Below are 115,343 nucleotides of genomic sequence, written 5' to 3'. Positions count from 1 at the left end.
AGAGCTATTCAGCCAACTCGGTAACGTAATTCTAAAACCAGGTCGTACACTGACCGCCGATGATTTAGTGGATGTTGATGCCCTAATGATTCGCTCAGTCACCAAAGTTAATGCTGACCTGATCAGCAAAGCAAACAAGCTGAAGTTTGTTGGTACGGCCACGGCAGGCATGGATCATGTTGACCAAGCACTCTTAAAAGAGAAAGGCATTTTCTTCACTGCGGCGCCAGGGTGTAACAAAGTGGGTGTGGCGGAATACGCGTTCAGCGTGATGATGGTGCTCGCTCAGCAACAAGGTTTCTCGGTATTTGACAAGACGGTAGGTATTATTGGTGCAGGCCAAGTAGGTAGCTACCTAGAGAAATGTTTGAAAGGCATGGGTATGAAAGTTCTCATCAATGACCCATTCAAACAAGAGTCTGGTGATCCTCGTAGCTTTACTCCGTTGACAGAACTGATTGAAAGCTCAGACATCATTACACTACATACGCCAATCACCAAAGATGGCCCATACCCAACGCATCATTTGATTGATGAGAAGGTATTAAATGGTCTCCGCAGCGATCAAATTTTGATTAACGCGGCTCGAGGTCCCATCGTTGACAACGCTGCTTTGAAGCAACGTCTTTTGAAAAATGATGGATTTACAGCGGCACTCGACGTATTTGAATTTGAACCAGAGGTTGATATGGAGCTTCTGCCTCTGCTAGCATTCGCAACCCCTCACGTTGCAGGCTACGGCTTGGAAGGGAAAGCTCGCGGTACAACGATGATTTTCAACAGCTACTGTGAGTTCTTAAATAACGAATTACGTGCGCATGCCAGCGATTTACTGCCAACCGCGCCTGTTCCTACTATGGTATTGGACAGAGCTTGGGACGAAGCAACACTGCATAACATCACGCAGTTAATCTATGATGTGCGTAGAGATGACGCTCTTTTCCGCCGTGAAATCAGTAAGCCAGGCGCTTTTGACCTGATGCGTAAAAACTACTGGGATCGCCGTGAATACAGCGCTGTCACGCTAGTGGGTAACAAAACATGTAACCTTGCTCCATTAGCAGAACTAGGTTTTCAGATTGAGGTAAGTCAATGAGCCAGCAATATAATGTTGCCATTTTAGGTGCGACCGGTGCGGTCGGTGAAACAATTTTGGATGTGCTTCAAGAGCGCAAATTCCCAGTAGGCGAAATCTTCCTACTCGCGAGTGAGCGCAGCGAAGGCAAGACTTATCGCTTCAATGGTAAAACGGTACGCGTTCAAAACGTAGAAGAGTTCGATTGGTCTCAAGCGCATATCGCACTGTTTTCTGCTGGTGGTGAGCTATCAGCCAAGTGGGCTCCAATTGCCGCTGATGAAGGCGTGATTGTTATCGACAATACATCACACTTCCGTTACGAGTACGACATTCCTCTTGTTGTGCCAGAAGTAAACCCAGAAGCGATTGCAGAGTTTCGTAACCGTAACATCATCGCGAACCCGAACTGTTCAACCATCCAAATGCTGGTGGCACTAAAACCAATTCACGATGCGGTGGGCATTGAGCGTATTAACGTATCAACTTACCAATCGGTGTCTGGTGCAGGCAAAGCGGGTATCGATGAGCTAGCAGGTCAAACGGCGAAGCTGCTAAACGGTCTGCCTGCAGACAAGAAGCAATTCTCTCAACAGATCGCGTTTAACTGTATTCCACAAATCGATCAAATGATGGAAAACGGCTACACCAAAGAAGAAATGAAAATGGTGTGGGAAACACAGAAGATCTTTAACGATCCATCAATCACAGTCAATCCAACGTGTGTACGTGTTCCTGTATTCTACGGTCACGCAGAAGCACTTCACATTGAGACTCGTTCACCTATCGATGCACAAGAAGTCGTTAACTTGCTTGAGCAAACTGACGGTATCGAAGTGTTCCACGGTGAAGACTTCCCTACACAAGTTCGCGATGCGGGCGGTAAAGACCATGTAATGGTTGGCCGTATCCGTAACGATATCAGCCATCATAGCGGCGTAAACCTGTGGGTTGTTGCTGATAACGTGCGTAAAGGCGCGGCAACTAACGCGGTGCAAATCGCAGAAGTTCTGATCCGCGATTACTACTAAGTCGCTTACAGTTCATTTCAAAGCCTCGCACAGTGCGAGGCTTTTTTGTACGAACGAAACAAAATAGTGTGAGATTAGTACGAATATGGCGAGAGCCACACATTTTTTATTCTCAACGCTATAGTTTTGCATGCGATATCCGATATATTTAACCGATCACCATTTCAAATTGTATTTAGCACAAAACTGAGCCTTCTATGCGTCAAAATTATAAGCGTTTGTTAGCAGCCCTTGTGTTGATGAGCGCGACTCAGACATCATCAGTGGTTCAAGCCGAAGGAATTCGTCTTGTTGGACCGTCTGGTGAAGTGCAATCATCTCCGAGCTATGCTGAAGATATTGAGCGAGCATTACCTGCTCCTCCTGCGAATACTCAACCGTCACGTTTCTTTGGTCCGACTGGTGAAAATCAAACACTATGGTCGATCGCTTCAGAATTACGACCTTCACGCGGTGTTACCGTTCAACAAACGCTTCTTGCCATTTACCGAATTAACCCTCAAGCGTTTGAGAACCAAAACATTCATGAATTGATCCCAGGGAGTCGGCTACGAGTACCTTCTCTAGAGCAAGTGCAAAGCGCGACCACAGCGCAAGCTGTTGCGATTATGAAGGCGCATGAAGCTAAGTTAAAACAGCCGAAGCCGACAAATAGAGCGACGCCAGCACAACGAGTCACCGAGCAACCAAAGCCACAAATTAAAGTAGAACCCAAGCCTGCGACTAAGCCAGAGACAGTGGCAGCAAAGGAGCCAAAACCAACTCCGAAAACAATACCCGTCATCCCTGCGCCACCAGTAACCACCTCTCCGCAGGGTGAAAAGCAGGTCAGTGCGCTGAAGGACAAACTTCAAGGCTCACAAAGTGAATTAGAGTCATTAGAAGAGAAGAACCATCGTCTTCGATTGATGCTGTCAGAAGTGCAAAGCGAAGTCGAAACTTTGAAAAGCGAGCTGAATGACGAAGAACGCATTCGCTCAGAAGTCGAGAAACTGCTTGCAGAAGAGCGCCAGCGCCTTGCTGAACAACAACGCATGCAACCAAGCACCATGGACAAAATTTTGTCTAATGGTTGGCTTGTTGGTCTTGCGGCATTAATTCCTGGTGCTTTGATTGCGTTGCTAGTTGTTATGCTTCTTGGTCGACGCTCTAAAGCGAAAGAGGAAGAAGCGGCTGCACAGGAACAGCAAAACGTTGATCCTCTTGCGGCGCCAATCGGTTTAGCGGTGGCGGATGAGCTGGATGAAGAGCTCACGCTTGATGATGAATTGTTTGCAGATGAAGATATCAACACACAGTCTTTACAAGAAGAGAAGTCAGATTTAGAAGAAGACGTCTTTGCTAACCTCGACGATGAAGAACTTGATTTCAATCTGGAAGGGGACGATGACCCATTTGCAGATATTGGCGATGACGGTGACCTAGATGTTGGTCTGGATGAGTTTGAGTCATCGAACAATGGTATCCAAGTCAACGGCGAAGAAAAGGCGCTTGGTTTAGAAGAAATGGAGCGAGCCTTAGATGAGGTTGCTCCAGAACTAGAAGTGCTCGATGACGATGAGTCTGGCTTCGATCTTTCGGATGATGCGAATGAGAAATCAGACTCGCTTTCAGACGACGCATTTGCCGAGTTACTTGCAGCTGATGAGCCGTCAGAAGAGTTACCAAGTGACACTGTCGACCAGGATATGCTTGATGACTTGTTTGCTGAACTTGGCAACGATGACTTCGATTTAGATACTGATGAGCCTGAGTTAAAACAGCCCGTTTCGGATGATGACTTTAGTGTAGGAGAGGCATCTGACGACGATATCGATAAGCTATTGGCCCAGTATGAACAACCGGCTAGTGAATCGGAAGTTCGAGAAGCTGACGCCAATGAAGGTCCTGTTCTAGATGAAAACAGTACAGAGCTACTCGATGAACTCATTGATTTTGATGAAGATGACACAGACGAGTTTGATCCACTAAACGAGCTAGAAGCAATCTCTGGTTTTGAAGGTGATGACTCGATCGAAGAGTTAGACGCAGATAGCACAGACTTACTGGATGAACTCATTGATGATGTTACCTCTGAACTTGATGAAGAGACTGAAGCTGATTTAGATCCGTTTGATGATCTGATTCGAGAGGACGAGAGCCCAGAGCAGAATAAATCGGAAGAGGAAGAGTTACTGAAATCACTTGGTTTTGGTGAATCAGACGCCGACGAAAAGCCATCTCCCGTAGTTGAGTCAGAGCAAACTCATGAAGATCAGGACATTGAGTCTGGGTTGGACATCGACGCTTTATTAAGTGAAAGCCAGCCAGACACGCAACAAGCTGTAGAAGATCAACCATTAACCGAGCCAGAGGCTGCTTCAGAGCCATTTAGCAGCGATGAATTTCTTGGTGATTTAGAGGACCTCTCACCAGAGAATGATCCTTTAATGAGCGAGCTAGACGACCTATTTGAGTCAGACAGTGAAGAACTTCTGCCAACAGAACAAGAAAAAGCGGATTTTTCTGCTGAACTTGACGCTCTATTTGATAGTGAAGACGATTTACCGCAGCAAGTTGAAAAAACACAAACGGAGATAGAGGAAGCTTCATCACTACAACAAGAGGCTACCGATACTGATTCAACACAAGAACCATCCGTGGAGTCCGATGCTGAGGTACAGCCTCACGTTGAGCAAGAGGAAGACATTCCAGCCTTCACGCCGACACCAAATACAATAGAAAATGAATTCGGTGTTCCACAAGAAGAAGATTGGCTACTGGATGAGCCTGAATTGGAGCCGGAAACTGAGTCGACCAACGATTCAGAAGAAGAATTCAATTTTGATGAGCTAGATCTTCCAGAATTCAGCGAAGAAGATGCTCTAGCATCTATGGCTGGCGAACCTGCGTTAGAAACGTCCGAGTCCGTTGAACCAGAACAAATTGAAGCCGACTTGCCAGCTGAGTCCGAAGAAGAGTTCAATTTTGACGAGCTGGATCTTCCTGAGTTTAGTGAAGAAGACGCATTGGCGTCCATGGCTGGCGAACCTGCGTTAGAAACGCCCGAGTCCGTTGAGCCAGAACAGGTTGAAGCAGACTTGCCAGCTGAATCAGAAGATGAATTCAATTTTGATGAGCTCGATTTGCCAGAGTTCAGTGAAGAAGATGCACTGGCGTCTATGGCTGGCGAACCTACGTTAGAAACGTCCGAGTCCGTTGAGCCAGAACAAGTTGAAGCCGACTTGCCAACTGAGTCCGAAGAAGAGTTCAATTTTGATGAGCTCGATTTGCCAGAGTTCAGTGAAGAAGATGCACTGGCGTCTATGGCTGGCGAACCTGCGTTAGAAACGTCCGAGTCCGTTGAACCAGAACAAGTTGAAGCCGACTTGCCAACTGAATCAGAAGATGAATTCAATTTTGATGAGCTAGATCTTCCTGAGTTTAGTGAAGAAGACGCATTGGCGTCTATGGCGGATGAGCCGGAGTTAGAAACGTCCGAGTCCGTTGAGCCAGAACAGGTTGAAGCAGACTTACCAGCTGAATCAGAAGATGAATTCAATTTTGATGAGCTGGATCTTCCTGAGTTTAGTGAAGAAGACGCATTGGCGTCTATGGTGGATGAGCCGGAGTTAGAAACGTCCGAGTCCATTGAACTAGAACAAGTTGAAGCCGACTTGCCAACTGAGTCCGAAGAAGAGTTCAATTTTGATGAGCTCGATTTGCCAGAGTTCAGCGAAGAAGATGCCTTGGCGTCGATGGAAGAAGAGCCAGAATTACCGAGCTCTGAGACTGCAGATATAGAACCAATCTCCGGTGAGGATGAAGAGTTAAGTTTTGACGACCAAGATCTTCCAGAGTTCAATGAGGAAGATGTTCTCGCGTCAATGAACGAGGGTGCTTCAGGGAGCCCTAAGGTTGAAGCAGAGACATCGAGACCAGCTATTCAAGCCGATAACGATCATGATGCTTTGTTTGAAGTATTTGCGCAGCAAAACGGCTTTGATACTGACCCAGAAGTGCAGCCAACAGCGACAGAGGGTGAGCCGCTCAGTAATTTGGATGATGAATCATCAATGGCTAACCTTCTTGCGGAAGACGCAAACTCAGAAGTATTTGAAGGTAAACTAGACAGTGACACCATCGCAAGTGCAGGTATGGATTTTGAAACCATGCTTGATGTTGGAGATGATTGGGATGGCTTTAAACCCGCTGCTGATAACGTAAGTTCTACTGAAGAAGTGCCTGAGGACCAGCGTGATGTTTGGAATTCGAGTGATGCACTAAGTCAGCCAGAGATCGCGCAAGAAAACTGGGCAGAGCAAAGCGACTTGGATGACTTCGACCCGAAGAAAAATCAATTTATGACGATTGATGAATTGATGGCTCAGGTCGACAGAGAAGGTGGTGAGTTCGAAGAAGAAGACCTTAAGCTCGATGTCGGATTGAACGAGTTTCCAGATGTTATCGGTGAGATCGGCGATATTGACGTAGATAGCAATGCTGAAGCGGCTGGGAAACTGGATTTGGCTAAAATCTATCTCGAGATGAACGATTCTCAAGGGGCGATTAAACTACTAGAAGAGGCGATTGTTTACGGTGAGGATGATATTCGCCGCGAAGCAAAAAGCCTGATTGACGCCATTAATGGCCGATAAACCGAAACAAAAGGGTAGCGTTTGCTACCCTTTTTGTGTCCCGTTAGTAGGATGCTACCTTTATGTCACCCTTGGTGAAACTGGCAACTTGAGGTGACTTGAGTATATACTTCCCGCCCCATTTTAGAGTTCGAAGGTTAAGATGAGAATCGCATTAGGTATCGAGTACAACGGTACAAACTACTTTGGTTGGCAGCGCCAAAGAGAAGTGAAAAGTGTCCAAGAAGAGCTAGAGAAAGCATTGTCCGTCGTCGCTAATCACCCAGTTGAAGTTCAGTGTGCTGGTCGGACAGACGCAGGCGTGCATGGCACGGGACAAGTTGTGCACTTTGATACCAACGTTACTCGAAAAATGGTAGCTTGGACCATGGGCGCAAACGCGAACATGCCGAGCGATATAGCGGTTCGTTGGGCTCAAGAAGTTTCAGATGATTTCCATGCAAGATTCTCAGCGACAGCGCGCCGTTATCGTTACATTATTTTCAATCATGCTTTACGTCCAGGCATCTTAAACTCGGGGGTTAGTCACTATCATGGTGAGCTCGACGAGAAAAAAATGCATGAAGCAGGGCAGTTCCTACTTGGCGAAAATGATTTTACGTCGTTTCGCGCGGCGCATTGTCAGTCTCGCAGCCCATTTCGAAACTTGATGCATCTGAACGTTACGCGCCATGGGAACTATGTGGTTATTGATATTAAAGCTAATGCGTTCGTGCATCATATGGTTCGTAATATCACGGGTAGCTTGATAAAAGTTGGACGTGGCGAAGAGAGTCCTGAATGGATCAAGTGGTTATTAGAAGCCAAAGATCGCAAACTAGCGGGTGCGACAGCGAAAGCGGAAGGTCTGTACCTGGTAGATGTAGACTACCCAGAAGAGTTTGGGTTACCTGAAGTGCCGATCGGTCCACTGTTTTTACCAGATAATTTGAACTAATTTTACAAACTTATTTCAAAATATCGGTAGTGTTTACATTGAATGTGAACGGAAAACATACGCTATTTACGATATCAAAAATAGGTACAACCAGTTTTTTATCTACAGTAGCTGCAAGATATGGTTTAATCCGTCGGTATTATGTCGAATTTATATCTTTCGCAATGAAGCGGAAGAGTTGAGAGAAAAGGTCTTCCATGAGTTGGCTTGAAAAGATTTTAGAGAAAAGCAATCTAGTAAGTTCACGCAAAGCTTCTATCCCAGAAGGTGTGTGGACTAAATGTACCTCTTGTGAACAGGTTTTATACCATGCAGAGCTAGAGCGTAACTTAGAAGTTTGTCCAAAGTGTAACCATCACATGCGTATGAAAGCGCGTCGTCGTTTGGAAACATTTTTAGATGAAGGTAATCGAGTTGAATTAGGTTCTGAACTTGAGCCACAGGATAAACTGAAATTTAAAGATTCTAAGCGATACAAAGAGCGTATCTCTGCTGCACAAAAAAATAGCGGTGAGAAAGATGCGCTAGTTGTGATGCAGGGTGAATTGCTTGGTCTGCCGCTTGTGGCGTGTGCGTTTGAATTCTCCTTTATGGGTGGTTCAATGGGTTCAGTCGTTGGTGCTCGCTTTGTGAAAGCAGTGGATGCAGCCATTGAAAATAACTGTGCGCTTGTTTGTTTCTCAGCAAGTGGTGGTGCTCGTATGCAAGAGGCTTTAATGTCTCTTATGCAAATGGCAAAAACCAGTGCTGCGCTTGAGCGTTTATCAGAAAAAGGTCTGCCGTTTATTTCTGTTCTAACTGACCCTACAATGGGTGGTGTATCAGCAAGTTTGGCTATGTTGGGTGATATCAACATCGGTGAACCTAAGGCCCTCATTGGCTTTGCTGGTCGTCGTGTAATCGAGCAAACTGTACGTGAAGATCTTCCTGAAGGTTTCCAGCGTAGTGAGTTCCTACTTGATCACGGTGCTATTGATATGATCGTTGACCGTCGTGAAATGCGTCAGCGTGTGGGTGGTCTTATCGCTAAGATGACTAACCACAAGTCTCCTTTGGTGGTTTCGGTTAACGAATCTCCAAATGAAGAGCCATATTCTGTACCAGAAGCGGACGAAAAAGGGTAAAGTATCAACTAACATAAAAACCAAAGAATTTAATGGTTAAAGTTAGATGACCCAAAACCCAATTCCTCAAGCCACATCTTCATTAGAGATGTGGCTTGATTATTTAGCAAATATTCATTCCTCAGCAATTGATCTAGGCTTAGACCGTGTCCAAGCGGTAGCAAACAAAGCCAATCTTACCAAACCAGCTCCAACCGTAATCACCGTTGCCGGAACCAATGGCAAAGGCTCAACGTGTGCGTTAATGGAAGCCATTTTACTTGATGCTGGCTATTCAGTCGGTGTTTATAGTTCTCCGCACCTGATTCGTTACAACGAGCGTGTACGCATTAATGGCGTTGACGTTGTAGATGCCAAGCACTGTGAAGCATTCGATTATGTAGAAAAGCAGCGTGGTGATGTTAGCCTTAGCCTCTTTGAATTCGGTACGCTTGCTGCGCTACGTATTTTCCAAGTAGAGAAAGTTGACGTTGTCTTACTTGAAGTAGGACTTGGCGGCCGTCTAGACGCCACTAACGTTGTTGACCATGATGTTTCTGTTATTACGAGCTTAGCGATCGATCATGTGGATTGGCTTGGTGATGACATCAATGTTATTGGTTTTGAAAAAGCGGGCATTTACCGTTCAGGGAAGCCAGCAATTTGTGGTCAACCGACGCCACCAGCGACCGTGGCGGCTCATGCTGACGATATTGGTTCTGAGTTCTTCCAAGTAGGTATTCAGTACGATTACCAACTAACTGATAATGGTTGGAAATGGAGCAGTGGGGCATTTGAGTTAGAGGATTTACCAATCCCATCGCTACCATTACAAAATGCAGCCACTGCACTGATGGCACTAGGGGCTTCGGAATTGCAAATCACTGACATAAATATTGTCAATGGCTTGAATAATGCTCGTTTGGCGGGGCGTATGCAAGTACTGCATCACGAACCTGAAATAGTCCTTGATGTCGCTCATAACCCGCACTCTGCTGAGTATTTGGTAGAAAGAGTGAAGCAACAATATCTGGGTAAGAATATCCATATTGTGGTTGCAATGCTGCATGACAAGGACATTAAAGCAACCATTGAAGCGCTAACTCCAGTTGCAACACAATGGTATCCAGCGTCGCTTACTGGACCGAGAGCGGCGACCGCTGATGAATTGTGCCAATACTTACCTGATGGGCAAGTTCATTTTGAAAACCCTGTTGACGCCTTCGAGAGTGCGAGAAGCCACGCAAAGGCAGGAGACGTTATTCTGGTGGTTGGCTCATTCCATACCGTCGGAGAGGTATTGGAACATTGGCAATCAAATAATAAATAAGCAAAGGTATTTTGATGGCAAGTAAATTCCAAAGTCGTTTAGTCGGCACCATCATTCTAGTCGCAGTCGGAGTCATTGTTCTTCCCGATGTGCTAGATGGTAAGAAACTGCACTACAAAGAAGAATTTGCCAGTATTCCTATCAAACCAGAACTTGATAGTGATGTGGAAAACTTCGAAATATTAGAGCCAGTGGAAGACGACATTACGTTACCGGATTCTCCGGTTGAAGCTGTAGTGCAAGAACGTGAGGATGCTCAAGTAGCCGTTTCTGAGCCCGAGCCAGTGCCAACATCTAAACCTGAGGTCATCAAACAACCAGAGCAAGTTGAGGTCGTCACTCGTCCTGTTCAAGAGAAAAATCAATATGAAGATTCAGCTTGGATCATTCAGTTGATGGCACTTAAGAATCACGAAAATGCTGTCGCGCTTGTCGCGGATTTGCAAAAGCGTGGTTATCAAGCTCACACAAAGAAAGAAAACGAGTTTACGAGAGTGATTGTTGGCCCTGATGTGTCAAAAAGTAAACTTGAACGACAAGTTCAAGAATTACAAAAAATTACAGGTTCAAAAGGTCAATTGCTTAAATTTAAGCCATTAAATCCATAAGAAAACGTTTGCGTCAGCATTTTTTCTGTTAAAATGCGCGCCAACTTAAGATGAAGAAAAGATGAATTGGATAGATTTTATCATTTTAGGTGTGATCGGATTTTCAGCTCTGATCAGTTTAGTTCGCGGTTTTGCTAAAGAAGCTTTGTCTTTGGTGATTTGGTTCGGAGCGTTTTTTATCTCCAGTAATTACTATGCCAAATTGGCGGTGTACTTCACCAACATCGAAGATGATATGTTTCGTAACGGAGCGGCGATTGCGGCGTTATTTGTCGCAACCTTGGTAGTTGGTGCAGTGGTGAATTACGTCATTGGTCAACTGGTACAAAAAACAGGGCTATCAGGTACGGACCGAATTCTCGGGATTGTATTTGGTGGTCTACGCGGAGTCTTAATTGTTTCTGCGGTGCTGTTTTTTATGGATGCGTTTACTGCATTCCCAAGCTCGGATTGGTGGAAAGATTCACAGTTGATCCCTGAGTTCAGCCGTATCATCGCCCCATTCTTCGAGCATTTACAAGCAACATCAAGTTTTCTGTCTGGCACTATCTAGTAGTGCCAGCTACTGTCGCAAATCGAGGATTAGGACATGTGTGGTATTGTTGGAATCGTGGGCACAACGCCTGTAAACCAGTCTATTTATGACGCGTTAACGGTGTTACAGCATCGTGGCCAAGATGCCGCTGGTATTTGTACCATAGAAAGCAATCGTTTTCGTCTGCGTAAGGCGAACGGTTTAGTCAAGGATGTATTTGAAGCAAGACACATGCAGCGCCTGCAAGGCGAGGTCGGAATTGGTCATGTTCGTTACCCTACAGCAGGCAGTTCAAGTGCTTCAGAAGCTCAACCTTTCTACGTAAACTCTCCTTTCGGTATTACACTTGCCCACAACGGTAACTTGACCAACGCTAACGAAGTTCGTCAGAAGCTGTTTGAAAAAGATCGCCGTCATATCAATACCACTTCAGACTCTGAAGTATTACTAAATGTACTGGCGCACGAAATTGACTCAGTAAAAGGAAATGTCACGACCGAAGACGTATTCCGCGCAGTCACCAATGTTCATCGCACAATTCGCGGTGCTTATGCTGTGACCGCCATGATCATTGGTCATGGTATGATTGCATTTCGTGACCCACACGGTATTCGCCCGCTGTGTTTAGGTAAGCGTGAAGTTAACGGCAGAGCAGAGTACATGGTTGCGTCTGAATCGGTGGCATTGGATGCGGTCGGTTTTGATTTCGTCCGTGATGTTGCACCTGGTGAAGCGATTTACGCAACGTTTGACGGTGAGCTTTACACGAAGCAGTGTGCAGACAATCCTAAGCTGAACCCTTGTATTTTCGAGTTCGTGTACTTTGCTCGTCCAGATTCGTTCATCGATAAAATTTCGGTATACAGCGCTCGCGTTGAAATGGGTAAAAAGCTGGGCGAACGTATTCGTGAAGATTACGCAAACCTTGATATCGATGTTGTCATTCCTATCCCTGAAACGTCTTGCGACATTGCACTGCAAATCGCTCAAGCGATCGATATCCCTTATCGCCAGGGTTTCGTGAAAAACCGTTATGTTGGACGTACGTTTATCATGCCTGGCCAGCAACAACGTAAGAAATCAGTACGTCGCAAGTTGAATGCTATTCGTTCGGAATTCAAAGGTAAGAATGTGTTGCTGGTGGATGACTCTATTGTTCGAGGTACAACGTCAGAGCAGATTATTGAGATGGCTCGTGATTCTGGTGCCAAGAAAGTGTACATGGTCTCAGCGGCTCCTGAAGTTCGTTTCCCGAACGTATACGGCATTGATATGCCAAGTGCTACAGAGCTTATTGCCCATGGCCGTGACAACGATACAATTTGTAAGCAGATTGGTGCCGATGCGCTTATTTATCAACGTCTAGAAGATTTGGTAGAGGCGGTAGGTCTTGGAAACCAAGACATTACTCAGTTCGATACTTCCGTGTTTAACGGCGAATACGTAACGGGTGATATCGACCAACAATACCTAGATTTCTTAGATGGTCTTCGTAATGATGATGCGAAAACACAACTTGAAATCCAACAGGATTTAGCAAACCTAGAGCTTCATAACGAAGGCGCATAGGATGCGCTTTCTTAAGTCGTAAAAAAACCAGAGCTTCGGCTCTGGTTTTTTGTTTTCGCTATCTAGTTAGTGAATGTTATAAGCGATCACAAAGTCAATAAAGAGGCGAACTTTCTCTGGCAGGTGGTCTTTGTGGTTGTAAAGCATATAAATGTCGCGCGGGTTTGCACTCCAATCTGGCAGTACGCGTACCAAATCGCCGCTCTCGATGTACTCTTTGATCATGACATCTGGCATTAGTGTGATGCCTAAACCTTCGGAACAAGCGCTGCGCACCACATTGAGCGCGTTTGCTTGAAAACGACCACGATCAACATTCACCACAGACTCGCCTTTGCTATTAATCAAGGTCCACTTAATAAGTGGGTACCCTTTTAGCAATAAATGGTTAGATAGCTCTTCTGCATGGTGTGGCGCAGGATTCGAGGTTAGATAGTCAGGGCTTGCAACGAGAATATCCTTCACTTCGCCAATCTTACGCGCGATGAGGCTAGAGTCGCGTTGCGGTCCCACTCGAAAAATTACATCCCATTCAGTAGGGTCAAGCTTGTCCGCATTATTCTCTGTCGTTAGCTCAATGTTGATGTCCGGGTACTGCTTCATAAAGCTGTTGAACATCGGCATCATCATTCGTTTAGTTAAGTTGTAAGGCGCGGATATCTTAATCTTGCCGGATGCTCCTCGGCAGTCGTCAGTGATTTCCTCTGCTGCGGTTGTTAGCCTTTGTAGTAAAGGAGAGCACTCATGGTAAAAACGTTCCCCTGCTTCAGTGAGCGAGAGTTTGCGAGCATGACGGTTCAATAGTCGAAGATTGACAGAGTCTTCTAGCGCTTGAATGCGTCGGGTGATGGTCGCAACCGGGATCATGGTTTTTCGCGAAGTTGCGGTGTAGCTCCCATTTTCGACAACCAGTCGAAACAGGTTTAAGTCATCTAATTTCATATTTCCAGACACATTAAATTACCGATTACGGTTAATTTATAATTAACTTTGTGATCAAAGCTTGCTTTAAGTCAACATGTTGCATCATTTGAACACAGCAACCCTGTTTGAGTAAATACTGTTATACGCCGTAATATTTGTATTAATGCAGTTTCCGAGCTAAGTTTTATAACAAGGCGAAGCGGCCTCAGGTCTTGCTGTGACACGTTTTGCTGGAAGTAAACACAACAAAAATAATGACTTAATAATAAATCTGTTTTTTTGACTGAGCTTTGTGAGGGATAAAGGTATGTTTAAGACTCACAGTCAAACGGCAATGGTCTCGGCACAGGAAGTGATTAATCAAAAACTAATAATGTTGGTGGACGATGATCCAATATTTCGTAAAGTAACCAATGCCTATTTAGAAAGTCAGGGTTTTAAAGTAGTAGAAGCAGAAAACGGCCTAGAAGCGCTTCAACAACTCAGGGAATGCCAACCCGATCTTATCTTATGTGATTTATCGATGCCGGTCTTAGATGGTATCGAGTTCGTCGAAGAAGTTAGTCTCGAATATCCATATATGCCGCTTATCGTGGTATCAGGCACGGATGAAATGTCCGATGTCGCGAAAGCGTTGCGATTTGGTATTAAAGATTTTCTTCCTAAACCGATAGGTAATTATGAGCACCTATCTCAGGCGATAGAGAATACGCTAGAAGATACCGATAGCCACTTCTCAGAACAACGTGACTTTTCAAGTCAGTGGTTCAGGGTTGATGATGGTGGTGAAATCCCGGATGAACAAGAGCTGTATTGGCATCTGGAATATTTGCAACAGAATCCGAGTGCGGCAAGAGATTTACTGCAAGCTCTATTGCCAGAGAAGGATGCTGCTCAGGGAGATTGGCGCTGCTCGTACCGTTTATTGCAATCGACGGATGTGATGCCCTTGGTTTTCGATTATCGTTGGTTAATGAATGGTCAATTTGCGTTTTATCTCGTTGATTCTGCTTCCCAAGCTAATGATGGAGTTGCGACGACATTGCTCGTTAGGGCATTGTTTGACGATTATCTCCGTAACTTGAAAAGTTTCAGTGCTGATCTCAAGGACATGGTAGGGATCATTGAAAAAGGAATTGAGTGTTCGGAGTGTGCGGGTGCAGTCAATGCTGTGTTTGGTGTCGCCGACCTCGCTTCATCCTCGGTCTCTATATTGCCTGCGGGTTTAGATAGCCATTGGTCTGACGGAAATACGAATCAACACATCGCAGCAGGTAACCGTTTAGGGGGAGGAAGTATGAAAAACTTCATCACCCGCGATTTACCGCTTAGTGTTGCAGGACAGTTGTCTATCGGGTGTTTAGGTTCTTCAAGTTTTAGTTTAAGTATTACCCGGAAATCCCGACTAGTATAATTATGACTTGCAAACCAATAAGCAGCGTCCTTACGCTGCTTATTATCTTTTTAGAACCACCAAAACAACATACGTTTAGTTCAATAACCTTACTTTTTACTGGTGTTTAGATTTGGCTGTTTAATGTATAGTCAGCGCTTAAAACAATAATGACCCATTTGTGCAACGATAATTTAACGCTGTGCCTTGGGAGAAGCAAAGTCAACTAGTGAGAAGACACATCATGGCAGACAAAGATTTTAAAGAGCCTTATAATATTTTTTACTTTTTAGGTTTTATTGCAGTTCTTTTGATCCCAACACTTCCTGCAACGCTAACCTGGCTTCGTGTAATGAATGGTTACGCAGGCTTTTAATCTAGCTATTTTGTACCGGAGTTCACCATTCGTATTAAGCGTTACTTTTTCAATACTGTTGGTGGACTCTGTATTGTGCTCGGCATAGCCGGCATAGCCCTTCCACTTTTACCCACCACACCTTTTATTTTGCTTGCTAGCGCATGTTTTATGCGTGGTAGCCCCGCATTTCATCAATGGTTACATAACCACAAAACGTTTGGACCCATTCTCGGCAATTGGCATAAGCATCGGGCTGTTACTTCAAAAGTAAAAAAGCGTGGTGCGATTTTTATTGCGCTTAGTTTCATGGTTTCAATCGTTGTTGTCCCCCTCGTTTGGGTAAAAATTGGTCTTTTAGTGATGCTAATCGTTTTACTCAGCTGGTTTATGCGTCTGCCTGTGATTGAGTTGGTTGCTGACCGAGAAGAAAATCACTAAGATTGTAGAGAATAGTGTGCCCGCTCTTCGAGTGGGCGTTTGTATTTTCAGCGCCTGTGACTTTTACGAAAATAAGCACATAGTGGTGAAAACCTATTGTTCGTTGCCCTCGTGATACTGCGATTAGAGAGGGCGATGAGCCAATCTAAGTAAATCGGTATTATGACTACAGAAACAATTTCACTGATCAAATCTAGCATCAAAAGCATCCAAGACTACCCAAAGCCAGGCATTCTATTTCGTGATGTGACGAGCCTTCTTGAAGACGCGAACGCATACCAAGCGACGATCAACTTACTTGTTGAACGTTACAAAGATATGGGCTTTACCAAGGTTGTGGGTACGGAAGCTCGTGGCTTTCTATTTGGCGCGCCTTTAGCGCTTGAGCTAGGTGTTGGTTTTGTACCAGTGCGTAAACCAGGCAAGCTACCACGCCCTACTGTTGCTCAATCTTATGAGCTTGAATACGGCGTTGATACACTAGAAATCCATACAGATGCCATCGTTGAAGGCGACAAAGTACTGGTTGTCGACGATTTATTGGCAACGGGCGGTACTATTGAAGCGACGACTAAGCTGATTCGCCAACTGGGTGGTGAAGTTGAGCACGCTGCGTTCGTTATCAACCTACCAGAAATCGGTGGCGATAAACGTTTAGAAGCACTAGGTCTAAACGTGTACAGCATCTGCGATTTTGAAGGACATTAATACATTCAATGAGTTATTTAGCTTTAGCGCGAAAATGGCGTCCTAATCGGTTTGACCAAGTTGTCGGACAAAAACATGTCCTGACGGCGTTGGAAAACGCACTGGCGCAAAACCGTTTACACCATGCTTATCTGTTCAGCGGGACTCGTGGTGTGGGTAAAACGAGTATCGGTAGGCTGTTTGCCAAAGGCTTGAACTGCGAAACCGGCATTACCGCGACACCTTGTGGTAAGTGTGATACTTGTCGTGAAATTGATGAAGGTCGCTTTGTCGATCTTCTTGAAATCGACGCAGCATCACGTACTAAAGTTGAAGACACTCGTGAACTGTTAGACAACGTTCAATACAAACCTGCTCGTGGACGTTTTAAAGTGTACCTCATCGATGAGGTGCACATGCTATCGCGTCACTCTTTCAATGCGTTGTTGAAAACCCTGGAAGAGCCGCCAGAGTATGTGAAGTTCTTACTCGCAACAACTGATCCACAAAAGCTGCCTGTCACTATATTGTCGCGTTGTCTTCAGTTTCATCTGAAACCAATCAGCGTTGATGATATTCACCAGCAACTTGATTACATCCTAGGTCAAGAGCAAGTTTCAGCAGAGCCAAAAGCGTTGGGTATGATCTCACATGCTGCAGATGGCAGTATGCGTGATGCTCTTAGCTTGACTGATCAAGCAATTGCATTAGGTAACGGTGCGGTGCAAGCCGATATTGTCAGCCACATGTTGGGGACGATTGATACCGACCAAGCGATTCACTTACTAGAGTCAATCAGCAGCAAGAAACCTCAACAAGCCATGGATAAAATCCAACAATTAGCGGCAAATGGTGTTGAGTGGGATGGTTTGTTGCAGCAAGTCGCAACACAGTTACACCGAATTGCGATGTATCAAGCGTTGCCCGCGTCGTTAGACCGAGCACAACCAGATGCAGAGAAAATTGAGCTGTTGAGTAAAGCTCTAAGCCCGCAAGACGTTCAGCTTTACTATCAAATTGCATTGAAAGGTCGTGAAGATTTGACCCTCTCGCCAAATGGGCGAATCGGTTTGGAAATGATTGTGCTGCGCATGATGGCGTTCCGCCCATCAAATAACAGTGGGGCAAATGTTGTTTCTAGTAACAGCGAGCCAGCGTCATCTCCGGCTCAAAGTACCAGTCAACCAAAGACTGCGCCAGCTCAGACAGCCGCTGCTCCTCGAGCTCAGCAGCCGAGTCCAGCACAAAGCACACCACAAGTGGCGCCTCAACCTTCATCCAGTTCGCAACCTGAGTATCAAGCGAGTGGATATGAGACGGTTCCACCACAGTATGATATGGCGCCGCCGATGAGTGAAAACCCAGCGCCGCAGCATGAAACGCCACCTCAACAAATGCAAGAGAGCGTTTCAACACCAGCGCGCGGTGGTCTAAGCGGTTTACGTCACCAATTACGTTCTCAGCGTCAAGGCCTACAACAGAACACTCCTCAAAATGGTGGCTCAAAAAAGCCTAAAGCGGCATCTGCACAACCAGAATCGGTTATCGACCGAGTAGCGCAATTGCATGGCAATTCCGCGCAGGTGTCGCCAAACTCAGCTCCGAAGTCGACGGAGCCACAAGTTGAAGAAGCGTATCGCTGGCGTCCAAGCAAGCCTGTTGAGACAAAAGTAAATACAAAACTGACACCTACGCAGCTCAAGCAGGCACTTGAGCATGAGAAAACGCCTGAAATGGCACAAAAGCTCATCGATGAATCGTTAGAACATAATGAATGGGCGAAGCTCATCAGCTTAATGGAGATCCCTAAGCTGGTAGAGCAACTTGCGCTAAACTCTCATTATAGTAAGGAAGGAACAACCGTTTCGTTACTATTGAGAAGCAGCCAAGCTCATTTGAATACTGATAGAGCTCAAGCCGAATTGCTTAAAGCACTTAATACCGTGTTGGGTGAAGAGTGCCACATGAGCATCGAAATAGGGGAGAGTGGAGAAACACCACTTGAACTGAGAGATAGGCTCTACCAAGAGAAATTACAGCAAGCGCTGAACAGTTTAGAAAACGATCCAAATGTTCAATTTATTGAACGTCGTTTTGCTGCAGAGCTTGATAAAGATAGTGTGCGCCCTATCTAATAATCGAATGGAATGGGGTTGAAAACCCAAAGGTATAACCCCATTAATTGATGCAACACCTCATTAAACCAGAGAGATAAACATGTTTGGTAAAGGCGGTATGGGCAACCTAATGAAGCAAGCCCAGCAAATGCAAGATCGCATGCAAAAGCTTCAAGAAGAAATCGCGAATATGGAAGTAACTGGCGAGTCTGGTGCTGGCCTAGTTAAAGTTACTATCACTGGTAGTCACAGCGTACGTCGTGTTGACATCGATGAAAGTTTGATGGAAGACGACAAAGAAATGCTTGAAGATCTGATCGCTGCGGCGTTCAACGATGCAGCCCGTCGTGTTGAAGAAACTCAAAAAGAGAAAATGGCTTCTGTAACTGGCGGTATGCAACTACCACCAGGTATGAAAATGCCATTCTAATCTGCTGATATTTAATTAAGCGGACTTTTAATGCGTACCAGTCATATGCTGGAGCAATTGATGGAGGCCTTACGTTGTCTACCTGGGGTTGGCCCCAAGTCAGCGCAGCGTATGGCCTTTCATTTGTTACAGCGCGATAGAAAAGGCGGTTTGCAGCTTGCAGATGCGCTTAGTCAGGCAATGACAGAAATAGGTCATTGTACTGAGTGTCGAACCTTCACCGAAGAAGAAGTCTGTCACATTTGTACCAACCCAAAACGCCAAGAAAATGGTCAAATTTGTGTGGTAGAAAGCCCGGCAGACATCGCAGCCGTTGAAGCAACAGGCCAATATTCTGGTCGGTATTTTGTTCTTATGGGGCATTTGTCGCCATTAGATGGTATTGGTCCAAGTGATATTGGATTGGATGTCCTTGATTACCGCTTACGTCGCGGTGATATTACCGAAGTGATTTTGGCGACAAACCCAACAGTTGAAGGTGAAGCCACTGCCCACTACATCGCAGAGCTATGTAAAGAGCACCAAGTTGATGCCAGCCGCATCGCGCATGGTGTGCCTGTCGGTGGGGAGCTAGAGCTTGTTGATGGCACGACGTTGTCACATTCGCTATTAGGTCGACACAGAATTTAATAAAAAGCCGCTGAATTCAGCGGCTTTTTTGATTTTGGGAGTTAGGAACGATTAATCGTTCGATTCTTTACCAAGAAGATTTTTGTAGATAACCGCACCAAGCACGCCACCCACAATAGGAGCAATCCAGAACAGCCATAGCTGAGAAACCGCCCATTCACCCACATATACTGCGACTGCCGTGCTACGAGCAGGGTTTACTGACGTATTGGTGACAGGAATGCTGATCAGGTGAATGAGAGTCAAACACAGGCCAATTGCGATAGGTGCAAAGCCTTGTGGCGCACGTTTGTCTGTTGCACCCATAATGACAATCAGGAACATCATCGTCATGACAACTTCAGTCACAAGTGCAGCGATCATCGAGTATTGGCCTGGAGAGTGTTCACCATAACCATTGGCGGCAAAGCCAGAACCCACAACATCGAATCCTGCTTGTCCAGATGCAATAACGTAAAGCACGCCACCTGCGATAAGCCCGCCGATCACCTGTGAGATGATGTAGGGAGCAACGTCTTTTGTCTCAAAACGACCGCCAGTCCAAAGGCCAACTGTCACTGCAGGGTTCAAGTGACAACCTGAAATATGACCGATAGCAAATGCCATCGTCAGAACGGTTAAACCGAATGCCAAAGAAACGCCCAACAGACCAATACCCACTTCAGGGAAACTCGCAGCCAACACCGCGCTACCACAGCCGCCTAACACTAGCCAGAACGTGCCAAAAGCCTCAGCCAAATACTTATTCATGTTCTTTCCTGATCTTTAATTAAATGACCCGCTGAACATAGTCGAGAATTGTCAATAAATTGTGAGGGAGATCGCGCAAAAACCGCAAATGGAACGCTATGTGGCAAGAGTTCTCAAGGGTGAGATAAAAGGCTGAGGGGGGGAGTGCTAAATCTTGAGTTTGCTTTGATTACTGCCTCGGAGAGAAACAACCGAGGTACTAACTTTAAACGTGTGGTCTAGAGTCGCATTACGTCAATTGTTCTAATTCAGTGATGTTGTCGAGTGCTTCTTGATTGGTCTTGCCGCATACAATCGGACACGGTTTAAAATCGTGACAGACTTTAGGGCGTTCAGGCTTACCAAATAGCTTGCACAAATTGTCGTCGTTGAGTTGCACACAACGAACACCTGCTGGTTTGCCCTTGGGCATTCCAGGTATTGGTGAAGAGATACTTGGCGCAATACAGCACGCTCCACATCCTAATCGACAATCCATAATGTAAACCTCTTAAAAATTAAGGGGGCAATTATGGTCATTTTGACGTGGATTGGAAGAGTGAAGAAAGAAAAAAATAAAAGGGCGCGCTTAACATTACGCTCCCTTTTTGGTTTTTTGCTTTTAAATCATCGTGATTATTTTAAGAAACGGTTATAAACAAACAACAGAATAAATGCGCCTAGTGTTGCGGTAATGATACTACCAATGTTGACGCCAGTTGCTCCGCCGAAACCGAGAATGCCGCCAAGGAAGCCACCTACAAATGCCCCTGCAATACCAAGTAACATTGTTGCAATCCAACCGCCCCCATCTTTTCCTGGCATGAGCCATTTAGCAAGTGCGCCGGCGATTAAGCCCAAAATAATCCAAGAAATAATACCCATGAAAACTCCTTAATGCCTTCTTGATCAATTGAGTAATGGAAACTTGTTTAAGGATAGAACAGTAAAACGAAAGTAGTTGAATATCTCCACCGTTATGTGGGAAGGATGCAAGATCTTCTCAAAACTTGAACTTTTGCGTTGAGAAGAGTATAAATCGCCCCCTAAATTCCCTTGGTGAGACCTGAAGTATGAGCACTCCATTTTGGCAAAGTAAATCGTTAGAGCAGATGACAGAAGAGGAATGGGAATCTCTCTGTGATGGTTGTGGCAAATGTTGTTTGCATAAGCTTATGGATGAAGATACCGATGAAATCTACTATACCAATGTGGCTTGTAGCTGGCTGAACAGTAAAACGTGTTCATGTAAGGATTACCCAAACCGTTTCACTTCGGGTGAAGAGTGCACCAAGCTGACCCGAGAAGACATCGACGATTTTACTTGGCTGCCACACACGTGCGCTTACCGTCTGTTGGCTGAAAAGCAGCCTTTACCAGAATGGCATCCGTTGATTACAGGCTCTAAGTCCGCAATGCATGCGGCTGGGGAAAGTGTCCGTAACAAAGTTGTTTACGAGATTGATGTGGTGGATTGGGAAGACCATATTTTAAATCATCCCAACCGTCCTTAGTCGAATAAAAACAAGCCTTTCATTGATTAAATGAAAGGCTTGTTTGCTATTGGGGCTCCCAACTTTGACGTCTCGCTAACGAAATGCTGCTCAGTTTATTATTTAGTGTTGTAAACTTAGGAGTATGATTTCAACGCTTTACACTTCTATTCCTGATTGTTTTGATCAGGATTGTTCCCTATGAGGTAAACATGACGTTTCATTTCCCCCAGAAACTGCGCCTGACATCTTGGGTGACATTATTCGCACTTGCCGTCATTATGTTCTCCCCAATGGCTGTTCATGCGACTGCTACTGACGATATCCAAGAGCCTTCTGCTGCCGAAATCTCGATTGACAACTTGAACCGAGAGATTGTGGATTTATCCCAAAGCCTCTCGCAAGCGAGTGGCGACGAGCGTGATGCCCTTCAACTGCAACTATTCCAAAAGAATGAAGAATTAAGAAGCCAGTTAGCGTCAGCGATTGAACGTGAAACTATCTCTCGCGACAAGCTGATCTTGCTAGTTAAAAAACAAGAACAATACTCTGAGGACGCGACGAACTATCTATCGGAAAAAATAAAGAAAGTCGTCGAGGATTTAAATAAGGCTAAGGATGAAGAGAAGCTTGCTCTTGTTAACGATTATCGAGAGCTACAGCGTTATCTTGATGTTAGCTTCGATTCGAGCTGGCAAAATCTCGCTTGGTTGAAGGAGCTAGGGGCCCAAAACGAGCGCGCAGAAGCGGAACTAAAAGATAAAATTGATAAACGTATGCGCTTACTGTCTGCTTCAATTGAGTACTTGAGTCAGCAAAGTGAGATCATTGGCTCCCAACTTTCGTCTAGCCCAGAGTCGGAAAAAGCGTCGTTGCAACTTAGTCAGCTCATTACTAAACAAAGGCTAAATATTGCGACAGAAAGCTTACGCAACCTGATTTCAATTGGTGATAAAGTCGGTTTAGAAACGTCTGAATACAAACGCCAAATTTTTGAAGTGACGGGTAATATCACCCATGATTTACTGAATACCAAAGTTGTGTGGTCAATACTGAGTCACTGGTCCAACTCGGCACTGGATTGGTTTGCCGAGAATGCACCGCAGCATATCTTCCAGTTGTTTGTTTTTGCGCTGATTTTATTGATCGCTCGCGGACTGGCTAAGTTAACTCGCAAAGTCGTCCGTAAAGCAGTTGCATCGAAAAACTTAAAACTTTCCCACTTGATGCAGGACTTCTTTATCTCGATGTCCGGCAAATTCGTGTGGGTGATCGGTATCATGGTGGGCTTATCTCAGCTTGGTTTGAACCTAGCGCCAATCCTAACCGGTTTCGGTATTGCTGGTGTGATTATTGGTTTCGCGTTGCAAGACACGTTATCCAACTTCGCGGCGGGTATGATGCTGCTTATTTATCGCCCATTTGATGTTGGTGATTTTGTGTATGCTGGCGGTGTGGATGGCAAGGTAAGCCATATGAGTTTGGTGAACACCACAATCCGTACGTTTGATAACCAAATTATTATTGTGCCTAACAGCAAAATCTGGGGAGATGTTATTAAGAACGTCACGCATGAACGCATTCGCCGCGTGGATATGGTGTTTGGCATTGGCTATGCGGATGACCTCTTAAAAGCGGAGTCAGTATTGTCTGATATCATTACCTCTCACCCTTCGGTACTTCGCACTCCAGAGCCAATGATCAAAGTTCATACATTAAATACGTCTTCTGTAGATTTTATTGTGCGTCCTTGGGTAAAAACGGATGATTACTGGGATGTATACTGGGATGTGACGAAAGAGGTGAAACTACGCTTCGACCGAGAAGGTATTTCGATTCCTTTCCCACAACAAGATGTGCATTTGCATATGGTGGAGAAGCAAGACGCTTAATCACAGGTCCTAACAAGTGAAAGGCACTCTAGGTAGAGTGCCTTTTTTGATCTTCGGTTAGCGTTATTGTTACAGTTCGTCGAAGAACACCAGTTTCGGCTCGCATTCTAACAAGTTGTCGATCTGGCTAATCAAAAGAGCAAAGTGTTCTGTTTTACCATGAAGCTCAAATGCTTGTTGGTCTTTAAATTGCTCCTGAAAAACGAAGTGGCATGCATTGTCTTTATCTTGGAACAATTGATAACGAACGCAACCTTCTTCATTGCGAGTAGGTTCAAGCGCTCGGGTAAGTACCTCTTTCAACTCTTGTTCTTTTCCCGGTTGTGCATGAAAGGTAGCCGTCAAGTGAATCATAATGTTTACTCTTTTTGTTATAGGTAACGCCCTTGGCGTTGCAGGAACTCAATTTTGTAACCATCAGGGTCGGTTACAAAAAAGAACGTTGCTAAATGCTTTTGTTGATGGTCAAAGGCTTTGATGTCACCAGTTTCAATGCCGAGAGATTTAATGCGTTTGTGGGCTTGTTCAATGTCCTCCACGCTGACGGCAAGGTGGCCGTAACCTGAGCCGTGAGTGTAGGGCTCACTTTGGTCGTGATTGTGCGTCAGTTCCAATTCAAAGCCAGTTTCTTGGTTGGCTAGATAGGTTAGAGAAAAGCCATCAAAGATGTATTGATCAGCGACTTCTAGTTCAAGTACGTCACAGTAAAATTGTAGAGAGCGGTCCAGATCACTTACTCGGATCATGGTGTGAATCATTTTTGTCATAGGTACTCCTTGATAGTCCGCACAGGTTAGCGATTTCAAAAGGAGTCTGGGTAGTACTCTAGTACGACAAATTAGAAGATGCTCAAGGGTTTATAATACGGATGCATAGCCTAGGATGGTTATTGCTCGGTTGGTTGCTATTAACTGTTAAGTTGCGCAAGTGCTTGACGAGTGGTCTCTTGAGGTTGGCGGGCGTAAGTGAGGCAAGCGCATCGAAGTAAGGAGGCAAAGTTGTTCACTTCACCATTGTATTCGAGTGCCTCTTGATAAACAGTGCTTATGAATTTAGGAACCGTCATGTTTTGAGCACTAGCGATTTCCTCAAGAATTGTCCAAAAGCTCGCTTCAAGTTTTACACTGGTCGCGTGACCATCAATACGGATAGAGCGGGTGATGAACTGATAGTTGTCTTGGGGTTGCTTAGCAAAGATTTCGCACATTTTCTTTATTCATATAATTAAAGACCCATAATTATTGTGGTGTACGATTTAAAACGTCAACTGTTTTCATGCATAAAAAAACGCTCCCTTGCGAGAGCGTTGAAACATCACGAGTTGTGAAGTAAGTGCAAGTTGATTATTTAATTTGTTGCTTCAAGTACTCGCCTAGTTGCGAGTGGTGCATGATTTTTGATACTGGAAGGATAGTTTCTGCAGGTCCCCAAGCAAATACGTTGACAGGAGTATGCGTATGAGTACCCGTCCCCCATACTGTGTTTTGCTTTGTTGCATGCTCACGCGCTAGCAAGTTGCCACGGTCGTTGTAAGGAAAGAAAGCATCAAAGTCATTGATTGTCGGTACGTTCTCTTCGCTTAAGTATTTGTGTCCAGCGAGTCGGTATGGATTTGGTTTACTTGCTAATACGCGTTCTGCTTGCTCAGGCGTAATAGAAAAATCGCTATTTGCGTTCACGACTTCCGCAAACTTCTCTGGAGTTTGCTCTTTCTTATCAAGCGCTTGGAATTCACTGATCATGCCGTAGTAACTTTTCTTTTGGTTGTATAAACCATCGAGGATCTCGAACTGACCAAAGTTGAAGTTTGGCGCGTAATCCTGATTTTTGAATGCTTCGCCGTCGCGTTTTTGTGGTTTAGGCAAGTTTGCTGATGAGTAGCTAAAGCCAAAAGAGCCGGTCTCGTGGTCAGCAGTAACAATGATCAGGGTGTCATCACGGCCTTTTGCCCACTCATAAACTGAGTTTACCGCTTCATCGAATTTAAGCATTTCATGCAGCATCGTACCTGCATCGTTACTGTGGCCAGCCCAGTCAATTTGGCCGCCTTCAACCATCAAGAAAAAACCGTCTTTGTCTTTTGAAAGAATGTCGATTGCTTTGGTGGTCATTTCTTTCAGCGATGGCTGCGTGCGTTTTGGATCGTTTTTGCTTTGACTGTAGGCAATACCATCGTTCATGCCCGAGTAAGCAAAAAGTCCAAGTAATTTGTCACCTTTAGCTTGTGTGAGCATATCGCGGCTGAAAGCCAGGTTGTAACCTTGGTCTTGTGCCTCAGTAAGCAAGTTGCGTTCGTCTTTGCGTTTCGACTTTAGGTAGACATTACCTTCAGTGAGCTTTTCAAGTTGCTCGTATGTCTCTCCCTTGTCGTTTGTCGACTTTGGAATCCAATGACGAAGTCCCCCAGACATCATCACGTCTACGCCTGTTTCGAGCATATCCGCCGCAATACTGTTTTCTAGGGAGCGATGTGGTTGATGAGCGGCAAATGCTGCTGGCGTTGCGTGGGTCATACGCGTATCAGAGACGAGCCCTGTTGCTTTACCTTTACTTTTGGCTTTTTCCAAAATAGTTTCGACATGGTTGCCTTGGCTATCAATGCCAATGACTTCAGAAGCGGTAGGGATTCCTGTCGCTAGCATCGTAGCTGAGCACGCAGAGTCGACGACAATTGCGTCTTCTGGATTGGTCAGTGATGATCCAATCACACCTTCTTGAGCGAGTTTGTATAACGCTGTGCTTTCGCCTTTGTAAACCGAGTTAGGTGCGTGTTTTGCGTAGGTCTCGAGTAAACCAACTTGTTGAGGACCCATGCCGTCGCCGATCATCAAAATGACGTTTTTGATTTCAGCTGAGAGTGCGTTGAAAGAGAGGGTAGATGCAGCCACTGCCGTAACGATTGGAGATACTAAGCGCTTCATTATATTTTCCTTGTTTATTGAAAGCGCAGGCATTAAAGCAATGATTTATGAAAGTTTTGTGTCGGTAATAAAAGTTTAACCAAATTGTCGTTTTTGTTTGGTTTTGCAGAAAAAATGAGTCGCTCTCTAACGTTCGTTAGTTTGGAAAGAAGAAAGCCCACAAACGTGGGCTTGGATTACGCTTAGGAGTTGAAAGCATGGACTAAAGTTATCCATTCAGTGCCTTCACAAGAAACCTAGTTTAGGGAGCAATAAACGAGCATGTATTATCGGGCCACAAGAGCGGTCGAATTCACTTACGTTTGCATCATATCGTTCTTTGGCTTATTAAATTATGGGCTGCAGTAAGTGTTTGGTTCAAATAGGATTTGTTGTCGTGACGATTATCAGACTGGTTATCAGACTAATGCCAGTATGATGCCACCAACGGTAAGTGCCGCAGAAAGGTATTGACCCGCAGAATATGAGCCATCCTCTTCTTTCTCGATTTTATCGGGGTGATCCATGCCAAGCGCACCATGTGTGAAAGATTCGACCTTTTCACCAACAGATTTATCTTCTGCTTCTATTTTTTTGCTGTCGTGCTCGATTTGTTGCAGAGCGGCAAGTAGCGCTTTGCCTTCGGTCGAAAGCGTCACCTTATTGTGTTCGACTTTCAGCGGCGAAGCACTAGTTTCTTCTTGTGCAATACTTGCTTGTTTAGAGGCGACAGGTTGTTTGGCATAGCTATTAACAGAAGTGCTTCCTACTGGATTCATCGAATACTCCTTGGAACATCGACACTCGGTCACTGAGTGCGGGTAAAAAGCAGTTATATTTTTATCGGCGGCAAAGTTTATTTCTGAAGCTATTTGGATAAAAACAGGTCTGCTTTTGCCGCTTCTAGTTTCTATTGGTGATCATTAGCAAAAAATAGACCAGCAGGAAGCAGACCCTTGTCACTCTATGAACTCGAAGCGGTGTGATGATGCAACGCAACGGCAAGGTAGTAACTTAAATTGAAGACCAGCTACTTACATTGAAGATCGTTATTGCGTTTAGTTAGATGTTGATATGCCGCCATGCGGTGAGCATCTTGTACATACCGTACTGGTGGTGCGAGAACCTCTAACTGATAGTCTGTATTATCAGAAAGCACGTTATCTGTTGGGCTAATTACAACCACTTTTAAGCTCGGGTTGCGGCTTAAGATTGATGCTGCCGTACCCAACCCTTGCTCGGTGTGAAACTTGCCCGCAACATGGACAATCTGAGCGCCTGGGTTGTCGTCTAGATAGCTAACGATAGATTCCGCCATAGTTTCATCCCAAGTAACTTGAGCTGCAAACTGTTTTTCCGTCTGCTCTGGCTTACCGTGATGCATGGATGCCATGAACTTTTCTTTGTACGGACTACTACCAGTGTTGATGGCTTGTGCAATGAACATCCGCTGATCATCATCGAGCTTGTTAATGTAATCTAGCCCTTGTCGACCAATGCATCGGACAATGCTCTTTGGTGCATTTGCTGCAATGACCGGGAGATTTTTCTGCTTAGCAAACTCCACGAGAGGGCGATAGTCGCTTTCATAATTGGGCCAAGCGTTGGCTTGTTTCATTAAGTACTGTTCGCCGATCTCCCCACGTAGGTAAGCGTCAACAACAGGTTGTTTGTCGCGGGTAAATTGTTCCATAGATAACGCGAGTGAGCGGTCGTAGGACGTAAGTTGTTTGAGCATATCGGTTTGAAAGCGATGAATGCCGGCGTGTGTGTGCCATTCACCAATAAGAATGACATCTGCTTGTTGCAGCTCAATTGGCAGTTTGCTTAGAGCGATGTGCTCGCCAGAAGGGGTGTATAGTTGGTAGTCGTAAAAACTAGTGACTTCCGCTGAGGTTGCGTGAGAGTTGGTGTGCGTATATGAAGAGCAACCAGTAAGTAAGCCTGCAAAGAGCAAGCTCAAAGTAGAAAAGCGCATTGAAAAGCCTCCAAAAATGTCCGGATGATATTAATGGAGGCTGAGCAATGAATCAATATAAATGATAACTATTTGCGTTTGTTGTTTTTTTGACGTATTAATTGAGTGTTTTTTTGCGATATACACGCAACATAAAATCAGCCTCACATTGGAAAAGTGTAGCGGATTTCAACTCTTCACGAAGAGCATCGGTTGCTTTCCATGCGAATGGCGTCATTTGCAATAAATCGACTGCGGCTCCGTTTTTCAAGTCCATAACATAGTTAAGATGCTGCTGGTGCTCTAATTCAAACCCTTCAATATGTTCTGGTTCTTCATTGTGAAGACGAACTTCTTGATAAATCCGCTCACGCAGTTGGTATAAGTGGCGACTAGCAGGAGTAACCGTGACAACAACGCCGTCGTTTTTTACAACGCGCTGCAGCTCCTCAGCTTTACAAGGGGCATAAATGCGCAAAATGGCATCTAAGGATTCATTTGCGAAGGGAAGTCGGTGACTAGAAGCCACACTAAAGTTGCAGTGCGTGTAACGCTTCGCCGCGTAACGAATGGCAACTTTGGAAATGTCTAAGCCATAAATCGTGGCATGGTTCGCTTGTGTTTCTATCGTCTTTTGTACTTGATCTGTGTAGTAACCTTCACCACAACCAATATCTAATAATTGATGAGTGCTCCCCTCAGTGTATGTTGCACACAGCTGCGCCACTTCTTGGCGCATTGGGTTGTAGTAATCTCCTTCAAGGAATCGACGACGAGCTTGCATCATCTCTTTGTTGTCACCAGGATCTTTAGAACGTTTGTGGTGCGCTGGCATCAAGTTAACGTAGCCTTCTTTTGCTAAGTCAAACTGATGATTGTTTTCGCACTTAAACGTTTTTTCATTTAACGCTAGAGCTTGGTGGCATAGAGGGCATTGATAGTTCATGACGATCTCGAACAGAAAGTAGGGCGGCAAATTCTATCAAAAAGCATGGTCTCAAGTGAAACAAAAAGAGCCGACTGGGTCGGCTCTTATTAAGTATTAGTGGAAGAAGTCGACTTGCTCTTTCAAGTTCCGTGCTTGTTGTTGAAGTTCAATGGCACTTTGCGAGGTTTTTGCGCTCGTGTTGCGGCTTTCTCGGTTAAGTTCACCGATAGAATGGGCATTTGCTGCAATTTCTTGTGAAACTTGAGCTTGTTCTTCTGAAGTCGCTGCAATGGCGTCGGCTTGAGAGGCTATCGACTGCACTTGTACTGCGATGGCATCTAATGCTGTGCCCGCGTCTTGTGCTTTGTCCAAGACCTGGTTTGCACTGCGTTGGCTGTCTGTCATCATATTAACTGCATTATGAGTCGACCCTTTTAGTTTCTCGATAATTTCCACGACATCTTGAACTGAGCTTTGGGTTCGGTGCGCAAGTGTGCGCACTTCATCTGCTACAACAGCGAAGCCACGGCCTTGATCACCTGCTCGTGCTGCTTCAATAGCGGCATTCAAGGCAAGTAAATTGGTTTGCTCAGCAATTTCATCAATCATTTTAGTGACGGTTTGAATACTCTCGCTATCGCGATTTACTTGCTCGATAGCCGTTGCTGATTGATCCAATTGATCGTTAAGTTGAGCAACGTCGATACATACGCCTTCAACAATCGCGAGACCAGACTGGCTATCGGTATTTGCTGAGCGTACGTTTTCCGCAATGCTTTCGACTTGTTGTGCGACAGATTGAGCGGAAGAGGCCATCTCTTCAATCGCTGTCACAACTTGCTCGACTTCTTGTTGTTGTCGGTCGGCTTGGGTCAAATTGCTATGTGCATCGTTGGCAACGCTGGTGGAGTTGCTCTCCACTAAGTCGCTTGTTGAACGGATCTTACCGACAAGTTCATTGAGCTGACTTGCCATACTGGCGACACCCGAGCTCAGGTTCGTAATTTCATTCTTTGATGCTTTACGAGACGCTGGGATGTTCAAGCTGACTTCGCCGCCGGCTAAGCGAGTCATGTATGAGTTTAGAGTCGTGAGAGGTTGTAAGCTGTGATTCAAGAAAAGTGTCAGTACAACAAAAGTAATGATTGCCGCTACCGAAGAAATGATGGCAATGAGTGTGAGAAGCGTGTCGCTACCTTTTGTAACTTCTTTGATAAACGTACCGCCTAGCAGTTTCCAGTTCCAACCTGGAACCTCTGTGTAGACAAGATACTTTTCGCCTACGTTACCTTGGTACTCGAAAGGGTAGCGAATTAATCCACTAGATTGTTCGAAAATCTGACCAAAAGGCTTGTGACCATTGTAGTCGGCGACTTCTAGTATTGACGAATCTGAGCCGCTTTTTGCTGGATGAAGTAGGTATTTACCAAGATTGTTGTCGTCGTTATCAACGATAATGGTGTAACCAGTGTCGCCCCATTTTATCTCTTCGAGTGCATCGAATAAGGTTTGTGTCGCTTGGTCTACTGGTAAGCCAATAAACGATAGGCCTACTACCTTTCCTGTCGCATCTTTGATTGGGGCATAGTAGGTAATGTAGCGCTCGCCATACAATTTAATTTGAGCGTAATACGGTTGTCCTGCTTTAAGTTGCTGATAACCAGGATGGTTGATGCCTAGCGTGGTTCCGACCGCTCGTTGACCTTGTGGATCTTTTAGGGAGGTGGACACCCGAATAAAGTCGTCACCCAACGGTGCGAATAGCGTTGCTATAGCGCCGGTATCACGTGTGAAACTGTCGACCAACTTGGTGTCATTAATTAAGCTTTCACTGTATTGAGTGATGTTTGGTACTTCATGTCCCATGAAGTCAACCGTGTAATTTTCGACATAGACACCGGCAAGGTAGCCATTGCGAAAAGTAGATTCGAGGACTTTAGCGGTGTGCAGGTAAGCATCGAATTGGCCAGCAATGGTTTTTGCCATTGATTCTACTTTAGATTGGTGTTCTTTCAGTGTGCTTTCCAATAGAACATCGGAAGCGTTGCGGTAAACAAGCGCTGCAATACTGCTGAAAGCAATGAATAGACACAAAGTAATCACCAGTTTCAACTGGAATCCGACACTTTGATTTCGGTATCTCTCTAACATAGACTAATTCCTGATATTTTTATTATTTATGAGTTTTGTATCGGTATGCTATCGGTTTATATGATCAATTTTTTTGATATTTATTAATGAAACCGTCAAAAGTGACCAGTAACCAATAAGTTAGTAAAGATAGGACCATCTAAGCAGAGCTTTTATTACAAAAAAAAGCCGGGTATCCCCGGCCTTTATATGGTGATTCTTACTGCGCTGAAATGACAGTGACAAGTTCATGTGTCTCACCTGGTTGGAGCGTTTGACCTTGCTCAATACTTGGTGCATGAACAGCAGACTCCACACACAACATGGTTTGATAACCATCGTCAGCCATGTCACCCATGCTTTGCGCACCTTCTGCCCAAGGGTTCCATAATACTGCTGAGTTGTGGCCTTGGTTGTGTACGCTTAGCGTACGATCCAATACCGGGTCTTTTACCAAAATTTTCGCTTCTGGTTGCGTGTAAACGCGATCAATGGTGTCAGTTAGTTGTAGAACATTACCACCTTGGCATACCGCATCAGCTTTCAAGCTATCAATGTACTCGGCACCCATGCCTGTCGTTTGTGCTTGCTTAATGTCTCCAACGTTTAGGTAAGTATGTAATGCGCCAGAGAAGGTCCAAGCCTCGTCATCAATGTTCATGACTTTGAGCGTCACTTTTAGCTCATCGCCCACTTCAATCACCAAACGAGCGTCAAACATATGGGGCCAAATATCGTGGATTTCTTCTGTCGGGAACAGAGCAAGTTCAACAATCACACCGTTATGGTTCTCACGATGTTCAACCAACTCCCATTCTGCGGTGCGGGCAAAGCCGTGAGCTGGAGCAGCAATACGCCCAAACCAAGGCCAACAAACCGGAATACCACCGCGAAGAGCAGCTTTACCATCGAAGACAGCTTTTTCGCTCATCCAGATCAGATCTTCTTGACCTACAGGCGTGAACGACACGACATGACCACCGTGTAGCGAGATGCCTGCCGTTGCTTTGTCATGAATCACGCGGACGATTTTTATCTGATCAACTTCAACGATAGTGACGTTATCAGATAGCACCGTTAGGGCTGGGAGAGTTTTTAAATCCATGTGTAGTTTCCTATCGCTGGGGAGAGCTTTTAGACGCGCTTCGCACATTAAATGCAACATCGAGCCTGTATTCTCTCAAATTCCAGATACAAAAAAGGCGACTCTAGAGCCGCCTTTTCTTTAACGAAGTTATTCGCTAATTGCTAACTTTCTAATTACTTAGAGATGTGAGCGATTAGGTCTAGAACTTTGTTTGAGTAACCGATTTCGTTGTCGTACCAAGATACAACCTTAACGAATTTGTCAGTTAGCGCGATACCAGCTTTAGCATCGAATACTGAAGTGCAAACTTCGCCGATGAAGTCTTGAGATACAACTGCATCTTCAGTGTAGCCTAGAACGCCTTTTAGTTCGCCTTCAGAAGCTTCTTTCATCGCTTTACAGATGTCTTCGTAAGAAGCACCGTTAACTAGGTTAACAGTTAGGTCAACTACAGAAACGTTAGCAGTTGGTACGCGGAAAGCCATACCAGTTAGTTTGCCGTTTACTTCTGGAAGTACAACGCCTACAGCTTTAGCAGCACCAGTTGAAGATGGGATGATGTTTTGAGAAGCACCACGACCACCGCGCCAGTCTTTAGCAGAAGGACCATCTACAGTTTTTTGAGTTGCTGTAGTTGCGTGAACTGTAGTCATAAGACCAGATTCGATACCGAACTTGTCGTTAAGAACTTTAGCGATAGGCGCTAGACAGTTAGTAGTACAAGAAGCGTTAGAAACGATGTCTTGACCAGCGTAAGTGTCGAAGTTTACGCCGTTAACGAACATTGGAGTAGCGTCTTTAGAAGGACCAGTTAGTACAACTTTTTTCGCGCCAGCAGTGATGTGCTTACGTGCAGTCTCGTCAGTTAGGAAAAGACCAGTTGCTTCAGCTACAACGTCAACACCGATTTCGTCCCATTTTAGGTCTTCAGGGTTGCGCTCTGCAGTAACACGTACAGTTTTACCGTTAACGATTAGGTTACCGCCTTCAACTTCAACAGTACCGTTGAAACGGCCGTGAGTTGAGTCATACTTAAGCATGTATGCCATGTAATCTACATCGATAAGGTCGTTAATACCTACTACTTCGATGTCGTTGCGCTCTTGCGCTGCACGGAATACGAAACGACCGATACGGCCAAAACCGTTAATACCTACTTTGATAGTCATTATAGTTGCTCCACAACTTAATTTCTGATTAAAGATAACTGGTAGTAAAATTACAGAATCCAGTAAACATCTGCAAGTGATAATCGGACTTAACTTGTTTAAAGTCAAAAAAAAGCGACGCTTTTTTTAACAATTCTTTGCAAATGTACGTTTTTTAAACTTTTAACTGATTCTTCTGTAGCCCAGTTGGCGTAATATAACTGGTGAGATAAGTGCTCTTATCAAATTAATTACGCATGGTGTCCTGGTGAGAAAGTATGTGCTACAACTGTTAAGAGAAGCAAGTTTTTTGCTAAAAAAGTCAATACCAAGAACAGTAAATAAGGAGCCGAAAGTCGTGGAACAAAGCGGGAAAAAAGTGACGAAGTCAGATGAACAGTGGCGTGAGCAACTGTCTGATGAAGAGTTCCGTGTTTGCCGAGAGCAAGGTACAGAGCCTCCTTTCAGCGGTAAGCTACTGCATAATAAGGAAACTGGCGTTTATGCTTGTACTTGTTGTAATGCCCCTCTCTTTGTCTCTGATAACAAGTATGACTCTGGCTGCGGATGGCCAAGTTTTGATGCGCCTATCAACGATCAAGCGGTGCGCTATTTAGAAGATCTAAGTCACGGAATGGTACGTACAGAGATTCGTTGTGCAACGTGTGATAGCCATCTAGGGCACGTTTTTGAAGATGGCCCACAGACCACAGGAGAGCGTTTTTGTGTTAATTCTGTGTCGTTAATTTTCAACAAATCAGAATAATAACGACAAAATTGTGCTCGAGATGTTTTATCCTTTCAGGATGATTCATGCTCAACGGTGATCTGAGTGTCGCTCGACTTAAATAAAAACTCCCGCTCATTGCGGGAGTTTTTCGTTTATATCTCACTGGGTATCATTGCTGGGGAATAGATACCTTTCTCTATGGCTTTCGCCACCGATTCGGCTAATTCATCCAACTGCTTATATCGCTCTGGATGACTGAAATTGAACATACGTTGGAGCTGCTTTTCATCAGCAAGCGGTACGTCGAATCTCTTCGCGACCATTGCCCATAGATACGCTTGCTCTTTGTCTCCAAGCCCCTGATGAATACTTGCCATTGACTTGAGAATGACCGGATTGATGTTGTCTTCATCAGATAAAGACAACGCGTTATTAAGAAGCTCCAGGGTTTTCTTGGTATCTCGGTTGGTATAAAAAGTGGCTAATGCATATTGCATCTCAGCATTATTTAATTGGGGAGACCCTTCCATTTGTAAAAATGCGCGCCGAGCTTGAGTATCTCCCGTTTGAGACCATAAGAAATACAAAGTAGCCGGGTCTTCTGAGCCTTTTAACTCGTTTACAATGCGCTCTAGCTCATCAATACTGTGTACCAATGCATTAAAGCGTTGTCTTTTGAGAGCACTTTGATCAATAGGGGTGATCTGGGAGGCGAGTTCTAAGCATTTCCTATATCCAGCGACCAGACCGTATTCGATGATTTGGTTGGCCTCTGATGGGTTTTTCAATTGCTCAAACCGATGCCAAACCAAATTTGTTCTTGGAATTCGACATTGGCCGTCATCCATATTGAGCTGCTCGCAACGCAGCTCTGGTGTTTTTTGGCACAACTCTTCGGTTGTCACGTTACCTTCAAAACAGCCCGATAGCGCAAAACATGCGAGGCTGAGAAGTAACCAGTTTGTTCTTTTCATGGCTTTGCTTGTGATCCGTTACACCAATTCATTTTCGTATTCTTGACTCAGTTTCTTAACCCGTTATGTTCTGTAAATAGAATGTAATAAGAAGGTACACTATGGACGCAGAACAACTATTACAAGCGATGACTCCAGAAGTTTATGATCGCTTAGTCTATGCAGTAGAAACGGGAAGATGGCCTGAGGGTACAACACTTTCTAAAGAGCAGCGAGATTCGTGTATGCAAGCTGTGATGTTGTATCAATCAAAACATAATACTGATGCGCAGCATATGACGGTTGCAGCCGGTGGTGAAATCAGTTTTAAATCAAAACAAGAGCTTAAAAAACAATTCAGCGGAGAAGAGAGCGATATTGTTCGTGTCAATCCGAACATTGATTAATCCTTACGCCTTATTTCTCAAAATTTTATTATTTTGATTTTGAAAGAAAAAAGCCCAAATTGTATTGGGCTTTTTAGATCGCAGAAAGCTTGAACTTACAGGCTCATTTCACCACGCAGTACTTGTTGCATTCTCGCTTTTACTTCTTCGTAAGAAAGGTTTTGGCTTAGAAGGTAGTGTAGTTTTGCCAGCGCCGCTTCGGGCGTCATGTCAAAGCCACTGATAACACCAGAGTCTGCGAGCGCACAACCTGTGGCATATCCGCCCATATTCACTTTACCTGCCAAACACTGAGTTAGGTTTACGACAATAACGCCGCGCTCAGAGGCTTCTTTCAGGTGACCAAGCAGCTCAGGGTTTTGAGGAGCATTGCCGACACCAAAAGTCAGAAGAATCATCGCATTCACGGGCTGACGAAGCGTGTTGCGGATAACTTCGTGTGAAATACCAGGGTACATGGTGATCACACCGATTGGTTGTGGCGTGATGTTGTGAACCTTAAACTCACCTTCTGGTTGTGCACCAACGGTTACGCTGTTGCTAACTTGAATATTGATCCCAGCTTCCAATAGTGGAGGAAGGTTTGGTGAAGTAAAGGCATTAAAACCGTCAGCATGAGATTTTGTGCTGCGGTTACCACGCATCAATTGATTATTGAAGAACAAAGTTACTTCGTTGATCGGGTAGTTTGCCGCAATATGTAGCGCGTTTAATAGGTTTGCTTGGCCGTCAGAACGCAGCTCTGCGAGAGGGATTTGTGAACCCGTTACAATCACTGGCTTACCAAGGTTTTCAAGCATGAAAGACAATGCGGACGCTGTGTACGCCATGGTGTCAGTACCATGTAGGATAACGAAACCATCGTATTTGTCATAGTTGTCACGAATATCATTCGCAATCTGCTGCCAGTCAGCAGGTGTCATATCTGATGAGTCAATCAGAGGGTCGTATTCGTGGATGGTGTAATCCGGCATTTCAGGACGATGGAATTCGGGCATGCTTGCTAATTGCTTTTCCATAAAGCCAGCAACAGGCACATAGCCGTGGTCGGATTTTTGCATTCCGATGGTACCACCGGTGTAAGCGATGTAGATGTGTTTTCTAGTCATCGTTTTTTCTTTCGTGTAGGGGAACAGAGGCGGGGATTATATACCTAAATAACCTTGAGATGCGAGGCTATACGCACAGCATCAGAAAGTCATCTGAGGAGATGCAAAGCCTAATAAAAAGGGCACTTCAAGTAGAAGTGCCCTTTGTAATATTGATGGAAAAACTACTGCACTTGGCAGTTCAAACAAAATGCGTATTGACCTTTAGGATCGTTGAAGCTTTGGAGCAAGCTTGCGTCTTGTTCGAATTGTTGAGCTACGGGTTGAAGACTTTTTGGTAGCAAGCTTGTTGCATCAATACCTAGAGAGACTTTCACCTGTTTCATAAACTCTTGTAGAAATAGTTCAGTAGGTGAAAGAGGCTCTTCTACCCAGTAAATGCCGTAATCGGTTACGTTCGCTAGTTTCGCCGCTAGCTCTACAGCATCATCAAAGTCACCCATTTGATCGACAAGACCAAAGGATAGTGCATCTTGGCCAGTCCAAACTCGACCTTGAGCAACTTTGTCAACTTCCTCTAGAGACATATCGCGATTCTCGCCAACTAGAGAAATAAAGCGCTTGTAACCGTGCTCGATACCTAATTGGAACACTTGAGACGCGCCCTCAGAAAGGCCAGTGGTAATACCGTCACCTGAGAACGGCGATGTGCCAACGCCATCAGTATTAATACCTAACTTGCTAAAGCCTTTTTCAAACGTGGTGATGACACTAAATATACCAATGGAGCCCGTCAGGGTTGTTGGCTGAGCAACGATTTTGTCTGCGCTCATTGAAATCCAATAACCACCAGAAGCGGCCAAACTCGACATGGATACAACAACCGGCTTACCTGCTTGCTTCAGAGCTTCTACTTCGTTACGAATCACTTCAGAAGCAAAGGCACTGCCTCCTGGACTATCTACTCGTAATACGACCGCTTTCACTTTTTCATCATTGCGTGCTTGACGCAGCAAGCTTGCGACTGTGTCACCACCAACAGTTCCGCGAGGTTGTTGACCGTCCATAATCGCGCCACTTGCTAGAACAACGGCGATGTCGTGCTGAGGTAGTGTGTAATCGGGACGAATCGTTGCAAGGTAGTCGTAGTAACCAATCGCGTTGTAGCTGTCTTTGCCGTCGCTACCAAACTGTTTTGCGAATAGAGTGCGAATGTCTTGGCGTGTAGCAAGTTCATCCACTAGCCCCAATTTGACTGCGAGCTGAGCAATATCGCCATTTACAGACTTCATCTCGTTAATCAGCTCATCCATGGTTGGATTAAGCACTTTCGCATCAATGTTTCGGTTTGTTGTTACGTCATCAACAAAAGCACTCCACAATTGAGTAACCCAGCGTGTTGCTGACTCTTTCGCCGCATCGGACATGTCATCACGAATAAACGGTTCGATAGCGGATTTATAAGTACCTACGCGAAAAACATGAGTAGAAACGTCAAGCTTTTCAAGTAACGTTTTGTAGTACATTGAGTAAGCGCTGTAACCTTTAATCAATACACCACCATCAGGTGCCAGATAAACTTTGTCAGCGTAACTTGCCAAGTAATATTGGCTTTGGTTGTAGAAATCACCTACGGCGTAAACGGGTTTGCCTGACGCTTTAAATTCGTTCAACGCTTTCGCGATGTAACGTAGTTTCGTGAGATTTGTTTCTGGCATGTCTCGCAGTGCTAGCACTAATCCAGATACTTTAGGATCGTCTTTCGCGTAGCGAATAGTATCAACGATATCGAAAAGGACGTTTTCTTTCGGTAACTCATTACCCAAAAGGGAACCAGCAAAAGAGTCCATTGGGTTTACATAACGTCTTTGTTCGACAATTGGGCCTGAAAGGTTCATCACCAATGCCGATTCTTTTTCGACGACAGGTTGACCGTCTCCGGTATAAGTAAAGGCAAAGTAGAAAACGGCAATCATCAGCAAGAAAATTAGGTTTGCCAGTGCGAGTCTGATGAAAGTGATACTTTTCCATATCCCTTTAAATATCAAACCAATAAATTTGAAGAGTTTTTTCATCTTGTCTCCATAACGAGATAGTTACGCCGAGTCTAACAAAGTATGGGTTCTTATCTCTAAGATCTCAAAAGATAACATTTTTTTAGCTTATCACGACCACTCAACAATTGGCATATTTTCACACGAGATTGATCGGTGTTACAAAAATGTAAACGCTTGTTTGATTTTTTGGTTGAGCAGGCTTAATCTGGTCAGACCATGATAATAACAATGGATGTTAAGTGATGTCTGCCATGTACCCAAACCTATTAAAGCCACTGGACCTCGGTTTCACACAATTACGAAACCGAGTTCTGATGGGATCAATGCACACGGGCTTAGAAGAGCACAAAGAAGGATTACACAAGCTCGCTGCTTTTTATGAAGAACGCGCGAAAGGCGGTGTCGGACTGATTGTAACCGGAGGTTTTTCTCCTAACTTACGCGGTCGTTTACACCCGTTGAGTGCTGAATTCAGCAAGCCAAAACATGCTAAAGCCCATAAAGTTGTGACAGAAGCGGTGCACAAGCACGGTGGTAAAATTGCGTTGCAAATTCTCCATGCTGGGCGTTATGCAATGCATCCATTCTCGCAAAGTGCATCTGGCATTAAAGCGCCAATTGCAAAGTTTGCTCCGAGTGAAATGAGCGACCGCCAGATAAAGAAAACCATCGACGCGTTTGCTAATAGTGCGGAGTTAGCACAGCTTGCTGGTTATGATGGCGTCGAGTTAATGGGCTCGGAAGGTTACTTGATAAACCAATTCTTATGTAAACGTACTAATATGCGTTACGACGAATGGGGTGGCAGCTATAAAAAACGTATGCGGTTTCCGCTAGAAATTGTTAAAGCGGTACGCAAGGCGGTGGGTGACAAGTTCATCATCATCTTCCGTCTTTCTATGCTGGATCTTGTCGAGCAGGGCAGCACTTTTGAAGACGTTATCGAATTGGCGAAAGCACTTGAAGAGGCTGGCGTCACGATTATTAATACGGGTATCGGTTGGCATGAGGCTCGAATTCCGACCATTGCGACTCAAGTACCACGCGGTGCGTTTACATGGGTTACGGAAAAAGTTAAACCTCACGTTTCGGTTCCTATTATCACTTGCAACCGTATAAATACGCCAGATGAAGCAGAACGCATTTTATCTTCCGGTCATGCCGACATGGTTTCGATGGCGCGCCCATTCTTGGCCGATCCTTACTTTGTTGCTAAAGCCGAACAGGAAAAAGCGCAGCTTATTAATACGTGTATTGGTTGTAATCAGGCGTGTCTAGATAACGTGTTTAAAGGTAAACGCGCCAGTTGCTTAGTGAACCCTCTAGCGTGCTATGAAACCGAAATTGTTGTTGAACCAGCCTTTAAAAAGAAAAACATTGCAGTTGTTGGTGCTGGACCTGCGGGCTTGGCTTGTGCGACCACACTGGCTGAACGTGGCCATAAGGTTGATTTGTTCGAAAAGAACGACCGCATCGGTGGTCAGTTCCGTCTTGCGATGCAGATCCCTGGTAAGGAAGAGTTTCGAGAGACGATACGATATTTCGCTAACCGTATTGATGAAACAGGCGTGAATCTGCACTTATCGACGGAAGCGAACTATGACTTACTCACAGAATACGATGAGATAGTGATGGCATCGGGTGTTGAGCCACGTAAAGTCAATATTGATGGAATTGATAACCCAGAGAAAGTCGTCGACTATCAAACTCTCATTCGAGACAAAACGCCAGTCGGTGAGAAAGTGGCTATCGTTGGTGCTGGTGGCATTGGCGTAGATGTCGCGACCATGCTCACAGAGCCAGTTGGACAAACGTTGGATGACTGGTTGCATGAATGGGGAATCGACAAGGAGATGTCTCAGCCGGGTGGTTTATATCCTTACCCTGATGCGGTCAGCGATAAAGAAGTCTGGGTACTTCAGCGTCGTAAAGGTCGTGTAGGTAAAGGTCCGGGTAAAACGACAGGTTGGATCCATAAACGTACCCTTGAAAAACGGGGCGTACATTTAGTCGGTGGCGTGTCTTACGATAAAATTGATGATCAAGGTTTGCACATTCATGTAGATGGAAAAGAACAATTATTGAACGCGGACAAAGTCGTCATTTGTGCGGGGCAAGAGTCTGTTCGTCCATTTGAAGATAAATGGTCTGAACTCGGAGAGAAGATTCATATCATTGGCGGAGCTGACCATGCGGGTGAACTTGATGCTGTGCGTGCGATTCGTCAAGGTGTTAAATTGGCGGTAAAACTCTAGCTTTTTAATGTGTGTTTACCATGAAAGCTGCGCTTTGAGCGCAGCTTTTTTTGTATAGAACTAGTCACTGATATCTGGCAGTTGTTTGGCCATTACCACGCCAGCAAAAGTAATAAAAGAGAACACTAACACCACAGCTGAAAGGCTCAAGAAGTTCGACATAACACCAAGAGAGCTCATTAGAAGCAGCATTATCCCAACCACTGTGTTACTCACGGCTACATAGCTCGTCCGTTTGTCACCTTCTGCGATATCAACTAAATAGGTTTTTCGTCCGACTCGTATTCCGTCGTGGGCAATACAAACACAAAAGTAAAGCAGAGGAATCACGAATAGGAAGCTTTGGCTAGCGGTGACCCATGTATCGTAAACAAATAACACAACACCAAGTAGCGCGCTCATCATTGCGCCTATGACCATCACACTGCGGCTAGAGCGATCGGACATTCTTCCCCAGAAAGGACCTGACACAAAGGAGGCTAAGCCACTCGCAAACATAAAGAGAGCTAGCACCCAGAGCTGTCCACCCAGAGATTGCTGTGCCAGCACAACGTAGTACGGTGCACTCAGCGCAGAACATAAAAATAGTGTCCGCGTGATAACGAATCGACGAAAGGTCACGTCTGTCTTAAGTAACGCGAGTTGTTTAAATGCTTCGAGGACGCCATTTCGACCACCGTCTACCTCACCGGCATACTCATTAATTCGCGCATAGACGAATGCCGCGATGAGCCATATGACGCCCGCTAAGCCTAAACTCAGACCGTAAAAGCGCTCTGTCGGCTCTACGTCCCATAACCAGGCTAGTGCCAGAAGGCTCGCGAAAAGCAGCGTAACCAGGCCAGCAGCACTTGAAGACCAGCCGTTGACTTGACCTCGTTGGTTTTTAGGGATGGTTTTGCCCAATACATCTTTTGATGCGACGGAATTTAAACCGCGTGAGAGGCTGAAGATCACAAGACATGCAATTACACCATAACCCGCAGCAGCTCCTGTCAGAGTTAATGCGACCACTCCGATTGCAAATATGGAAAGAGCCTGCAAGATGCTGCCAATTACCCAGACCCATTTTCTTACTGGAATGCGTCGGATGTAGTGCGCGATGCTAAGTTGTGGGATAAGGGAACCTGATTCACGAATAGGAACGAGCCAACCAATTAAGTAAACCGGTGCCCCGAGACTTTGTAGTATCCACGGCAACGTGACTTTAGGATTGATTAACGCATCGCCGACTTTCGTTAAAAACTGAGCGAGAATTATTTTAAGAAAGTTGCCGGGAACTTGATGACAAGCTGATTCAGGAATCGCCTTACAGGCACGGGCATCTTCGTCATTAACGATCTTTTCGTAAATGCTGTTTTGTTTGTCCTTGTTCATCAACCTGCCTATGTTCAACTTATTCATTTCGCGAATAAATTAACATTAAACCCAGATTGATGTTAAGTGAAGCACGTTATCAAGCCCACAGAAAACCGGTTGTTATTCGCAGGAGCAGATTGTGCTAAAGTGGCGTAAACAAAATAACAACGATATTCAATAAGGATTCTTTCATGGACGCTCTCGATCTTTTGCTCAATCGCCGATCTATCGCGAAGTTATCCGCGCCTGCACCAGAAGGTAAAGCTCTTGAGAACATCATTCGTGCTGGCCTTCGTGCGCCTGACCATGCGGGATTAACCCCTTGGCGTTTCGTTATCGCACAGGGCGATGGTTTGAAAAAACTGTCAGATATCTTGGTAAAAGCGGCAGAAGCTGAAAATAGTGATGAAGCGGTGGTCGAAAAGGTAAAGAATGCCCCATTTCGCGCACCAATGGTGATCACGGTGATTGCTAAAGTAACAGAACATGAGAAAGTACCAGCACTAGAGCAACACTTATCTGCGGGATGCGCTGTACAAGCGATGCAAATGGCAGCCGTAGCGCAAGGCTTTCAAGGGTTTTGGCGCTCAGGTAAGTGGATGTTCCATCCAGAAGTTCATCAAGCATTTGGTTTAGAAGGTGACGATGAGATTGTTGGTTTCTTGTACTTAGGCACGCCTGGTTGTACACCGATGAAAGTTCCTGAGCGTGACCTTTCTCAGTTTGTTGAATTTCTATAACTGAAAACTTAAATAAACTGACTGTTTATTTATACAGTTTTTCTTGATTTATTAGGGCTACATTCGTTAATGTGGCCCTAATTATATTTATTTCCAAAACGTTATGTCTCGTCTGTTTATTGCTGAAAAACCAAGCTTAGGCCGTGCGATTGCCGCTGCACTGCCAAACCCTCAAAAGAAAGATCAAGGATTCATCCGCTGTGGGAACGGGGATATCGTTACTTGGTGTATCGGCCATTTGCTCGAACAAGTCGAACCTGACGCTTACGATGAGCGTTATAAAAAGTGGAATATGGCAGATTTACCAATTGTTCCGCAGCAATGGCAGCTCAGACCGAGGAAAAGTGCAAGTAAGCAATTAACAGTGATTCGTAAATTGCTCAAAGAAGCTAACGAAGTCATTCATGCAGGAGACCCAGATCGAGAGGGTCAGCTGTTAGTTGATGAAGTTCTCGACTATTGCAAGTTATCTAAAACCAAGAAGGAATCTACACAGCGTTTGTTGATTTCCGACTTAAACTTACCTGCGGTTAAACGTGCTCTCAGTTCTATGCGCAGTAATCGCGAGTTTATCCCACTTTCAGTTTCAGCATTGGCCCGCTCTCGGGCTGATTGGCTGTATGGTATGAACATGTCTCGTGCTTATACCTTGCTTGGTCAAAAAGCAGGGTATCAAGGTGTTCTCTCGGTAGGGCGAGTGCAAACGCCAGTTCTTGGCTTAGTGGTGCGTCGTGATGAAGAAATCGAAAACTTTGTCCCGAAGGACTATTTTACCCTACATGCTCTGATCCCATATCAAGATGCCAATGGTACTTTTGATATTCGTGCTCGTTGGAAGCCAAGTGAGGCATGCAAGCCTTGGCTGGACGAAGAAGGTCGAGTGTTAAACCGTAAGTTGGTGGAAAATGTTGCAAACCGTATTGCAAATCAACCCGCAAAAGTGACAGAGTCGGAACAAAAGCAAACCAAGCAATCAGCACCATTACCCTATTCGTTATCTGCTTTACAGATCGATGCCGCGAAGCGCTATGGTATGAGTGCGCAACAAGTACTAGATACTTGTCAGGCATTGTATGAAAAGCACAAGCTGATCACTTACCCGCGTTCAGATTGTCGCTATTTACCAATGGAACACTACTCACAAGCAGGGATGGTGACAACTGCTATTGCGAATAACGCAAAAGAGTTGCAAGTTGCCGTTCAGGGAGCAGACTTAACATTAAAGTCCAAAGCCTGGAACGATAAAAAAGTGGATGCGCACCATGCGATTATCCCTACACCGAAGCGAGCTAATGTGAATGCGCTTTCCGGCAATGAGATGAAAGTGTATCAATTGATTGCGCGCCAGTACCTCATGCAGTTCTATCCGGCGGCGGTTTACGCAGAAGCGAAATTGGTTTTCGATATCGCTGGTGGTACGTTTGTCGCGAAAGGTCGTCAGTTAGTTTCGCCGGGTTGGAAAGCGCTAATGGGCAAAACTGACAAGGAAGATGAAGGTATTGATGCCGTGCCACCGCTACCCGAAGGCACCGTGTTAACTTGTCGTGAAGGGGAAATAAAAGACCGAAAAACCGAGCCACCAAAGCATTTTACCGAGGCATCGCTGTTGCAAGCGATGACCGGGATCGCCCGTTATGTTGCGGATAAAGAACTGAAAAAAATCCTTCGTGACACTGATGGGCTAGGCACGGAAGCGACTCGCGCTGGTATTTTGGACACGCTGTTCAAACGCCAACTGCTTACGCGTCAAGGTAAGTCAATTCTCAGTTCTCCTGCGGGAAGAGGTCTCATTCATGCCTTGCCAGAAGATTCAACATACCCTGATATGACGGCTCATTGGGAGCACCAGTTACAAGGTATGGCAGAGAGAAATCAAGCATATCAGCCGTTCATGCAAGCACTGGAACAACGCATTGATAGCTTGATGGCACAAGTAAAAGCAGGGCCTATCCCTGATTCATTACGTCATCTACCCAAGGTGGAACGTCCTGCGTTTAAACGTAAAAAGCGCAGTTATTCAAAGAATGGTGGCGCGACTAAATCTCGTTCAACCAAAGGTAAGTAGGCATAGGACAAGCGCGGCGTAATTAAACACCGCGCATGCTTGAAAATAGATTACTCGAACAGGTCACCGTGGTTTTGGATCGCGCCTCTTACTTCACCTTGAGTTAACACGCGTTTGTCCAGTACCTCTTTCACCTGGTTGCCCAAGTCAACTAATGTATCTCGATTCGCTTGAGTTTGGCGTTTACCAGCACTTCTCAAGCAGTAATTTAGTTCGTGCTCTTCGCTAAAATTAACCAAATCCCTATCTGCTGCCATCGAGCTTTCTCCTTATTTGTTCTACTTTTTCCTAAGTCTGGATTGGATGTAGATAAATTCAAGTTAGATTGCGCGAATTATGCTGGTGGATCACTGATGAACATTATGTTTGCCAACCAAGTCACGATTATGAAGCCTGGCTTTGATGGTATTTGGTTTAGTGATGGTTGTGTCTTAATGCTGCTACCAAGGTAACTCAGTACCATCGTAGTTAATAAATCGACCTGAAAGCTGCGGTGTGCTCAGCTCTATCACGTTCGCTAGGCCTTGCGCGGAGGTTTGCGTATCTATCAAAGCATTTGGCCCGCCCATCGCCGTTTTTACCCAACCAGGGTGAAGCGCTAAAACGGTAAATCCTTCAGGTGTTAAATCATTACTTAAGCTTTTCACAACCGAGTTAAGCGCCGCTTTCGATGAGCGATAAATATAACCGCCACCGGACGTATTTTCGGTCATGCTCCCCACTTTTGATGAGATACAAGCAATCTTTTTTATCTTGCCTTGTTGTAAGCGAGGGTAACAGTGCTCAACCAGTTTTAACGGTGCAATGGTGTTTACTTCGAAGGCTTTACGCCATTCTTCTACGTCAGTGTTTCCAAAGCCATATCCCTTGGGGCCGTAATATCCTGCATTATTGATGAGTAAGTCGATGGCAGGGAGTTTATCGGCAAGCTTAGCGACTTGTTCGTAGTGAGTGACATCCAGTTCGTGCAAAACCAGATTACTGAATTGTGAGGCTAGAGTTTGTAGTTCTGAACTGTTCTCTAAGGAACGGCTAGTAGCATGTACTTGGTGGCCTTGCTTCAGGTACAGCTCAGTTAAGCTAAGGCCAATGCCGCGATTTGCTCCGGTAATAAAGACGGTTTGACTCATACAAACACCTATGTTTTTTTGATTTCAGTTGAAAGTCATTGTGTTAGCTAAGCACAATAAAATCAACCAACCACCACGCACCAACAACGAGAGATGAAAATAGGGACAGAGCACAAAGAGAGCCAAACAGTGCGCCGAGAATAGCAAAGAAAGTAGAATTCATATGTATATTAAATTTAATTGATATTGAAAATCATTATCAATTAAATTGCGTTTTATTCAACCCTTTAAGTTGATACTATTTCGTTACCATTGTTATTAAGAATTTCTCATGCTGCCATTTATCTACCACCCGATTTATTCTCAACTTGAGTTGCCAGAGGGGCATCGTTACCCAATTATGAAATACCAGTACCTCTATGAATCGGCATTGGTGCATATGGAGAAAGATAACTGGAAAGAGCACACGCAGTTTTTCCAGCCCGAAGCATTAACTGTTGGGGAAGTAAAACGTGTTCATGACGAGGAATACGTCGAGTTACTTGTTAGTGGAAACATACCAGCTGCGAAGATGCGCCGAATAGGTTTTCCTTGGAGTGAGTCTCTCATTACCAGAACGCTAACGTCAGCAGCGGGCACGGCTCTGACCGCAAAAAAGGCACTTGAGTACGGTGTGGCCATTCATTTGAGTGGTGGGTATCACCACGCACACAAAGAGTTTGGCAGTGGTTTTTGTTTATTTAATGACTTAGTGATCGCGGCCAGGCAAGCGCTCGAAGTCGAGCATGTCGATAAAGTATTGATCATTGATAGTGATGTTCACCATGGGGATGGAACAGCAACTTTATGTGACGATGAGCCAGATATCATCACGCTTTCTTTCCACTGTGATAAAAACTTCCCAGCGAGGAAGCCTCAGTCTGATCTCGATGTGCCTTTGGGGCGAGGAACAGGTGATGAGGACTTTTTAATGGCGTTTAAAGAAGTGGTCGATATGGCACTTAATCTTCATCGCCCTGATTTAGTTATCTACGATGCTGGTGTCGATATACATCAAGACGATGAGCTTGGATATTTTGATGTGTCGACGCAAGGGATCTTAGAACGTGATAGATTTTTAATGCAAACAGTGAAATCTCGAGGTATCCCTGTCGCAGCTGTCGTTGGAGGTGGATATCGAACGAATCATGCTGACCTCGTCCCAATCCATTTGCAGCTTATCAATGCCGCTAAAGAAGTCTTTATTGATGAGTAGATACAACTAGACGTAAATATCAAATTGATTCAACACTGGAACGAACGAAAAGGGCATTAATTTTTTGTGGGTTCTTTCTGAGTGTGGTGGAGTGCTTAGTTGCGTTCAAGAAGTGATAAGTGATTTGTACAAATCTTTTTAAGTCTGGAGATGCGAAAAAGCCCGCTAATTTCTTAGCGGGCTTTTTCTAAAAGTGGCGGAGAGATAGGGATTTGAACCCTAGATACGCTATTAACGTATGCCGGTTTTCAAGACCGGTGCTTTCAACCACTCAGCCATCTCTCCGTTGTTGAGGCGCATAATATAAGGCTTTGAAAATGTTGTAAACCCCTAGTTGAACTGATTGGATGTTTACTGCGCAAATTTGTGGTTTGTGTTGTTGAAATAAACAAAAACTCCCCAAAAAGGGGAGTTTGAATAGTATATGGATTGCTAGGTATTAATCGTTTTTAGAATAAAAACGCTGTAACTCAGTTAAACCTTGCATCAAAACTGGCAACTTCGGTGCATCATCTCGAAGTCGTTTGTAGTTTTTGTCATACAGCTTGTAGTTGCCAAACTTATCGATCACTGTGGTTTGTGAGCTAGTAATTAAGGCAAGCTCGCGAGTATCGCCCGCCAAGATCCAGCGACGACGACTTTCATCGAATAGGTTGCGACCACTACTGTAATCATATGGGTTGGAAGATACGCCGAGCATATCTTGCAACAGTGTAACTGAGAGGTCCAAGTGACTTGTGCTGTGATTAAATTCGCCAGCCAGCATTCCAGGCCAATGGATCACCATCGGAACTTGTAATTGATAACGGCTGTAGTTGCTGTTTGCTCCCCAGCTGTTCGTATTGGTTTCGTTAAATTCACTACCGTGATTAGAAGTGATGATTACGATGGTGTTTGTCAGTTGTCCCGTCGTTTCTAGTTCATCAATAATATCGGCGATAGTTCTATCCGCCGACTTCACTGCATATTCATAAGCTTTTTTGAATCGCTCACTTGCGGGCATTTCTTCGTCATTATTTGAAGGAATCGATTCAAAATTATCAACGGTGGTGACTTCGATGTAACTAAACCATGGCTGACTTGCTTTCTCTGCTAACCATGTATTCCAGTTTGCGATAGATTGTTTATCGGTATGAGCTTGCGTGCCATCTAGGTCTTCCGCTAAGTTCAAGTCGCGGAAAATAATTTCTGAGTAGAGATCATCTTCAAACCCACTGCCACTGAATAAACCAAAGTTGTAGCCCTGATCTTTCAGTACATCGAGCAATACTGGGGAAGCACCTTGCGCCTTGATGCTTGATGCATAACTGGTCGGTAAGCCATAGAACAAACCAAAGGCCCCGTATGTATCATTACTTGAGCTGTAATGATTACGGAAGTTCTGATTGTTTTCAGCAAACTCATAGAGGTTAGGCATCTCTTCTTGGTTCAGCGCATCCGCTCGTAAATTGTTTATGCTGATCATCAACACATTGAGCTTATTAACTCGGCGGTTAAACTCAAGCTTTTCAAGAGGGTAGTTGACTAACTCTACGTTGCCTTCGTTTTCTGCTAAACGTTTTAGGTATTCCTCACGGTCAAGTAGACCATGTTTTTCCATAAAACTCTTCGCTGTCATCGGGTAAGACAACGGGAAGTTTGAACGCTGGCTAGTAATTGGGTTGTAAAAATACGCATCTGCCCAAATGTAAACCAAATGGCTGGTCATAAAGCTGAGGAAAAAGACGGCCGCGAGAGGGCGTCCTACGTGCTTATGAGATAGTTTGCGCTGTTTTCGCCATACCCATTCGGATAGTGCGAGTTGAATAAGGAAGATCAGCGGCATCACAACAAATAAATGTTGTAGGTCAGTGCTGAGTGCACTTTTGTCTTCGCTGAATAGTAACTCCCAGACAACGGGAGTTAAGTGCAAATTGATCGACTGATACGCTTGGGTATCAATTAATAATATGGTTTGCCCAACGGTTGCGAAAATCACTGCCACCAAACGGAACAATTTCCGCGATGGCAGGATAAACGTCAACGGGAATAGAACAAGCAAGTAAAGTGCGAAAACTAGAAAGCCAAAGTGACCAACCCAAGAAACCGCCAGATAAAACTGACCAAGTAACGTCTCGGGCCAAGGAGACTGAACAATGTAGCGTGTGCCTATCAACATCGATGCAACGATATTGAAGAATGCAAACCAGTGACCCCAACCAACTAGTCGAGATACACGTTCGCCGTATGAGTTTCCGCTGTCTACCATGTATGTGTTCTATTGTCCGTGATTAGTGTGTTTTTGGTGTTTCTAAAGAAGACATCAGCGCCTGAGCAAATTTTTCAGCAATCGCTTTGCGTTGTGAAGCAGCAACACGTTGATTTAAGACATTGGTTGCGATATTTCCGGCAATCATTAGCGTCAACTCAGGAGAAGCAGCGTGTTTTTCAAGAACTGTTGCTACTTCAGCAAGAATTTTTTCTACTTGCTCGTCAGTATATTTAGATGTAATCGGCATAAAGACTCTAATAATGATAGTAAAAGCGGCTTATGATAACCTACAATGCCCATCAACTAAAACCTTGTAGCAAGATAAAATCACTATGAGTCTTCATCTTTCAAACGTTATTCTGCATCAACTGTGCAAAAACGATCAGGACGAGCTGGTTGTAAACTTTCGTCCAGCATCATTAGAGAACGATGCATCTACAGAAAACTTAGTCGCTGAGCTTCACCGAGTATTCCATTCTAAAGCTGGTAAAGGTTTTGGCGCTTTCCAGTCAGACAGCGAATTTCAATTTTGGCTTCAAGAAATGCGCAAAGGAGAGCGAGATTTTTACGACTTCTCACAAATTAGTGCAAATCGCTTGAAAGAAGAGTTGATTAAGTACCCATTTGCGGATGAAGGTATCTTGGTTTTCGCTGAGTATCAGAGTTTAGCAACGGACTACTTGTTCATCGGTATCTTACCAATGAATCAAAGTTTAAAAGTGACCGAAGGTTTGGACATCAGTGCGACAGATTACTTAGATATCACCAAAATGGATATTGCCGCACGCATCGACCTGTCGAGCTACGAGACCGACAAGGAATCCAATCGTTATCTGCAATACATTAAAGGACGCGTTGGCCGTAAAGTGGCGGACTTCTTCCTAGATTTTCTGCAAGCGGATATTGGCTTAGATACTAAACAACAAAACTTAGTGTTGATGCAGGCGGTGGATGATTTTTGTGCTGACTCGAAGCTAGAAAAGCAAGAAGTGAACGAGTACAAGAAGCAAGTTTACGACTACTGCAATGAGCAAATTAAATCCGGTGATGAAGTTCAAATCTCAGAACTTTCCGGAGAGCTTCCTCAAAGCCAAGATGGCACGAGCTTTATGGATTTCACCAAAGAGCAAGGGTACGAACTTGAAGAGTCTTTCCCAGGTGATCGTGCGACGGTTCGCAAACTGACTAAATTTGTTGGAGCTGGTGGTGGTTTGAATATTAGCTTCGATAGTCTCTTACTTGGCGAGCGTATTTTTTATGATCCAGAGACGGATACCTTAACGATTAAAGGGACGCCTCCAAATCTAAAAGATCAGTTAAGTCGCAATTAAAATCATATCGTTAAATAAAGAGAGCAAACGGCTCTCTTTTTTTATGTGAATAAGAAACATCCATAGTATATGCTTGTAATTAATGGAGATATGCGAGGGGCAAGTGTTGCTGAAGCTAAAAGAAGGAATACGGCGGTTTGTTTGGTTCTGGTTCGTTTTGTGGTGTGTTTTAGCACTTGGCATTTGGCTGCAAGCCAAACAAACGATTCAAACGATTTCGACTGTAAATGAGTTAGGAAGTAAAGTTGAAGAAGTCAGGCACTTTTTTAACTTCGATCTGCCTTACCGTGTTAAACACGTCGACCAAATTTCACTGAAACTTCAGTTGGCTTATGCAGTTCGCTTACAGCTTGAAAGTGAGTTTTCTGAAGGGAAAATCACACCAGACATCACTCAATTACTTTATACGACCGACCGATTTTTAGAAAGTGCTCGAGCTTTTGTAAGAAGTGACAGTGAATTGGTTTCGTTAGCAGAACAGTTACGAAGCAGCCGTGCTCGAACAGAAAACTCTGAGCAAATTCAGGCAATGTACTATCGCTTAGGTGCGCTTGTTTTTGAGTCTGTCTTTAGTGACTCTGCAACGAATAGCGATACTTACCGTGACTTAGACCGACTTTTTATTGAATCAGAGACGCTCTCTCCCGAAGAGCGAAGTGCTCTTCAGCGCCAGCTTGCTCAAACCTCAAGCGCACTATCTGCTCAGGCACAGGGCAGTTATTTATCCAATCACCTGCTTAATCCAGATTTCCCGAACCAGTTAACTTCGATAAATGATCAGTTGGAACAGAAGCTAATGACTTTTATTGTTTGGTTGTCTGTAATCAGTGGTTTGCTCCTTTTCCTCATTTCATGGGGAGCCTTCTCCCCAAAAACGATTCAACCGATACCACTACCCAGAACCGATGATAAAAAGTCAGAGCAAGTTGGCGATGATGAAAATGGAGCTAACGCTGTTCCCTCAGCTCAGTCAGAAAATTTTCAAAACGTCCAAATGAACGAAGAAAGTTGTAATGAGGTGAATTCATCACAAGTGGAAGTAGTGGAACGTGAGCCGTACATAGATATCAATAAAATGTTAGATTCTCTGTCTGGTGACGAGGGCGCTGTGCGGATGTTACTGGAGGTCTTTATTCAGGATCACTCTGGCGATGGCACTAAAATGTATCAGCTGTTAGAAGAGGATAAAGAGCAAGCGCAAAGAGCCGCACACAGTCTTAAAGGGGTCTCAGGGAGTTTAGGTGCAATGCCATTGCACTGTATTTCGGGTGATATTGAACTGTTGATTAAACAAGGGCAAAAAGTGCCGGAAGAGAAGTTGGCATGTTTAGATGATGTCCTAAAACAAACCATACTTTTTGCTAATAATGTTCTCAATAGTGAAAAGATAACAGAAGCGCTAACAGATTGATATTGCTCTGACTTAATGTCATAAAAGTTGAGGTAATAAAGGCTCGAACTATATGACTTAGTTCGCTTTATTCCTGTTCTATACAATTTGTTAAAGGTGTTTTCATGTCCGTTCGCCGAATGTCTTCAATGATGTTGATAGGGCTGGTTATGATGCTTTCAGGGTGCTCCCTGCTCGAAGTCAAGATCGAGAGTCAAACCGTCCCCCTTACCAAACAAGAGCTCAATATGCGTCTTTTGACTCGTGAGTATGCGCAGCAGTTTTTTGCTCAGGTTGAGCAAGCAGCAGACGCACTACACGAACAATATGAGCCTCATGATAAAGTTCATCAATCTTATATTTTACTTTGGAAGATAAATGCTGAAGAAGGCATCCAAGCTTCTGCATACCAAGTGTCCCCAATGGCTGCACTGATTGATACATGGACTTTCACGCTACAAATGGAACAGTTCTTTACTACCGCTTCTGGTAATGAGCTCTTTGCGTCTGATGAGGCTAAGTTAGTTTCCGTTTATTTAGCGAAAGAGGTAGATAAACTGGCTCAATCTTTATTGAAGAAAGAAGCATACATCAAGACAAAAACGTTTGTTGCAGAGTTCGCCAAGCAGCATCCATTCGCTGATTTAAGCATGATTAGGACTCCGGCTTACCGTAGGTGGTTAGATGCAAACCAAATTAGCGAAGAGGAAGCCGTTACAACGCTAGGCACGATGCCAGAAGCACTCGGGGATGTCTCTGATCGTCTAAGTCTGGTATCAGAGCAGACACCAAAAATTATGACGTGGAAAGCGCAGTTGTTGGCCTTGAATAGCTCTGCCAGTATCGAAAAAGTCAATGCGGCGCTCAATAGTTTGCAAGTTACCGCTGATTCGATGAGGGATTTTATCGATAACAACCCAGAGTACATGCGTTATTTGGCAGAACAAATGGCGCTGGAGTTACAACCTTTGGTTGACGATATCGATCAAAGGACGGAGGCGCGTTTATCTCAGTTGGGTGAAGAACGCCAAGCTATAGAGCTGATGGTTGCCAGAGAGCGCCAAGAAATCGCACAGATCATTACCCATGAGCGCGAGAAGTTTGCTCAAGATATGGATCGAGTGTCGCAAGAGGTTGTGAATCTCGCCATGACTAAGCTGATTGAACTTGTCAAAAGTACCATCATCTACTTTATTCTGTTCATTGCCGTTATATTCTTTGCACCGCTTGGATTGGGCTATTGGTTTGGGAAGCGTGCAGCCGTGAAAGCGCCAGTCAAACAAAGCTAACGATTTGTTTTGGAAATAAAAAAAGAGCGCTTTAAAGCGCTCTTTTTTAGTATTGAATTCGGAAGGGAGGTTCTTCCTATCTCTGCGAAGTTAAGCGGTTTGCTGCTTTAATTCGCCTTCAGCTTCTTCAACTGCTTCTGCTGTTGGTTCGCACTTATCAACAAACCAACCCATGTAAGAAGTGAAGATCGTTACGATGATACATACAAAACTCAGCCACATGAACGGGGCATAAGACAGTGTAGCAACACCCAAAATACTGGCCATGTAGATACCGTTGTCACTCCAAGGGACCATACCTGAGGTTAGCGTGCCGCCAAATTCTGCGTTACGAGACAAATTCTTACGTTTGTAGCCTAGACGGTCATAGTTCTTCGCACAGATTTTTGGGGTCAGGATAAGTGAAACGTACATCGCTGAACCAAATACGTTGCCCATAAAGGCCGTACCAATTGTGCTTGTTGCCAATGAACCTGCACTTTGAACGCGTTTTTCAAACAGCTTCGCGATAGTCTCTAGCACGCCTACTTTATCTAGTAGACCGCCAAAACCAAGGCCGAATACGATAACCGCTACCGACCCAAGCATTGAAGACATGCCGCCACGGTTAAGGATTGAGTCAATGAAATCTACGCCAGATGAGATTGCAAACGGAGCCCAAGCCGTGTTGAACGCGGTTAGGAAATCGACATCTTGGATCATCACTGCCCAAATAATACCTAGCAGAGAACCAAAACTGATCACTGGGAATGAAGGCATACGCATCGCTAGAAGTGACAATACGATGACCACAGGAACAAATGAGTAAGGGGTGATGTAGAACTGCTGTTCCATCGCCTTAATGACAGAGTCTACCTGGCTCATGTCAACTTGACCTGCGTAGTGGAAGCCAAATGCAGTAAACATAATGCCTGTAATAATGTAGCTAATGAGTGCTATCGGCAACATGCCTTTAATATGTTCCATCACTTCAACGTTAGACATAGATGAAGCAAGGATTACTGAATCCGATAGAGGCGACATTTTGTCACCAAAGTAACAGCCTGAAAGTACGGCACCTGCAGTGATTGGCGCAGGAACACCAAGACCTTGACCGATGCCCATCATTGCAATACCTGCCGTGCCAGCCGCACCCCAAGATGTGCCAGTCGCTAGCGCAGTCAATGAACAGATGATCATGGTCGCGAGCAAAAAGATGGAAGGGTGGATTGCTTTAAGGCCGTAGTAAATAATGGTTGGAACAATACCACCAGAGATCCAAGTACCTACAAGCGCGCCAACGGCCAAAAGGATTAAAACGGCTCCAAGTCCATTGGAAATGCCATTTAGTGCTGCTTTTTCCAGATCTTTATACTGATGGCCAAGCTTTATGCCCAATATCATGACAATGAACCAACCGATGTATAGCGCTAGCTGAATCGGTAGGTCTAGCTTGGCTGTGAACGAAAATGCCAGCAGGAGAAATAAACCGAGCGAGATAAATACCTGTATCAAGCTTGGTAGGCGTGGTGTAACTTGCTTCATATGTGCCTCTGTCAATCTTGGAGCAATAGAGGAAGGCGCTCCTTGTTGTAATCGCGCATAACATACATTAACAAAAATTATATTTCGAACATTTGGTGTTTTATCTTGATGTTCGTCGGTAAAAACGTTTGCTTGTGAAATTAACTGTTAGTTTGTTTTAACTTTTTTGGTTTTAAATGTTGTGTAATGTGAAATTATTGTGCTTCATGTGTTATTTTCTCATTGAGTGGTAAGACCAATTAGGGGGCTAAAGTGCTTTCCCTACTTGAAAAATGGTTAAAACCGCAAACCAAACACTAAAAAATCTCGTGTAACCCGGTTTTTCAGAGGAAAAGGTTAAAAAACGCGCTTATTTACAAAATAGGGGTTGAGATTTTGCTGTGAAAAATTAACTATGGGGTAGGTTTTTTAATACATGGAGAGTTAATACGATGAGAGTTGGTTTAGTTGGTTGGCGCGGTATGGTTGGTTCAGTCCTTATGCAGCGTATGGTTGAAGAGAAAGACTTCGACCTAATCGAACCAGTATTCTACAGTACTTCTCAAGTTGGTATTCCTGCTCCTAACTTAGGAAAAGACGCAGGCTTACTGCAAGACGCATATGATATTGAAAGCTTAAAACAGCTTGATGCGGTAATCACCTGTCAAGGTGGTAGCTACACAGAAAAAGTTTTCCCTGCACTTCGTCAGGCTGGTTGGAAAGGCTACTGGATTGACGCGGCCTCTACGCTACGTATGGCTGAAGATTCGATCATCACACTTGATCCAGTGAACTTAAAGCAAATCCAACAAGGCATCCACGGTGGCACGAACACATTTGTCGGTGGTAACTGTACGGTTAGTTTAATGCTAATGGGGCTAGGTGGTCTATTTGAGAAAGGCCTTGTTGAGTGGACAAGCGCAATGACTTACCAAGCCGCATCTGGTGCCGGTGCGCAAAATATGCGTGAATTGATCTCGCAAATGGGCGTTATCAATGACTCTGTGAGCTCTGAACTTGCAAACCCATCAAGCTCTATCCTAGATATTGATAAGAAAGTCGCGGATACAATGCGCAGCGGCTCTTTCCCTACCGATAAATTCGGTGTGCCACTAGCTGGTTCGTTGATCCCATGGATCGATGTGAAGCGCGATAATGGTCAGAGTAAAGAAGAGTGGAAAGCGGGCGCTGAGGCGAATAAAATTTTGGGTTCTCAAAGTTCACCTGTTCCAATTGACGGTACTTGTGTGCGTATTGGCGCGATGCGTTGTCACTCTCAAGCACTTACTATCAAGCTTAAACAAAATGTACCAATGGACGAAATCGAAGAAATCATCGCCACTCATAACGATTGGGTGAAAGTGATTCCTAACGACCGTGACATCACTGCTCAAGAGCTAACGCCGGCAAAAGTTACGGGCACAATGTCTGTACCAGTGGGTCGTCTACGTAAGATGGCAATGGGTGATGATTTCCTAAATGCTTTCACTGTTGGTGACCAACTGCTTTGGGGTGCTGCGGAGCCATTGCGTCGTACTCTGCGAATTATTCTGTCTGAGAAAGCATAATCACATCAATCCTTTATTTGATGACAAAATAAAAGAGCTCCTTAGGGAGCTCTTTTTTCATGCGTCGTCTTCCGTTCGAACGACTCTTTTGTCTGGATCGGCCAGTTCACTACCACAATGTTTACAGTAAATTGCGTCAGAGTCGTGCCCTGCGTGGGAGCAGTTTGGGCATTTCACCAATACTTTGTGCGATTGCATCTCTTGGTGTAATTCGGCAGTGAAAATACCTGTAGGTACCGCCAAAATGGAATAACCCAGTAACATGGTGAGTGATGCAAGCCCTTTACCTAGGTCTGTTTGAGGGACCAAGTCACCATACCCAACCGTTGTGATGGTCACGATCGCCCAATAAATACTTTTAGGAATGCTAGTAAATCCGTTTTCAGGTCCTTCAATGATAAAAATCAATGAGCCGAAAATCGTTACCATAATGGCGACGGAACTAAAGAAGATAAAAATCTTTCTGCGCGCCATAAGCAGTGAACGTAAGAGGATATTGGACTCTTGGAGGTATCGGACTAACTTGAGTATGCGGAATATTCGCATCACTCGCAGCGCCCTGATCACACCCATAAACGAAGCGGATGGGAAGAAGAGTGCTAAATAGGTGGGCAAAATCGCAAGTAAATCGACGACACCATAAAAACTCTTTGCGTAGGCGGCAGGTTTAGGAGAGCAATAAAGCCTTAGAAGGTATTCAATCGTGAATAGGCCAGTAAATGTGTATTCAATAAACTTCAGCTCTTTTTCCCACTCGGCCCGAACGGAGGGTATCGAATCTAACACCAGTACGATTAACGAACTGATGATCGCGATAATGAGAGCAATATCGAACGTTTTACCAGCTTTGGTATGAGTACCAAAAATGGTGACATATAGAGTATGTTTAAGAGAGTCAGTCGTCATGACAAAGCGATCCATTGTTGAATCGCTCTATCATACAATTTTATAGAAACTCAGGCTAATCCTGGAAATAAGTTGCGTAAGCCATTCGCAATGAACTCTATGCCAAGCGCGCCCAATATCAAACCCATGATACGAGTAATGACGTTGATTCCAGTTTGACCTAAAAATCGTACGATCAATGGGGCAGAGCGGAACAATAGCCATGAACAAAGGCAGAACAAACCAATCGTAATACTAATGCCCACGGTATCGAACATGCTTGGGTAGCGTGCACCATAAACAATAGTCGAACTGATTGCACCAGGACCTGCCATTAAAGGCATTGCAAGAGGGACCACACCAATCTGTTCACGACTGACGTATTCCGTTTTCTCTTGTTTGTTCTGCTTATCTTCCCCCAGTTTACCGCTCATCATCGAGAATGCGATGCTAAGTAATAGCAACCCGCCAGCGACACGAAACGAATCCAGAGAAATACTGAACATGTCTAACAGTAACTGACCAGCAAAAAGCGAAATGATCAGGATGATCGCAACAGCCACATTTGCTGTTGTTGCCGTATTGCGCTTTTCGTCTGGTGTCATATGCCCGGTTAGTGACACAAACACAGGCATGATACCAACAGGGTTTACTGCGGCGACCAAACCGAGAAAAAACTGCAAGAAGATAGCAAGTTCAAAAGTTTGCATGTTGCGTACTCATCAAAGTTCACATTAGTGAAAAGGAGAAGGGGTAATTTGGGCGTAATGTAAGGCAAAAGTTAGGTTGTAAGAAATGAAAAAAACTAACGCATTCCCTGCCATTTAAGTGAGAAAAACTAATTCTTTAATAAACTGTATCTAATCTGGAAAGGAAATGTTACGTATAAAGTTGCTGATAAATTGCACTGTTTTACATAAACGTTAACATTCGCACATTTTTGATAAAAACCAAGGTGGTTTGTAGAGAGATGTATTCGGTTCGATATACTCTCAGTAGCACAAAGAATTGGGCCTACATGTAATTTTGTTGGTCAAAAATGAAACTTTTTTACAGGTTGTTGTAGTTTCTTTTATTTATTTGTCCATTTGCTTCTTTTTTACTCAATAAAAAATGAAAGTTAATTTATTTGTTTATCAGTGATTTATGTCATTTTGGTGTGATGAGGCACCACTTTGGTAGTATTTAGGTGGTGAGAACTGATCCAAGTCAATTTTTTTCACACTCTGAAATATTATACTCAGTCCTGAAAGCAATTTACTAAGACGTTTGTTTTCTAAGTGACTGATAAACAGTAAAAACGATAAGTAATAGCCTTAGTAAAAAGTTTTTAATATTTGTTAATTTTAGGAGATTCCCTATGCCTGTAACTAATATGGCTGAACTAGATGCAATGGTTGCTCGCGTTAAGAAAGCGCAAGAAGAGTTCGCTACTTACTCTCAAGAGCAAGTAGATAAAATCTTTCGTGCAGCATCGCTTGCAGCTAACCAGGCCCGTATCCCGCTAGCTCAACAAGCGGTAGAAGAATCTGGTATGGGTATTGTTGAAGATAAAGTAATCAAGAACCACTTTGCTTCTGAGTTTATCTACAACAAATACAAAGACGAACAAACGTGTGGCATCTTAGAAGAGGATGACAACCTAGGTACTATGACTATCGCTGAGCCTGTAGGCATCATCTGCGGTATCGTACCAACGACTAACCCAACTTCTACAGCGATCTTCAAATCTCTAATCTCTTTGAAGACTCGTAACGGTATCATCTTCTCACCACATCCACGTGCGAAAAACTCAACTAACGATGCAGCTAAACTCGTTCTAGATGCAGCAGTAGCAGCAGGCGCACCAAAAGACATCATCGGTTGGATCGACCAGCCTTCTGTTGAGCTTTCAAACGCTCTAATGAAACACGATGACATCGCGCTTATCCTTGCAACTGGTGGTCCAGGCATGGTTAAAGCAGCATACTCTTCTGGTAAGCCAGCAATCGGTGTAGGTGCAGGTAACGTTCCGGTTGTTATCGATGAAACAGCAGACATCAAACGTGCTGTTGCTTCTATCCTTATGTCTAAGACTTTCGACAACGGGGTAGTATGTGCTTCTGAGCAAGCTGCAATCGTAGTTGATGAAGTATACGACGAAGTGAAAGAGCGTTTTGCTTCTCACAAAGCTTATGTCCTAAGCAAAGCAGAAGCTGATAAAGTTCGTAAAGTGCTTCTTATCGATGGCGCGCTAAACGCGAAAATCGTAGGTCAGCCAGCAGCAGCAATCGCTGAAATGGCAGGCGTTAAAGTTCCAGCAGACACTAAAGTTCTTGTTGGTGAAGGTCTGGGCAAAGTATCTCACGATGACGCATTCGCTCACGAGAAACTATCTCCAACTCTAGGTCTATTCCGTGCTGACAACTTCGAAGACGCGGTTGCTCAAGCGGTAACTATGGTTGAGATTGGTGGTATCGGCCACACATCTGGTCTTTACACTAACCAAGATACTAACGCTGACCGTATCCGTTACTTCGGTGACAAGATGAAGACAGCTCGTATCCTAATCAACATCCCGACTACTCACGGCGGTATCGGTGACTTGTACAACTTCAACGTTGCGCCATCTCTAACGCTAGGTTGTGGTTCTTGGGGTGGTAACTCTATCTCTGAGAACGTAGGTCCTAAACACCTAATCAACAAGAAAACTGTAGCGAAGCGAGCTGAAAACATGTTGTGGCATAAACTACCTAAGTCAATCTACTTCCGTCGTGGTAGCCTTCCAATCGCACTGGGCGACCTAGAAGGTAAGAAACGTGCATTCCTAGTAACTGACCGTTTCCTATTCAACAACGGTTACGCAGATGACGTAGTAAGCCTACTAAAAGCTCAAGGCATGGAAGTTCAAACATTCTTCGATGTTGAAGCTGACCCAACACTGTCTGTAGTAGAAAAAGGTGCGGCTCAAATGGCTAGCTACCAACCTGACGTTATCCTAGCGCTAGGCGGTGGTTCACCAATGGATGCAGCGAAAATCATGTGGGTAATGTACGAGCACCCAGAAACTCACTTTGAAGAACTAGCAATGCGCTTTATGGACATCCGTAAACGTATCTACAAGTTCCCTAAAATGGGTAAAAAAGCTGAGCTTGTATGTATCACTACAACTTCAGGTACTGGTTCAGAAGTTACTCCATTCGCGGTTGTTACTGACGACAAGACTGGTGCTAAATACCCACTAGCTGACTACGAAATCACGCCAAACATGGCAATCGTTGATGCGAACCTAGTAATGAACATGCCTAAGTCTCTAACAGCATTTGGTGGTTACGATGCAGTAACTCACGCTCTAGAAGCTTACGTTTCTGTTCTTGCTAACGAATACTCAGATGGCCAAGCTCTTCAAGCACTTAAGATGCTAAAAGAGTACCTACCATCAAGCTATGCGAACGGTGCAAATGACCCAATCGCTCGTGAGAAAGTACACAACGCAGCTACTATCGCTGGTGTTGCATTTGCGAACGCATTCCTAGGTGTTTGTCACTCAATGGCTCACAAACTGGGTGCTGAGTTCCACTTGCCACACGGCCTAGCTAACGCACTACTTATCTCTAACGTGGTACGTTACAACGCGAACGACAATCCAACTAAACAAACTGCGTTCTCTCAATACGACCGTCCACAAGCACGTCGTCGTTACGCTGAAGTTGCTGACCACCTAGGCCTAAGCCAAGAAGGTGACCGTACTGCTCAGAAGATTGAACGTCTACTAGCATGGTTGGATGAACTAAAAGTTAACCTAGACATCCCAATGTCTATCCAAGCGGCAGGTGTTGCTGAATCAGATTTCGTAGCGAAACTGGATGAGCTAGCGGTAGAAGCGTTCGATGACCAATGTACTGGTGCGAACCCACGTTACCCTCTAATCAGCGAACTTAAAGATGTGTTGATGGCTTCTTACTACGGTAAAGCATTTGTTGAAGGCGAAACTTTCGAAGGTACAACTGTTATCAAGAAGAAAGCAGACCAAGAAGCAGCAAAAGCAGCACCTAAAGCAAAGAAAGAAAAAGCTGACGCGTAATTAAAAAATCGAGTGAGCAAGGTTTTCGCTAGCACGGAACCTTAATCGGGAAAAGGTTAAAGCCCCAGTCAAATGACTGGGGCTTTTTTTATTTTGGTGCAGGAGTTACATCTGGCTTGGGAAAACAGAGTTGCTGTGTATGCTTACACTTCGGTCGCAACTACTCGGCCACTGAAGTATTCATTCGCGACGATGTATGCTGTGTTGCGGACTAGTTCGTCTTGGATCTCAGCCCAGTGCCTCTCGTTGAGCTCTTCTTTTGTATGATTTACCGAGGGAATAACGCCGCCCACTCGAATGTTGAATGGTGTGAGTTCTTTTGCCCAGCTGTGAGTAAAACCTGACACCAACGCCGCCATGCTTTCAACTCCCGTAAAGTCTTCATGGTTGTCATGAGAAATGACGTTAACAATGACGCCTTTCTTGTTTCTGGCTCGAAAGCGCTCTGCTCCTACTTGGCCGTAGGTATAAAGGAAGCGTGCCGCAGACGACAAGTGATCAATGTAAGTACTCATTGGTTCTGGCGCCATTAAGCCAGGCATAGGGGAGCTGGTCCAGCAATTAACAATCACATCTGGTGTCGCACGTAGCTGTGATTCTATCTGGTCAAACAATAAGTTAATGGACGTTGTGTTATCACTACACACATTCATCGCATACACTTTGTCAGTGAAAGCGCTGATTTGCTCATAGCTCGCTCTCAAAGCGCTAGAATTTTGGTCACAAAGAATCAACGTTGCTCCAAGGTGAGCAAAGTGATTTGCACAGGTTCTTCCTATAACCGAACCTGCAGACGTGACGAGAATAATTGATTCTTTGATATCCATAGCACCTTCACTGTATCCATATGTGAAAAACAATACACCAGTGGTTTGTGCTAATAGCATGGTTGAAATTCGTTGGGTTCAGTGTGAAAGGCTTCAAACTAACGCTTTCGAGTGAGGACTATTGTGCGGTAATTTGTAAGATGTCACATTTCTGACGTGTAGGTATTGCAAGCTATTGGATAAAAAGCGGATCTCTATGCTTTAGCTTGAATTTGATGCTGACGTTGAGCCGTCACTAGCTGATTATATAGCCCAGCATCTGGGATCAGTTGTTTGTTGCGTTCGCCCAATCTGCGTCGCTCATGACCAGATAGGTTGTGATAAACCTCCTCTGGTAGGTTGAATGTGTCTTCAGGCAGGTAAGTCAGCGCATCTGGTTTTAGGTAATGGCTCAGCTTTGCGGAAGGCAATCCTGCATCGTGAAACTGTTTCGCTTGTTCAGCTGCGAGTTCATAGCTGCTGCTATCAGAACGAAGAGCTTGAGGTTGCGATAAACCCAATTGTTGGCGAAGAATACTGTCACTGGTGATGACTTCCTGGACCTCTTCAACTGGGACCACATCTCGAACATCATTAGAGAACATAGACAGAATCAGCGAGAAATCCGCACGACGACCTTCGTGTACGGCATGGTTAATACCATTACCGAACTGAAGTTCGTTGATAATTGCAGCTTTGTCTAACGTATGAATTTGCATGATGTTCCTCGCTCGATGCTCTTTTAACGGCGTGGATAAGAAAAACTTTAGTAAAAGAGGGAATTATTTAAAGGTGCTAGGGAAGGCGAAACAAAAAAGCCCGCTAAATAGCGGGCTTTTGAATAAGACTAAATTGAACTTAGGGGGAAGTATATTACTTCGCTAGGTTCTCAGCTACGAAGTCCCAGTTTACTAGAGCCCAGAAGCCGTTCATGTAATCAGGACGTACGTTGCGGTAATCGATGTAGTACGCGTGTTCCCATAGGTCAACCGTTAGAAGTGGTGTTGTACCTTCTTCTGTTAGAGGAGTAGCAGCGTTAGAAGTGTTAACGATCTCTAGAGAGCCGTCAGCTTTCTTAACCAGCCAAGTCCATGAAGAACCGAAGTTGTTGATTGCTGAATCAGTAAACTTCGCTTTGAATTCTTCAAAAGAACCGAATGCTGCGTTGATTGCGTCTGCAACTGCGCCAGTTGGCTCGCCGCCCGCATTTGGAGCAAGACAGTGCCAGTAGAACGTGTGGTTCCAGATTTGCGCTGCGTTGTTGAATACGCCACCAGTAGAAGTCTTGATGATCTCTTCTAGAGTTTTGCCTTCGAACTCAGTACCAGGGATAAGACCGTTAAGCTTAACAACGTAAGTGTTGTGGTGCTTACCGTGGTGGTAGTCTAGAGTCTCTGCTGAGATGTGTGGTTCTAGTGCGTCTTTCGCGTAAGGAAGAGCTGGTAGTTCAAATGCCATTACTCGATTCTCCATTGATTTGAAAGGATGACCTTTCGATTGCTTCCAGTGTTTTTTTATAGCTATGTCGCCTTTAAGGCTGACTTGCTAAGTATTTTAGCAAGTTTTTACTTTATTAAAACCCCGATATGAAAATATTTTAAGAGGTTAGCAGTGGTGAAGTTCTGCATTGCTCGCCAATGAGCAACCTAAAATTAAGCCTTATTAATTATATGGTTTTTATTCTGTCGTTATTGAGTAGAATGTGGCAAATAAATAAAGTTCAAACCCATGAATGAGGAAGCGATGGAAACTATCGACAAAATCAAACAGCAGATCTCTGAAAACTCAATCCTGCTGTACATGAAAGGATCACCGAAACTACCTAGCTGTGGTTTCTCTTCTCAAGCGTCACAGGCACTAATGGCATGTGGTGAGAAGTTCGCTTACGTAGACATTCTGCAAAACCCAGATATCCGTGCTGAGTTACCAAAGTACGCGCAATGGCCAACTTTCCCTCAACTATGGGTTGAAGGTGAGCTTATCGGCGGTTGTGACATTATTCTAGAAATGTTCCAAAAAGGTGAACTGCAGCCTCTAATCAAAGAAGCAGCAGCGCGCGCTGAAGATCAAGCTGAGTAATTCGTAAATACTCACATTTAGCGATAGAATACGAAGGAGCCGTACTGGCTCCTTTTTCTTTTTAGGTTAGTGGAATGAACATAAAGCTTTATTATGTCCGGTAATGTCTCTAACCCTCGTGAAGCCTTGTAAACCCTTGTCCTACCTAGTGTGTTCAAAATGTCTTGTCCGAAATTTAACGCAGAGTAACGCTTAATTACGATGTGTGTCGCCATTTTGTCGCCACTTATGGCGGCTAGATATCTAGTGCTGTTAGAGGATTAAACCTCACCGCATCACTCAAATGGTTTGGGGAAAAGTGCGCGTAAATCATCGTGTGATCGATGTGCTGATGGCCGAGGATTTCCTTCAATACAAGAATGTTGCCGCCATTCGTCATAAAGTGGCTTGCGAAGGTATGGCGTAGAACGTGAGTAGCTTGGCCTTCTGGCAAATGGGGAAGGGCGATCGTTAACCACTTATACACCACGTTGTAACTACAGGTGAATAGGCGATCATTGGTCGGCTTATATATCTGGTGATATAACTCTTCAGAAATAGGCACCGTCCGGTTGCGTTTACCTTTGGTATTGCTGTAAGTGATCCGGTACTTCGCCAAGCTAGAACCTTTTAAAAATATTGCTTCCCGTACGCGTGCACCCGTCGCTAGACAAACCTTATACACTTTAATCAGTTCGTCACCAATTGGGCTTTGTCTCGCTACTTCGAACAAGTGGCGAATTTCTTGCTCGGTTAGGAACGCCAGTTCGGATTGAGGCTTTTTGATTGCCTCGATACCATCAGCTGGGTTTGGCAGTTTCCATTCACCAAGCTTTATCAGCTTATTGAACATTGCTTTGAGCAAACCGAAATCCACATTATTAGAAGCAATAGACAAGTCTTTGTGTTGTTTCCCTCGGCCTTTATTTGAGCGAGTCGCTCTATAGACTGCGAGTTGTTGTGCATTGAGATGCGAAGCAATAGGGTTGTTTAAATCTGAAACCATGCTTTCTAAACGAAGACGAGTATGGTCACCGGATTTTAGATTCTTACCATGCAACTGAAACCACAATGCAACTAGCTCAGACAAACGACGATGATCAGGTTTAACACCTAGCCAGGGCTTATCGTCTACTTCTCGCATGGTGAATCGTTCGAAAGCGGCTGCTTCACCTTTGGTAGCAAATTTCTTGCGGACGCGTTTACCTGAGCGACCATTTGGATAGCATTCACATAGCCAAGGTGTCTTAGAGCCGTCTTTTAAATTTCTAATGGACATAGTATTATAACGAGGCTGTATATACATACAGTTTAATTCGTGCTCATACGTTAAACAATGTTTTCTGTCGTATACATTAAACAAAGTCTTTGAGCCGAAAGAATGACAAACTCCAGTGACACTGTGTTATCGCATGAGGTAATATAGTCGGTCGTTTATTGATACCATTAACATTTAGGGCGTTAAGTTGTCTGCTAATCAACCAATTATTTTTTCTTTTTTCTCTGGTAGTGGTTTCTTAGATTTAGGCTTTGAAAAGTCTGGATTTGATGTTCGCTTTGTTAATGAGTTCCATAAGCCTTTTCTAGATGCATACATATACTCAAGAAAGGTGATGAAATTACCCGAGCCGAAGTATGGCCACTTTCTTGGCAGTATCGAAGACTTTGTGACTGATGATAAAGCTCCTGAATTAAGCAATTATGTTAAGGATGCCAAAGCTGATTCTTTAGTTGGTTTTATTGGTGGTCCTCCATGCCCAGATTTCTCTGTTGCAGGTAAAAACAAAGGCTCTGAAGGGGAAAACGGAAAATTAAGCCGTGTTTACATAGATGCAATCATTAAAAACCAACCGGACTTTTTCTTGTTCGAGAACGTAAAAGGGCTTTGGAGAACGGTTAAGCATCGAGCTTTTTATGATGAGATGAAACTACGTTTAGAAGATGCTGGTTATATTCTGACAGACCGTTTGACCAACTGTATTGAATATGGTGTTCCACAAGATAGGGATCGTATCTTGTTGTTTGGTATTCATGAATCTCATGTCGGGAACATTAGTTCTGAACAGCTAAATACAGAGTTTGACTGGGAAGCCAAGATTAAATTCGATAGCAAGATTGTTCTTAATAAAGAAATGTGGCCGAGACAAGAAACATATGCTCAAGATTCTAAGAAACTATGTCCCGCTTCTTTGACAAAGTTTCAAGAACTCACAGTAGAGCACTGGTTCAAGAAGAATGATGTCTACAATCATCCCAATGCAAAGCATCACTTTAAGCCTCAATCTATGCATAGATTCCAGACAATTTTGGAAGGTGACGATAGTAAGAAGTCATTTAAACGCCTTCATCGCTGGCGTTATTCCCCTACAGCAGCCTATGGAAACAATGAAGTTCATCTTCACCCATATAAAGACAGACGTTTAAGTGCTGCTGAATCTTTGGCAATTCAATCATTGCCAAAAGAGTTTTGCTTTCCTCCGACCATGACTTTATCGGATATGTTCAAAACTATCGGTAATGGAGTCCCGTATTTAGCTGCGGAAGGGTTAGCCCAAACCATTCGAACATACCTCAAAACACTTTAAAGAAAAGGAGCTTAACGGCTCCTTTTCTATACGTTTCACAACGTTAAGAATCGTTTGACTACATTTATAACTCACTCATGATAGACTATGACTAGTAAAAATTCAGACTAGGCGTAATTCATGCACTTTAAAGATGTTTTAGCAGATATAGAAAAGTTAGTTGGAAAAGAGCTCCACTCCATTAACCCTAAAACTCCCTCAATTTATGTGAACGCATTAGACAGAAGCTCAGAGAAGTACTTCGTGTCCAATAGTCCTAAATCGAAAGGCACTGCTCGATCTTTTCGCGAATTAGAAGATATTTGGAATGAGCTGACGGTCAAAGGCTTTAGCAATGTCGATCAAGCACTTTATGGCGGAGGTAGTAGTCGGAATCAACCTGAAACAGTGTTTGCACACCTACCTTATATTCAACATTTTAGATATAAAAATCGCAAGCACCTATTATTACGTAACGAATCGGTACATGAGTTAGGTATTCTGTCGGAGCTTAAGTCATCTGAGCTCCGGATGGTTAGAAAAAAAATTGATAACTATACCGCCTTATCTAACCAGACTATTGCTGATTCACAAGCTTCAATCATACAGACGCTGAAAAGTGCCTTTGATGCGGTAACTAAGAAGTTCCCGGGTGATGTGATTGTTGAGGAAGCAGAAAGTGCTGTAAATAATTTACTTATATTAAATCAAAAGGTTAGTGATGCTGTTGTTACTCTTGATGGGTCAATATCCTCACGTGATGAAGATGTTGTTGGCTCGTCTAGTTCAGATAAATCCATCGATGAGTTGATCGATGATGAGTCACTTACGGGTATTGCAAATGATGACGAAAAAGAAGCCGTCGGCCCTATACTCCAAGGAAAAACCAAGATACGACAGTTAACTCCTGTAGTCTCATTGATTTTCGATCGATTGAGTTTTGGGGAGATTGAGTTACAGCCTGATTTCCAAAGGAAAGATAGGGTTTGGCCAGACCCGAGAAAATCCAAACTTATCGAATCCATTCTAATGGGGTTGCCTTTACCGGTCTTTTATTTTGCAGAAAAACCAAATGGAGACTGGATTATTGTTGACGGTTTGCAACGTATTACAACCATATATGACTTTATGCGCGGAGAGTTTTCGCTAAATGGACTTGAGGTATTAGAGGAACTTAATGGTAAAGATTTCAGCGGGCTAGAGCGAGCGGAGCAACGAAAGATTCGTGAATACCCATTGACCGCGCATTTGATTGATATGGCAACAGATAAAGACAATATTATCGTTGAGCTTTTCCATCGTATTAATACTTATGGAGTCAAATTAAGTGAACAAGAAATTCGTTCAGCTTTAAACCAAGGTACAAGCGTCAAGTTCCTGAGGTATCTAGCATCTACTCCTGAATTTAAATCCGCTACTCATGGGAAGATTAAATCAGACCGACAAAAAGATATGGAACTGTGTTTGTCTGCATTGTCTTTCATGCTTCGCGGTTACAAAAGTTTTGATAACCAATATAACAAATACCTTTCAGATGCAATGGAAAGCATGAATGCCCATACCCTTAAACTAGATGATGAAGATTTATTAGATGAGGGTATGTCCAAGTTATCGGCAGAGTACAGTCCAGTTTATAAATTAATAGCAGACAAGTTTAAGAATGGATTAAAAATCGCAGAGCAAGTATTTGGTGACTATGCGTTTAAAAAAATACCGGACTCGGCAAAGAAAGTCCCTATTAGTAAGCCTCTCTTTGAGCTGATAGTTACATATTTTTCAGAGCTATCTGAAGAGCAGGCGTACCAAGTAATATCACGTAGTGATGAGTTAATCGACATGTTGTATGAAGCGATTGATAAGGACTCGTCAGACTATGCAGAGTGGGAGTCTGCTAAATACGAAAATGAAGGTCGAGGATTACAGTACTCAATAAGCCAGTCTACGGGTAAGAATGTCACAGTTAGATTCCGATTTGAATCATTCAGGGAAATTTTAAAACAAAGCACAGGCGTCGATGTAGAGCTATCACCGATTTTGTCAGGAGTTAACCAATGATTAATAGTATTGAGATCCACAATTTCAAGTGCTATAAGCACAAGAAGTTTGATTTTTCTGAACTAACGGTATTTTGTGGTACCAACTCTGTCGGTAAGAGTACAGCAATTCAAGCGCTTTCAATTCCGCTTCAATCTAGATTTGATAAGGTCGCCAAGTTAAACGGACAGTTAGTGTCGGTAGGTTTTGGCAACGATATCCATCATAAAGACAATACGGGGCAGGTTGGCCAAGATTTAAGCTTGTCTGTGAAAGTCGATTTAGATGGATACGTACTTGAATGGGGTTATCAAGAGCTAGATGACTCAAGTAAAGATTTACAATTATTGGGTGGTTATTCAGAGATATTACCTGAGGGGTTTAAGAGTTTAGTCTCAAATTTTCAATACTTACAAGCAGATAGACTAGGCCCTCAGAATAGTTTTGATTTGATCGAAGGCAGTCGTTTTCATGAGCATTGGTTAGGAGCGAAGGGCGAATTTACTTCAGAAGTGCTCTCACGCTCTCAGAAGTACAAACCTTTGTATCTGGGTGGTGCTTTTGAACCTACGAAAGATAATTCTGATCCAAGAATGCATCAGTCAGATAGCAGAGATGGGTTGCTTCGTCAGATTAATGCGTGGCTGAATGAAATTAGTCCAGGGATAGAACTAAACCCCGATTTAATCGAGGAAGCTGTAGCGTCAGTTAATATATTTGGGCAGAACTATAGAAGTAAGATAAAACCACAAAACGTCGGTTTTGGTGTTAGTTACGTGCTGGGTATTGTAACTGCATTGCTTAATACGCCTAAAGGTGGGTTGGTTATAATTGAAAACCCAGAGGCTCATTTACACCCTAAAGGACAAAGCTATTTAGGACGACTTATTGCTCTAACAGCACAAGCTGGTGTTCAAGTTATAGTAGAAACACATAGTGATCACTTACTGAACGGTATTCGTGTAATTACGAGATTGAAAGAGGACTTTGCTCCAGAGCTGTTTACGCTTTACTACATTTCACAAGGTGAGCAGCAAAGTAATGTAGAAAAAATAACCATCGCTAAAGATGGTAAATTATCTAATTGGCCTGATGGGTTCTTTGACCAACAAGCTCAAGATATGTTCATGATTATGACTGGACAATCGCAGCTCCCAACTAAAGGAGCTTAATCTTGAAAGCTAACATTTGTTTTGTTCCAGAAAGTTTCGATTTTTCAAAAGATCAAAAGTCAGTAGCGTTATCAATCAAAGCTTCTTCAGAACTAGTCGAAAAATACCTTAAGGATGATGGATTTATTTTATTTTCTAAATCAAATGATTTTGATGACATGGCTGCAAATGAGCTGTTTCAGCAACCACAACATTTAGATGCTGGTACTATAATGGGGTTGCTCTATGATGCAAATATGGGAAACGCTAGTACTATCGCTGATCTAGATTCTGAGTCAGTGGTTGCTTTGGTAAATGCTGCTAAACCAGAATATGATGGCGCATGGATGTCTCTATATTCATCGGATTCAAATAATATTTTAACTACTCAATTGCACCGTAACATCGTAGATGGCAGCAGTTTGGTTGAATTCTGTTCGGATGTGCTTGTAAATAATCCAAGAACTCACGGTGAGTATGCGAAGAGTTTTGTTCAGTTATATCGAAATCTAATCTTTCTGGATTACCCAGGGCACCAAGAAAATACGACTTTTGATAGTATTCGAAAAACAGAGGGAGGCTATCAATCCTTTATTAAAGGTATTACAGATTGTCTTACTTTTATGGATCAGTATGAAATAATTCCTCATGATTCTCAGAATAACCTAAATAATCTCAATGCAAGTTTAGACTTCCCAGTTACCCCTGAAGGTACGGGGAAAAACAAGCGAACAATAGCGGCCTTAAAAAGAGACTTTTTAATTAATAATGTCGAATATAAGAATGTTAATTGTGAGTATCATTATAAGTTAGAGCGAATTGATGGAGCTAACGGCAAAGGTACTTACTATTTCAACCGTATTTATTTTGGTTTCTTTAACAAAATAGACCCTGAAAATCCGCAAATTGCTATAGCGCATATTGGTGAGCATTTATAAAAAGCGGCTATAAGTCGCTTTCTTTTTCTAAAATCGTTTGTCGAAGCGCCTTAGTTAACGCTTTTCTTTCTGAACTGTAGTGAAGTTTTCTATGACAGTTAGGGCAGAGTGCTGCGCAGTTCTCTACAGTATCAGGACCGTCATCCTTTAAACGAGTTAAGTGGTGCACCTCTAAAAATGGTGCGCCATCTTCTTTTTCAAAAGGTGCATCATCCCCACAAAGTTCGCAGTTACCATCTGCTCTACGAATAACCCAACCTTTAACCTTACCTGACCGCTTGTAAATTTTTGTTGTTGTCTCAACAAAGCCTGGTGTTTCATCACCAGTGGGTTTTTTCGGTGTTTTCTTCGCTTTAACTACGGATTGCATCTCAGCATCGGTTAAACCGACACCAGTATATGTATGCTTAAGCTTGTCTGCGATTAGGCGCTCAATAATTGGTGCTTGTTTTAAACCAACATTTGGTAATCGACCTAAACCAGAAACTACAGGTAGATCCATTAACATCATTATGTGCGTGATGTTCGACATTCTTCTGCCGAAAGCTTTTGGTGTGCGACCAAACTTATCTGCAAGGTTTTGATAGCATTTGCTCTTTACATAAGGAATACCGGCCTCATCTTTATGAAGCATTTCCAAATAGGCATCTACCGCTTCAGACAACTCTTGTTCAGACCAATCATTTCTTTTTGCCAATTACTTCTTCTCCATCACCAATGCAACTCTACCCACAACTCTTACTTCATCCTCCTCTACTGTCAAAGTTGAGCCATTAAAGCTGATCGCTAGTTTCTTACCTGGTAGGCGTTGGATTTGGTTTAGAGAGAATAGGCCATCCATGTCGACTAGGTACGTGCCATTAATTGCCTGTAAATTTTCTTTATCTACGATATATGTTCGGCCGTTTTCACGTATTGCCATTGGATTTGATACTTCAATCTCGTCTAGATAAGCCTTATCAAAAGTTAATGTCTGTATGTTTTCTAATTTTCCGTTCTTAATATTGAATGAGTCAATGTCGAACAAGAACTTGGTCTCCATCCGTTTTGATTCATGTTTGTGAGAATCTCTGTTCGGAAATGGCTCGCCTTCACCAAGTGTTAACCACTTTAATGAAACACCTGTATACATGTGAGCTCGCAGAACTACTTCGTACGGGCAAAGCCCGCGCTTGTGCCAGGTGGCTATTGTAGAAGCAGAAACATCTAAACGCTCACCTAAGTCTCGAATAGTCTTAGTCCCCAGTATCTCATGAAGACGATCTGTGACGAATTTCCCACCTTGATAATCAAAAGGGGGCAATTTGGCTTGATTTGTTCGCATATACGATCAATAATCCAATTCAAATGGACCGCGAGCTGCAACTCATAAGTCCGGTGTTAAACATTTACCAACGCAAAAGGATATCACTATGCTCTCATATCAAGTAGTCCTAAATACACCTTTCATGACGTACGACCAATATTCCCAGTTCTCTGGTATGCCTAAGCGTACCATCATGGATTGGGTGGCAGATGGTCGCTTACCTATTAAAACTAAAGCAAAAGGTAAAGAAACACCGCTTATCAACATGGTGGCGTTACTTGAAATTGCTACACGAGAAGCAATGGAAAACTTGGGGTAGGTGATCATGCGCTTATCTTCCTTAATTCCAACCAAAGAGCATTGCCCTTGGTGGCTACACATCCTTGGTTGGGGTTTTGTTTTCGTACCGTATTTCTTCAATTGAGTATTCGCTATGAACGAAATTGACTCAATGTGCGAATTACGTGGCTCTAAACAAAAGGCATTTAACGAAGCGTGTTGTGCATTTGCGAACTCGGAGAACATGACCAAGTTAGCAAAAGCCGTAGGAATGAATGCCACCATGCTGCGCAATAAGCTCAACCCTGAGCAGCCGCACGTTCTAACCAACGTAGAACTTGTGCTGATAACCAAAGCGAGTGGTAACTACACCATTCTTAATAGCCTTTTGCTTGGCCTTGGTGTGGTGATGGCGCATATCCCAAGTGATGCGAGTGAAGAAACCTTTATCAAGCGGGCGCTCGAAAACGCGGTGCACTCTGGCGACCTATCTCGCATGGCGCTGGAACACGGCGGAAGCAGCCGCATTAGCCGTTCACACAAGCAAACCATCATCGACAAGGCGCATTGCAGTATCAGCAATCTGGTCGCGCTTATCTCTGATCTTGAAAGTCGCACAACGGGCATCACGCCATTACTAAGTATGAGCGTGGATTTCATCGCCAGTGGTGCACCGATTCCTGGACTGAGTTAACTCCAGAGAATAGTAAGGATATTTCCAAATGATAACGATTGAACTAAACACCCTAGAAGAAGCTTTACACATACAGAACGTTGCTGCGCTGAACATCAGCAAGTACCAGCAGAACCAAGTCGAAGGGCAAGAGTGCCAGCAAAACTCAAATATTCGTCTTTGGCAAGATATTAGGCGACAAGCGGGTTTAGAAATGAAAGCCATCTCTGAGAGAGGAGAGCGTGCCTAATGCAATACGTAGCTATTCGACTTTTTGGTGATGGTGCGATGAAGCGCCACAAACACACTCAAGAGCCAGAAACAACGGTGCTTGGAGATTTCGATTCGTTAGACGATGCCGTTAATCAAGCCTGTGAACAGCTGAACTGTAATCATGTCCGCCGTGGTGTATTAAGCGAAGGGGAAGGATTAGGTGGGTTTATCGTCGTAGATGCACAGGAGTTTACCGAGATATGAGCATTCAAACTATTACTGAACCCTGTCATTTACCTTGTCCGGATCTGCCGCATTACTCTTTGACAAAGGAAGACAAAGAACGTGGCCTTGTTTGGTTAGAGAAGGTACGAGCTGAGCTTGAAGCAAAACGAGCAACAACAGAAACAGAGCGTGAGCGACGCAAAAGAGTTTGGCTCACGAAACAAAAGCAAAAGTCTTTGCGTTTACCTAATCGTGTGGTGGCACGTTCTTAACTTTCATGAAGAAGAACAACATTAACCTAAACAATCCACTAAATCGACTCCCAAGCAATCTGCATCGGGAGTTGATTTCTTATCTGGATAATCAAAAAGGTACTTCCCAACTTTCTTTCGTGAATGGCGTATGGGTTCATGATGGTGAACTTACACCGCGAGAAAGAGTATTTGAGTTTGCGTCTATGACTGCTAACAAGCTCAAGCTACCTTTCGATATCCGCAACTATATTGATAAAGCGGCCTCGAGCCGATTAAAAAAGTATGGCTTTAAGCGTGCAATTGAGTTTATTGAAAAGCGCAGTAGCGCTGTTGCATCTGCGTTTTCCGTGTTACCTGAAGCTTGGTGGAAAGTTGATAATGAAATCAAAAGAGCGAAATTGGCTGTTGAAATGGCCGGGCGCTGCGGAAATCGAGTCAGGCTCGCGTCAGAGCATGGGCTCTCACCAATTGAGACAATCTCATTTATCAATGAATTTACAGGCGCTTCTCTGTGGCTACCTCATTTCGCACATGTTGAGGATACCAACCAAGCATATTCAATGATTGTTAGGCTAATGGATGAAGCGTTTTGGCGCAGGGCTATTGGCCGTATTGTTGTTGCGGTATTTGAGAATGCTCGTCGTGCTGCTGGTATGGTTTCGCCACATAGCTCACCTTATGCTTCTAACTCTGCTTGTGAATGGTTAACTATTCGCCAAGACCGTCAACGAGAGTGGATTGAGTTGATGGCGATAGAGTCCGAAAGCGGGGATGTCGTTGACCTAAAAACAGTCATTGATTCGTCTCAAAGCAATCCTGCAAATCGTAGACATGAGCTAATGACGCGCATTGCTGGTTGCCAGGAATATGCAGAGAGCAATGATCATGTCGCAATCTTTGTCACCATGACCTCACCGAGCCGATTTCACAGGCTCAAACAACACGGTAAATACTGGATAGAAAACCCCAAGTTTGACGGAGCTAACCCTAAAGACGCACATGCTTGGCTAAGCCATGGCTGGAATTTGTTTAGAGCCTGGGCCGATTACCGTGAGTTAGTGTATTACGGTATGAGAGTAGTCGAGCCTCACCAAGACGGCACACCTCACTGGCATGGCGTATTTTTCATGCCGTTAGAGCACGTAAAGGCGTTCATCGCAGGGCTTGAAGCGTATCAGTTTAGAGAGCCCAAAGACCTATATTTTGAAGATGGCACACCAAGAACCAAAGCGATGAAAGCGCGCTTTGATGCAAAGTTGATCGATAAATCTGCCGGAGGTGCCGTTGCTTATCTTGCTAAGTATATTTCGAAAAACGTTGATGGTTTTGCCCTTGAAGGCGAAGTCGACCGAGACAATAAAAGAGCCAAGCTTCAAGAAACCGTAAAGAACGTCACCGCTTGGTCACGTACATTCTGCTTTCGTCAGTTCCAATTCCAGAAAACTCCGCCAGTGACCATTTGGCGAGAGCTTCGTCGTATCGATGAAGAGCAAGAATACTGCTTGTTTGAAAAGGCCAGAAGAGCGGCCGACTGTGGTTTCTTTTCTGCTTACATGGATTATATGGGCGGGCATCGGCTTAGATCGTCTGAGCGTCCAATCCGCTTAGTTACAAAAGAACGCGAAAACAAATACGGAGAAATTGTTACTGTCACTGATGGGGTGGAAGGTTCAGGTTTACTTGTTTATACGCGAGAAACGGAATGGAAACTCATTAAGAAAGACTCCGACTTGTCGGAGGCTTCTGAAGGGAGCGGGAGCGACCGCCCTTGGTCCAGTGGCAATAACTGTAGAATTCCACCTAAAAGCCAAAAAATACTCGATAAGTACCTCCTGGAAATGGAGTTAGACCGGTCTGATCCCGCTTGGGAAAGCTTCATGAAAGAAGAAGGTGTACCAACTTAGATAAAAGAGCTCGGACGGTGAGCTTCTCCATATCAACTTTCGATACAGTGACATTGGCTGCAAAGAATGGGTAGAAAACTGTATGTATATACAGTATATTGGCGATGTAGTTGTTAAGGGTATTGATATGTCTAATAAAAACCAGTTATTCCAGAAAGCACTGGAGCTCATCATCGATGGAGTAGCATTAAGCACTGAAGCCGAAAGCCGTGCGCAGGTCGGTGCGTATTTGATGGGGTTAGTGGTCGCAGACAATCAAGGTAAACTCGATAACGACAAAGTAGAAGCCATTCAGATGATCATCCAAATGGCTGATGAAGTGGATAGTCCAGAGTTCAAGTTATAGCATTGAAAGTTGCTGCTTCAGCTCTTTTCTCTGATCTGGTGCTAGAGCTTTAACCAAGTTAAATGCCATCTGTGAAGTTGTCCTCGCAGAAGGGCTAAGCGTGTGGCTGTAAGACAAGTTCATCACAAATGTGTGCCCACACTCTGCATCACTACAAGAACAATATAAGTCTGTATAACCCGCAGATATACGGTTGGATTTTTGGATGCGGCTTTTACAACCACACTCCGGACACAATACTCTCATACAAGAACCTAACTTATTGACTGACCAAATAATGATACGTCAAAGGGCTGTGTTTTTGTACAGGTTTATGAGCTTTCTCCAAACGTAGTATTAAATTTAAAATGTAGATTTTTGATATTTTTTATCTCGGGATCGTTGTTAACTTCATCCATAATTAATTCGCATACGGGGATGATTTCGTCTTTGGCATACTCACTGCCAATTTTGACAGGATCACCTAGATTAGTCGTTCCCTGGGGAATGATTCCTGCTTTTCCTATAGGGAAGCGATGGCCTACGAGAATGTCTTGCGCAGTGATGTTTTTGATTCGCTCAAATTCATCTTTTGTCGCTATATCGCCCACCGGGATTAGCTGAATACCTTTTTCTGCACCGCCTGGAATATTAACAAACATACTTCTAAAGTTACCCACCCCTTTAGAGCTCGCGATTTTTTCCTTCAGCATTTGTTCGTCGTCATCACTAAGGTTTGGATCCGTGGCGTAAAAAATGAATCCCATGTGTGCACCGTTCTTGTAATAGCGACGACGAAATAGCGTTGCATCTCGATTTAGTAAGCTGCTTTGTAAACTACCTAGATAATCAGGTAGGCCATAAACTTGCTGTTGCAGGTCTTCTTGAGGCAAAAAAATGATGTCATTCTCTTTGTACACTCGTTGCTTGTTGTCTCGCTCTAGCAAAACGAAGTCCCCATTTTTACGTCTACGCAGATACATGGTCGGTAGAGGAAACAAGCGTACAACACGCTTGAAGTGGTCTCGGATTTTTAAAAATGCGGCATCACCAAACGTGAAGTAGTTATTACAAAAAGATTGAATCTGCCGACGTCTTGAACCTCCACCTGAAATAAAACGGGCAGCAACATAATTTGCTCGAGCTTTAAGTAAAGACCCGTGATAGGCGTTTGCACGAGAAGTTTCTGCTAAGCCCTGGCGTGAGATTGGTGGTTCCCAGTAACCATCAGTGTCGTTATAGAAAAGCTCAGAATATGAAGTCATCCAACTGGTTGAGTCAATTGCCTCAGGCGTTGAGTCAAGGTGATAAACAGATTCCGCATGTTGCTCCTGTTGTACTAGTTTGTCTTTTTGATTGTTCATGCTGCAGTCGCCCAGGTTGATTTCGTTGGTGTGTTGTGGTCTAGAGGCTCATTGATAATGGCGTGTGAAATGGCCCAAAACGCATCGGCGTGACCTGTTGTTTCACTTCGCTCTGCTTTAAAGGTCATAGCGTTACCGCTATTGGTCGGCACTCGTTTAATCGCCATGAATGCCATAGCAATATCTTTGTGTTCTGCATCAAACTGAAGTCGTTTTGCTTCTACGATATCGATCATCTTCATTACTAGGCGATTCTTGTTTTCGTTGCTGTAATGTATGGCGTGGGCTTCACGAGGGTGCTTTTTCTTAATTAAGTCCCAAACACCACCGCCAATGCCTGTAGTATCAACGCCTATGTAAGTGACTTTGTAGCGTTGAAATACCTTTTCAATCTCACTCACGTGGTATTGGAAGTTAAGCCCTTTCCAGTAGTGCTTCTCTAAGACACGAAACTTTTCACCTGCAACTGCCGGTGGAGCTATTACTACCAAACAAGCATTATCTCGCGTTCGGCTAGGGTCATAACCCAACCATACTTCACGCCCGGCAAACGGTGATTTTGTTTTCGGCTTGAAGTCCTGCCAGTGGGCAGAGTCAATCATGCCTTTTTCGAGGTCAGAGAATTTGAATACAGACAAAGAGCCGTCGACGAAGATACACATAAACAGGTTATCGAAATCGTCTTTACTGTATTCGTCCTTCAGTTCTTCAATATCAAATAGTTCACAGCCGCCTGCTGCAGCGTCTTCAATAGTGACGACATATCGCCACTGCTTATCAGGGCAAAGTACACCACCATCGCGATATTCATCGAACGTTGGAAACTCAATTTTGGCGCGTGAGTCTCTGCCTTTTCGCCATTGGTCGCCCGTCCAAAACGGATATGCCTGGTGCATTTTCGATGATGGTGTCGAAAAGTAGGTTTTACGCCATTTTTTATGGGTAGCCATTGCCGAAGCGAGTTTGTTTAGTTCGTCAAACTTCGGTATCCAGAAATACTCATCAACATAAACATGGCCGTGGTAACTCTGCGCGGTTTTGCTATTGGTAGATAAAAAGCGGAGTTCAGCGCCATTGGAGAGAATGATCGGGTTTCCAGTCAGCTCTATGTCTAAGAACTCTTTTGCAATAGCAATGATGTAGCTGCGGAATACTTCCGCTTGAGCTCGTGATGCTGACAAAAAGATCTGGTTATCGCCGGTCAGAATCGCATCTTCTAACGCTTCACCACTGAAGTAGTAAGTTGCGCCAATCTGGCGGGACTTAAGAATGTTTCGAATACGCTGTTTTATGTTGTTGCGCATTACATGCTGATAGGCAAACAGGGAGTCATGCCATGTGACAAAGTCATCTTCACTCAGTTCGCTGATGTCATTCTTTTTACTTTTACGTTTCTTGGTCGATTTTGAATTACTGCTAGATTTCTGGCTGTTACGGCTATTTGTACCGTCGTGCTTTTTATTCCCTGTATTTAAAGGTTGCTCACCTTGCTGCTTTTCTTGTGCCCTTTGTTTCTTTAATGCAGCGTGATGCTTGATAAGCCGATCGAGCATGTCTAGTTGGTTTTTTGTGGGGTCAACAAGTTCAAGCAGTGTTTGAATTCGATTTGCTATCGCTTCATCAATGGTTTGTTCACGCAACATATCGCGCCAACCGAATTTGTCTGCCCAGTAATAAATGATGCGCTCATTATTCAGGTTCAGTTCGGTAGCGATTTCACGTGGCGTCCAAGCTTTCAAATAGAGTGCTCGGGCGGCTTGTCGTATTTCGGGAGAATATGCCATAAGCGCATCATACGCGCCGAAAACTTGCAAATGACTAACTTAAATTCGGATGAATTCGGATATGGGCTAAATCCGAATTGCAAGGAATTGAAGTGGCTGAAACCACTCATTCAAAGGCGTATTGTTTGCCGTGATCGAGATTTATTTGACGTGATTTAACTAGGCAAACGACAAACATGAGCAAAACCAGTGATTGGAAAATTGTTGCAACTGAGGGGGCTACTGTAGATGGTCGCCAAATAACTGCAGCGTGGATTAAAGACATGGCATCGCTGTATTCAACTTCTGAGTACACCGCGATGATCTGGCCTGAACACGCACGCTCTCACTGGAATGTGTTTGAGGGTAAAAACTGGGGGGTAGTTGAACAACTAAAAGCCGAAAAGAAAGACGGCAAGTTAAGACTGTTCGCCAAGATTACGCCAAACCAATATTTGCTCGATGCTAACCAAGATGGCCAAAAGCTATTTACATCTATTGAGCCGAACCCTGATTACAAGGGCGAGGGGCGATGTTACCTGATGGGCCTAGCTGTGACTGACTCCCCAGCATCTACAGGGACAGACCGCCTTGAGTTCTCACGCAAGCAAGGTGAAGTGACCAAGATTGAATGTAGTGATCTTGAAGAGTTAGATGTGTCCGAATGCTTCACAACAAATCCTGTCTCTAAGTTTTTCTCAGAATTGGCAAAACATTTCCAATCTGGCGGGGCACTGCCAGAAATTACACCTGTAGAGCCTGAACCAGAGGACATTGACGTGACTCCAGAGCAACTAGAAGCACTATTTGATAAAAAATTTAGTGCCTTAAAAACCGAGCTGAAAGATGAACTCAAACAAGAGTTTTCGCAGCAAAACCTAGAACCAGAGCCGGAAGTAAATACAGGGGCAATTGTTGAACAGTTCTCTGCAGCTTTGGATGACAAGCTAAACCCATTGGTAGAAACAGTAGATGGTTTGGTATCGAAATTTAACAAACTATCACAAGAAGTGCCGGGCCAAGAGCCGGGTGGTGAGGGTGCAAGTGATAAAATGGAAGGAGTATTTTAATGCTAAATGCTGTTTCAACTAAATACTTAGCGGAGTTTAGTTTATCCGTAGCTCAAGCTGCTGGTTTAGACGTCCCATATGGCACGTTTAACATCACACCACCGATGGAAACTGCTCTACGTCAGGCAATTCTAGAGTCTCATGAATTCTTAAACATGATCTCTCTTCTTCCAGTGCAACAGATTAAAGGTCAAGTGGTAGATGTTGGTAATGATGGCCTTTCTACAGGTCGTACGTCATCAGGCCGTTTCAGTCGTGAAATGGGTCAAAGTGGTAATACCTACGAACTGACTAAAACGGACTCTGGTGCTCATATTCTTTGGGAGACCATGACCCAATGGGCAAACTCTGGGAAGAAAGGCGAATGGCTTAAACTAATGCTAAACGCTATTTCTCGAGTGTTTGCATTGGATATTCTTCGTGTAGGCTTCAATGGTACATCAATCGCCACGCCTACTGACCCAGTTGCTAATCCACTAGGCCAAGATGTAAACAAAGGTTGGCTTACCGTCGTTAAAGAGAAGAAAGCTAGCCAAGTTTTGGGATCTGCGAAGCTAGACCCTACCGGAGCGGCGGCAGATTCGTACAAAAACCTTGATTCGTTGGTACAAGACTTAATCAACACAACTATTGCTCCAGAGCATCGCCAAGATCCCGATCTTGTCGTGTTGGTCGGCTCTGATTTGGTTGCGGCTGAACAACATCGCTTGCTAGAAGCGGCAAATTCTCCGACAGAACATAAAGCGGCGCAAGCTCTTGCAAAAACTATTGCAGGCAAAAAAGCTTATACACCTCCATTTTTCCCGGCTGACCAAGTATGGGTTACCAATACCAAGAACCTACAAGTTCTTACCCAAGCAAACACACAGCAGCGTCGCCAGAAAAACAATGACGATGAGCTACGTTTTGAATCTAACCATATCCGTATGGAAGGTTACGCTGTGGGAAATCTTAAAAAGTTCGCGGCTATCGAATCTGTTTCAGTCGTCGAATCAGCCGTTGAAGGGGTGATTAATGGCTAGTCCTTTAGCAAGGCAGCGTCGTCAGCTTCTAGAAAATCAAGTCAGTCATTCTGCATCGAAGTTGAGTGCTAGTGCAAATACCGAAAGCCTGCACATCAAGCTGATCGATTTTGAAGAAGACCGCAAGTATCTAAAACAGCTCAATGCTATCGAAGACAAGGTGAAACATAAGCGTGATGTTTTGGTGCCCAAGTACAAACCGTACGTGGAAGCTTACCTAGCAAAAGGCGAAGTATTCGAGAACCCAATTTTCACCAATATGGTTATCTGGTTGTTCGATGTCAACGACATGGAAACCGCGATTGATTGGTGCTTGAAAGCCATAGCGCTTGATTTACCTACACCAGATAACTTCCGACGTGACTGGCCAACCGTGTGCGCCGATGAAGTTTTAGCTTGGGCGGAAAAAGAGTCTGGCAGAGGACATTCTATTGAGCCTTATTTCAGCGCGGTTTTTGAAAAGGTTGAGAGCGAATGGCGACTACACGAAGAAGTGCATGCTAAGTGGTATCGATTTGCTGGGTTGCACTTACTTCGAAATGACGAAGGACAACCGCAACCGACGTCTATCGGTTGTTTAGATACCTTGGAAAAGGCCTTGTTGCTACTGCAGTGTGCTCATGAGAAGTACGCCAAAATTGGGGTGAAAACCAAAATTGGTCAGGTAGAACAACGTATTCGAGCGATTAAAGACAACAAAAACTTGTAACAGCTCCTACGCCGCCGAGCCTCGGCTGGTGAGGTAAGAGTGCCAATAGGCTAACTCAATACCGTCGACCCAGTGGCTAGAGGCTCACTTATTAAAAGAGGAATAACGATGTTTACGGGATCTTCCGGTTCGGATTATCAAGCGACAGAAATCACTAATGACGGTTTTTGGCCGAATATCAATGCCGGTGATTTTGAAAAGCGTCGCGGTATTCCTGCTGCTCAAGACTCAGAACGTATTGCTATCGCTCTAGTTAATGCTGTTTCGGAAGTTAATCAGCAACTCGAAGACTTAAAAGTTAAGTATCAGGAAGAGGGGCATACAACTGCTGGCGATGTTCCTACATTTCCGAAAATGAATGATAAAAACCGTGTTGTATATCAATACGAATCAGCAGTATTTGCGAGAGCCAAAGCTGATTTGCTGCCGGACATTGCAACTGTTCATACCAAGGACAAGGGCGATCACATCGCAGACAGAAGCGTAGAGGTGCGCACTGAATTACTTTCAGAAAGCCAGCGCATTATTAGAAATATGAAAGGGCTGAACCGTTCATCGGTGGATTTGCTATGAGAACGCAATACCAAGCAGGTTACAAGCTGCGTGACCTAAACGCATTTTTAATCAGCGTTGTGGGCGACAAGATAGCCAAGCGCATGGAATGTGAAATGGGCAAGGTTGAGTTGAAACTAGAAACCAAGCACATGGGTCATGGTTTTGACCTGCTGTATCAGCGTTATGTTGCTGACTTCTACTTCGACAAATTCCCTTTCAAAGAATACGACCCAGCGGTGCTGTTCGCTAATGTTGGAGCGTGGTTGATGGACAACGATTCTGACCGTTTCCGCATCGAAGACTTAGACGACCCATACGTAGACGTAGTACTGGAAGATGAGAAAAACGCCGAAGTGTTGGTCTCAGTCATGTTTGAAGAACCCGTCAAAGTGGCTGCAGACCCCGACGGGCCAATCTATTGGAATGGTCAACGCTGGAAGATTGAAGAGTACGAGATTTGGCAGGCGGAAAGGCTATCACATGTAGTTCTCCGCAATGTATGAGATACGGGCCGATAAGCGCAGTTATTTGCGAGTTAAAGAGCAATTCGAGCTGCTAAAGCTTGAGAAAAAAGCCAGAGCCCGAGTGCTGAAAGAGCTTGGTAAATACATCACCAAAACGACCAAAAAAAACATTCGAGCACAGCGTGACCCAGACGGTAAAGCGTGGTCAAAGCGCAAAAACGGCAGGCGAAAAATGCTTAGAGGTTTCACTAAGAAGCTAAAGCATTTTCAAAAAGACAATAACCGGGTTTTGGTTGTTGGTTGGCCATCAAGACGAGGAACCGTTGCACTGGCCCACCATACAGGTGAAGCAGAGGAAAGCGGATTGCAGCAGCGATTCAAGCAAGCCAAGAAAGCGAAAGAACCAAAGAAAACCGACCCGGCAACGAGAGAGCAAGCAAAAGAGTTACGCGATTTAGGTTACAGACTTCCGCCCCAAGGCAGGCAGAAGAGAGGCAAAAAGCCAACGCTCAAATTCATTACTCAGAATATGACCGTCGCTGAAGCCGCAAAACTGATTAGTGATCTGGAAAATAAAACGCCATCACGTAAGTGGGAAGTAGATCGCCCAGAACGCCGATTGATAGGCATTAGTCCGAAACGGGCAGCAATGATTATCAAGCGGGAAATGAATCGAAATAGGAGCAACTAAACATGGCATGGCCTACCGTCATTATTAACATTCTGAACATGATGCGCGGACCGATCCCGGGCGTTGAATTTCACTTTCTGTTTGTTGTGTACGGCACAGTTGCAGGAACAGAGCGCAACCTAATTATGGTGGATAACACCACGGATTTTTCAGACAGCGCGTTCGATAACATCGACCCTGTACACATGCTCACGCTAAAAGCTGCTCAGTTAAATGGGAAACAGAACTGGACTGCCGGTGTGATCGTTTTAAACCCATCAGATAGTTGGCAGGCTGCGGTTTTTAAAGCCAATGAGACATCAAGCTTTGAAGCTGTTGTGTTGGATAAGCCAAATACTGGAGCGTCCATTCTTGAAGATGCAGTCGCATTTCGCCATGAACTTAAAGCCAAGCTTGGACGAGAAGTTTTCATGATCTGTTCCTTACCAGGAATTAACGATTCCGAGGACGGTGAAACATGGGCCGAGTGGTTAGCGCAAACGGTGAATGTGCCAAAGAACATTGCAAGTGAATACATCACCGTAGTGCCACAAGTACACGAAGGAAACTCTACAGTTGGCATTTATGCAGGTCGGTTGGCCAATCAAGAAGTATCTATTGCTGACTCACCGGCACGAGTAAAAACAGGCAGCATTCTCGGCAGTATGGCATTAGCAAAAGATAAGGATGGAAAGCCATTAGAGCTAGCAACACTTAAAGCACTAGAAGCTGCTCGAATCGCTGTGCCGATGTGGTATCCGGACTATCCGGGGCAATATTGGACAACTGGACGTACGCTAGATGTCCCTGGTGGTGATTATCAAGATATTCGTCACATTCGTGTCGCCATGAAAGCAGCACGTAAAGTGCGGGTACGAGCAATTGCACGAATTGCTGATCGAGAATTCAATTCCACACCAGGCAGTGAAGCCAGCGCAAAGCTGTATTTTACTCAAGACCTCCGTGAAATGGCGGTAGTGAAAAAAATTGGTGATTACGAGTTCCCTGGTGAAATCAAACCACCTCAAGACGATGACATCACCATTACATGGGTTAATAGTGAAGAAGTTGAAATTCTACTCGCAGTTACACCTTACGAGTGCCCAGTGAAAATCACCATCGGCATCATGCTCAATCAACGACTAGGGGAGTAAACAATGAATTCTCGTTATACAGGGCGAAGCTTCGACATAAACATGCTGGGGATTTTGGTTCATGTGGAGTCGGCTACAGCAACCATCAATGATGAGTCTGCTGTTGATAAAGAGCGCGGCATTCCCACTGGATTTACTCATGGAGCTGTGAGTTGTGATGTTGAGTATGAGCTGGACTTGAACAACTTCCGTAAGCTTCAACAAAAAGCTCGCGAAGCTGGCAGTTGGCGCGGTATTAAGCCACACGACTGTATGTTCTATGCAAATACTGGCGATGATGAAGACAAAGTAGAGCTGTTTGGTGTGAAGCTTCAAATCTCAGATTTACTTAGTGTTGATCCAAACAGCAGTGATAAAACCAAGCGCAAGCTTAAAGGTTTTGTGACGAGCCCTCACTTTGTTCGCATTAATGGCATCTCATACCTAAGTAATGATGATACCCGCGGTTTGCTTTAAGCCTATCAGAGAGAGAACGAATGCCTGACTTTATCGACCATGCTAGTAGTAACGAAACCAAGTTTACTGAAATGGCAATCGCAAACCAGCTTAAACAGTCTATTCAGACAAGCGAACAAGAGAGTGCAAAAGAATGCCTTGAATGTGGTGACCCTATCCCTGAAGGGCGTCAGATAGCGATAGCGGGATGCCAGTTTTGCGCACCTTGCCAGGCTAAGTTGGAGTAACGATATGAAAGATTGGTTCGACAAATTAACCAGTGGAGTTGCTTACCTTGTGTCATTGGCAGGAATGACTTTCAGCAAGCTGACATTTGAGCAGTGGTATTTCATTTTATCACTAGTGATTGGCCTTGCAGCACTGGGATTGAACTATTGGCACAAGCGAGCAATGCAACGTATTGCTAGCGAAAAAGGAGTAGCACTGAGTGAAACTGACTAAGCGGATCATTTGTTCTGTAGTCGCTGTGATCGGCTTGGTAACAGGTGGTACGGCTGTTTATGGACCTGAATTGACGCAGCCCATTGGGCAAGTTGTGGTATCGGAACGAGACTTAGGAGCGCTGCGCATCACCCCTAAAGGACTGAAGTTGATTGGTGATGCCGAGGGATGTCGGCAGAACCCTTACGTTTGTCCGGGAGGTATTCCTACGAATGGTATTGGGAATACTCATGGTGTGCCAGATACGCCAATCACATTGGAGCAAGTCGCGATCGACTGGGTGAAAAATATTCAATCGGCCGAACGATGTGTGACCAATGCAGAAAGGATTTCAGGAGCGCAAATGAGCACGGGGCAATTTGACGCATTTACCAGCTTTGTTTTCAACTTCGGGTGTACCAAGTTTCGCAAAAATAAGGACGGCTCTGACACTCGGATTTACGCAGCAATCAAACATGGCAATTATCCCAAAGCCTGCGGTCACATTACGGAGTGGGTAAAGAGTCAGGGCGTTGTACTTAAAGGACTCGTCACTCGAAGAGGATTAGAACGTGATCGCTGCATGGAAATGGATTAAGTGGATTGGTCTTGCGGTGTTGGTGACGACCATCGCGGTGCTGAAGCTGCAGCTTCATACCGTCAAAGCAGAGAAAACCACATTAAGTGAAAAGCTCACCAAGGCAGAAGCAGACAACCAAATCAACTTAACCACCATTGAATTTTTGAAGGGTGAAAGTGAGCAAGCTAACAACATGTTAGTTCAGCGGCAACGGCAACACATAGCAGCAGAGGAAAAACTCAATGCAGACCTGGCAGCACTTAAAACAGAGCTGGCAAACGTTCAGTGCCATATCCCTGCCACTGTTACTGACCGCCTGCGCGAACCCTACTGAAACCGTCGCAACGCAGGTGTTCATGAAATTGCCACCTGCTGGAATGTTGGTGCCCTGTTCAAAACCACAAGTTCAAGGGACATGGCCAGAAGTGGTTACCGACGACATTCCCAAGCTAAAAAACGCACTGACTGAGTGTGATAACCAGATTGAAGATTATTTGCAATGGCGTGCTAGGCACGAAAACAAGAAGAGAAGTAAAAATGACTAAACCTACCTTTACATCAAAACCTGTCGTAGTCGCTATCGGTGGCACTGACTTCGTATTTACGCCAACGGTACAGGATGCAAATAACTATACCAATGACATGATGCCTAACAACAAAGTCGCGCCTGCCTATACGTACTTAACGCGTACCGTGAACCCAGAGCAAAAAGATGAGCTCACTGAGTTACTTGATAGCGTTCCTGGCTTAACTATCGAGCTTTATGCCACGGTCAGTAACGCTTCTAAAGGTGGTATCGAAATCACACTAAAAAAATAACAGATAGGGCAAAGCGGATTGAAGATAATCCTTTGGAACAAGCCTTTGCCCTTCGTCGTCATTTTTTGCCGAGTGAGCCAGACGACGAAAGAAGTTTAAGTCGCGCTATCTGGCTGGACAAACACCAGTTCGAACGCGAAGAAAGAGCGGTAATGAGTGCTATCAGCCGACTGTTTAGTCATTAACAGACATAAAGAGCGAGTGAGTATTACGCGATGAGCATGGAAAAACTGTTGATGCACATAGCGTTGGTTGATCAAGTCACCAAGCCGTTGCAGGGGATTACTAAAGAAGTACAAGCTTCGATGGATGCAGGTAAGCAAGGCATGCAAAACATGGCGGCAGGTGGTGCTGGTTTAGTCGCCACGGGCTTTGCTATTCAAAATGCGCTGATGCCAGCGATTGAAATGGATAGAAAGCTAGGCGAAGTGAAGTCGTTAGGGGTTCTGGATGAGGATCTCACTAAGCTTTCAAAGACCGCACTTTGGACATCGGCACAGTACGGGAAATCCGCCACAGATATTGTCGGCGCCTCATATGATATCAAGTCAGCATTTGGTGATATTGATGGAGACAACCTTTCTGACATCACCAAAAGCTCTGCCGTTTTAGCTGCTGCGACTAAGGCTGATACAGCAACCATTACGGATTATATGGGCACCATGTATGGTGTTTTCAAAAATCAAGCTGATGAAATTGGGGTTGGAATTTGGTCCAAACAAATTGCCGGCATGACTGCGCAGTCTGTTGAAATGTTTAAGACTACAGGCGCAGGCATGAGTAGTGCTTTCACTAGCATCGGAGCGAATGCGACCAGTGCAGGAGTTGCTATCGAAGAGCAGATGGCGATTTTAGGCACCCTTCAATCAACCATGAGTGGCAGCGAAGCAGGTACCAAATACAAAGCATTCTTGGCGGGTGTGGCCAACGCTCAAGATAAGCTCAATTTGTCGTTTACCGATAGCCAAGGTCAGATGCTGCCTATGCTAGATATTCTTGAACAATTGAAAGGTAAATATGGTGACACCTTAAGTGTTGCTGAAGCGGCTGATTTGAAAAAGGCATTCGGCTCAGAAGAAGCCGTTAGCATGATTAAGTTATTAATGGCTGATACCGAAGGACTCGCAGGCAGTATTGACCAACTTGGTCAAATCGAGGGAATGTCGAAGGCCGAGCAAATGGCCAGCACTATGACAGATCAGTGGGAACGGTTAGAAGCGGCATGGTTTGCGGTTCGTGCAGCGGTATTTGGTGCGATTCTTCCTTCAATCAATTCGGTTGTAGGCAGCATGGCTGACGGCTTAATGGTGCTTGTTGGTTGGACGGACCAATTTCCTTGGCTTGCTGAAATTCTTGGTTATGTCGCTATCGCAGGCCTGTCTCTTGGCGGGGTGATTGCAACATTGTCGCTTGCCATGGGGATCGGGCAAATGATGTCTGCTGGTTGGACGGTTACCATGACGAGTTTAAATAGCATCATGAGACTACTGCGTATTAGTACGCTGGCGAGTACTGCTGCTGCATGGCTATTTAACGCCGCGCTTTGGGCCAACCCGTTAACTTGGGTTGTCGCTGGTATAGCGCTGCTTATAGGTGGTATTGCTGCGGCAATCTATTGGTGGGACGACTTAACCTCCGCGTTTAAAGATACGGCTTGGTTTGATGTTATTGCTCATGCTATCGAAGGGCTCGTTGATTTACTCAATATGATCCCAGGTGTTGATATTGAACTGGGGAGCCAAATTGAAACGCCAGAGATGACAGCGGCCGTCCAAGCTGAACACAGTACTCCTATATCACAGAACCTAACTCCGGGTGATGCATCAGAAGTTAAGCAATTAGAACTACTTCAACCTCAAATGAGTTACGAGTCTGCGATAGCGACGAACCAAGACGTTTATGGATATAAGCCAGAGCAAATGGCGCCGTTCAAAATTGCAGAAAGCCAGGTTATTTCTCAGCCAAGCATCAACGTTGAAGCTCCAAATCTAGATAATCAATCACCTCAACCGTTTATCGAATACAAAGGGAAGCGCAACGAGCCACGATTGCCTCCTCAAGTGGTGAACAATATGAAAACAACCAATCACAGTGATGCTAGTCGAGTTAGCTCTTTTGGCGACGTGTATATCACTGCCCCTAACGGAATAACACCAGACCAATTAGCCGAGTGGGATGAGCTCAATGTGGGGTAACGACTTAACAGAACGCAAGCGCTACAACGATATCAAAGTGGTCGAGGGTGGCTGGGATATGGACGCAGGCCAGCAGCCTAAAGAGTGCAGTGATTTATACAGCATCGCGCAGGACATTAAGCACGCGATCCTGGAATCAGGATTGGCTCGCCAATTGGTTGCAGAAAGAAACCCAGCGTTACGCGCTGATGTAATGGTGCAAATTGAGCAACTTGCTGAGAGAGATGTAAGAGTGGTACCGGGTTCAGCGACAGCAAGAGAAACAGAAACTGGTGATATCACCTTAACCGCTAAGGCTTATGGATATGGGGAACTTGAGGTGAAAGTATGAGTAAACGACCAAGTACGGATTTTGTTCAGGTGCTAAGTGAATCGGGTGTTCCAGTTACCGAAAAGGACTTTGAAACCAAACTAAAACAAGAAGTCGTGGGGGCTGGTAGTAAGGTTTCGAATGACTCCGAAATGTCACCGTTTTGGCGTTGGGTTCGCGCTGCAGTGGTCACGCCATGTGTTTGGCTGATTAGACATCTATTGGCTCAGCACGTTATGCCCAATATGTTCGTGGCAACCGCTGAGCGTTGGGCTCTGGACCTAAAAGCATGGGAGCACAATATCGCGCCGAAAGTAGCTCAAAGAGCACAAGGCTACATCACACTAACTAAAGCAAATGCTGCTGATGCGGTGACGATTGAGAAAGGGGCGGTTATTCAAACGCTACCTATAGATGGTGTTATGTATAAAGTTCAAGTTATTGAGCCTGGAATCATCGAGGCTGGTCACTTAAAGGGTAAGGTGCTTGTCGAAGCACTTGAAGCGGGCTCCGCATTTAACTTGCCGGCGGGGTATTTCAACATTATTCCTGAAGCGATACCGGGCATTGTTGATGCGGTGAATGAACCTGACTGGCTCTCTGTACTCGGTGCTGACGCAGAGACTGATGAAGAGTTAGCGCTTCGTATTCAAAATGCCTTTACTAGCTCTGGTGAATGGCACATAGATGATGTGTATCGCTCTATCATCGCCAGCGTAGCGGGGATCCGAAGTGATAACATCTATTTTAGAAATACAGGGGACATAACCCCTGGTTCAGCAGAAGCATTGATTTTGATGGAAGTGGGACCAACCCCGCTAACCGTTCTTGAACAGCTAAATGAGCACATAATGTCTAAAGGGCATCACGGTCACGGTGATGTACTTACCTGTAAAGCCATTCCCGATACGAAACATGAGATCACGGCGGATGTCGTCTTAGCTGAGAACTTAGATAGCGCCACCAAAGTGAATGAACTTCTTGAAGTGGAAGCGAGGATTAGAGCGGCTTTTCGAGAAACAGCAGCTTACCCAGAAATGACACGCGCGAAACCTGAGCATCGTTTTAGCTTATCTTTGCTTGGCACTGAGATACATACCAACATGACGGAAGTTGAATCGGTAAGGTTTACCGTAGACGGAAAAGTCCAAAAAGACATTATCAGCAAGCTAGAACAGCCTCGATTGAAATCACTCGCAGTTAGGGAGCTTGTGGATGTCTGAGTCTCGAAATTACGACCAAAGCCGACATTCCCCTCGCTTACCCGAAATTGTGATCCCATGGTGGCAGGACGGAAGAACGACGGCGGATGAAGTCAAAGAACCTCACTTTTTATCTAAAGGCGTTTTTTCATTCTTCCGGATAGTTTGGAGCAGCCTACTATTTCCGCTTCGCCAAATGGATGCGTTGACCTGTAACGAAAAAGCATTGGAATTAATGGCATGGGATAGAGATATCAAAAGGTTTGAGAGTGAGCCACTTTCACTGTTTCGAAAGCGAGTGAAATACGCAGAAGTGAACGCCAAAGACGCAGGTAGCGTAGCGGGCTTCAAGCGGATTTTTGAAAGGTTAGGCATTGGTATCGTTAAGTTCAAAGAGCGTCAAAACGAAGTTCAGTGGGACGTTTGTACTATTGAGCTAAGTGATGGCGATATCTCGCAAAACAGCAAGTTGGTTCAAGTGCTCATAGAGCAATATGGGAGAACTTGCCGTCGATATCGATTTGAAGTCGTTTATCCCATTCAGGTGCACATTCGTACGGCCTGTTTCAGCCAGAGTCAGCAGCTATTTAGTGCAAAACTAGAGGAATAATACAGTATGAGCCAGACCATTATCCCTGCTCAGTTTGAGCGCTATTTAGTGGATAAAATTACAACGGGTAGTACGACAGACATGAACGAGTTTGTGTTTGCTCATATTCCTAACTTAGACGCTGAATCACCGATTGACCGAGCCCTAGGTCTGCCTAGTGAAGCGTATATCGTGCATCGTCAAAAAGTGGACCAGGCTGCGCGACTTAATAGTAATACGTTGGTGTATTCCGTCATTCTTCAGTCAACCACACCGAGTTTTAAGTTCAATGCGATTTACCTCCATGACAAGTATGTTGAGAACTCCTGTGGCTTGATCGTGTATAAGAACACGGAAACTAAAGAAGAAAACATGACCACTATTAAGTCCGTCGCGCAGGAGTACAGTGGCGCTGCAGCGATAGCAAATATTCATGTTGAACCAGGAACTTGGCAGATAGATTTTCATGGGCGCTTAATGGGCATTGATGATGATTTACGTTTGGCGAATCTTGACCATTATGGCCATTCGGCCTTTGTTCGTGGCTGCTCGGTCGTCGCTAAAGGAAAGTCAAACACGTTTGTTGTTAGTCCCGGAGTTGTTTATGTCTCAGGGTTACGTGTTGAGCTGTCAAAAAAAGAGGTGGTGGTCAGTGATGGCATCCCATGTGGCTTGTACTTAGATGTGGTACGCCAAGGCAGCGCACTCTCTCGTTGGGAAAACATAGCGACAGTAAGAAGCTCAAAAACAGAACTCAGTAATTACGTTGATGAAAACGGTCAACAGCATTACATCGCTCGACTTGCTGGCATTGACTCCCATGGCAATGTTACTGATTGGCGCGTGTGGGATGTTATCACTCAGCAACAAGCTGAAGCTGGTGAGGATGAATACCGTAGCCTATGGAGTGCAAAGCGAGTCTTTCAGTCTGTCGCGTCATACATCAACAAGAATGTTAAGAATGCCACTAAAACAGCCTCCGGTTGGATGAGTGCAAGCGATAAGAAAAAATTAGACGGGATTCAGAGTGGGGCTCAAGTCAATGTAGCAACTAACTTGAGCGTGTCTCGCAACGCCAATTCTCAAACGGTTAATAGCTCTACGGGTAAAGATGCCACTTTAAGTGCCGCAACAACATCGAGCGCCGGGGTGATGACCGCAGCAGACAAGAAGAAGCTGGATGGCATACAAGCTGGAGCGCAAGCGAATATCGCAACTAACTTGACGGCATCTCGCAACGCCACAACTCAAACGATCAAGAGTTCTACGGGTAAAGATGCGGTTTTAAGTGCGGTGACGACATCTCATGCAGGGGTAATGACGGCAGCAGATAAGAAAAAGCTCGATGGAGTTGCCACTCAAGCTACGAAAAATCAAACAGACGCATACTTAAAGAACCGAGCTAATCATACGGGCACTCAAGCTATTTCTACTATTCGAGGTTTACAAGAAGCACTCAGTAGTAAATCAAATACAAAGCGGTCAATTTTATGGAATGGAAGAGCGCCAGGTGATACGAAGCTAAAAACGTCAGAGCCTATTACGAACTTCGATTTCTTGATAGTGACAGCCGAAGGTGGTTATGCAGCGGCGTCAGGGCTAAGTCTTAGCGCGATTGTTGATGTGCAATTAGCAATGGAGCTGGGCCAGTTTTATGTAATCTTGCAGAGTGATGGCAAGTACGGGTTTACCTTGACATGTAAGGAAGTTCAATCGGTTAGAGGTGGTACTTCTCTAAAATACGATGGTGTGACCGCCTATTCAGGTGAGCATTATTTGAGAAAGATTGTGGGCGTTAAGGTGTAAGGCATGGATAAAGAGCAAATATATGGATTAGTGGGAACAGGGTGCTTTCAAGTTGTCGGAGGTACCCCTCCGCATGGATGGATAGAGATCCCTTCACCACCCGAAAAGTTGCCCGCTGTCTTACAATCAAATGGCATATGGACATATCCAGATGCAGTTTCTGGTCAAGAAGAGCCAGCCATTTTTGCTGAAGCAGAAAATCAGTGGGTGGCACATGAAATGGTTTATGTGGATAGACAAGTCACATTACATGAAGACTCCGACCCTCGTTCTACGCTAACTGCTTCAGTTTGGAGAAGTTACCGGAGAGCACTACGCGACTATGTAAAGGACGGTGTAGTAACGATGGCCATTCGACCACAACGCCCTACAGAGAAATCCATGACAATTGAAGGCCGCTTATGACTTGGCACTTATCCCAATTAAACTGGCCAAGTTACTCGCAGAATATTCAAACCAAGGCTGAGTCAGTGACAGACGCAGTCGGCGCCGTAATGAATGAAGCGATTAACCGGTTAACCAACCATACAAGTGACGCCAATTACGGGCGTCACTCTTTAAGTGAAGAGGCGAGCGCTTTGCTTAAGCTGCGTAGTGAACTTCAATCCTTACTTGTCTCAGGAACCGTACTTACAGTGTCGCCATATCAGTTTCAAGTGGGGACCCGTTTGGACTCGGGGTGTTACCTCAATCCTAGTACTGCAATTAAAACGTTATCTAATAAGCTGCGGGATTACGCTGATAGGTACCGACCAAATGGCCATCTTCACGGTATTGCGATAATGGTAACGGCCTCTCAATTGAACCAATTCTCTCGGCAGCTCATTGAGCTTACATCATTGTTTCCAATGCCTGAGTGGTGCCAAGTAGCTAGGCAAAGTCATGCTTTAAATACCAATGACGTTGATAAGTTCCATCAACCTGCAGCGATCGCTCTACCACGCTTTAAGCCGATGGCTTTACTCAACGCTAACCCATTACATGATGCTTTACATTGGCAAGGTGCCCAAGTAGCTACGCTAGAGTCATTAGCAGACGATTACCATCACGTAATTGACAAGTTGCAGTTACTAGCAGCGAAACGCAATAAAAAGATGGAAGAAATCAAGGCTCAGCTCAACGCCCTGAAGAACCTAAAAGGAAGTATCTATGTGTTCTCCGTGGAGGGCAATGCGGAAAGTATAGCGACACGATTGAATCAAGCGGGAACGCCCAACAATCATCAATTTACATTAGCAAGCTTATTGCTTAGCTATGAACCTATGACGTTTTTTGAGGAGCTATTATGCTAGCTCTAGATGGTGTGCCAATTAACTTAGACTCGATGACCGTTGAAATGTCTATGGAGTTTAAAGACCAGGACATGAGTGGGCAGTCTTCTGGTACCGAGGTGGCAGAGCAAGGTGACAAAGGCAAAAAGCTTACCTTTAGTGGTCGTGTTCCATTCATTCGTATAGAAACACTGACCCAACTTTATGCGTTTGCTTCAGATAAAGATGAGTCGAATGCTAGACGTATTTATCGAATCGGCAATGACATTGCGCTCGCACTTAAAATTCGCAATGTGAAGTTCACTGGGCGTATTCAAGCAAGAGAACATGAAACTCTACAGGCTTGGAATGTTTCCTTTGAGCTTCGGGAGTACAACAGTGTTGCCGAGCAAAAAGAGCAGCGGATTAAAGCGCAAAGCAAGCCAGAGCAGCGAGAGAATACTCGGTTAAAACAGGCTCTCATCACCGCAGAGGAGGCGACTCAATGAAGTTAGAGAAGCGTTTGTATATAAGCGGCGAAGAAGTCAAATTGGCAAGTAACATGGTGAGCTTAAAGCTTTCTTTAGGTAGTGTGGCCATCTTTGAAATTGAAGCAACACAACCCCTGAAATTATTCGAGCCAGTGCGTTTTGATATTGGATATGAAAACAAAACGTCGCCTTGGTTTGAGGGCTATGTTGATAAAATCCAATCTACAGTCAATGGCTACCAAAAAATCACAGTAAAAGAACTGACAGGTATTTTGAGTAAACGTTGGTCTCTCAGTTTAGAGCATCCAAATGCCGAGCAGGTTATTGATGCGCTCTCTCACCTTACTGGTCTCGAGTTTAATCTACCTAATAAAGAATACATGAAGACCGCGATCCCAAACTTTGTTTGCCAGGGAACGGGTTATCAATGTTTAGATCAGGTCGCTAAGGCTTTTTCTATTCCTGACTGTGTTTGGTTTCAACATACTGACCAGGTGGTTTATTTTGGCTCCTATCAAGATAGCCATTTCAACGGCAAACCAATGCCACTACCTGAAGAGTTTACGAGTCGTCAAAATGGTAACAGTGTCACCTTTGTTCCGTTTCCTATGCTTAGGCCAGGTCGTGTTGTGAATGGTAAGCGAGTCAATCGGGTTGACTTAATACAGGATGATATGACGGCGTATTGGAAAGCTGAGCAGTCTGAAGTCATACCTAAAAAGCGAGAAACACTACAGCATTTTCCTGAATTAGCAGCAGGCTTTCACTTGCCAAAGTTCGGGCGAGTCGAATCGGTCAGAGACAGTGCGACGGCGGGTAAAGTATCTGACCCATTTCGGCCAAGACTCTCTGTTGATGTGCAAGTCCTAGATGATAATTTGCAACCAGATAGTAACGTACCAGTTTATCGCTCGATTCCATTGCCGGTTAACATGAGCGGACATGAGTCTGGATTGTTAGCATATCCATTAGAAGGGACACTGGTTGAAATTGCTTTCGCTTATGGTCGAAGCGATAGACCCATCATACGTGGCGTTTATGGACGTGAATATGCGCTTCCCTCAATAGAGCCTGGTGAACAACTACAACAGCAACGTGAAGAAGTGAGTTATCGAGTCGATGCCGCAGGAAATACAACACTGCAGACTGACCAAACTCAAAATCAGAGAGCGTTTGATAAGTTAGACCAATTTGAACGGTATAAAGGTGAGTTTGGCCAGCATCAGCTTTTTGTAAATGAGCACAGTACTGAAGAAGTGAATGGTAAGAAGCTTATTGAAGCGCTTGGCGCTATTAATTTGTTGTCAGGAGATGATCTGGTGTTAGGAAGCTTGGGTAACATGCAAACGGCTACCGCTGGCGAACTGATTGAGACCATCGGAAAATTTCGCCGAAGTATTGCCGCTGAGCACCAATGGCTGCAATCACCTAAGACTTGGATAGGCTCTAAGCAAGAGAATGTGTTGATTCTTTTATCGGAGCTAATGCAGGTGGTTAAAGAATTGGCCGACACTTTAGCAACGCATACACACAGCGGTGTAGCACCAGGACGAGCAAGTACCAAAACACCAGTGCAAGCGAATGATATTACTGGTCATGGGGAGGATAGTGAGAAGTTGAAGGGAAGACTCGAACCGATAACACAAACAAGCTAGTTGTCCAACGGGTGGGGGATAACCTACTTGGACTTTAATGTTGATAGCTTAAACAATGGTTATCCATATATTAATTAGGCTTATTACCTTCTTATGCCATGTTTTTGATAGACAAAATAACCATTTTGTAGGGAGATTCGCTGGAATACTCCATTAAGAATAATAACTGTTTGAAATTATTGTTATTCTCTGTCCTATTTTTGTATTTAAAGAACTATTAAGTAGGGGCAAGGGGATGACAATCAGTACTCTAGTAGCTGCAGCATTTGTAGTGGTGGGTTTGTGTCTCGCTTTTAAAAAAAGCACTCAAAATAAGAAGATCTATAAAATGTTTGAGGACTGGAATTGGTGGGTAGAAATTGTCAACGAAGACCACAAACCTTGGCTCTCTGGTAAGGTGGTTAGAAAATCGAAAAATTACCAGTTTGCTATCGTTGGTTGCTTGAAGAGAGATAGTTTAGATACGGAGTTATTGAATAATCTAGAAACTAAGTTTGGGGCATTGCCGGACTTTGTACCTTGCCAGTGTCTCATTCTAGACGCTTCAACGCTTGTGCTTGGGGGAGTCGAAGATGATAAAAAAGTTGCTGAGCTTTACCACTGTATCCCAACTAAACAATCAAGTTGCGTGAAGCTAGTTATTCAAGATTCAACCATTGTTCTTCCCGAAGACGATGAAGATCTGAACCAATTCGAGCTGCTATGGAGCTGCTCTGAAATGCAGTCCGTAGGACAAGGTGATGATGAAAGCAAGTTTAAGGCATATTAGCACACATAAAAAACTTGATTTTCACACAATCAACGCAGCCATACGGCTGCGTTTTTTTATGCTGGTCTCAAGCTAAAGCTACAAGTCATATGGCGATGAACGGTTATGAACTCACGGGACAGACTGAGCGGATGACAAAATCCGCACTCTCCTCACCCGCCTGCGAGGTTTTTCGATCAGTTTTTTTTCAGTTTTTGTGTACTGAAATTTAGTGGGGATAGTTCCTAGAGTGTCTCGTGGGAAACCATATATATAGCGGGGCTTGCGAGAGAATAGAGCTACTTAGAGCCTAGACTGAGAGTGTTTTGAAAATTTCAAAGATTGAAAATACTTTCAGTAAATTCCAATTTTAATGATCTGGAAAGATCAAAGTGACTTTTGTAAGTGCATGAAAAATAAGTGTTGTTCAGAATTTTGTGAGAAATGTAGATGATCAGGTGAGCGAAGATAAGATCTGATTAAGAGGGCGTAGAGCCTTACTCTATAAGGCTTTAGAGCGAATTATTAAGATAAAGCAGTTTTTCAATTTATGAGACGGTATAATTAAACTCAGATGTCAAAATCACTGTGCAGTTAACGGGACAAAACCGCTGTTTACGTGTTGATGAAGAAGAGGGGAACGAGTGAGTGCTGGACCTATATTGTTATCAGGGTTACAAGCAAAACTCGTTAACTCTTAAGCAGAAACCAAGCAATAAGATTTAAATGTGTCGCCACTTTATCGCCATTTATTATTCTTGTTTCATTTAACTAATTGATTTTATAGGTTAAAAAATTAAAGTGGATATAAAGCTTTACTACGTGCATGACCCAATGTGCAGTTGGTGTTGGGGTTACAAACCAACGCTGGATAAACTAAAACAGCAACTGCCAGGTGTGATTCAGTTTGAGTATGTGGTTGGTGGTCTTGCGCCAGATACTAATTTACCGATGCCGCCCGAGATGCAACAAAAACTCGAAGGTATTTGGAAGCAGATTGAGCGCCAGTTAGGCACTAAGTTTAACTACGATTTCTGGAAGCTTTGTACGCCAGTTAGAAGCACTTACCAATCTTGTCGTGCGGTTATTGCAGCCGGCTTTCAAGACTCTTATGAGCAGATGCTAGAAGCGGTTCAGCATGCGTATTACTTACGTGTGATGCCTCCTCATGAAGAAGCCACTCACTTGCAACTAGCGAGAGAAATTGGCTTGAATGTTCAGCAATTCAAGAATGACATGGATGGCTCTTTCTTAGAAGGTGTGTTCGAAGATCAATTGAGCCTTGCAAAGAGCCTAGGTGTGAGCTCTTACCCTAGCTTGGTTCTTAAAATTAACGACGCTTATTTTCCGATTGCCATCGATTACCTGTCGACAGAACCAACCTTGAAGCTGATTCGTGAGCGTATTATTGACAATATGCCAGCGCAATAACCACAGTTATGAATAACAAAAAGCCGCTCATTGAGCGGCTTTTTCGTAACTAAATGTATATCCATCCAAACAATAGTATTAAAGCACCATTGCTGCAATCCAACCAAAGATGATTAGAGGGATATTGTAATGGATAAAGGTTGGAACGACTGTTTCCCAAATGTGCTCATGTTGACCGTCTGCATTTAGACCAGATGTAGGGCCTAATGTAGAGTCAGAAGCTGGAGAGCCTGCATCACCTAACGCCGCCGCAGTACCTACTAGTGCAATCGTTGCCATCGGCGAGAAACCGAATGCTAGCGCAAGAGGAACATAGATAGTTGCAAGGATTGGAATCGTAGAGAACGATGAACCAATGCCCATTGTTACTAATAGACCAACGATCAGCATCAGTAGTGCAGCTAGAGGCTTATTGTCACCGATGCTGGTTGATAGCGATTGTACTAGTGTTTCAACACCGCCAGTTTGCTTCATTACTGCTGCAAAACCTGCCGCTGCGATCATGATGAAGCCAATCATTGCCATCATGTGTACACCTTTAGTGAACACGTCGTGCGTCTCTTTCCATGCGATAACGCCGCCGAAAGTGAACACCATAAAGCCAGCTAGAGCACCTATAATCATTGAACCCGTGTAAAGCTGAACACCCAATGCAGCGACAATACCAAGTGCCGCAACTAAGATGTGCTTTTTATTGATGACATGATCGGTTTCGTCAACGACTGTCAACTCAGTTTCTTTGTAGACACGCGGTTTACGATAGCTAACAAAGATAGCCAGTAATAGACCAAACAGCATGCCTGCACCTGGCAGTAACATGGCGGTTGGGACTTGGCCTGCAACCACGTTTTCCAAACCGTTGTCATGTAGGTTCTTTAATAGAATGTTGTTTAAGAAAATACCGCCGAAACCAACAGGTAAGATCATGTAAGGTGTGATCAAACCGAAGGTAAGAACACACGCGACCAAACGTCGGTCGAGCTTAAGTTTCGCGAATACGCCCAAAAGAGGTGGAATCAAAATTGGAATAAAGGCGATATGGACCGGAATTACGTTCTGAGATGACATCGTGACAAGCACTAACGCCACCAACACGGCGTACTTTAAGCCAGTAGTGGAAGCGGAGTTTTCTTTACCATTTAAGCGCTTGATAACACTTTTGGCCAGTAGATCCGTGATGCCTGATTTCGAGATGGCAACAGCGAAAGTACCTAACATGGCGTAGCTTAGCGCGATAGTTGCACCGCCACCTAGACCACTTTCAAATGCGGCAACCGTATCCCCAAGGCTCATGCCTGCGACTAGGCCGCCTACGATGGCACTAAACGTGAGGGCAACCACCACGTTTACGCGCATCAATGCTAACACGAGCATGACGCACACTGATATAACGACAGGATTCATACTTTTCCTAATATGTTGTGTTTACTTATTATTCTTCGTCGACAAGCGGCCAACCGCCGAGGGCCTTCCATTTGTTGACAATACCGCAGAATAATTCTGCTGTTTTTTGTGTATCGTAAAGCGCAGAGTGTGCTTCACGGTTATCAAATTCCATCCCGGCTGTTTTGCATGCTTTAGCGAGAACTGTTTGGCCATAAGCAAGGCCACTTAATGTAGCCGTATCAAAAGTAGCAAAGGGATGAAAAGGGACTCTTTTTAGTTTACAGCGTTCATTTGCTGCATTTACAAAACCCAAGTCGAATGCTGCGTTATGAGCAACCATAATTGCACGTGAGCAATCTGCGGCTTTTTGTTCTTTGCGAATAAGCTTATAAATTTCCTTTAGCGCCTCTTGCTCAGAAACAGCACCACGAAGAGGGCTGAAAGGGTCACGAATACCATTGAATTCAAGCGCTTCTTTTTCTAAGTTAGCGCCTTCAAATGGCTCCACATGAAAATGAATGGTGGAGGCCGGATGCAACACGCCATGTTCGTCCATTTTCAACGTAACGGCACAGATTTCTAAAAGTGCATCAGTTTGAGCATTGAAACCAGCGGTCTCAACGTCTACTACCACAGGGAAATAACCACGAAAGCGTTTTTTCAAGGTTAGAGCTTCATTTTCTAGTGTCATGTTGGCTTATTTTTGTGTGACGAAGGCTGCATTATTGCAGATTATACCGATGAGAAAAACCGCAATTTAAGAGAAAACCGGAATTCTATTTTGCATCCAATCAATAAGTTTGTATTGCATATTATGTAGACGTTTATTCGCCATACTTTGCATCATGTAAACCGATAAAACATGAGGAAGTAAAACGCTAAGTGGCGGTTAAGGTGATTGGAACACGGTGGCTCACATTAATGGCAGTGTGACAGATAACCCTATATTGGCGAGATTTTTGCATGCCGGTTGAAGTAATTTTATTGATGCAAATTGACGGCAACAGACTGCCGTTTAAGAGACAGTATTAGATGAAGAAATGGCTGATTACCAGTGGTGTTGTATTTTCGTTGTTTAGCACAAGCAGCTTCGCTTTGATGGGCAAACGTTATGCTGCAACTCCACAGCAATCTCAATGGGAAATGGTGGTCAATACACCATTAGAATGTCAGCTTGTACACCCCATTCCAAGCTTTGGAGATGCGGTATTTTCATCTCGTGCAAATAAAAAAATCAATTTAGACTTTGAGTTAAAAATGCGTCGCCCGATGGGAGAAACACGTAACGTCAGTCTCATTTCTATGCCGCCACCTTGGCGACCAGGTGAACACGCCGATCGAATTACAAACTTAAAGTTTTTTAAACAGTTTGATGGTTATGTCGGAGGGCAAACAGCATGGGGCATTTTGTCTGAGCTGGAAAAAGGCCGTTATCCGACTTTTAGTTACCAAGATTGGCAGAGCCGAGATCAGAGAATTGAAGTCGCATTGTCATCAGTACTGTTTCAAAACAAGTACAACGCGTTTAGCGACTGTATTTCCAACTTATTGAAATACAGTTTCGAGGACATTGCTTTTACGATTTTGCACTACGAAAGACAAGGTGATCAGTTAACCAAGGCTTCTAAAAAGCGTTTATCACAAATTGCAGATTATATCCGACATAATCAAGATATCGATCTCGTGCTGGTGGCGACGTACACAGATTCAACCGATGGTAAAAGTGCGAGTCAAAGTTTATCAGAGCGACGTGCAGAGTCACTTCGTGACTATTTTCAGTCTCTAGGGCTACCGGAAGATCGAATTCAAGTGCAAGGGTACGGCAAGCGTCGTCCTATTGCAGATAACGGTTCGCCAATAGGAAAAGACAAAAACCGCCGAGTCGTGATATCTCTAGGGCGAACCCAAGTGTGATGCATATAAAAACGCCGAAGCTGAAAGCTTCGGCATTTTTGATTTACTGACGTTGTTAATAATATTTTAGTGGTATTTTGCCAAGCACGTTTCGGTGATTCCTGCTGTATAATTTGAATGTTAGTTTAAGCGGAATTTGGCAATGACTTCGCAATTGGTGGCGGTATCGATTTTTTCAACCTGTTTGGCAATAGCCGGATTAGGGTGACGCTTCATAAAGTCTATCAACGCCTTAGTACAGCATCCTATCGAGTCGATAAAGCTTGCACACTCTTTATTTGGGCATTGTGGGATAAGTGTTAAGACCTTCTCAGAGGCCAGTTGAAGGTATTTGAGTTCATAGTCAGTATCTCCAGCCCAACGCCAGAACTGAGCTAAGTTATGACAAGAAATCACAGAAATTAATAATCGCTCGTCCGCCTCAATTTCCACACATTCGCTGATATCTTCACTCAGGCTTAGGGCTTGCTGGTAATGAAGAATGCTGCGAACAGGGTCATCTAGTTGAAGTGCCGTATCGGCTAGAAGTGTGTGTTTTTCCCATTCACTGATCATTATCGTAATCCCGCATATCGAAGTTGCGGATAAATCTAAACGATAACTATTATCAAGTAAAGGGTTTTGTTTATAAAAGGACAGGCAGATCGCAGACCTGCCTGTAATCGGAGTTCAACTTGCAGTACAAGTGATTATTAGAAGTGCCGCTTAGCCTTCAAGACCTGATGAAGCTTGCTTGTTTTGAATAAGCTCAATCATATAACCATCTGGGTCTTTTACGAATGCAATGTGCGTGCTTCCGCCTTTTACTGGACCTGGCTCACGCGTCACATTACCGCCCGCCGCTTTGATAGCGTCGCAAGTTGTGTAGATATCATCAACACCAATGGCGATATGACCAAAAGCAGTACCTAGGTCATACTCAGTTTTACCCCAGTTGTAAGTCAGTTCGATCACTGCACCTTGGGATTCGTCACCATAACCAAGAAACGCTAGCGTGTATTCGTACTCTTTATTTTCGTTAGTACGAAGCAGCTGCATGCCCATAACTTCAGTGTAAAACTTGATGGATTTGTCTAGATCACCTACGCGAAGCATAGTGTGGAGAATTCGACCGTTTGACATTTTTTGCTCCTAGCTTTGATTTACAAATAGCATTAGCTATCTGGGTATACTTTCTCTTTATATTCGCACAAATCTTCGATAATACAGCTACCGCAGCGAGGCTTTCTTGCTACGCACGTATAACGACCATGAAGAATGAGCCAGTGGTGCACATCGAGTTTGAACTCTTTTGGCACAACTTTTAATAGCTTCTGCTCGACATCATCAACCGTTTTTCCCATCGCAAATTTAGTGCGATTCGACACGCGATAAATGTGCGTATCGACGGCAATAGTTGGCCAACCAAAAGCGGTGTTGAGCACGACGTTTGCGGTCTTGCGACCTACGCCTGGTAGCGCTTCTAACGCGGCACGATCTTCAGGAACTTCACCATTGTGTTTTTCCAACAAGATCTTACAAGTCTTGATTGTGTTTTCTGCCTTTGAGTTAAACAAACCGATGGTCTTTATGTATTCTTTTAAGCCATCGACTCCCAAATCAAGAATGCTTTGAGGTGTATTCGCTACAGGGAAAAGCTTGTCGGTGGCTTTATTGACGCTTACATCGGTTGCTTGAGCTGATAGTAATACAGCGATTAGCAGCTCAAAAGGGGAGCTCCAGTTAAGCTCAGTTTGAGGATTCGGATTGTTTTCTCGTAATCGCTCAAGAATTTCGATTCTTTTTATTTTGTTCATTGCTGACTTCCAATACCGTCTCTGCGGTTTATGAAAAAGGCTCCTATGACAGAGCCTTATCTTGTTATGCGTTAGTGACGCGAGCACGTTCTATGGTTGGTTTTTCTTCTTTTGGTTGACGTGCCTGAATTGAATTATCTATGACATTTTTGAGCGCTATCAACAGCCCAACACCGATAAATGCACCAGGTGGGAGAAGCGCTAACAGGAAGCTATTGTCAAATTGGAAAACTTGAATCCGTAGAGCTGAAGCCCAGTCTCCTAGGAGAAGGTCTGCTCCGTCGAATAGTGTGCCATTACCAATCAATTCGCGCATGGCACCTAAAACAACCAAGACGCTCGTCATACCAAGGCCCATCCACAAACCATCTAGCGCAGCGGGTGCAACATCATTTTTTGACGCGTAAGCTTCTGCTCGGCCAATAATAATGCAGTTCGTTACAATCAGAGGAATAAAGATACCTAGAGACAGGTACAAACCGTACGCATAGGCATTCATTAACAACTGAACGCAGGTAACGAGTGAGGCAATGATCATAACGAATACAGGTATACGGATCTCTTTTGGCACATAGTTACGAATAAGAGAAACTGTTACGTTGGATCCAACTAGCACGAGTAAGGTTGCAATACCAAGACCTAATGCATTGGTTATCGTGGAAGAAACCGCTAGCAGTGGACATAAGCCCAGCAGTTGTACGAGAGCGGGGTTGTTACTCCACATACCGTTTTTCATCAGTAATTTATTCTCATTCATTACTGCTCTCCTTCACAGCCTAACGGCTGGTTAAGAATGTCTTCACGAGATTGGTTTACGTAGTTAACGGTATTTCGCACCACTTTTACGACGGCTCTTGGCGTGATCGTTGCACCAGTAAATTGATCGAAATCGCCGCCATCTTTACGAACTTTCCACGAATTCCAATTGTTTTCCGTGACTTGTTTTCCTGTAAAGCTCAGGATCCAGTCGGTGACACGAAGATCGATTTTATCGCCCAGACCAGGGGTTTCTTGGTGGTTTAGGACGCGTGTCCCCAAAATATTGCCCTGATTATCAATCCCAGTAATCACTTTTATCTCACCATTGTAGCCATCTGGCGCGATAGATTCTATTGCGATTGCTATTGGTTCACCATTCTTCGTGGCGAGGTAGGCTGGCATCGCACGTAATGTCCCCAGATCTGGAGACGTGACCATTGTACAAGCTTGCGTGAGTGCGTTGTCATGCATGTTTTCTGGAATGACTTGATTCAAAACAGAAAGTAATTGTTTTTGCTCTTGTACCTTGATTTGGTCTTTTGTTAGGTACTGAGTAAGGGCGACTAATCCGGTTGTTGCACATGCAAATATCGCGAGTGTCAGACCATTTTTTCTAATAGCGGTTAACATGTTTACCTCAGTGACCGTAAGTTCTAGGTTTGGTGTAGTAATCGATCAGTGGCACACACATATTTGCAAGCAACACTGCAAATGCAACACCATCTGGGAAACCGCCCCAACTGCGAATGATAAAAACCAAAGCACCAATAAGCGCACCGAAGATTAAACGTCCTTTGACGGTGGTAGACGCCGAAACGGGATCGGTTGCAATAAAGAATGCGCCAAGCATGGTTGCACCAGATAACAAGTGTAAAACTGGCGACGCAGTTTCCCCTGGCGTCAGCAACGTGAACACTAGGCTAAACAGAGTCAGACTCGCAAGGAAACCTGCTGGAATATACCATTGGATGATACGCTTTTTGATCATGACTATGCCGCCAAGAAGGTAAGCAAGGTTTACCCATTGCCAACCAATACCACCTAAGCCATCAAATATTGGCTGCGACATTACTTCGCTTGGAGTGGCACCTGTAAGAATGCCAGTCTTAAATGCATCAAGTGGTGTCGCCATTGTCACGCCGTCAACACCTGAGCGAACTTGCTGAAGTGATAAGCCGTCGTAATCATAGCCCGTAAAAATTAAAGAGAGTGTATCTGCAAAATTTACATGATCAGGTATGAGTGATGTCGGTGCACTCCAACTCGTCATTTGTACTGGGAAAGAGATCAACAAGACCACATAAGCGACCATTGCAGGGTTGAATAAGTTTTGTCCAAGGCCACCATAGAGGTGTTTAGCAATTACTATCGCAAAAATAAGCCCGATCACCATAATCCACCACGGAGACCATGGTGGTATAGCAACGGCTAACAACCAAGCGGTAACTATTGCACTGTTATCACGTAGCGCTCTCATTGGTGAGCGTTTACGACAGATCATGACTAAGGCTTCAAGGGATACAGCGACTGCAATGGCAAAAATCAGCTGAATAAGCGTACCCCAGCCAAAGAAGTAGGTTTGAGCTACTAAACCTGGAAGTGCGCAAAGTGCCACCCATTTCATTAAGTCTGGCGTACTACGACGACTGTGGGTATGCGGTGAACTGGCAATAAAAAACGACACTACTCGTTCTCCTCAGTATTATTTTTATTAGCTTCTTGTTGCGCTTTGCGTGCCTTCGCGCGCGCAATTGCTGCGGCAACCGCGGCTTTCTTCGGATCCACTTCTGGTTCTTCGGAGGTTGCTTCTTCAACAGGCTCTGTTTGCGTTTCTTGCTTCGCTTTGCGCGCTTTGGCTCGAGCGATGGCAGCAGCCACGGCGGCTTTTTTCGGATCGTCGGTTTGCTCGGCACGTGCTTCAGCTTCTTCCGCTTCAGTTGAGTCTGCTTGTTTCGCTTTACGAGCCTTCGCGCGCGCAATTGCTGCGGCAACCGCGGCTTTCTTCGGATCCACTTCTGGTTCTTCGGAAGTTGCTTCTTCAACAGGCTCTGTTTGCGTTTCTTGCTTAGCTTTACGCGCTTTGGCACGTGCAATGGCAGCTGCCACGGCGGCTTTTTTCGGATCTTCGGTTTGCTCGGCTGGTGCTTCAGCTTCTTCCGCTTCAGCTGAGTCTGCTTGCTTCGCTTTTCGCGCTTTGGCTCGAGCAATTGCAGCGGCAACTGCGGCTTTTTTCGGATCGTCGGTTTGCTCGGCAGGTGCGTCAGCTTCTTCCGCTTCGGTTGAGTCTGCTTGCTTCGCTTTGCGCGCTTTGGCTCGAGCAATTGCAGCGGCAACTGCGGCTTTTTTCGGATCGTCGGTCTGCTCGGCAGGTGCGTCAGCTTCTTCCGCTTCAGTTGAGTCTGCTTGCTTCGCTTTACGTGCTTTGGCACGTGCAATGGCAGCAGCAACCGCGGCTTTCTTCGGATCGCTGTCTTGCTGTGCAGACGTTTCCGATTCTACAGATTCAGTTGAATCTTCTTGTTGTGCTTTTTTCGCTTTAGCTCGGGCGATGGCGGCCGCAACTGCCGACTTTTTATCATCAGCGTTATTGTCTGGCGTTTCGCCTTGTTCTTTTTGCGCTTTCCGTTCGCGAGCAAGACGTTTGCGTTCTTCGCGCAGTTTTGCCATTTCTGAGTTATCAGGTTCACTAGAGCCTGCTTTAGCTGCTGCCGCTTGTTTCGCCTTCGCTTTGGCAATGGCTGCCGCTACGGCTGGTTTTACTGCTGGCTCTGTTTTTTCTGTGGTTTCTGTCTTTTGAGCTTTCACTCGTGCGATCGCTGCTGCTATCGCATCATCGCCGCCAGAAGACTTCATCTCTTTACGGCGCTGATCGGCAGCTTTCTTGAAGCGATTTTCACGTTCTGCTTTTTCGCGTTCCATACGCGCTTTTTTCTCTTCAAAACGCAGTTTTGCTCGCTCTGCAGCTTCCGCTTCTTGTGTTCTAGTTCTAATTTCTGCTTTCGCTTGGCGGTAGTACTGTACGAGCGGAATTTCACTTGGACATACAAACGCACAAGCGCCGCACTCGATACAATCCTTTAAGTTTAATTCTTCGAGTTTGTCATACTCTTCAGCTTTTGCATGCCATTGCAGTTGTTGAGGCAGCAGCGAAGCAGGGCACGCTTCTGCACATTGGCTACAGCGAATACATTCCATCTCATACTGGTGCGGAGAGATCTCACGACGAGTCGGAGCAAGGATACAGTTTGCTGTCTTGGTAATCGGCACTTGGGAGTGAGGAAGGGTAAAGCCCATCATTGGCCCACCCATAATTAAACGCTGTAACTTCTTATCTGCTTTATAGCCAAACTCATCCAACAGTGCTTGTACTGGTGTCCCTAACAATGCCCAAACGTTGCGTGGTTGTTTGAAGGTTTTACCAGTGAGAGTCACGATGCGCTTTATCATCGGTTCACCGTCGATGACTGCGCGTTTTATAGCGTAAAGAGAACCAACATTCTGAACCAAAATACCAATATCGGCTGGAATCGCGCCACTTGGTACTTCTTTATTGGTTAAAATTTTGATCAGCTGTTTTTCACCGCCAGAAGGGTATTTAGTCGGGATAACGCGAATAACGATATCTTTGTTTATAGCCGCAGCTTCTAGCGCTTTGATTGCTTCTGGCTTGTTGTCTTCAATGCCAATAATCGTGAGCTTTGGTGTCAGGATATGTTCGACAATTTCGATACCTTGAATAAGCTCTTCGGCATGTTCTTGCATGAGCTTGTCATCAGACGTGATGTATGGCTCGCACTCTGCTGCATTAACGATAAGAATCTCGGTACGAGCAAAACCTGATTGGATTTTTTTTGCAGTAGGGAAGCCTGCGCCACCCATACCAGAAATACCAGCGAGACGAATAATATCAATCAGTGCGTCAGGGGTTTCTTGTTGGTAATCTGCGACGGGGTTTCTTTCACACCATGCATCTTTCCCATCAGGCGTGATGACTGCGCACAACTCACTTAACCCAGAAGGGTGCGCGACAGTTCGTGGCTCAATCGCGGTGAGCGTACCTGATGTTGGAGCATGCACTGGAACCGTAAAGCCGGTCTCCGATTGCGTTAATGGCTGACCTTTTAATACGTAGTCACCTTCGGCAACCAGTAGGTTACCCGCTTTACCAATGTGCTGTTTTAGCGGCAATACAATTTCTGACGGGATAGCCGCATGAGCGAGTTCAGTTTTGTTGGACTGCTTTTTATTTTCTGCCGGATGCACACCACCTGGGAAATCCCAAAGCGCGCCTGTACGAATTTGTTCAATCAAAGACAACATGTGAAACCTTACTTAATTGAATCTTTCACGTTCGCTGCATTGTCGGCAGCATCCGTAATGTTAAGTACCGGAATGGAGTGAAGTTGCCACTTCCAGCTTTCTGTGGTCGTTGCCACAGGAATCATTTCAATACAATCAGTCGGACATGGGGCAACACACAAGTCACAGCCCGTACATTCGTCTTTGATTACGGTATGGACCGCCTTTGTTCCGCCTACAATTGCATCCACCGGACACGCCTGAATACACTTAGTGCAGCCAATACACATGTCTTCATGAATAAACGCAACGGTTGGAATTTTGCTGTCGAGATCGTGCGCAGATTCTTCTGGCTCAACACCCATTAAGTCGGCGAGCTTTTCGATTGTTGCCTGACCACCAGGTGGACATTTGTTTATGTGGTCGCCATTTGCAATTGCTTCAGCATAAGGGCGGCAACCAGGGTAGCCACATTGACCGCATTGAGTTTGCGGTAAAATGGCGTCGATTTGATCCACAATAGGGTCCGCTTCAACTTTAAAGCGAATAGAAGCAAAACCAAGTATCGCGCCGAAAATCGCAGCCAGAACCGCTAACGCGATAATCGCAATTAAAATCGTACTCATCGCTTACTTCACCAAACCTGTAAAGCCCATAAAGGCGAGTGACATTAAACCTGCTGTAATCATTGCTATTGATGCACCTTTAAAAGGTACAGGAACGTCGGCGGCGGCTATGCGCTCTCGCATGGATGCAAAAAGTATCAACACCAATGAGAAACCAACAGCGGCGCCGAAGCCGTAGATGATCGATTCAATAAAGTTATGGTTTTCATTAATGTTAAGAAGTGCCACGCCCAATACTGCGCAGTTTGTTGTGATCAGCGGTAAGAAAATGCCAAGCAAGCGATAAAGCGTCGGGCTGGTTTTGTGCACAACCATTTCGGTGAACTGCACCACAACGGCTATCACCAAAATAAAACTCATGGTTCGAAGGTACTCAATACCTAGTGGACGAAGGATGTAGCTTTCCACTAAATACGCACACACTGACGCGAGCGTTAGCACAAAAGTTGTCGCTAAGCCCATACCTATTGCTGTTTCCAGTTTTTTGGACACACCCATGAAAGGACATAGGCCCAAAAACTTCACCAGTACAAAGTTGTTCACCAGCACAGTGCCGACCAACAACAAAACATATTCGGTCATAGTTATTACGTTCTTAAAATCCGATCTTGATATTATCGTGTTTTGTGACACCAATAACAACCAGTGAACGATGTGGTTTTACATACACGATGGAAAAATAGTCGTCTAATTGATGTATTTTGATGAATCAATAAGAAATTGAATCGTTTGCTGAATGTATTGTTAGCGAGAGGATACTACCTATTAATTTTCATCTAATGTGTGATTTTAAAAAAAGCCCGCCTCTCCCAGGTAGAAAAGAGAAGCGGGCAATGCATATTTACAAGCTAATTATTTAAATCTTCTGAGTGCTTGATGGACTATGTTTATATCTTACTTGTGAAAGTACGAGTGATGACGTCTTGCTGTTGCTCTGTCGTTAGAGAGTTAAAACGTACCGCATAACCAGACACTCGAATCGTCAACTGAGGGTATTTCTCTGGATGTTCAACCGCATCCAATAACATCTCTCGGTCTAGAACGTTGACGTTAAGGTGTTGACCACCTTCAATCGCAATGCCCTCGTTGCTTGCTTCGTGATGGAAGTAACCATCCATTAGCGCGGCTAGGTTTTTCTTCTGACTTAATTCATCTTTACCCAATGCGTTCGGCACAATTGAGAAAGTGTAAGAAATACCATCTTTAGCGTAAGCGAACGGTAATTTAGACACCGATGCCAGAGACGCAACCGCCCCTTTTTCATCACGACCGTGCATTGGGTTTGCACCCGGCCCAAAAGGCATACCTGCGCGACGGCCATCAGGTGTATTACCCGTTTTTTTACCGTAAACCACGTTAGATGTGATTGTTAAAATCGATTGAGTTGGCACTGCTTCGCGGTAGGTGTGCATCTTCTGAATTTTCTTCATGAAGCGCTCAACTAGATCACAAGCGATGTCATCAACACGGGCATCGTTGTTGCCAAATTTTGGATAATCACCTTCGATTTCAAAATCAACGGCGATGCCATCTTCATCACGAACAGGTTTCACGGTCGCGTATTTAATTGCCGCCAAAGAGTCAGCGACAACAGACAGACCTGCAATACCACACGCCATGGTGCGGTGCACGTCGCGATCCATCAATGCCATCAGTGATGCTTCGTAGCTGTAACGGTCATGTGAGTAATGGATGATGTTCAACGCTGTGACGTATTGCGTTGCTAGCCACTCCAACATATTGTCGAAACGAGGCATCAAAGCGTCAAAGTCGAGAATTTCATCTTGAACTTTGTCCACTACCGGACCCACTTGCGCTTTCGATTTTTCATCGATACCACCATTGATGGTGTAAAGCAGTGCTTTTGCAAGGTTGGCACGTGCACCAAAGAATTGCATGTGCTGACCAACAATTTGCGGGCTCACACAACAGGCAATCGCGTAGTCGTCATTGTCGAAATCAGGACGCATTAGATCGTCGTTTTCGTATTGAACCGAAGAGGTATCAATCGACACTTTTGCAGCATATTGTTTGAACGCTTCAGGCAATTGCTCTGACCAAAGAATCGTCATATTTGGTTCAGGAGCAGGGCCCATAGTATGCAGCGTATGTAAGTATCGGAATGTCGTTTTAGATACTAGTGTACGGCCATCAACACCCATACCTGCCATGGCTTCGGTTGCCCAGATTGGGTCGCCAGAAAACAATGAATCGTATTCTGGTGTGCGTAGGAAGCGAACCATGCGTAGCTTCATGATGAAGTGGTCAATCATTTCTTGCGCTTGTGATTCATCAATCAAACCGTTTGCGATATCGCGCTCTAGATAGACGTCTAGGAAAGTCGAAGTACGGCCCAGTGACATTGCTGCGCCGTTTTGCGATTTAACCGCCGCTAGGTAGCCAAAGTAGGTAAATTGGATCGCTTCTTGTGCTGTTTTTGCAGGTAGCGACATATCAATGCCGTATTTCAGACCCATTTGACGAATGTCTTCAAGTGCTTGAACTTGATCGGCTATTTCTTCGCGAAGACGAAGTGTTTTCTCAAGATCGTTGCCTTGTTCTAAGAACGTTTGTGTTGAATTGTATTGTTCTTTTTTGTCTGCTTTTAAGAAGTCGATACCGTATAGGGCGAGACGGCGATAGTCACCAATGATACGACCACGGCCATAAGCATCAGGAAGGCCCGTGATGATGCCGGATTTACGACAGGCTAGAATTTCTTTGGTGTAAAGGTCGAAACACGATTTGTTGTGAGTTTTACGGTATTCAGTGAAGATCTTTTCAACCGTTGGATCCAGTTCGCGGCCATAAACTTCGCACGAGTTTTTTACCATGCGAATCCCGCCATTGGCGATGATTGCACGTTTTAGCGGTTGATCAGTTTGTAAGCCAACGATCTTTTCCAGATCTTTGTTGATGTAGCCTGCATCGTGGGAAGTGATTGTTGAGGGCAAGTCTGTGTCAAAATCAATAGGGGCGTGTGTGCGGCTTTCTTGTTTTATGCCTTCAAGCACTTGGTTCCATAATGCTGAAGTGGATTTGCTAACCTCGGCTAAGAAAGACTCGTCTCCCTCATAGGGTGTATAGTTTTTTTGGATGAAGTCACGAGTGTTGACAGAGTTTTGCCATTCACCAGCAGTAAATCCAGCCCATGCATCTAGCATGTCAGTTGTCGGAATAGTCATAAGTAAATCCCTAAGTTATTGATAATTAGAATGGAGGCGACGAGTAGGACGGAACCATCCTTAACCCTTTTAATCGTATGGATTTATTTATTATGAGTAAAATGAATGCTTTTCATTTTTTCAATGATTAAATTGCATTAATAATAGATTCAATTAGTTATGATTGTTTTTTTGCTAGGAAAGAGACAGAATTAAATGTGTGGTACTGTGAGAACACTATCTATGACAATGTTATGAGTTCTGTAATTTGAACTTATTTCGGTGTGATTTTATGGCGCCTAGATTGGCTTAGATTTCCTGGCGATTAAGATACAAAAAAAGCCGTGTCTTGCGACACGGCTTTTCTATAATCTGGCTCCTCCTGCTGGGCTCGAACCAGCGACCTGCGGATTAACAGTCCGTCGCTCTACCAACTGAGCTAAGGAGGAATTGCTTTGCTTGAAAGCGGGACGAATCTTACCGAGCACTCAAACTACTGTCAACAGTAAAAAAATACATTTTTAGCAAAAAATATTGAGTTAAGGGCTTTACTTTTCTGTATGGCTTGCCAGTAAAGGCTCGAGGTTAGTTATCCACTAAATTTGTGGATAAGTATGTTGATGAGATCTGGGTAAAGAAAGTTGATATGCAACTAAGTTTTTATTTAATGAATTTTTAGTCGGAGTTATGCGTAAAATAAGCAAATAAAACAAAGATTTATCGATGTTAATCAAAAGGTATTCAAAGTGGATAAAAATCAATCTTTTGGGGATAAGAAAGTTTTAAGCTAATTTTTGGGGAAAAGTTGTGGAAACTATAATGTGAAGAATGTGTGTAGCTCTTCAACTAGGGCGAAGTACTATATCAGAGTCACTTTTGTATGGCTATAGCATTCTAGACAAACAAGAAAATTTATTAACAATGATGGTTAAATTCTCGATAGACGTAGATTTCATTAGCTAAGGTGTATATATATACAGCCAAAGCGCAGTAAAATTGAGGAAGGGTATGAGTAAAGTCTATGAATTGGTCTCCGATTATCAGCCGTCGGGCGATCAACCAGGAGCGATCAATCAGTTGCTTGAGGGGCTCGATGCTGGGCTAGCACATCAAACATTGTTGGGGGTCACAGGCTCAGGTAAAACCTTCACACTAGCGAATGTGATTGCTCAAGCCCAACGACCTGCAATATTACTTGCGCCAAACAAAACGCTTGCTGCTCAGTTATATGGTGAGATGAAGTCATTCTTTCCTAATAATGCGGTTGAGTATTTTGTTTCTTACTATGATTACTACCAACCTGAAGCATATGTTCCCACAACAGATACTTTCATTGAAAAGGACGCTTCGGTTAACGCCCACATTGAGCAAATGAGACTGTCTGCCACTAAAGCTTTATTGGAACGGAAAGACGCTATTATCGTTGCTTCGGTTTCAGCTATCTATGGTTTGGGTGATCCGGAATCCTACTTACAAATGATGCTTCATTTGCGACGTGGAGATGTGATTGATCAGCGTGATATGCTTCGTCGCCTAGCGGAGCTCCAATACTCACGCAATGATGTTGCTTTTGAGCGAGGGCAGTTCCGTGTCCGTGGCGAGGTGATTGATATATTCCCTGCTGAATCAGACCAAGACGCTGTGCGCGTTGAGATGTTTG

The 115,343-nt window shown here is 44.4% G+C and carries 115 protein-coding genes and 2 tRNA genes (2 of these 117 only partly in view); 69 read left to right on the top strand and 48 right to left on the bottom strand.

Annotation, left to right across the window (positions count from 1 at the left end; all coding sequences use genetic code 11):
• The 9 genes from MTF70_RS01325 to purF all read left to right on the top strand — a co-directional run.
• Positions 1–1,096, top strand: partial view of a 4-phosphoerythronate dehydrogenase gene (locus MTF70_RS01325; protein ID WP_017820801.1) — the 3' portion only. The gene continues 38 nt to the left of window position 1, outside the view; 1,096 of the gene's 1,134 nt are visible here — the last part of the coding sequence; the start codon falls outside the window, past its left edge; it ends in the stop codon at positions 1,094–1,096.
• Positions 1,093–2,106: an aspartate-semialdehyde dehydrogenase gene (locus MTF70_RS01320; protein ID WP_005380562.1), complete on the top strand. Its 1,014-nt coding sequence runs from the start codon at positions 1,093–1,095 to the stop codon at positions 2,104–2,106. The genes MTF70_RS01325 and MTF70_RS01320 overlap by 4 nt, the downstream gene beginning before the upstream one ends.
• Before the next feature lie 197 nt (positions 2,107–2,303).
• A complete protein-coding gene (locus tag MTF70_RS01315; protein WP_248393827.1) occupies positions 2,304–6,743 on the top strand; it encodes a FimV/HubP family polar landmark protein in 4,440 nt (1,479 codons plus the stop codon).
• A gap of 142 nt (positions 6,744–6,885) precedes the next feature.
• Positions 6,886–7,680 carry a tRNA pseudouridine(38-40) synthase TruA gene (gene truA / locus MTF70_RS01310; RefSeq protein WP_025767185.1) on the top strand — a complete coding sequence of 265 codons (795 nt, stop codon included), beginning with the start codon at positions 6,886–6,888 and terminating at the stop codon, positions 7,678–7,680.
• A 197-nt stretch (positions 7,681–7,877) separates the two neighbouring features.
• Positions 7,878–8,804 carry an acetyl-CoA carboxylase, carboxyltransferase subunit beta gene (gene accD / locus MTF70_RS01305; protein WP_005380583.1) on the top strand — a complete coding sequence of 309 codons (927 nt, stop codon included), beginning with the start codon at positions 7,878–7,880 and terminating at the stop codon, positions 8,802–8,804.
• A gap of 46 nt (positions 8,805–8,850) precedes the next feature.
• Positions 8,851–10,113, top strand: coding sequence for a bifunctional tetrahydrofolate synthase/dihydrofolate synthase (gene folC, locus MTF70_RS01300; protein WP_005380586.1), 1,263 nt, complete (start codon positions 8,851–8,853; stop codon positions 10,111–10,113).
• Positions 10,114–10,127: 14 nt separating this feature from the next.
• On the top strand, positions 10,128–10,721 hold the full coding sequence (locus MTF70_RS01295; RefSeq protein WP_005380588.1) for an SPOR domain-containing protein: 594 nt from the start codon (positions 10,128–10,130) through the stop codon (positions 10,719–10,721).
• A 61-nt stretch (positions 10,722–10,782) separates the two neighbouring features.
• On the top strand, positions 10,783–11,274 hold the full coding sequence (locus MTF70_RS01290) for a CvpA family protein (protein WP_005380590.1): 492 nt from the start codon (positions 10,783–10,785) through the stop codon (positions 11,272–11,274).
• A 36-nt stretch (positions 11,275–11,310) separates the two neighbouring features.
• A complete protein-coding gene (gene purF / locus MTF70_RS01285) occupies positions 11,311–12,825 on the top strand; it encodes an amidophosphoribosyltransferase (protein ID WP_005380592.1) in 1,515 nt (504 codons plus the stop codon).
• A gap of 66 nt (positions 12,826–12,891) precedes the next feature.
• On the opposite strand, the gene MTF70_RS01280 is transcribed toward purF, so the two are convergent.
• On the bottom strand, positions 12,892–13,767 hold the full coding sequence (locus tag MTF70_RS01280; RefSeq protein WP_205461193.1) for a LysR family transcriptional regulator: 876 nt from the start codon (positions 13,765–13,767) through the stop codon (positions 12,892–12,894).
• 289 nt (positions 13,768–14,056) lie between these two features.
• On the opposite strand from MTF70_RS01280, the gene MTF70_RS01275 reads away from it, so the two are divergent.
• The 7 genes from MTF70_RS01275 (at position 14,057) to recR (ending at position 19,802) form a co-directional block, all read left to right on the top strand.
• Positions 14,057–15,163: a response regulator gene (locus MTF70_RS01275; protein WP_005380606.1), complete on the top strand. Its 1,107-nt coding sequence runs from the start codon at positions 14,057–14,059 to the stop codon at positions 15,161–15,163.
• 223 nt (positions 15,164–15,386) lie between these two features.
• Positions 15,387–15,518 carry a hypothetical protein gene (locus MTF70_RS24330; protein ID WP_005380608.1) on the top strand — a complete coding sequence of 44 codons (132 nt, stop codon included), beginning with the start codon at positions 15,387–15,389 and terminating at the stop codon, positions 15,516–15,518.
• A 27-nt stretch (positions 15,519–15,545) separates the two neighbouring features.
• A complete protein-coding gene (locus tag MTF70_RS01270; protein ID WP_080996679.1) occupies positions 15,546–15,938 on the top strand; it encodes a YbaN family protein in 393 nt (130 codons plus the stop codon).
• Positions 15,939–16,100: 162 nt separating this feature from the next.
• Positions 16,101–16,646: an adenine phosphoribosyltransferase gene (apt, locus tag MTF70_RS01265; protein WP_005384957.1), complete on the top strand. Its 546-nt coding sequence runs from the start codon at positions 16,101–16,103 to the stop codon at positions 16,644–16,646.
• A gap of 8 nt (positions 16,647–16,654) precedes the next feature.
• Positions 16,655–18,760 (top strand): DNA polymerase III subunit gamma/tau, encoded by a 2,106-nt coding sequence (dnaX, locus tag MTF70_RS01260; protein WP_053304167.1) that lies wholly within the window; start codon positions 16,655–16,657, stop codon positions 18,758–18,760.
• An 82-nt stretch (positions 18,761–18,842) separates the two neighbouring features.
• On the top strand, positions 18,843–19,172 hold the full coding sequence (locus MTF70_RS01255) for a YbaB/EbfC family nucleoid-associated protein (RefSeq protein WP_005380618.1): 330 nt from the start codon (positions 18,843–18,845) through the stop codon (positions 19,170–19,172).
• 30 nt (positions 19,173–19,202) lie between these two features.
• The gene (gene recR, locus MTF70_RS01250; protein ID WP_005380619.1) at positions 19,203–19,802 is read left to right on the top strand and encodes a recombination mediator RecR; all 600 of its coding nucleotides are present in this window, start codon (positions 19,203–19,205) and stop codon (positions 19,800–19,802) included.
• Positions 19,803–19,853: 51 nt separating this feature from the next.
• On the opposite strand, the gene aqpZ is transcribed toward recR, so the two are convergent.
• The 3 genes from aqpZ to MTF70_RS01235 form a co-directional block, all read right to left on the bottom strand.
• The gene (gene aqpZ / locus MTF70_RS01245; protein WP_065274734.1) at positions 19,854–20,552 is read right to left on the bottom strand and encodes an aquaporin Z; all 699 of its coding nucleotides are present in this window, start codon (positions 20,550–20,552) and stop codon (positions 19,854–19,856) included.
• 229 nt (positions 20,553–20,781) lie between these two features.
• Positions 20,782–21,030: a YkgJ family cysteine cluster protein gene (locus MTF70_RS01240; RefSeq protein WP_065767476.1), complete on the bottom strand. Its 249-nt coding sequence runs from the start codon at positions 21,028–21,030 to the stop codon at positions 20,782–20,784.
• 137 nt (positions 21,031–21,167) lie between these two features.
• Positions 21,168–21,416, bottom strand: a complete 249-nt coding sequence (locus tag MTF70_RS01235) for a GlsB/YeaQ/YmgE family stress response membrane protein (protein WP_005380625.1) — start codon at positions 21,414–21,416, stop codon at positions 21,168–21,170.
• 188 nt (positions 21,417–21,604) lie between these two features.
• On the opposite strand from MTF70_RS01235, the gene MTF70_RS01230 reads away from it, so the two are divergent.
• Both MTF70_RS01230 and MTF70_RS01225 read left to right on the top strand, forming a co-directional pair.
• Positions 21,605–22,045, top strand: a complete 441-nt coding sequence (locus MTF70_RS01230) for a YcgN family cysteine cluster protein (RefSeq protein WP_005384948.1) — start codon at positions 21,605–21,607, stop codon at positions 22,043–22,045.
• Between the two features lie 191 nt (positions 22,046–22,236).
• A complete protein-coding gene (locus MTF70_RS01225) occupies positions 22,237–23,916 on the top strand; it encodes a mechanosensitive ion channel family protein (protein ID WP_005380681.1) in 1,680 nt (559 codons plus the stop codon).
• 69 nt (positions 23,917–23,985) lie between these two features.
• Here MTF70_RS01225 and MTF70_RS01220 read toward each other — a convergent pair whose 3' ends face one another.
• The 10 genes from MTF70_RS01220 to gap all read right to left on the bottom strand — a co-directional run bounded on the left by MTF70_RS01220 (position 23,986) and on the right by gap (position 34,087).
• On the bottom strand, positions 23,986–24,270 hold the full coding sequence (locus tag MTF70_RS01220) for a putative quinol monooxygenase (protein ID WP_033907358.1): 285 nt from the start codon (positions 24,268–24,270) through the stop codon (positions 23,986–23,988).
• A gap of 17 nt (positions 24,271–24,287) precedes the next feature.
• Positions 24,288–24,683 (bottom strand): VOC family protein, encoded by a 396-nt coding sequence (locus MTF70_RS01215; protein ID WP_005380685.1) that lies wholly within the window; start codon positions 24,681–24,683, stop codon positions 24,288–24,290.
• A gap of 140 nt (positions 24,684–24,823) precedes the next feature.
• A complete protein-coding gene (locus MTF70_RS01210) occupies positions 24,824–25,123 on the bottom strand; it encodes a ribbon-helix-helix domain-containing protein (RefSeq protein ID WP_005384938.1) in 300 nt (99 codons plus the stop codon).
• A 136-nt stretch (positions 25,124–25,259) separates the two neighbouring features.
• Positions 25,260–26,837: an alkaline phosphatase gene (locus MTF70_RS01205; protein WP_025767190.1), complete on the bottom strand. Its 1,578-nt coding sequence runs from the start codon at positions 26,835–26,837 to the stop codon at positions 25,260–25,262.
• A 398-nt stretch (positions 26,838–27,235) separates the two neighbouring features.
• Positions 27,236–27,595, bottom strand: coding sequence for a hypothetical protein (locus MTF70_RS01200; RefSeq protein ID WP_053349598.1), 360 nt, complete (start codon positions 27,593–27,595; stop codon positions 27,236–27,238).
• A gap of 251 nt (positions 27,596–27,846) precedes the next feature.
• Positions 27,847–28,794 carry a ChaN family lipoprotein gene (locus MTF70_RS01195; RefSeq protein ID WP_053349599.1) on the bottom strand — a complete coding sequence of 316 codons (948 nt, stop codon included), beginning with the start codon at positions 28,792–28,794 and terminating at the stop codon, positions 27,847–27,849.
• 97 nt (positions 28,795–28,891) lie between these two features.
• A complete protein-coding gene (rlmA, locus tag MTF70_RS01190) occupies positions 28,892–29,719 on the bottom strand; it encodes a 23S rRNA (guanine(745)-N(1))-methyltransferase (protein ID WP_062730495.1) in 828 nt (275 codons plus the stop codon).
• Between the two features lie 96 nt (positions 29,720–29,815).
• Positions 29,816–31,852, bottom strand: a complete 2,037-nt coding sequence (locus tag MTF70_RS01185; RefSeq protein WP_248393825.1) for a methyl-accepting chemotaxis protein — start codon at positions 31,850–31,852, stop codon at positions 29,816–29,818.
• Between the two features lie 199 nt (positions 31,853–32,051).
• Complete coding sequence (locus tag MTF70_RS01180) at positions 32,052–32,936, bottom strand: D-hexose-6-phosphate mutarotase (RefSeq protein WP_025767193.1); 885 nt, start codon at positions 32,934–32,936, stop codon at positions 32,052–32,054.
• A 155-nt stretch (positions 32,937–33,091) separates the two neighbouring features.
• Positions 33,092–34,087: a type I glyceraldehyde-3-phosphate dehydrogenase gene (gene gap / locus MTF70_RS01175; RefSeq protein ID WP_005380697.1), complete on the bottom strand. Its 996-nt coding sequence runs from the start codon at positions 34,085–34,087 to the stop codon at positions 33,092–33,094.
• A gap of 337 nt (positions 34,088–34,424) precedes the next feature.
• Between gap and msrB the strand changes: the two genes are divergently transcribed.
• A complete protein-coding gene (gene msrB / locus MTF70_RS01170) occupies positions 34,425–34,832 on the top strand; it encodes a peptide-methionine (R)-S-oxide reductase MsrB (RefSeq protein ID WP_005380698.1) in 408 nt (135 codons plus the stop codon).
• A gap of 116 nt (positions 34,833–34,948) precedes the next feature.
• Here the strand turns inward: msrB and MTF70_RS01165 are convergent, their stop codons facing one another.
• A complete protein-coding gene (locus MTF70_RS01165) occupies positions 34,949–35,770 on the bottom strand; it encodes a DUF2989 domain-containing protein (protein WP_047104411.1) in 822 nt (273 codons plus the stop codon).
• 101 nt (positions 35,771–35,871) lie between these two features.
• Between MTF70_RS01165 and MTF70_RS01160 the strand changes: the two genes are divergently transcribed.
• Positions 35,872–36,156 carry a DUF1315 family protein gene (locus tag MTF70_RS01160; protein ID WP_005380700.1) on the top strand — a complete coding sequence of 95 codons (285 nt, stop codon included), beginning with the start codon at positions 35,872–35,874 and terminating at the stop codon, positions 36,154–36,156.
• A 95-nt stretch (positions 36,157–36,251) separates the two neighbouring features.
• Here the strand turns inward: MTF70_RS01160 and ansA are convergent, their stop codons facing one another.
• Entirely contained in the window at positions 36,252–37,265 is a 1,014-nt protein-coding gene (gene ansA, locus MTF70_RS01155) for an asparaginase (RefSeq protein ID WP_054577621.1), read from the bottom strand.
• Between the two features lie 164 nt (positions 37,266–37,429).
• Positions 37,430–39,280, bottom strand: a complete 1,851-nt coding sequence (sppA, locus tag MTF70_RS01150; RefSeq protein ID WP_005380705.1) for a signal peptide peptidase SppA — start codon at positions 39,278–39,280, stop codon at positions 37,430–37,432.
• 224 nt (positions 39,281–39,504) lie between these two features.
• Here sppA and MTF70_RS01145 point away from each other — a divergent pair, with 224 nt between their 5' ends.
• Positions 39,505–41,517 (top strand): NADPH-dependent 2,4-dienoyl-CoA reductase, encoded by a 2,013-nt coding sequence (locus tag MTF70_RS01145; protein WP_053304182.1) that lies wholly within the window; start codon positions 39,505–39,507, stop codon positions 41,515–41,517.
• A gap of 60 nt (positions 41,518–41,577) precedes the next feature.
• Here the strand turns inward: MTF70_RS01145 and MTF70_RS01140 are convergent, their stop codons facing one another.
• Positions 41,578–42,894 carry an MFS transporter gene (locus tag MTF70_RS01140; protein WP_064376890.1) on the bottom strand — a complete coding sequence of 439 codons (1,317 nt, stop codon included), beginning with the start codon at positions 42,892–42,894 and terminating at the stop codon, positions 41,578–41,580.
• A 173-nt stretch (positions 42,895–43,067) separates the two neighbouring features.
• On the opposite strand from MTF70_RS01140, the gene MTF70_RS01135 reads away from it, so the two are divergent.
• A complete protein-coding gene (locus tag MTF70_RS01135; protein WP_005380711.1) occupies positions 43,068–43,616 on the top strand; it encodes an NAD(P)H nitroreductase in 549 nt (182 codons plus the stop codon).
• A gap of 103 nt (positions 43,617–43,719) precedes the next feature.
• Positions 43,720–45,681, top strand: a complete 1,962-nt coding sequence (locus MTF70_RS01130; RefSeq protein WP_085569748.1) for a DNA topoisomerase III — start codon at positions 43,720–43,722, stop codon at positions 45,679–45,681.
• Between the two features lie 50 nt (positions 45,682–45,731).
• Here the strand turns inward: MTF70_RS01130 and MTF70_RS01125 are convergent, their stop codons facing one another.
• Both MTF70_RS01125 and MTF70_RS01120 read right to left on the bottom strand, forming a co-directional pair.
• Complete coding sequence (locus tag MTF70_RS01125) at positions 45,732–45,938, bottom strand: hypothetical protein (RefSeq protein WP_005380717.1); 207 nt, start codon at positions 45,936–45,938, stop codon at positions 45,732–45,734.
• A 183-nt stretch (positions 45,939–46,121) separates the two neighbouring features.
• Positions 46,122–46,811 carry an SDR family oxidoreductase gene (locus MTF70_RS01120; protein ID WP_017635826.1) on the bottom strand — a complete coding sequence of 230 codons (690 nt, stop codon included), beginning with the start codon at positions 46,809–46,811 and terminating at the stop codon, positions 46,122–46,124.
• A 271-nt stretch (positions 46,812–47,082) separates the two neighbouring features.
• On the opposite strand from MTF70_RS01120, the gene MTF70_RS01115 reads away from it, so the two are divergent.
• Entirely contained in the window at positions 47,083–48,006 is a 924-nt protein-coding gene (locus MTF70_RS01115) for a histone deacetylase (protein WP_085569749.1), read from the top strand.
• A gap of 194 nt (positions 48,007–48,200) precedes the next feature.
• On the opposite strand, the gene MTF70_RS01110 is transcribed toward MTF70_RS01115, so the two are convergent.
• The 3 genes from MTF70_RS01110 to MTF70_RS01100 all read right to left on the bottom strand — a co-directional run bounded on the left by MTF70_RS01110 (position 48,201) and on the right by MTF70_RS01100 (position 50,504).
• A tRNA-Ser gene (locus tag MTF70_RS01110) sits at positions 48,201–48,291 on the bottom strand.
• A 154-nt stretch (positions 48,292–48,445) separates the two neighbouring features.
• Positions 48,446–50,254: a DUF3413 domain-containing protein gene (locus MTF70_RS01105; protein WP_248393823.1), complete on the bottom strand. Its 1,809-nt coding sequence runs from the start codon at positions 50,252–50,254 to the stop codon at positions 48,446–48,448.
• 22 nt (positions 50,255–50,276) lie between these two features.
• Entirely contained in the window at positions 50,277–50,504 is a 228-nt protein-coding gene (locus MTF70_RS01100; RefSeq protein WP_005380722.1) for a YejL family protein, read from the bottom strand.
• Positions 50,505–50,589: 85 nt separating this feature from the next.
• On the opposite strand from MTF70_RS01100, the gene yejK reads away from it, so the two are divergent.
• The 3 genes from yejK to MTF70_RS01085 all read left to right on the top strand — a co-directional run bounded on the left by yejK (position 50,590) and on the right by MTF70_RS01085 (position 54,267).
• Positions 50,590–51,588: a nucleoid-associated protein YejK gene (yejK, locus tag MTF70_RS01095; protein WP_005380723.1), complete on the top strand. Its 999-nt coding sequence runs from the start codon at positions 50,590–50,592 to the stop codon at positions 51,586–51,588.
• 82 nt (positions 51,589–51,670) lie between these two features.
• A complete protein-coding gene (locus MTF70_RS01090; RefSeq protein ID WP_080996147.1) occupies positions 51,671–52,999 on the top strand; it encodes an Hpt domain-containing protein in 1,329 nt (442 codons plus the stop codon).
• Between the two features lie 104 nt (positions 53,000–53,103).
• A complete protein-coding gene (locus tag MTF70_RS01085; RefSeq protein ID WP_158156751.1) occupies positions 53,104–54,267 on the top strand; it encodes a chemotaxis protein in 1,164 nt (387 codons plus the stop codon).
• Between the two features lie 90 nt (positions 54,268–54,357).
• On the opposite strand, the gene nhaC is transcribed toward MTF70_RS01085, so the two are convergent.
• Entirely contained in the window at positions 54,358–55,791 is a 1,434-nt protein-coding gene (nhaC, locus tag MTF70_RS01080) for a Na+/H+ antiporter NhaC (RefSeq protein ID WP_206954792.1), read from the bottom strand.
• Between the two features lie 431 nt (positions 55,792–56,222).
• Between nhaC and asd the strand changes: the two genes are divergently transcribed.
• Positions 56,223–57,338 carry an aspartate-semialdehyde dehydrogenase gene (asd, locus tag MTF70_RS01075; protein ID WP_005380727.1) on the top strand — a complete coding sequence of 372 codons (1,116 nt, stop codon included), beginning with the start codon at positions 56,223–56,225 and terminating at the stop codon, positions 57,336–57,338.
• 57 nt (positions 57,339–57,395) lie between these two features.
• Here the strand turns inward: asd and MTF70_RS01070 are convergent, their stop codons facing one another.
• Together MTF70_RS01070 and MTF70_RS01065 are read right to left on the bottom strand one after the other, a co-directional pair.
• The gene (locus MTF70_RS01070; protein ID WP_005380728.1) at positions 57,396–58,259 is read right to left on the bottom strand and encodes an ion transporter; all 864 of its coding nucleotides are present in this window, start codon (positions 58,257–58,259) and stop codon (positions 57,396–57,398) included.
• 35 nt (positions 58,260–58,294) lie between these two features.
• A complete protein-coding gene (locus tag MTF70_RS01065) occupies positions 58,295–58,933 on the bottom strand; it encodes a YchE family NAAT transporter (protein ID WP_005380729.1) in 639 nt (212 codons plus the stop codon).
• Positions 58,934–59,583: 650 nt separating this feature from the next.
• Here MTF70_RS01065 and adhE point away from each other — a divergent pair.
• Positions 59,584–62,286, top strand: a complete 2,703-nt coding sequence (adhE, locus tag MTF70_RS01060) for a bifunctional acetaldehyde-CoA/alcohol dehydrogenase (RefSeq protein ID WP_005380731.1) — start codon at positions 59,584–59,586, stop codon at positions 62,284–62,286.
• Between the two features lie 143 nt (positions 62,287–62,429).
• On the opposite strand, the gene MTF70_RS01055 is transcribed toward adhE, so the two are convergent.
• The 3 genes from MTF70_RS01055 to sodB all read right to left on the bottom strand — a co-directional run bounded on the left by MTF70_RS01055 (position 62,430) and on the right by sodB (position 64,550).
• The gene (locus tag MTF70_RS01055) at positions 62,430–63,173 is read right to left on the bottom strand and encodes an SDR family oxidoreductase (protein WP_005380732.1); all 744 of its coding nucleotides are present in this window, start codon (positions 63,171–63,173) and stop codon (positions 62,430–62,432) included.
• 134 nt (positions 63,174–63,307) lie between these two features.
• Positions 63,308–63,811 carry a VC2046/SO_2500 family protein gene (locus MTF70_RS01050; protein WP_033907342.1) on the bottom strand — a complete coding sequence of 168 codons (504 nt, stop codon included), beginning with the start codon at positions 63,809–63,811 and terminating at the stop codon, positions 63,308–63,310.
• Between the two features lie 154 nt (positions 63,812–63,965).
• Positions 63,966–64,550 carry a superoxide dismutase [Fe] gene (gene sodB / locus MTF70_RS01045; RefSeq protein WP_005396533.1) on the bottom strand — a complete coding sequence of 195 codons (585 nt, stop codon included), beginning with the start codon at positions 64,548–64,550 and terminating at the stop codon, positions 63,966–63,968.
• A gap of 285 nt (positions 64,551–64,835) precedes the next feature.
• Between sodB and MTF70_RS01040 the strand changes: the two genes are divergently transcribed.
• Positions 64,836–65,171: a Grx4 family monothiol glutaredoxin gene (locus tag MTF70_RS01040; protein WP_017635833.1), complete on the top strand. Its 336-nt coding sequence runs from the start codon at positions 64,836–64,838 to the stop codon at positions 65,169–65,171.
• A 235-nt stretch (positions 65,172–65,406) separates the two neighbouring features.
• Here MTF70_RS01040 and MTF70_RS01035 read toward each other — a convergent pair whose 3' ends face one another.
• Positions 65,407–66,429 (bottom strand): tyrosine-type recombinase/integrase, encoded by a 1,023-nt coding sequence (locus tag MTF70_RS01035; RefSeq protein ID WP_248393821.1) that lies wholly within the window; start codon positions 66,427–66,429, stop codon positions 65,407–65,409.
• A 187-nt stretch (positions 66,430–66,616) separates the two neighbouring features.
• On the opposite strand from MTF70_RS01035, the gene MTF70_RS01030 reads away from it, so the two are divergent.
• The 4 genes from MTF70_RS01030 (at position 66,617) to MTF70_RS01015 (ending at position 71,837) form a co-directional block, all read left to right on the top strand.
• Positions 66,617–67,735: a DNA cytosine methyltransferase gene (locus MTF70_RS01030; RefSeq protein ID WP_140315759.1), complete on the top strand. Its 1,119-nt coding sequence runs from the start codon at positions 66,617–66,619 to the stop codon at positions 67,733–67,735.
• A gap of 120 nt (positions 67,736–67,855) precedes the next feature.
• Positions 67,856–69,769, top strand: coding sequence for a DUF262 domain-containing protein (locus tag MTF70_RS01025; protein ID WP_140315757.1), 1,914 nt, complete (start codon positions 67,856–67,858; stop codon positions 69,767–69,769).
• Complete coding sequence (locus tag MTF70_RS01020; RefSeq protein ID WP_140315755.1) at positions 69,766–70,920, top strand: DUF3696 domain-containing protein; 1,155 nt, start codon at positions 69,766–69,768, stop codon at positions 70,918–70,920. The genes MTF70_RS01025 and MTF70_RS01020 overlap by 4 nt, the downstream gene beginning before the upstream one ends.
• A 2-nt stretch (positions 70,921–70,922) precedes the next feature.
• Positions 70,923–71,837, top strand: coding sequence for a hypothetical protein (locus tag MTF70_RS01015; protein ID WP_140315753.1), 915 nt, complete (start codon positions 70,923–70,925; stop codon positions 71,835–71,837).
• 7 nt (positions 71,838–71,844) lie between these two features.
• Here MTF70_RS01015 and MTF70_RS01010 read toward each other — a convergent pair whose 3' ends face one another.
• Both MTF70_RS01010 and MTF70_RS01005 read right to left on the bottom strand, forming a co-directional pair.
• Complete coding sequence (locus tag MTF70_RS01010; protein ID WP_140315751.1) at positions 71,845–72,534, bottom strand: HNH endonuclease signature motif containing protein; 690 nt, start codon at positions 72,532–72,534, stop codon at positions 71,845–71,847.
• The gene (locus MTF70_RS01005; protein WP_140315749.1) at positions 72,535–73,161 is read right to left on the bottom strand and encodes a phage repressor protein CI; all 627 of its coding nucleotides are present in this window, start codon (positions 73,159–73,161) and stop codon (positions 72,535–72,537) included.
• Positions 73,162–73,249: 88 nt separating this feature from the next.
• Here MTF70_RS01005 and MTF70_RS01000 point away from each other — a divergent pair, with 88 nt between their 5' ends.
• From MTF70_RS01000 to MTF70_RS00970, 7 genes are all read left to right on the top strand, one after another.
• The gene (locus MTF70_RS01000) at positions 73,250–73,462 is read left to right on the top strand and encodes a hypothetical protein (protein ID WP_045607456.1); all 213 of its coding nucleotides are present in this window, start codon (positions 73,250–73,252) and stop codon (positions 73,460–73,462) included.
• Positions 73,463–73,576: 114 nt separating this feature from the next.
• Complete coding sequence (locus tag MTF70_RS00995; RefSeq protein ID WP_140315747.1) at positions 73,577–74,116, top strand: phage regulatory CII family protein; 540 nt, start codon at positions 73,577–73,579, stop codon at positions 74,114–74,116.
• 28 nt (positions 74,117–74,144) lie between these two features.
• Positions 74,145–74,345: a hypothetical protein gene (locus tag MTF70_RS00990; protein WP_064368671.1), complete on the top strand. Its 201-nt coding sequence runs from the start codon at positions 74,145–74,147 to the stop codon at positions 74,343–74,345.
• The gene (locus tag MTF70_RS00985; protein ID WP_140315745.1) at positions 74,345–74,572 is read left to right on the top strand and encodes a hypothetical protein; all 228 of its coding nucleotides are present in this window, start codon (positions 74,345–74,347) and stop codon (positions 74,570–74,572) included. The genes MTF70_RS00990 and MTF70_RS00985 overlap by 1 nt, the downstream gene beginning before the upstream one ends.
• Positions 74,569–74,805 (top strand): hypothetical protein, encoded by a 237-nt coding sequence (locus MTF70_RS00980; RefSeq protein WP_031821628.1) that lies wholly within the window; start codon positions 74,569–74,571, stop codon positions 74,803–74,805. Before MTF70_RS00985 ends, MTF70_RS00980 begins: the two co-directional genes overlap by 4 nt.
• Positions 74,806–74,810: 5 nt before the next feature.
• Positions 74,811–76,691 carry a replication endonuclease gene (locus MTF70_RS00975; RefSeq protein WP_248393819.1) on the top strand — a complete coding sequence of 627 codons (1,881 nt, stop codon included), beginning with the start codon at positions 74,811–74,813 and terminating at the stop codon, positions 76,689–76,691.
• Positions 76,692–76,818: 127 nt separating this feature from the next.
• Positions 76,819–77,037 carry a hypothetical protein gene (locus tag MTF70_RS00970; protein WP_025517538.1) on the top strand — a complete coding sequence of 73 codons (219 nt, stop codon included), beginning with the start codon at positions 76,819–76,821 and terminating at the stop codon, positions 77,035–77,037.
• On the opposite strand, the gene MTF70_RS00965 is transcribed toward MTF70_RS00970, so the two are convergent.
• From MTF70_RS00965 to MTF70_RS00955, 3 genes are all read right to left on the bottom strand, one after another.
• The gene (locus MTF70_RS00965) at positions 77,032–77,283 is read right to left on the bottom strand and encodes an ogr/Delta-like zinc finger family protein (RefSeq protein WP_234499374.1); all 252 of its coding nucleotides are present in this window, start codon (positions 77,281–77,283) and stop codon (positions 77,032–77,034) included. The genes MTF70_RS00970 and MTF70_RS00965 overlap by 6 nt on opposite strands.
• 65 nt (positions 77,284–77,348) lie before the next feature.
• Positions 77,349–78,380 (bottom strand): phage portal protein, encoded by a 1,032-nt coding sequence (locus tag MTF70_RS00960; RefSeq protein WP_234499373.1) that lies wholly within the window; start codon positions 78,378–78,380, stop codon positions 77,349–77,351.
• Complete coding sequence (locus tag MTF70_RS00955) at positions 78,377–80,164, bottom strand: terminase family protein (RefSeq protein WP_234499372.1); 1,788 nt, start codon at positions 80,162–80,164, stop codon at positions 78,377–78,379. The genes MTF70_RS00960 and MTF70_RS00955 overlap by 4 nt, the downstream gene beginning before the upstream one ends.
• A 176-nt stretch (positions 80,165–80,340) precedes the next feature.
• Between MTF70_RS00955 and MTF70_RS00950 the strand changes: the two genes are divergently transcribed.
• The 26 genes from MTF70_RS00950 (at position 80,341) to MTF70_RS00825 (ending at position 99,739) form a co-directional block, all read left to right on the top strand.
• Positions 80,341–81,213: a GPO family capsid scaffolding protein gene (locus tag MTF70_RS00950; RefSeq protein WP_234499371.1), complete on the top strand. Its 873-nt coding sequence runs from the start codon at positions 80,341–80,343 to the stop codon at positions 81,211–81,213.
• Positions 81,213–82,235 carry a phage major capsid protein, P2 family gene (locus tag MTF70_RS00945; protein ID WP_248393817.1) on the top strand — a complete coding sequence of 341 codons (1,023 nt, stop codon included), beginning with the start codon at positions 81,213–81,215 and terminating at the stop codon, positions 82,233–82,235. The genes MTF70_RS00950 and MTF70_RS00945 overlap by 1 nt, the downstream gene beginning before the upstream one ends.
• On the top strand, positions 82,228–82,944 hold the full coding sequence (gene gpM, locus MTF70_RS00940; protein ID WP_065646494.1) for a phage terminase small subunit: 717 nt from the start codon (positions 82,228–82,230) through the stop codon (positions 82,942–82,944). Before MTF70_RS00945 ends, gpM begins: the two co-directional genes overlap by 8 nt.
• A gap of 108 nt (positions 82,945–83,052) precedes the next feature.
• Entirely contained in the window at positions 83,053–83,517 is a 465-nt protein-coding gene (locus MTF70_RS00935; protein ID WP_248393815.1) for a head completion/stabilization protein, read from the top strand.
• Positions 83,514–84,002 (top strand): phage tail protein, encoded by a 489-nt coding sequence (locus tag MTF70_RS00930; RefSeq protein WP_042522477.1) that lies wholly within the window; start codon positions 83,514–83,516, stop codon positions 84,000–84,002. Before MTF70_RS00935 ends, MTF70_RS00930 begins: the two co-directional genes overlap by 4 nt.
• Positions 83,995–84,654, top strand: a complete 660-nt coding sequence (locus tag MTF70_RS00925) for a phage virion morphogenesis protein (protein ID WP_042522476.1) — start codon at positions 83,995–83,997, stop codon at positions 84,652–84,654. The genes MTF70_RS00930 and MTF70_RS00925 overlap by 8 nt, the downstream gene beginning before the upstream one ends.
• A gap of 2 nt (positions 84,655–84,656) precedes the next feature.
• On the top strand, positions 84,657–85,787 hold the full coding sequence (locus MTF70_RS00920) for a DUF2586 domain-containing protein (protein ID WP_248393813.1): 1,131 nt from the start codon (positions 84,657–84,659) through the stop codon (positions 85,785–85,787).
• Positions 85,788–85,790: 3 nt separating this feature from the next.
• The gene (locus tag MTF70_RS00915; protein WP_017821175.1) at positions 85,791–86,243 is read left to right on the top strand and encodes a phage protein; all 453 of its coding nucleotides are present in this window, start codon (positions 85,791–85,793) and stop codon (positions 86,241–86,243) included.
• Between the two features lie 20 nt (positions 86,244–86,263).
• Positions 86,264–86,470: a TraR/DksA C4-type zinc finger protein gene (locus MTF70_RS00910; protein ID WP_248393812.1), complete on the top strand. Its 207-nt coding sequence runs from the start codon at positions 86,264–86,266 to the stop codon at positions 86,468–86,470.
• Positions 86,471–86,474: 4 nt separating this feature from the next.
• Complete coding sequence (locus MTF70_RS00905; protein ID WP_017635442.1) at positions 86,475–86,684, top strand: HP1 family phage holin; 210 nt, start codon at positions 86,475–86,477, stop codon at positions 86,682–86,684.
• Positions 86,671–87,261 (top strand): lysozyme, encoded by a 591-nt coding sequence (locus tag MTF70_RS00900; protein ID WP_042522473.1) that lies wholly within the window; start codon positions 86,671–86,673, stop codon positions 87,259–87,261. Before MTF70_RS00905 ends, MTF70_RS00900 begins: the two co-directional genes overlap by 14 nt.
• Complete coding sequence (locus MTF70_RS00895; RefSeq protein ID WP_052764199.1) at positions 87,236–87,577, top strand: hypothetical protein; 342 nt, start codon at positions 87,236–87,238, stop codon at positions 87,575–87,577. The genes MTF70_RS00900 and MTF70_RS00895 overlap by 26 nt, the downstream gene beginning before the upstream one ends.
• A 22-nt stretch (positions 87,578–87,599) precedes the next feature.
• Entirely contained in the window at positions 87,600–87,788 is a 189-nt protein-coding gene (locus MTF70_RS00890) for a hypothetical protein (RefSeq protein ID WP_140337432.1), read from the top strand.
• A complete protein-coding gene (locus tag MTF70_RS00885; protein ID WP_017821180.1) occupies positions 87,781–88,062 on the top strand; it encodes a putative phage tail assembly chaperone in 282 nt (93 codons plus the stop codon). Before MTF70_RS00890 ends, MTF70_RS00885 begins: the two co-directional genes overlap by 8 nt.
• Before the next feature lie 32 nt (positions 88,063–88,094).
• Positions 88,095–88,247, top strand: coding sequence for a hypothetical protein (locus tag MTF70_RS00880; protein WP_017821181.1), 153 nt, complete (start codon positions 88,095–88,097; stop codon positions 88,245–88,247).
• A gap of 30 nt (positions 88,248–88,277) precedes the next feature.
• On the top strand, positions 88,278–90,257 hold the full coding sequence (locus tag MTF70_RS00875; protein ID WP_248393810.1) for a phage tail tape measure protein: 1,980 nt from the start codon (positions 88,278–88,280) through the stop codon (positions 90,255–90,257).
• Positions 90,247–90,588 (top strand): DUF2590 family protein, encoded by a 342-nt coding sequence (locus tag MTF70_RS00870; protein WP_248393808.1) that lies wholly within the window; start codon positions 90,247–90,249, stop codon positions 90,586–90,588. Before MTF70_RS00875 ends, MTF70_RS00870 begins: the two co-directional genes overlap by 11 nt.
• Positions 90,585–91,790, top strand: coding sequence for a baseplate J/gp47 family protein (locus MTF70_RS00865; RefSeq protein ID WP_213986755.1), 1,206 nt, complete (start codon positions 90,585–90,587; stop codon positions 91,788–91,790). The genes MTF70_RS00870 and MTF70_RS00865 overlap by 4 nt, the downstream gene beginning before the upstream one ends.
• Complete coding sequence (locus MTF70_RS00860) at positions 91,783–92,379, top strand: phage tail protein (RefSeq protein WP_042522470.1); 597 nt, start codon at positions 91,783–91,785, stop codon at positions 92,377–92,379. The genes MTF70_RS00865 and MTF70_RS00860 overlap by 8 nt, the downstream gene beginning before the upstream one ends.
• Before the next feature lie 6 nt (positions 92,380–92,385).
• A complete protein-coding gene (locus tag MTF70_RS00855) occupies positions 92,386–94,164 on the top strand; it encodes a phage tail protein (protein WP_248393806.1) in 1,779 nt (592 codons plus the stop codon).
• Positions 94,165–94,194: 30 nt separating this feature from the next.
• Positions 94,195–94,569 (top strand): hypothetical protein, encoded by a 375-nt coding sequence (locus tag MTF70_RS00850; protein WP_248393804.1) that lies wholly within the window; start codon positions 94,195–94,197, stop codon positions 94,567–94,569.
• Positions 94,566–95,456, top strand: coding sequence for a hypothetical protein (locus tag MTF70_RS00845; protein ID WP_248393802.1), 891 nt, complete (start codon positions 94,566–94,568; stop codon positions 95,454–95,456). Before MTF70_RS00850 ends, MTF70_RS00845 begins: the two co-directional genes overlap by 4 nt.
• The gene (locus MTF70_RS00840; RefSeq protein WP_017821188.1) at positions 95,450–95,923 is read left to right on the top strand and encodes a hypothetical protein; all 474 of its coding nucleotides are present in this window, start codon (positions 95,450–95,452) and stop codon (positions 95,921–95,923) included. Before MTF70_RS00845 ends, MTF70_RS00840 begins: the two co-directional genes overlap by 7 nt.
• Positions 95,920–97,560 carry a hypothetical protein gene (locus MTF70_RS00835; RefSeq protein WP_248393800.1) on the top strand — a complete coding sequence of 547 codons (1,641 nt, stop codon included), beginning with the start codon at positions 95,920–95,922 and terminating at the stop codon, positions 97,558–97,560. Before MTF70_RS00840 ends, MTF70_RS00835 begins: the two co-directional genes overlap by 4 nt.
• A 235-nt stretch (positions 97,561–97,795) precedes the next feature.
• The gene (locus tag MTF70_RS00830) at positions 97,796–98,329 is read left to right on the top strand and encodes a hypothetical protein (protein WP_213909923.1); all 534 of its coding nucleotides are present in this window, start codon (positions 97,796–97,798) and stop codon (positions 98,327–98,329) included.
• Between the two features lie 780 nt (positions 98,330–99,109).
• A complete protein-coding gene (locus tag MTF70_RS00825) occupies positions 99,110–99,739 on the top strand; it encodes a DsbA family protein (RefSeq protein ID WP_213986760.1) in 630 nt (209 codons plus the stop codon).
• A 78-nt stretch (positions 99,740–99,817) separates the two neighbouring features.
• On the opposite strand, the gene MTF70_RS00820 is transcribed toward MTF70_RS00825, so the two are convergent.
• Positions 99,818–101,143 carry a Na+/H+ antiporter family protein gene (locus tag MTF70_RS00820; RefSeq protein WP_025767202.1) on the bottom strand — a complete coding sequence of 442 codons (1,326 nt, stop codon included), beginning with the start codon at positions 101,141–101,143 and terminating at the stop codon, positions 99,818–99,820.
• A 28-nt stretch (positions 101,144–101,171) separates the two neighbouring features.
• Positions 101,172–101,816, bottom strand: coding sequence for a ribonuclease T (gene rnt / locus MTF70_RS00815; protein WP_005384888.1), 645 nt, complete (start codon positions 101,814–101,816; stop codon positions 101,172–101,174).
• 341 nt (positions 101,817–102,157) lie between these two features.
• On the opposite strand from rnt, the gene MTF70_RS00810 reads away from it, so the two are divergent.
• Positions 102,158–103,039 carry an OmpA family protein gene (locus MTF70_RS00810; protein ID WP_005384887.1) on the top strand — a complete coding sequence of 294 codons (882 nt, stop codon included), beginning with the start codon at positions 102,158–102,160 and terminating at the stop codon, positions 103,037–103,039.
• Between the two features lie 120 nt (positions 103,040–103,159).
• Here MTF70_RS00810 and MTF70_RS00805 read toward each other — a convergent pair whose 3' ends face one another.
• The 11 genes from MTF70_RS00805 to MTF70_RS00755 form a co-directional block, all read right to left on the bottom strand.
• On the bottom strand, positions 103,160–103,594 hold the full coding sequence (locus tag MTF70_RS00805) for a DUF2753 domain-containing protein (RefSeq protein ID WP_005384886.1): 435 nt from the start codon (positions 103,592–103,594) through the stop codon (positions 103,160–103,162).
• 150 nt (positions 103,595–103,744) lie between these two features.
• Positions 103,745–104,161: a lactoylglutathione lyase gene (gene gloA / locus MTF70_RS00800; protein WP_017635317.1), complete on the bottom strand. Its 417-nt coding sequence runs from the start codon at positions 104,159–104,161 to the stop codon at positions 103,745–103,747.
• A 32-nt stretch (positions 104,162–104,193) separates the two neighbouring features.
• A complete protein-coding gene (nth, locus tag MTF70_RS00795) occupies positions 104,194–104,835 on the bottom strand; it encodes an endonuclease III (RefSeq protein ID WP_005380743.1) in 642 nt (213 codons plus the stop codon).
• Between the two features lie 64 nt (positions 104,836–104,899).
• Positions 104,900–105,592, bottom strand: coding sequence for an electron transport complex subunit E (locus MTF70_RS00790; RefSeq protein ID WP_005380745.1), 693 nt, complete (start codon positions 105,590–105,592; stop codon positions 104,900–104,902).
• Entirely contained in the window at positions 105,592–106,224 is a 633-nt protein-coding gene (gene rsxG, locus MTF70_RS00785; protein WP_205461160.1) for an electron transport complex subunit RsxG, read from the bottom strand. The genes MTF70_RS00790 and rsxG overlap by 1 nt, the downstream gene beginning before the upstream one ends.
• A gap of 7 nt (positions 106,225–106,231) precedes the next feature.
• Positions 106,232–107,278 (bottom strand): electron transport complex subunit RsxD, encoded by a 1,047-nt coding sequence (gene rsxD / locus MTF70_RS00780; protein WP_005390256.1) that lies wholly within the window; start codon positions 107,276–107,278, stop codon positions 106,232–106,234.
• Complete coding sequence (rsxC, locus tag MTF70_RS00775) at positions 107,278–109,914, bottom strand: electron transport complex subunit RsxC (protein WP_205461161.1); 2,637 nt, start codon at positions 109,912–109,914, stop codon at positions 107,278–107,280. The genes rsxD and rsxC overlap by 1 nt, the downstream gene beginning before the upstream one ends.
• 8 nt (positions 109,915–109,922) lie before the next feature.
• Entirely contained in the window at positions 109,923–110,519 is a 597-nt protein-coding gene (gene rsxB / locus MTF70_RS00770; RefSeq protein WP_005380760.1) for an electron transport complex subunit RsxB, read from the bottom strand.
• Positions 110,520–110,522: 3 nt separating this feature from the next.
• Positions 110,523–111,101, bottom strand: coding sequence for an electron transport complex subunit RsxA (rsxA, locus tag MTF70_RS00765; protein ID WP_005380762.1), 579 nt, complete (start codon positions 111,099–111,101; stop codon positions 110,523–110,525).
• A 305-nt stretch (positions 111,102–111,406) separates the two neighbouring features.
• Positions 111,407–113,704, bottom strand: a complete 2,298-nt coding sequence (gene pflB, locus MTF70_RS00760) for a formate C-acetyltransferase (RefSeq protein WP_205461162.1) — start codon at positions 113,702–113,704, stop codon at positions 111,407–111,409.
• A 352-nt stretch (positions 113,705–114,056) separates the two neighbouring features.
• Positions 114,057–114,132 (bottom strand) — tRNA-Asn (locus MTF70_RS00755).
• A 559-nt stretch (positions 114,133–114,691) separates the two neighbouring features.
• On the opposite strand from MTF70_RS00755, the gene uvrB reads away from it, so the two are divergent.
• Positions 114,692–115,343 carry the 5' portion of an excinuclease ABC subunit UvrB gene (uvrB, locus tag MTF70_RS00750; RefSeq protein WP_017636056.1) on the top strand. 1,379 nt of this gene lie beyond the right edge of the window, so only the first 652 of its 2,031 coding nucleotides appear in the window; its start codon is at positions 114,692–114,694; its stop codon lies beyond the right edge, outside the window.

It is taken from the genome of Vibrio sp. 2CM40D, from assembly GCF_023161825.1.
GTDB classification, from domain to species: domain Bacteria; phylum Pseudomonadota; class Gammaproteobacteria; order Enterobacterales; family Vibrionaceae; genus Vibrio; species Vibrio alginolyticus.
Note: the sequence above shows the minus strand (reverse complement) of the source record. Positions and strands in the feature narration are given on the sequence as shown.

Bases quoted from the DNA above. Each gene is read 5' to 3' on its own strand.
- MTF70_RS01320 (WP_005380562.1), top strand. From the start codon at position 1,093: ATGAGCCAGCAATATAATGTTGCCATTTTAGGTGCGACCGGTGCGGTC.
- MTF70_RS01315 (WP_248393827.1), top strand. From the start codon at position 2,304: ATGCGTCAAAATTATAAGCGTTTGTTAGCAGCCCTTGTGTTGATGAGC.
- truA (WP_025767185.1), top strand. From the start codon at position 6,886: ATGAGAATCGCATTAGGTATCGAGTACAACGGTACAAACTACTTTGGT.
- accD (WP_005380583.1), top strand. From the start codon at position 7,878: ATGAGTTGGCTTGAAAAGATTTTAGAGAAAAGCAATCTAGTAAGTTCA.
- folC (WP_005380586.1), top strand. From the start codon at position 8,851: ATGACCCAAAACCCAATTCCTCAAGCCACATCTTCATTAGAGATGTGG.
- MTF70_RS01295 (WP_005380588.1), top strand. From the start codon at position 10,128: ATGGCAAGTAAATTCCAAAGTCGTTTAGTCGGCACCATCATTCTAGTC.
- MTF70_RS01290 (WP_005380590.1), top strand. From the start codon at position 10,783: ATGAATTGGATAGATTTTATCATTTTAGGTGTGATCGGATTTTCAGCT.
- purF (WP_005380592.1), top strand. From the start codon at position 11,311: ATGTGTGGTATTGTTGGAATCGTGGGCACAACGCCTGTAAACCAGTCT.
- MTF70_RS01280 (WP_205461193.1), bottom strand. From the start codon at position 13,767: ATGAAATTAGATGACTTAAACCTGTTTCGACTGGTTGTCGAAAATGGG.
- MTF70_RS01275 (WP_005380606.1), top strand. From the start codon at position 14,057: ATGTTTAAGACTCACAGTCAAACGGCAATGGTCTCGGCACAGGAAGTG.
- MTF70_RS24330 (WP_005380608.1), top strand. From the start codon at position 15,387: ATGGCAGACAAAGATTTTAAAGAGCCTTATAATATTTTTTACTTTTTA.
- apt (WP_005384957.1), top strand. From the start codon at position 16,101: ATGACTACAGAAACAATTTCACTGATCAAATCTAGCATCAAAAGCATC.
- dnaX (WP_053304167.1), top strand. From the start codon at position 16,655: ATGAGTTATTTAGCTTTAGCGCGAAAATGGCGTCCTAATCGGTTTGAC.
- MTF70_RS01255 (WP_005380618.1), top strand. From the start codon at position 18,843: ATGTTTGGTAAAGGCGGTATGGGCAACCTAATGAAGCAAGCCCAGCAA.
- recR (WP_005380619.1), top strand. From the start codon at position 19,203: ATGCGTACCAGTCATATGCTGGAGCAATTGATGGAGGCCTTACGTTGT.
- aqpZ (WP_065274734.1), bottom strand. From the start codon at position 20,552: ATGAATAAGTATTTGGCTGAGGCTTTTGGCACGTTCTGGCTAGTGTTA.
- MTF70_RS01240 (WP_065767476.1), bottom strand. From the start codon at position 21,030: ATGGATTGTCGATTAGGATGTGGAGCGTGCTGTATTGCGCCAAGTATC.
- MTF70_RS01235 (WP_005380625.1), bottom strand. From the start codon at position 21,416: ATGGGTATTATTTCTTGGATTATTTTGGGCTTAATCGCCGGCGCACTT.
- MTF70_RS01230 (WP_005384948.1), top strand. From the start codon at position 21,605: ATGAGCACTCCATTTTGGCAAAGTAAATCGTTAGAGCAGATGACAGAA.
- MTF70_RS01225 (WP_005380681.1), top strand. From the start codon at position 22,237: ATGACGTTTCATTTCCCCCAGAAACTGCGCCTGACATCTTGGGTGACA.
- MTF70_RS01220 (WP_033907358.1), bottom strand. From the start codon at position 24,270: ATGATTCACTTGACGGCTACCTTTCATGCACAACCGGGAAAAGAACAA.
- MTF70_RS01215 (WP_005380685.1), bottom strand. From the start codon at position 24,683: ATGACAAAAATGATTCACACCATGATCCGAGTAAGTGATCTGGACCGC.
- MTF70_RS01210 (WP_005384938.1), bottom strand. From the start codon at position 25,123: ATGTGCGAAATCTTTGCTAAGCAACCCCAAGACAACTATCAGTTCATC.
- MTF70_RS01205 (WP_025767190.1), bottom strand. From the start codon at position 26,837: ATGAAGCGCTTAGTATCTCCAATCGTTACGGCAGTGGCTGCATCTACC.
- MTF70_RS01200 (WP_053349598.1), bottom strand. From the start codon at position 27,595: ATGAATCCAGTAGGAAGCACTTCTGTTAATAGCTATGCCAAACAACCT.
- MTF70_RS01195 (WP_053349599.1), bottom strand. From the start codon at position 28,794: ATGCGCTTTTCTACTTTGAGCTTGCTCTTTGCAGGCTTACTTACTGGT.
- rlmA (WP_062730495.1), bottom strand. From the start codon at position 29,719: ATGAACTATCAATGCCCTCTATGCCACCAAGCTCTAGCGTTAAATGAA.
- MTF70_RS01185 (WP_248393825.1), bottom strand. From the start codon at position 31,852: ATGTTAGAGAGATACCGAAATCAAAGTGTCGGATTCCAGTTGAAACTG.
- MTF70_RS01180 (WP_025767193.1), bottom strand. From the start codon at position 32,936: ATGGATTTAAAAACTCTCCCAGCCCTAACGGTGCTATCTGATAACGTC.
- gap (WP_005380697.1), bottom strand. From the start codon at position 34,087: ATGACTATCAAAGTAGGTATTAACGGTTTTGGCCGTATCGGTCGTTTC.
- MTF70_RS01165 (WP_047104411.1), bottom strand. From the start codon at position 35,770: ATGAAAAGAACAAACTGGTTACTTCTCAGCCTCGCATGTTTTGCGCTA.
- MTF70_RS01160 (WP_005380700.1), top strand. From the start codon at position 35,872: ATGGACGCAGAACAACTATTACAAGCGATGACTCCAGAAGTTTATGAT.
- ansA (WP_054577621.1), bottom strand. From the start codon at position 37,265: ATGACTAGAAAACACATCTACATCGCTTACACCGGTGGTACCATCGGA.
- sppA (WP_005380705.1), bottom strand. From the start codon at position 39,280: ATGAAAAAACTCTTCAAATTTATTGGTTTGATATTTAAAGGGATATGG.
- MTF70_RS01145 (WP_053304182.1), top strand. From the start codon at position 39,505: ATGTCTGCCATGTACCCAAACCTATTAAAGCCACTGGACCTCGGTTTC.
- MTF70_RS01140 (WP_064376890.1), bottom strand. From the start codon at position 42,894: ATGAACAAGGACAAACAAAACAGCATTTACGAAAAGATCGTTAATGAC.
- MTF70_RS01135 (WP_005380711.1), top strand. From the start codon at position 43,068: ATGGACGCTCTCGATCTTTTGCTCAATCGCCGATCTATCGCGAAGTTA.
- MTF70_RS01130 (WP_085569748.1), top strand. From the start codon at position 43,720: ATGTCTCGTCTGTTTATTGCTGAAAAACCAAGCTTAGGCCGTGCGATT.
- MTF70_RS01125 (WP_005380717.1), bottom strand. From the start codon at position 45,938: ATGGCAGCAGATAGGGATTTGGTTAATTTTAGCGAAGAGCACGAACTA.
- MTF70_RS01120 (WP_017635826.1), bottom strand. From the start codon at position 46,811: ATGAGTCAAACCGTCTTTATTACCGGAGCAAATCGCGGCATTGGCCTT.
- MTF70_RS01115 (WP_085569749.1), top strand. From the start codon at position 47,083: ATGCTGCCATTTATCTACCACCCGATTTATTCTCAACTTGAGTTGCCA.
- MTF70_RS01105 (WP_248393823.1), bottom strand. From the start codon at position 50,254: ATGGTAGACAGCGGAAACTCATACGGCGAACGTGTATCTCGACTAGTT.
- MTF70_RS01100 (WP_005380722.1), bottom strand. From the start codon at position 50,504: ATGCCGATTACATCTAAATATACTGACGAGCAAGTAGAAAAAATTCTT.
- yejK (WP_005380723.1), top strand. From the start codon at position 50,590: ATGAGTCTTCATCTTTCAAACGTTATTCTGCATCAACTGTGCAAAAAC.
- MTF70_RS01090 (WP_080996147.1), top strand. From the start codon at position 51,671: ATGGAGATATGCGAGGGGCAAGTGTTGCTGAAGCTAAAAGAAGGAATA.
- MTF70_RS01085 (WP_158156751.1), top strand. From the start codon at position 53,104: ATGTCCGTTCGCCGAATGTCTTCAATGATGTTGATAGGGCTGGTTATG.
- nhaC (WP_206954792.1), bottom strand. From the start codon at position 55,791: ATGAAGCAAGTTACACCACGCCTACCAAGCTTGATACAGGTATTTATC.
- asd (WP_005380727.1), top strand. From the start codon at position 56,223: ATGAGAGTTGGTTTAGTTGGTTGGCGCGGTATGGTTGGTTCAGTCCTT.
- MTF70_RS01070 (WP_005380728.1), bottom strand. From the start codon at position 58,259: ATGGATCGCTTTGTCATGACGACTGACTCTCTTAAACATACTCTATAT.
- MTF70_RS01065 (WP_005380729.1), bottom strand. From the start codon at position 58,933: ATGCAAACTTTTGAACTTGCTATCTTCTTGCAGTTTTTTCTCGGTTTG.
- adhE (WP_005380731.1), top strand. From the start codon at position 59,584: ATGCCTGTAACTAATATGGCTGAACTAGATGCAATGGTTGCTCGCGTT.
- MTF70_RS01055 (WP_005380732.1), bottom strand. From the start codon at position 63,173: ATGCTATTAGCACAAACCACTGGTGTATTGTTTTTCACATATGGATAC.
- MTF70_RS01050 (WP_033907342.1), bottom strand. From the start codon at position 63,811: ATGCAAATTCATACGTTAGACAAAGCTGCAATTATCAACGAACTTCAG.
- sodB (WP_005396533.1), bottom strand. From the start codon at position 64,550: ATGGCATTTGAACTACCAGCTCTTCCTTACGCGAAAGACGCACTAGAA.
- MTF70_RS01040 (WP_017635833.1), top strand. From the start codon at position 64,836: ATGGAAACTATCGACAAAATCAAACAGCAGATCTCTGAAAACTCAATC.
- MTF70_RS01035 (WP_248393821.1), bottom strand. From the start codon at position 66,429: ATGTCCATTAGAAATTTAAAAGACGGCTCTAAGACACCTTGGCTATGT.
- MTF70_RS01025 (WP_140315757.1), top strand. From the start codon at position 67,856: ATGCACTTTAAAGATGTTTTAGCAGATATAGAAAAGTTAGTTGGAAAA.
- MTF70_RS01020 (WP_140315755.1), top strand. From the start codon at position 69,766: ATGATTAATAGTATTGAGATCCACAATTTCAAGTGCTATAAGCACAAG.
- MTF70_RS01005 (WP_140315749.1), bottom strand. From the start codon at position 73,161: ATGCGAACAAATCAAGCCAAATTGCCCCCTTTTGATTATCAAGGTGGG.
- MTF70_RS01000 (WP_045607456.1), top strand. From the start codon at position 73,250: ATGCTCTCATATCAAGTAGTCCTAAATACACCTTTCATGACGTACGAC.
- MTF70_RS00995 (WP_140315747.1), top strand. From the start codon at position 73,577: ATGAACGAAATTGACTCAATGTGCGAATTACGTGGCTCTAAACAAAAG.
- MTF70_RS00990 (WP_064368671.1), top strand. From the start codon at position 74,145: ATGATAACGATTGAACTAAACACCCTAGAAGAAGCTTTACACATACAG.
- MTF70_RS00985 (WP_140315745.1), top strand. From the start codon at position 74,345: ATGCAATACGTAGCTATTCGACTTTTTGGTGATGGTGCGATGAAGCGC.
- MTF70_RS00980 (WP_031821628.1), top strand. From the start codon at position 74,569: ATGAGCATTCAAACTATTACTGAACCCTGTCATTTACCTTGTCCGGAT.
- MTF70_RS00975 (WP_248393819.1), top strand. From the start codon at position 74,811: ATGAAGAAGAACAACATTAACCTAAACAATCCACTAAATCGACTCCCA.
- MTF70_RS00970 (WP_025517538.1), top strand. From the start codon at position 76,819: ATGTCTAATAAAAACCAGTTATTCCAGAAAGCACTGGAGCTCATCATC.
- MTF70_RS00965 (WP_234499374.1), bottom strand. From the start codon at position 77,283: ATGAGAGTATTGTGTCCGGAGTGTGGTTGTAAAAGCCGCATCCAAAAA.
- MTF70_RS00960 (WP_234499373.1), bottom strand. From the start codon at position 78,380: ATGAACAATCAAAAAGACAAACTAGTACAACAGGAGCAACATGCGGAA.
- MTF70_RS00955 (WP_234499372.1), bottom strand. From the start codon at position 80,164: ATGGCATATTCTCCCGAAATACGACAAGCCGCCCGAGCACTCTATTTG.
- MTF70_RS00950 (WP_234499371.1), top strand. From the start codon at position 80,341: ATGAGCAAAACCAGTGATTGGAAAATTGTTGCAACTGAGGGGGCTACT.
- MTF70_RS00945 (WP_248393817.1), top strand. From the start codon at position 81,213: ATGCTAAATGCTGTTTCAACTAAATACTTAGCGGAGTTTAGTTTATCC.
- gpM (WP_065646494.1), top strand. From the start codon at position 82,228: ATGGCTAGTCCTTTAGCAAGGCAGCGTCGTCAGCTTCTAGAAAATCAA.
- MTF70_RS00935 (WP_248393815.1), top strand. From the start codon at position 83,053: ATGTTTACGGGATCTTCCGGTTCGGATTATCAAGCGACAGAAATCACT.
- MTF70_RS00930 (WP_042522477.1), top strand. From the start codon at position 83,514: ATGAGAACGCAATACCAAGCAGGTTACAAGCTGCGTGACCTAAACGCA.
- MTF70_RS00925 (WP_042522476.1), top strand. From the start codon at position 83,995: ATGTATGAGATACGGGCCGATAAGCGCAGTTATTTGCGAGTTAAAGAG.
- MTF70_RS00920 (WP_248393813.1), top strand. From the start codon at position 84,657: ATGGCATGGCCTACCGTCATTATTAACATTCTGAACATGATGCGCGGA.
- MTF70_RS00915 (WP_017821175.1), top strand. From the start codon at position 85,791: ATGAATTCTCGTTATACAGGGCGAAGCTTCGACATAAACATGCTGGGG.
- MTF70_RS00910 (WP_248393812.1), top strand. From the start codon at position 86,264: ATGCCTGACTTTATCGACCATGCTAGTAGTAACGAAACCAAGTTTACT.
- MTF70_RS00905 (WP_017635442.1), top strand. From the start codon at position 86,475: ATGAAAGATTGGTTCGACAAATTAACCAGTGGAGTTGCTTACCTTGTG.
- MTF70_RS00890 (WP_140337432.1), top strand. From the start codon at position 87,600: ATGAAATTGCCACCTGCTGGAATGTTGGTGCCCTGTTCAAAACCACAA.
- MTF70_RS00885 (WP_017821180.1), top strand. From the start codon at position 87,781: ATGACTAAACCTACCTTTACATCAAAACCTGTCGTAGTCGCTATCGGT.
- MTF70_RS00875 (WP_248393810.1), top strand. From the start codon at position 88,278: ATGAGCATGGAAAAACTGTTGATGCACATAGCGTTGGTTGATCAAGTC.
- MTF70_RS00870 (WP_248393808.1), top strand. From the start codon at position 90,247: ATGTGGGGTAACGACTTAACAGAACGCAAGCGCTACAACGATATCAAA.
- MTF70_RS00865 (WP_213986755.1), top strand. From the start codon at position 90,585: ATGAGTAAACGACCAAGTACGGATTTTGTTCAGGTGCTAAGTGAATCG.
- MTF70_RS00860 (WP_042522470.1), top strand. From the start codon at position 91,783: ATGTCTGAGTCTCGAAATTACGACCAAAGCCGACATTCCCCTCGCTTA.
- MTF70_RS00855 (WP_248393806.1), top strand. From the start codon at position 92,386: ATGAGCCAGACCATTATCCCTGCTCAGTTTGAGCGCTATTTAGTGGAT.
- MTF70_RS00845 (WP_248393802.1), top strand. From the start codon at position 94,566: ATGACTTGGCACTTATCCCAATTAAACTGGCCAAGTTACTCGCAGAAT.
- MTF70_RS00840 (WP_017821188.1), top strand. From the start codon at position 95,450: ATGCTAGCTCTAGATGGTGTGCCAATTAACTTAGACTCGATGACCGTT.
- MTF70_RS00835 (WP_248393800.1), top strand. From the start codon at position 95,920: ATGAAGTTAGAGAAGCGTTTGTATATAAGCGGCGAAGAAGTCAAATTG.
- MTF70_RS00830 (WP_213909923.1), top strand. From the start codon at position 97,796: ATGACAATCAGTACTCTAGTAGCTGCAGCATTTGTAGTGGTGGGTTTG.
- MTF70_RS00820 (WP_025767202.1), bottom strand. From the start codon at position 101,143: ATGAATCCTGTCGTTATATCAGTGTGCGTCATGCTCGTGTTAGCATTG.
- rnt (WP_005384888.1), bottom strand. From the start codon at position 101,816: ATGACACTAGAAAATGAAGCTCTAACCTTGAAAAAACGCTTTCGTGGT.
- MTF70_RS00810 (WP_005384887.1), top strand. From the start codon at position 102,158: ATGAAGAAATGGCTGATTACCAGTGGTGTTGTATTTTCGTTGTTTAGC.
- MTF70_RS00805 (WP_005384886.1), bottom strand. From the start codon at position 103,594: ATGATCAGTGAATGGGAAAAACACACACTTCTAGCCGATACGGCACTT.
- gloA (WP_017635317.1), bottom strand. From the start codon at position 104,161: ATGTCAAACGGTCGAATTCTCCACACTATGCTTCGCGTAGGTGATCTA.
- nth (WP_005380743.1), bottom strand. From the start codon at position 104,835: ATGAACAAAATAAAAAGAATCGAAATTCTTGAGCGATTACGAGAAAAC.
- MTF70_RS00790 (WP_005380745.1), bottom strand. From the start codon at position 105,592: ATGAATGAGAATAAATTACTGATGAAAAACGGTATGTGGAGTAACAAC.
- rsxG (WP_205461160.1), bottom strand. From the start codon at position 106,224: ATGTTAACCGCTATTAGAAAAAATGGTCTGACACTCGCGATATTTGCA.
- rsxC (WP_205461161.1), bottom strand. From the start codon at position 109,914: ATGTTGTCTTTGATTGAACAAATTCGTACAGGCGCGCTTTGGGATTTC.
- rsxB (WP_005380760.1), bottom strand. From the start codon at position 110,519: ATGAGTACGATTTTAATTGCGATTATCGCGTTAGCGGTTCTGGCTGCG.
- rsxA (WP_005380762.1), bottom strand. From the start codon at position 111,101: ATGACCGAATATGTTTTGTTGTTGGTCGGCACTGTGCTGGTGAACAAC.
- pflB (WP_205461162.1), bottom strand. From the start codon at position 113,704: ATGACTATTCCGACAACTGACATGCTAGATGCATGGGCTGGATTTACT.